This is a genomic window from Microbacterium lacus (assembly GCF_039531105.1).
Taxonomy (GTDB): domain Bacteria; phylum Actinomycetota; class Actinomycetes; order Actinomycetales; family Microbacteriaceae; genus Microbacterium; species Microbacterium lacus.
In genome coordinates this window covers 2,445,396-2,557,675 of record NZ_BAAAPK010000001.1, presented here as the reverse complement: position 1 = coordinate 2,557,675, position 112,280 = coordinate 2,445,396, and the positions used below count along the sequence as shown (strand labels likewise).

General features: G+C 69.1%; 109 protein-coding genes, 1 tRNA gene and 1 pseudogene (2 of these 111 cut by a window edge). 53 read left to right on the top strand and 58 right to left on the bottom strand.

The window, feature by feature from the left end:
* Positions 1–390, top strand: the 3' portion of a protein-coding gene (locus ABD197_RS12235) for a DUF1643 domain-containing protein (protein WP_344054908.1). The gene continues 84 nt to the left of window position 1, outside the view; 390 of the gene's 474 nt are visible here — the last part of the coding sequence; its start codon lies beyond the left edge, outside the window; its stop codon occupies positions 388–390.
* A gap of 314 nt (positions 391–704) precedes the next feature.
* Here ABD197_RS12235 and ABD197_RS12230 read toward each other — a convergent pair whose 3' ends face one another.
* The 6 genes from ABD197_RS12230 to ABD197_RS12205 all read right to left on the bottom strand — a co-directional run bounded on the left by ABD197_RS12230 (position 705) and on the right by ABD197_RS12205 (position 9,066).
* Positions 705–1,277: a hypothetical protein gene (locus ABD197_RS12230; RefSeq protein ID WP_344054906.1), complete on the bottom strand. Its 573-nt coding sequence runs from the start codon at positions 1,275–1,277 to the stop codon at positions 705–707.
* 285 nt (positions 1,278–1,562) lie between these two features.
* Complete coding sequence (locus ABD197_RS12225; RefSeq protein ID WP_344054904.1) at positions 1,563–1,886, bottom strand: excalibur calcium-binding domain-containing protein; 324 nt, start codon at positions 1,884–1,886, stop codon at positions 1,563–1,565.
* A 695-nt stretch (positions 1,887–2,581) separates the two neighbouring features.
* Positions 2,582–3,748, bottom strand: coding sequence for an IS30 family transposase (locus tag ABD197_RS12220; protein ID WP_344054902.1), 1,167 nt, complete (start codon positions 3,746–3,748; stop codon positions 2,582–2,584).
* A gap of 841 nt (positions 3,749–4,589) precedes the next feature.
* Complete coding sequence (locus ABD197_RS12215) at positions 4,590–5,120, bottom strand: hypothetical protein (protein WP_344054900.1); 531 nt, start codon at positions 5,118–5,120, stop codon at positions 4,590–4,592.
* A gap of 593 nt (positions 5,121–5,713) precedes the next feature.
* Positions 5,714–7,486: an AAA family ATPase gene (locus tag ABD197_RS12210; RefSeq protein WP_344054898.1), complete on the bottom strand. Its 1,773-nt coding sequence runs from the start codon at positions 7,484–7,486 to the stop codon at positions 5,714–5,716.
* A 140-nt stretch (positions 7,487–7,626) separates the two neighbouring features.
* A complete protein-coding gene (locus ABD197_RS12205; RefSeq protein ID WP_344054896.1) occupies positions 7,627–9,066 on the bottom strand; it encodes a GTP pyrophosphokinase in 1,440 nt (479 codons plus the stop codon).
* A 552-nt stretch (positions 9,067–9,618) separates the two neighbouring features.
* Between ABD197_RS12205 and ABD197_RS12200 the strand changes: the two genes are divergently transcribed.
* Positions 9,619–10,590, top strand: a complete 972-nt coding sequence (locus ABD197_RS12200) for an IS481 family transposase (RefSeq protein WP_344054894.1) — start codon at positions 9,619–9,621, stop codon at positions 10,588–10,590.
* Positions 10,591–10,618: 28 nt separating this feature from the next.
* On the opposite strand, the gene ABD197_RS12195 is transcribed toward ABD197_RS12200, so the two are convergent.
* Complete coding sequence (locus ABD197_RS12195) at positions 10,619–10,798, bottom strand: excisionase family DNA-binding protein (RefSeq protein WP_344054892.1); 180 nt, start codon at positions 10,796–10,798, stop codon at positions 10,619–10,621.
* Positions 10,799–10,912: 114 nt separating this feature from the next.
* Here ABD197_RS12195 and ABD197_RS12190 point away from each other — a divergent pair, with 114 nt between their 5' ends.
* A complete protein-coding gene (locus ABD197_RS12190) occupies positions 10,913–11,527 on the top strand; it encodes a helix-turn-helix domain-containing protein (RefSeq protein ID WP_344054890.1) in 615 nt (204 codons plus the stop codon).
* Between the two features lie 638 nt (positions 11,528–12,165).
* Here ABD197_RS12190 and ABD197_RS12185 read toward each other — a convergent pair.
* The 10 genes from ABD197_RS12185 to ABD197_RS12140 all read right to left on the bottom strand — a co-directional run bounded on the left by ABD197_RS12185 (position 12,166) and on the right by ABD197_RS12140 (position 23,960).
* Complete coding sequence (locus tag ABD197_RS12185; protein ID WP_344054888.1) at positions 12,166–13,128, bottom strand: Gfo/Idh/MocA family protein; 963 nt, start codon at positions 13,126–13,128, stop codon at positions 12,166–12,168.
* 10 nt (positions 13,129–13,138) lie between these two features.
* Positions 13,139–14,239: a nitrilase-related carbon-nitrogen hydrolase gene (locus ABD197_RS12180; protein ID WP_344055856.1), complete on the bottom strand. Its 1,101-nt coding sequence runs from the start codon at positions 14,237–14,239 to the stop codon at positions 13,139–13,141.
* A gap of 286 nt (positions 14,240–14,525) precedes the next feature.
* On the bottom strand, positions 14,526–15,512 hold the full coding sequence (locus tag ABD197_RS12175; protein ID WP_344055855.1) for a LacI family DNA-binding transcriptional regulator: 987 nt from the start codon (positions 15,510–15,512) through the stop codon (positions 14,526–14,528).
* A gap of 137 nt (positions 15,513–15,649) precedes the next feature.
* Positions 15,650–16,342 (bottom strand): gluconate 2-dehydrogenase subunit 3 family protein, encoded by a 693-nt coding sequence (locus ABD197_RS12170; RefSeq protein ID WP_344054886.1) that lies wholly within the window; start codon positions 16,340–16,342, stop codon positions 15,650–15,652.
* Positions 16,343–16,398: 56 nt separating this feature from the next.
* Positions 16,399–18,051, bottom strand: a complete 1,653-nt coding sequence (locus ABD197_RS12165; RefSeq protein ID WP_344054884.1) for a GMC family oxidoreductase — start codon at positions 18,049–18,051, stop codon at positions 16,399–16,401.
* 22 nt (positions 18,052–18,073) lie between these two features.
* Complete coding sequence (locus ABD197_RS12160; protein ID WP_344054882.1) at positions 18,074–19,021, bottom strand: aldo/keto reductase; 948 nt, start codon at positions 19,019–19,021, stop codon at positions 18,074–18,076.
* Complete coding sequence (locus ABD197_RS12155; protein ID WP_344054880.1) at positions 19,018–20,061, bottom strand: LacI family DNA-binding transcriptional regulator; 1,044 nt, start codon at positions 20,059–20,061, stop codon at positions 19,018–19,020. The genes ABD197_RS12160 and ABD197_RS12155 overlap by 4 nt, the downstream gene beginning before the upstream one ends.
* Positions 20,062–20,170: 109 nt before the next feature.
* Positions 20,171–21,241: an ABC transporter permease gene (locus ABD197_RS12150; protein ID WP_344054878.1), complete on the bottom strand. Its 1,071-nt coding sequence runs from the start codon at positions 21,239–21,241 to the stop codon at positions 20,171–20,173.
* A 37-nt stretch (positions 21,242–21,278) separates the two neighbouring features.
* The gene (locus ABD197_RS12145; protein WP_344054876.1) at positions 21,279–22,850 is read right to left on the bottom strand and encodes a sugar ABC transporter ATP-binding protein; all 1,572 of its coding nucleotides are present in this window, start codon (positions 22,848–22,850) and stop codon (positions 21,279–21,281) included.
* Between the two features lie 78 nt (positions 22,851–22,928).
* Positions 22,929–23,960, bottom strand: coding sequence for a sugar ABC transporter substrate-binding protein (locus ABD197_RS12140; RefSeq protein ID WP_344054873.1), 1,032 nt, complete (start codon positions 23,958–23,960; stop codon positions 22,929–22,931).
* Between the two features lie 471 nt (positions 23,961–24,431).
* Here ABD197_RS12140 and ABD197_RS12135 point away from each other — a divergent pair, with 471 nt between their 5' ends.
* Positions 24,432–25,136, top strand: coding sequence for a ZIP family metal transporter (locus tag ABD197_RS12135; RefSeq protein WP_344055854.1), 705 nt, complete (start codon positions 24,432–24,434; stop codon positions 25,134–25,136).
* Positions 25,137–25,161: 25 nt separating this feature from the next.
* Here ABD197_RS12135 and ABD197_RS12130 read toward each other — a convergent pair whose 3' ends face one another.
* Positions 25,162–25,743, bottom strand: a complete 582-nt coding sequence (locus ABD197_RS12130) for an NADPH-dependent FMN reductase (RefSeq protein ID WP_344054871.1) — start codon at positions 25,741–25,743, stop codon at positions 25,162–25,164.
* A 231-nt stretch (positions 25,744–25,974) separates the two neighbouring features.
* A complete protein-coding gene (locus ABD197_RS12125; protein WP_344054869.1) occupies positions 25,975–26,460 on the bottom strand; it encodes a DUF1990 domain-containing protein in 486 nt (161 codons plus the stop codon).
* Positions 26,461–26,519: 59 nt separating this feature from the next.
* Here ABD197_RS12125 and ABD197_RS12120 point away from each other — a divergent pair.
* A pseudogene (locus ABD197_RS12120) lies at positions 26,520–27,164 on the top strand (DUF429 domain-containing protein); the annotation flags it as partial.
* Positions 27,165–27,313: 149 nt separating this feature from the next.
* Here the strand turns inward: ABD197_RS12120 and ABD197_RS12115 are convergent.
* Together ABD197_RS12115 and ABD197_RS12110 are read right to left on the bottom strand one after the other, a co-directional pair.
* Entirely contained in the window at positions 27,314–27,736 is a 423-nt protein-coding gene (locus ABD197_RS12115; RefSeq protein ID WP_344054867.1) for an organic hydroperoxide resistance protein, read from the bottom strand.
* Positions 27,737–27,759: 23 nt separating this feature from the next.
* A complete protein-coding gene (locus ABD197_RS12110; protein WP_344054865.1) occupies positions 27,760–28,209 on the bottom strand; it encodes a MarR family winged helix-turn-helix transcriptional regulator in 450 nt (149 codons plus the stop codon).
* Between the two features lie 101 nt (positions 28,210–28,310).
* On the opposite strand from ABD197_RS12110, the gene ABD197_RS12105 reads away from it, so the two are divergent.
* Positions 28,311–29,093: a lysophospholipid acyltransferase family protein gene (locus tag ABD197_RS12105; RefSeq protein ID WP_344054862.1), complete on the top strand. Its 783-nt coding sequence runs from the start codon at positions 28,311–28,313 to the stop codon at positions 29,091–29,093.
* A 38-nt stretch (positions 29,094–29,131) separates the two neighbouring features.
* On the opposite strand, the gene ABD197_RS12100 is transcribed toward ABD197_RS12105, so the two are convergent.
* On the bottom strand, positions 29,132–30,172 hold the full coding sequence (locus ABD197_RS12100; RefSeq protein WP_344054860.1) for a serine hydrolase domain-containing protein: 1,041 nt from the start codon (positions 30,170–30,172) through the stop codon (positions 29,132–29,134).
* Positions 30,173–30,234: 62 nt separating this feature from the next.
* Here ABD197_RS12100 and ABD197_RS12095 point away from each other — a divergent pair, with 62 nt between their 5' ends.
* Together ABD197_RS12095 and ABD197_RS12090 are read left to right on the top strand one after the other, a co-directional pair.
* Entirely contained in the window at positions 30,235–30,714 is a 480-nt protein-coding gene (locus tag ABD197_RS12095) for a P-loop nucleotide/nucleoside kinase family protein (protein ID WP_344054858.1), read from the top strand.
* Between the two features lie 132 nt (positions 30,715–30,846).
* Entirely contained in the window at positions 30,847–31,020 is a 174-nt protein-coding gene (locus ABD197_RS12090) for a hypothetical protein (RefSeq protein ID WP_344054856.1), read from the top strand.
* 21 nt (positions 31,021–31,041) lie between these two features.
* On the opposite strand, the gene dinB is transcribed toward ABD197_RS12090, so the two are convergent.
* The 5 genes from dinB to ABD197_RS12065 all read right to left on the bottom strand — a co-directional run bounded on the left by dinB (position 31,042) and on the right by ABD197_RS12065 (position 35,875).
* Complete coding sequence (dinB, locus tag ABD197_RS12085; protein WP_344054854.1) at positions 31,042–32,238, bottom strand: DNA polymerase IV; 1,197 nt, start codon at positions 32,236–32,238, stop codon at positions 31,042–31,044.
* A gap of 73 nt (positions 32,239–32,311) precedes the next feature.
* Positions 32,312–33,079, bottom strand: coding sequence for an IclR family transcriptional regulator (locus ABD197_RS12080; RefSeq protein WP_344054852.1), 768 nt, complete (start codon positions 33,077–33,079; stop codon positions 32,312–32,314).
* Entirely contained in the window at positions 33,076–34,104 is a 1,029-nt protein-coding gene (locus ABD197_RS12075; protein ID WP_344054850.1) for a zinc-dependent alcohol dehydrogenase, read from the bottom strand. The genes ABD197_RS12080 and ABD197_RS12075 overlap by 4 nt, the downstream gene beginning before the upstream one ends.
* The gene (locus tag ABD197_RS12070) at positions 34,104–34,976 is read right to left on the bottom strand and encodes a fumarylacetoacetate hydrolase family protein (RefSeq protein WP_344054848.1); all 873 of its coding nucleotides are present in this window, start codon (positions 34,974–34,976) and stop codon (positions 34,104–34,106) included. Before ABD197_RS12070 ends, ABD197_RS12075 begins: the two co-directional genes overlap by 1 nt.
* The gene (locus tag ABD197_RS12065) at positions 34,973–35,875 is read right to left on the bottom strand and encodes an SMP-30/gluconolactonase/LRE family protein (protein ID WP_344054847.1); all 903 of its coding nucleotides are present in this window, start codon (positions 35,873–35,875) and stop codon (positions 34,973–34,975) included. The genes ABD197_RS12070 and ABD197_RS12065 overlap by 4 nt, the downstream gene beginning before the upstream one ends.
* Positions 35,876–35,974: 99 nt before the next feature.
* On the opposite strand from ABD197_RS12065, the gene ABD197_RS12060 reads away from it, so the two are divergent.
* Both ABD197_RS12060 and ABD197_RS12055 read left to right on the top strand, forming a co-directional pair.
* On the top strand, positions 35,975–37,693 hold the full coding sequence (locus tag ABD197_RS12060) for an IlvD/Edd family dehydratase (RefSeq protein WP_344054845.1): 1,719 nt from the start codon (positions 35,975–35,977) through the stop codon (positions 37,691–37,693).
* Between the two features lie 18 nt (positions 37,694–37,711).
* On the top strand, positions 37,712–38,449 hold the full coding sequence (locus tag ABD197_RS12055; RefSeq protein ID WP_344054843.1) for an SDR family NAD(P)-dependent oxidoreductase: 738 nt from the start codon (positions 37,712–37,714) through the stop codon (positions 38,447–38,449).
* Between the two features lie 126 nt (positions 38,450–38,575).
* On the opposite strand, the gene ABD197_RS12050 is transcribed toward ABD197_RS12055, so the two are convergent.
* Positions 38,576–39,328, bottom strand: coding sequence for a hypothetical protein (locus ABD197_RS12050; protein WP_344054841.1), 753 nt, complete (start codon positions 39,326–39,328; stop codon positions 38,576–38,578).
* A 160-nt stretch (positions 39,329–39,488) separates the two neighbouring features.
* On the opposite strand from ABD197_RS12050, the gene ABD197_RS12045 reads away from it, so the two are divergent.
* The 3 genes from ABD197_RS12045 to ABD197_RS12035 are packed head-to-tail and all read left to right on the top strand — an operon-like array spanning position 39,489 to position 40,428.
* Positions 39,489–39,824, top strand: coding sequence for a phage baseplate assembly protein V (locus tag ABD197_RS12045; RefSeq protein WP_344054839.1), 336 nt, complete (start codon positions 39,489–39,491; stop codon positions 39,822–39,824).
* Between the two features lie 40 nt (positions 39,825–39,864).
* A complete protein-coding gene (locus ABD197_RS12040; RefSeq protein ID WP_344054837.1) occupies positions 39,865–40,263 on the top strand; it encodes an MmcQ/YjbR family DNA-binding protein in 399 nt (132 codons plus the stop codon).
* 9 nt (positions 40,264–40,272) lie between these two features.
* Positions 40,273–40,428 carry a hypothetical protein gene (locus ABD197_RS12035; RefSeq protein ID WP_344054835.1) on the top strand — a complete coding sequence of 52 codons (156 nt, stop codon included), beginning with the start codon at positions 40,273–40,275 and terminating at the stop codon, positions 40,426–40,428.
* Between the two features lie 6 nt (positions 40,429–40,434).
* Here the strand turns inward: ABD197_RS12035 and pdxH are convergent, their stop codons facing one another.
* Entirely contained in the window at positions 40,435–41,079 is a 645-nt protein-coding gene (gene pdxH / locus ABD197_RS12030) for a pyridoxamine 5'-phosphate oxidase (protein WP_344054833.1), read from the bottom strand.
* A 34-nt stretch (positions 41,080–41,113) separates the two neighbouring features.
* Positions 41,114–41,689, bottom strand: a complete 576-nt coding sequence (locus ABD197_RS12025) for a flavin reductase family protein (RefSeq protein ID WP_344054831.1) — start codon at positions 41,687–41,689, stop codon at positions 41,114–41,116.
* A 145-nt stretch (positions 41,690–41,834) separates the two neighbouring features.
* On the opposite strand from ABD197_RS12025, the gene ABD197_RS12020 reads away from it, so the two are divergent.
* The 5 genes from ABD197_RS12020 to ABD197_RS12000 are packed head-to-tail and all read left to right on the top strand — an operon-like array spanning position 41,835 to position 45,159.
* Positions 41,835–42,164: a PadR family transcriptional regulator gene (locus ABD197_RS12020; protein ID WP_344054829.1), complete on the top strand. Its 330-nt coding sequence runs from the start codon at positions 41,835–41,837 to the stop codon at positions 42,162–42,164.
* Position 42,165: 1 nt separating this feature from the next.
* Positions 42,166–42,540 carry a DUF1048 domain-containing protein gene (locus ABD197_RS12015; RefSeq protein WP_344054826.1) on the top strand — a complete coding sequence of 125 codons (375 nt, stop codon included), beginning with the start codon at positions 42,166–42,168 and terminating at the stop codon, positions 42,538–42,540.
* Positions 42,540–43,397, top strand: a complete 858-nt coding sequence (locus ABD197_RS12010; RefSeq protein WP_344055853.1) for an ABC transporter ATP-binding protein — start codon at positions 42,540–42,542, stop codon at positions 43,395–43,397. The genes ABD197_RS12015 and ABD197_RS12010 overlap by 1 nt, the downstream gene beginning before the upstream one ends.
* Entirely contained in the window at positions 43,394–44,155 is a 762-nt protein-coding gene (locus tag ABD197_RS12005) for an ABC transporter permease (protein ID WP_344054824.1), read from the top strand. The genes ABD197_RS12010 and ABD197_RS12005 overlap by 4 nt, the downstream gene beginning before the upstream one ends.
* Positions 44,156–44,190: 35 nt before the next feature.
* Positions 44,191–45,159, top strand: a complete 969-nt coding sequence (locus ABD197_RS12000; protein WP_344054822.1) for a squalene cyclase — start codon at positions 44,191–44,193, stop codon at positions 45,157–45,159.
* A gap of 19 nt (positions 45,160–45,178) precedes the next feature.
* Here ABD197_RS12000 and ABD197_RS11995 read toward each other — a convergent pair whose 3' ends face one another.
* Positions 45,179–45,544 (bottom strand): hypothetical protein, encoded by a 366-nt coding sequence (locus ABD197_RS11995; protein WP_344054821.1) that lies wholly within the window; start codon positions 45,542–45,544, stop codon positions 45,179–45,181.
* Positions 45,545–45,627: 83 nt separating this feature from the next.
* Between ABD197_RS11995 and ABD197_RS11990 the strand changes: the two genes are divergently transcribed.
* Together ABD197_RS11990 and ABD197_RS11985 are read left to right on the top strand one after the other, a co-directional pair.
* Positions 45,628–46,140: a 2'-5' RNA ligase family protein gene (locus tag ABD197_RS11990; RefSeq protein ID WP_344054819.1), complete on the top strand. Its 513-nt coding sequence runs from the start codon at positions 45,628–45,630 to the stop codon at positions 46,138–46,140.
* A gap of 63 nt (positions 46,141–46,203) precedes the next feature.
* On the top strand, positions 46,204–46,692 hold the full coding sequence (locus ABD197_RS11985) for a MarR family winged helix-turn-helix transcriptional regulator (protein ID WP_344054817.1): 489 nt from the start codon (positions 46,204–46,206) through the stop codon (positions 46,690–46,692).
* Here the strand turns inward: ABD197_RS11985 and ABD197_RS11980 are convergent.
* The gene (locus ABD197_RS11980) at positions 46,689–47,000 is read right to left on the bottom strand and encodes a hypothetical protein (RefSeq protein ID WP_344054815.1); all 312 of its coding nucleotides are present in this window, start codon (positions 46,998–47,000) and stop codon (positions 46,689–46,691) included. The genes ABD197_RS11985 and ABD197_RS11980 overlap by 4 nt on opposite strands.
* A gap of 82 nt (positions 47,001–47,082) precedes the next feature.
* Between ABD197_RS11980 and ABD197_RS11975 the strand changes: the two genes are divergently transcribed.
* Both ABD197_RS11975 and ABD197_RS11970 read left to right on the top strand, forming a co-directional pair.
* Positions 47,083–47,589: a flavodoxin family protein gene (locus ABD197_RS11975; protein WP_344054813.1), complete on the top strand. Its 507-nt coding sequence runs from the start codon at positions 47,083–47,085 to the stop codon at positions 47,587–47,589.
* A 118-nt stretch (positions 47,590–47,707) separates the two neighbouring features.
* A complete protein-coding gene (locus ABD197_RS11970) occupies positions 47,708–48,556 on the top strand; it encodes a hypothetical protein (RefSeq protein ID WP_344054811.1) in 849 nt (282 codons plus the stop codon).
* Here ABD197_RS11970 and ABD197_RS11965 read toward each other — a convergent pair.
* From ABD197_RS11965 to ABD197_RS11950, 4 genes are read right to left on the bottom strand one after another with little or no spacing between them, the layout of a single operon-like run.
* Positions 48,544–49,377, bottom strand: coding sequence for a carbohydrate kinase family protein (locus tag ABD197_RS11965; protein ID WP_344054809.1), 834 nt, complete (start codon positions 49,375–49,377; stop codon positions 48,544–48,546). The genes ABD197_RS11970 and ABD197_RS11965 overlap by 13 nt on opposite strands.
* Positions 49,370–50,278 carry a pseudouridine-5'-phosphate glycosidase gene (locus ABD197_RS11960; RefSeq protein WP_344054807.1) on the bottom strand — a complete coding sequence of 303 codons (909 nt, stop codon included), beginning with the start codon at positions 50,276–50,278 and terminating at the stop codon, positions 49,370–49,372. Before ABD197_RS11960 ends, ABD197_RS11965 begins: the two co-directional genes overlap by 8 nt.
* Positions 50,279–50,328: 50 nt before the next feature.
* A complete protein-coding gene (locus ABD197_RS11955; RefSeq protein ID WP_344054805.1) occupies positions 50,329–50,676 on the bottom strand; it encodes a histone-like nucleoid-structuring protein Lsr2 in 348 nt (115 codons plus the stop codon).
* Positions 50,677–50,704: 28 nt separating this feature from the next.
* A complete protein-coding gene (locus tag ABD197_RS11950; protein ID WP_344054803.1) occupies positions 50,705–51,559 on the bottom strand; it encodes a helix-turn-helix transcriptional regulator in 855 nt (284 codons plus the stop codon).
* Positions 51,560–51,675: 116 nt separating this feature from the next.
* On the opposite strand from ABD197_RS11950, the gene ABD197_RS11945 reads away from it, so the two are divergent.
* The 3 genes from ABD197_RS11945 to ABD197_RS11935 all read left to right on the top strand — a co-directional run bounded on the left by ABD197_RS11945 (position 51,676) and on the right by ABD197_RS11935 (position 55,653).
* Positions 51,676–53,604 carry an AMP-binding protein gene (locus tag ABD197_RS11945; RefSeq protein WP_344054802.1) on the top strand — a complete coding sequence of 643 codons (1,929 nt, stop codon included), beginning with the start codon at positions 51,676–51,678 and terminating at the stop codon, positions 53,602–53,604.
* Between the two features lie 76 nt (positions 53,605–53,680).
* Positions 53,681–54,031 (top strand): DUF485 domain-containing protein, encoded by a 351-nt coding sequence (locus ABD197_RS11940; protein ID WP_344054800.1) that lies wholly within the window; start codon positions 53,681–53,683, stop codon positions 54,029–54,031.
* On the top strand, positions 54,028–55,653 hold the full coding sequence (locus ABD197_RS11935; RefSeq protein ID WP_344054798.1) for a solute symporter family protein: 1,626 nt from the start codon (positions 54,028–54,030) through the stop codon (positions 55,651–55,653). Before ABD197_RS11940 ends, ABD197_RS11935 begins: the two co-directional genes overlap by 4 nt.
* Before the next feature lie 61 nt (positions 55,654–55,714).
* Here the strand turns inward: ABD197_RS11935 and ABD197_RS11930 are convergent, their stop codons facing one another.
* A complete protein-coding gene (locus ABD197_RS11930) occupies positions 55,715–56,263 on the bottom strand; it encodes a methylated-DNA--[protein]-cysteine S-methyltransferase (protein ID WP_344054796.1) in 549 nt (182 codons plus the stop codon).
* A 299-nt stretch (positions 56,264–56,562) separates the two neighbouring features.
* On the opposite strand from ABD197_RS11930, the gene ABD197_RS11925 reads away from it, so the two are divergent.
* Complete coding sequence (locus tag ABD197_RS11925; RefSeq protein ID WP_344054794.1) at positions 56,563–60,255, top strand: AAA family ATPase; 3,693 nt, start codon at positions 56,563–56,565, stop codon at positions 60,253–60,255.
* Entirely contained in the window at positions 60,242–60,451 is a 210-nt protein-coding gene (locus ABD197_RS11920; protein ID WP_344054792.1) for a hypothetical protein, read from the top strand. Before ABD197_RS11925 ends, ABD197_RS11920 begins: the two co-directional genes overlap by 14 nt.
* 22 nt (positions 60,452–60,473) lie before the next feature.
* Here ABD197_RS11920 and mscL read toward each other — a convergent pair whose 3' ends face one another.
* The 3 genes from mscL to ABD197_RS11905 are packed head-to-tail and all read right to left on the bottom strand — an operon-like array spanning position 60,474 to position 61,845.
* Entirely contained in the window at positions 60,474–60,896 is a 423-nt protein-coding gene (gene mscL / locus ABD197_RS11915) for a large conductance mechanosensitive channel protein MscL (RefSeq protein ID WP_344054790.1), read from the bottom strand.
* Positions 60,897–60,929: 33 nt separating this feature from the next.
* Positions 60,930–61,229, bottom strand: coding sequence for an FmdB family zinc ribbon protein (locus ABD197_RS11910; protein WP_344054788.1), 300 nt, complete (start codon positions 61,227–61,229; stop codon positions 60,930–60,932).
* 19 nt (positions 61,230–61,248) lie between these two features.
* A complete protein-coding gene (locus ABD197_RS11905) occupies positions 61,249–61,845 on the bottom strand; it encodes a 5-formyltetrahydrofolate cyclo-ligase (RefSeq protein ID WP_344054786.1) in 597 nt (198 codons plus the stop codon).
* A 96-nt stretch (positions 61,846–61,941) separates the two neighbouring features.
* Between ABD197_RS11905 and galU the strand changes: the two genes are divergently transcribed.
* From galU to ABD197_RS11890, 3 genes are all read left to right on the top strand, one after another.
* Positions 61,942–62,829 carry a UTP--glucose-1-phosphate uridylyltransferase GalU gene (galU, locus tag ABD197_RS11900; protein WP_344054784.1) on the top strand — a complete coding sequence of 296 codons (888 nt, stop codon included), beginning with the start codon at positions 61,942–61,944 and terminating at the stop codon, positions 62,827–62,829.
* Positions 62,830–62,852: 23 nt separating this feature from the next.
* Complete coding sequence (locus ABD197_RS11895; RefSeq protein ID WP_344054782.1) at positions 62,853–63,482, top strand: GNAT family N-acetyltransferase; 630 nt, start codon at positions 62,853–62,855, stop codon at positions 63,480–63,482.
* A gap of 71 nt (positions 63,483–63,553) precedes the next feature.
* Positions 63,554–64,429, top strand: coding sequence for a large exoprotein (locus ABD197_RS11890; RefSeq protein ID WP_344054780.1), 876 nt, complete (start codon positions 63,554–63,556; stop codon positions 64,427–64,429).
* 7 nt (positions 64,430–64,436) lie between these two features.
* Here ABD197_RS11890 and ABD197_RS11885 read toward each other — a convergent pair whose 3' ends face one another.
* Complete coding sequence (locus tag ABD197_RS11885) at positions 64,437–65,621, bottom strand: amidohydrolase (RefSeq protein ID WP_344054778.1); 1,185 nt, start codon at positions 65,619–65,621, stop codon at positions 64,437–64,439.
* An 82-nt stretch (positions 65,622–65,703) separates the two neighbouring features.
* Here ABD197_RS11885 and ABD197_RS11880 point away from each other — a divergent pair.
* Positions 65,704–65,776, top strand: a tRNA-Ala gene (locus ABD197_RS11880).
* A 133-nt stretch (positions 65,777–65,909) separates the two neighbouring features.
* Here ABD197_RS11880 and ABD197_RS11875 read toward each other — a convergent pair.
* Both ABD197_RS11875 and ABD197_RS11870 read right to left on the bottom strand, forming a co-directional pair.
* A complete protein-coding gene (locus tag ABD197_RS11875) occupies positions 65,910–67,499 on the bottom strand; it encodes an AMP-binding protein (RefSeq protein WP_344054776.1) in 1,590 nt (529 codons plus the stop codon).
* Between the two features lie 83 nt (positions 67,500–67,582).
* Positions 67,583–68,653 (bottom strand): Glu/Leu/Phe/Val dehydrogenase family protein, encoded by a 1,071-nt coding sequence (locus tag ABD197_RS11870; RefSeq protein ID WP_344054774.1) that lies wholly within the window; start codon positions 68,651–68,653, stop codon positions 67,583–67,585.
* A 433-nt stretch (positions 68,654–69,086) separates the two neighbouring features.
* Between ABD197_RS11870 and ABD197_RS11865 the strand changes: the two genes are divergently transcribed.
* Complete coding sequence (locus ABD197_RS11865) at positions 69,087–69,944, top strand: type IV toxin-antitoxin system AbiEi family antitoxin domain-containing protein (protein ID WP_344054772.1); 858 nt, start codon at positions 69,087–69,089, stop codon at positions 69,942–69,944.
* A gap of 189 nt (positions 69,945–70,133) precedes the next feature.
* Here the strand turns inward: ABD197_RS11865 and ABD197_RS11860 are convergent, their stop codons facing one another.
* Positions 70,134–72,014, bottom strand: coding sequence for a heavy metal translocating P-type ATPase (locus tag ABD197_RS11860; RefSeq protein WP_344054770.1), 1,881 nt, complete (start codon positions 72,012–72,014; stop codon positions 70,134–70,136).
* Between the two features lie 146 nt (positions 72,015–72,160).
* Here ABD197_RS11860 and ABD197_RS11855 point away from each other — a divergent pair, with 146 nt between their 5' ends.
* Positions 72,161–72,637, top strand: coding sequence for a YbaK/EbsC family protein (locus ABD197_RS11855; protein ID WP_344054768.1), 477 nt, complete (start codon positions 72,161–72,163; stop codon positions 72,635–72,637).
* On the opposite strand, the gene ABD197_RS11850 is transcribed toward ABD197_RS11855, so the two are convergent.
* Genes ABD197_RS11850 through ABD197_RS11835 form a run of 4 tightly spaced genes read right to left on the bottom strand, consistent with a single transcriptional unit; the run spans position 72,616 to position 77,769 of the window.
* A complete protein-coding gene (locus tag ABD197_RS11850; RefSeq protein WP_344054766.1) occupies positions 72,616–74,526 on the bottom strand; it encodes a glycogen debranching N-terminal domain-containing protein in 1,911 nt (636 codons plus the stop codon). The genes ABD197_RS11855 and ABD197_RS11850 overlap by 22 nt on opposite strands.
* Entirely contained in the window at positions 74,523–75,428 is a 906-nt protein-coding gene (locus ABD197_RS11845) for a carbohydrate ABC transporter permease (RefSeq protein ID WP_344054764.1), read from the bottom strand. Before ABD197_RS11845 ends, ABD197_RS11850 begins: the two co-directional genes overlap by 4 nt.
* Positions 75,425–76,519: a carbohydrate ABC transporter permease gene (locus ABD197_RS11840; protein ID WP_344054762.1), complete on the bottom strand. Its 1,095-nt coding sequence runs from the start codon at positions 76,517–76,519 to the stop codon at positions 75,425–75,427. Before ABD197_RS11840 ends, ABD197_RS11845 begins: the two co-directional genes overlap by 4 nt.
* A 2-nt stretch (positions 76,520–76,521) precedes the next feature.
* Positions 76,522–77,769 (bottom strand): sugar ABC transporter substrate-binding protein, encoded by a 1,248-nt coding sequence (locus ABD197_RS11835; protein ID WP_344054760.1) that lies wholly within the window; start codon positions 77,767–77,769, stop codon positions 76,522–76,524.
* A gap of 207 nt (positions 77,770–77,976) precedes the next feature.
* On the opposite strand from ABD197_RS11835, the gene ABD197_RS11830 reads away from it, so the two are divergent.
* A complete protein-coding gene (locus tag ABD197_RS11830) occupies positions 77,977–78,990 on the top strand; it encodes a LacI family DNA-binding transcriptional regulator (protein WP_344054758.1) in 1,014 nt (337 codons plus the stop codon).
* Between the two features lie 91 nt (positions 78,991–79,081).
* On the opposite strand, the gene ABD197_RS11825 is transcribed toward ABD197_RS11830, so the two are convergent.
* A complete protein-coding gene (locus tag ABD197_RS11825; RefSeq protein ID WP_344054756.1) occupies positions 79,082–79,858 on the bottom strand; it encodes an IclR family transcriptional regulator in 777 nt (258 codons plus the stop codon).
* Between the two features lie 162 nt (positions 79,859–80,020).
* Between ABD197_RS11825 and ABD197_RS11820 the strand changes: the two genes are divergently transcribed.
* The 12 genes from ABD197_RS11820 to hutI all read left to right on the top strand — a co-directional run bounded on the left by ABD197_RS11820 (position 80,021) and on the right by hutI (position 96,666).
* A complete protein-coding gene (locus ABD197_RS11820) occupies positions 80,021–80,368 on the top strand; it encodes an STAS domain-containing protein (RefSeq protein WP_344054754.1) in 348 nt (115 codons plus the stop codon).
* Positions 80,365–81,123: a PP2C family protein-serine/threonine phosphatase gene (locus ABD197_RS11815; protein ID WP_344054752.1), complete on the top strand. Its 759-nt coding sequence runs from the start codon at positions 80,365–80,367 to the stop codon at positions 81,121–81,123. The genes ABD197_RS11820 and ABD197_RS11815 overlap by 4 nt, the downstream gene beginning before the upstream one ends.
* Positions 81,123–81,536, top strand: coding sequence for an ATP-binding protein (locus ABD197_RS11810; RefSeq protein ID WP_179433644.1), 414 nt, complete (start codon positions 81,123–81,125; stop codon positions 81,534–81,536). The genes ABD197_RS11815 and ABD197_RS11810 overlap by 1 nt, the downstream gene beginning before the upstream one ends.
* Positions 81,533–85,921, top strand: coding sequence for a polysaccharide pyruvyl transferase family protein (locus tag ABD197_RS11805; protein ID WP_344054748.1), 4,389 nt, complete (start codon positions 81,533–81,535; stop codon positions 85,919–85,921). Before ABD197_RS11810 ends, ABD197_RS11805 begins: the two co-directional genes overlap by 4 nt.
* The gene (locus ABD197_RS11800; RefSeq protein WP_344054746.1) at positions 85,918–87,306 is read left to right on the top strand and encodes an oligosaccharide flippase family protein; all 1,389 of its coding nucleotides are present in this window, start codon (positions 85,918–85,920) and stop codon (positions 87,304–87,306) included. The genes ABD197_RS11805 and ABD197_RS11800 overlap by 4 nt, the downstream gene beginning before the upstream one ends.
* A complete protein-coding gene (locus ABD197_RS11795; RefSeq protein WP_344054744.1) occupies positions 87,303–88,085 on the top strand; it encodes a dolichyl-phosphate beta-glucosyltransferase in 783 nt (260 codons plus the stop codon). The genes ABD197_RS11800 and ABD197_RS11795 overlap by 4 nt, the downstream gene beginning before the upstream one ends.
* The gene (locus ABD197_RS11790; protein WP_344054743.1) at positions 88,078–89,283 is read left to right on the top strand and encodes a glycosyltransferase; all 1,206 of its coding nucleotides are present in this window, start codon (positions 88,078–88,080) and stop codon (positions 89,281–89,283) included. The genes ABD197_RS11795 and ABD197_RS11790 overlap by 8 nt, the downstream gene beginning before the upstream one ends.
* A 9-nt stretch (positions 89,284–89,292) precedes the next feature.
* On the top strand, positions 89,293–89,859 hold the full coding sequence (locus ABD197_RS11785) for a response regulator (protein ID WP_344054741.1): 567 nt from the start codon (positions 89,293–89,295) through the stop codon (positions 89,857–89,859).
* A complete protein-coding gene (locus ABD197_RS11780; RefSeq protein WP_344054739.1) occupies positions 89,856–91,883 on the top strand; it encodes a PAS domain-containing sensor histidine kinase in 2,028 nt (675 codons plus the stop codon). Before ABD197_RS11785 ends, ABD197_RS11780 begins: the two co-directional genes overlap by 4 nt.
* A gap of 91 nt (positions 91,884–91,974) precedes the next feature.
* Positions 91,975–93,585, top strand: coding sequence for a histidine ammonia-lyase (hutH, locus tag ABD197_RS11775; protein WP_425561015.1), 1,611 nt, complete (start codon positions 91,975–91,977; stop codon positions 93,583–93,585).
* A gap of 65 nt (positions 93,586–93,650) precedes the next feature.
* A complete protein-coding gene (hutU, locus tag ABD197_RS11770; protein WP_344054737.1) occupies positions 93,651–95,312 on the top strand; it encodes a urocanate hydratase in 1,662 nt (553 codons plus the stop codon).
* 85 nt (positions 95,313–95,397) lie between these two features.
* Positions 95,398–96,666: an imidazolonepropionase gene (hutI, locus tag ABD197_RS11765; RefSeq protein ID WP_344054735.1), complete on the top strand. Its 1,269-nt coding sequence runs from the start codon at positions 95,398–95,400 to the stop codon at positions 96,664–96,666.
* A gap of 111 nt (positions 96,667–96,777) precedes the next feature.
* On the opposite strand, the gene ABD197_RS11760 is transcribed toward hutI, so the two are convergent.
* The 5 genes from ABD197_RS11760 to ABD197_RS11740 form a co-directional block, all read right to left on the bottom strand.
* Entirely contained in the window at positions 96,778–97,248 is a 471-nt protein-coding gene (locus ABD197_RS11760) for a SixA phosphatase family protein (RefSeq protein ID WP_344054733.1), read from the bottom strand.
* Positions 97,245–98,120, bottom strand: a complete 876-nt coding sequence (locus ABD197_RS11755; protein WP_344055851.1) for an arginase family protein — start codon at positions 98,118–98,120, stop codon at positions 97,245–97,247. The genes ABD197_RS11760 and ABD197_RS11755 overlap by 4 nt, the downstream gene beginning before the upstream one ends.
* A 38-nt stretch (positions 98,121–98,158) precedes the next feature.
* Entirely contained in the window at positions 98,159–98,503 is a 345-nt protein-coding gene (locus ABD197_RS11750; protein WP_344054731.1) for a gamma-glutamylcyclotransferase family protein, read from the bottom strand.
* A gap of 89 nt (positions 98,504–98,592) precedes the next feature.
* A complete protein-coding gene (locus ABD197_RS11745) occupies positions 98,593–99,864 on the bottom strand; it encodes a DUF445 domain-containing protein (protein WP_344054729.1) in 1,272 nt (423 codons plus the stop codon).
* A gap of 64 nt (positions 99,865–99,928) precedes the next feature.
* Positions 99,929–101,101: an acyl-CoA dehydrogenase family protein gene (locus tag ABD197_RS11740; RefSeq protein ID WP_344054728.1), complete on the bottom strand. Its 1,173-nt coding sequence runs from the start codon at positions 101,099–101,101 to the stop codon at positions 99,929–99,931.
* A 78-nt stretch (positions 101,102–101,179) separates the two neighbouring features.
* On the opposite strand from ABD197_RS11740, the gene ABD197_RS11735 reads away from it, so the two are divergent.
* Entirely contained in the window at positions 101,180–102,178 is a 999-nt protein-coding gene (locus ABD197_RS11735; protein ID WP_344054725.1) for a TIGR00341 family protein, read from the top strand.
* Positions 102,179–102,210: 32 nt separating this feature from the next.
* Here ABD197_RS11735 and ABD197_RS11730 read toward each other — a convergent pair whose 3' ends face one another.
* Positions 102,211–102,969: an alpha/beta fold hydrolase gene (locus ABD197_RS11730; protein WP_344054724.1), complete on the bottom strand. Its 759-nt coding sequence runs from the start codon at positions 102,967–102,969 to the stop codon at positions 102,211–102,213.
* A 55-nt stretch (positions 102,970–103,024) separates the two neighbouring features.
* Here ABD197_RS11730 and ABD197_RS11725 point away from each other — a divergent pair, with 55 nt between their 5' ends.
* Positions 103,025–103,429 (top strand): pilus assembly protein CpaE, encoded by a 405-nt coding sequence (locus ABD197_RS11725; RefSeq protein ID WP_344054722.1) that lies wholly within the window; start codon positions 103,025–103,027, stop codon positions 103,427–103,429.
* A 10-nt stretch (positions 103,430–103,439) separates the two neighbouring features.
* Here ABD197_RS11725 and ABD197_RS11720 read toward each other — a convergent pair whose 3' ends face one another.
* A complete protein-coding gene (locus ABD197_RS11720; protein ID WP_344054720.1) occupies positions 103,440–104,645 on the bottom strand; it encodes an MFS transporter in 1,206 nt (401 codons plus the stop codon).
* A gap of 360 nt (positions 104,646–105,005) precedes the next feature.
* Between ABD197_RS11720 and nrdH the strand changes: the two genes are divergently transcribed.
* The 5 genes from nrdH to ABD197_RS11695 all read left to right on the top strand — a co-directional run bounded on the left by nrdH (position 105,006) and on the right by ABD197_RS11695 (position 109,688).
* Complete coding sequence (nrdH, locus tag ABD197_RS11715) at positions 105,006–105,239, top strand: glutaredoxin-like protein NrdH (protein WP_344054718.1); 234 nt, start codon at positions 105,006–105,008, stop codon at positions 105,237–105,239.
* A 4-nt stretch (positions 105,240–105,243) separates the two neighbouring features.
* The gene (gene nrdI / locus ABD197_RS11710; protein ID WP_344054716.1) at positions 105,244–105,678 is read left to right on the top strand and encodes a class Ib ribonucleoside-diphosphate reductase assembly flavoprotein NrdI; all 435 of its coding nucleotides are present in this window, start codon (positions 105,244–105,246) and stop codon (positions 105,676–105,678) included.
* Positions 105,660–107,816 carry a class 1b ribonucleoside-diphosphate reductase subunit alpha gene (nrdE, locus tag ABD197_RS11705; RefSeq protein WP_344054714.1) on the top strand — a complete coding sequence of 719 codons (2,157 nt, stop codon included), beginning with the start codon at positions 105,660–105,662 and terminating at the stop codon, positions 107,814–107,816. The genes nrdI and nrdE overlap by 19 nt, the downstream gene beginning before the upstream one ends.
* A 35-nt stretch (positions 107,817–107,851) precedes the next feature.
* Entirely contained in the window at positions 107,852–108,826 is a 975-nt protein-coding gene (nrdF, locus tag ABD197_RS11700; RefSeq protein ID WP_344054711.1) for a class 1b ribonucleoside-diphosphate reductase subunit beta, read from the top strand.
* Positions 108,827–108,974: 148 nt separating this feature from the next.
* Entirely contained in the window at positions 108,975–109,688 is a 714-nt protein-coding gene (locus ABD197_RS11695; RefSeq protein WP_344054709.1) for a hypothetical protein, read from the top strand.
* Positions 109,689–109,697: 9 nt separating this feature from the next.
* On the opposite strand, the gene ABD197_RS11690 is transcribed toward ABD197_RS11695, so the two are convergent.
* Both ABD197_RS11690 and ABD197_RS11685 read right to left on the bottom strand, forming a co-directional pair.
* Entirely contained in the window at positions 109,698–110,054 is a 357-nt protein-coding gene (locus ABD197_RS11690) for a UBP-type zinc finger domain-containing protein (RefSeq protein WP_344055850.1), read from the bottom strand.
* Between the two features lie 59 nt (positions 110,055–110,113).
* Positions 110,114–112,280 carry the 3' portion of an aminotransferase gene (locus tag ABD197_RS11685; protein WP_344054707.1) on the bottom strand. It continues 665 nt past the right edge of the window, so only the last 2,167 of its 2,832 coding nucleotides appear in the window; its start codon lies beyond the right edge, outside the window — the gene reads right to left on this strand; its stop codon occupies positions 110,114–110,116.

Here is a 112,280-nt window from a genome sequence, read left to right as displayed (position 1 = left end):
ACAATTACGTTCGTGCTCCTGAACCCCAGCACCGCCGACGCGGTTGATCTGGATCCGACGCTGCGGCGATGCGTGAACTTCGCCAAGCGCGATGGGTTCGGAAGCATGATGATCCTCAACCTGTACGCGTACCGCACGCCAAGCCCCGCGGTGATGCTCGCGGCGTCCGATCCGGTTGGTCCCGAGAATGACCGTGTGCTGGCCAACGCAACTGGGACGGTGGTTGCCGGATGGGGAACGAACGCGAACCCCACGCGAGTTGCTCACGCGCTCGAACTGCTGCCGCCACTCAAGGCGCTCAAGATCACAAAGAACGGCCACCCGCAGCACCCGCTGTACGTCAAGGGCGACTCGCCTCTCGTCGACTGGCCATCACCAAGCGCGCCTTGACGCTCCACGCCGGCCTGAACGGGTACCCCCTCAACCGGGGAACGCCCGCACAGGGATCGAGCACGCTCGGCGGATTTGACCGCATCGAGCCTGCGACGACATGCTTCTCGGTGTGGCGCGACTTCTGCTGATTCTCGGTCTCGTGCTAGCGGTGGTTGTCGCGATGGTGGTCGTCGCTGCGATCGTCGCCGGCATCATCCTGCTCGTCCGATTCTTCTTGCGCCGCGCAAACGTAGCTGGCGGAGGCCAGTAGCGACAGCGGCGATGAGGACCGGATGTCCGGAGGTTTGATTCTCGGGCCCACGACGAAGCATCTACGCGCATCGCTCGTTTGGGGATCCGATCCTCGCGCTATGGGCGCGCGAACTGTCCGTCGGCTGGACGCGATGCGCGAGGACGGCAGCGCTCCGGTAGCGCGCCCACCCGTCCCCGTCGGGGGCATCCCATTGGAGACTTGCGCCCGCGCGATTGAGACGTTCGTGTTCGTCGTGCGTTACCCAACACTTCTGGATCATCCGATCGAAGATTTCGAGCAAGTGCTCCGGAGATGTGGCGGGGCCCCCAGCGATTGGCTCGACGCCCGAGTTCGAGCGCGGGTCAGCTTGCCTAGGGTCGACAAGTTCGATGATTATCCGCTTGAACGGGATCACATGCTCCACTACGCGCTGACGCTTCGGCAGCCGGATCGCAGCGTCAGTAGTGAACATCACCTCGTGCTCAGCGTCCAAGCCGCTCAGAATCGTACGGAGCCGGCTCGGATGGCCCCCGGATCCCTTCGACCACAATCGTCCGCCGGACACCAAGTGCGGACGCACTTCGGATTCGATGAAGTCGTAGGCCTGATTCGCGATCCGAAGGCGGCGCTCATCGTCCTTCATGCCGCGCATTTCACCATGCTCACATGATGAAGCGTCGCGCGCACTGCTTTCCGGGCAGCGAAGGCAATAGGGATGTCGAACGAGCGCGCTAGGTCCCGCAAGCGACGTCCCTCCACCGAGCACTGCCCGATTAGGGATCCGTTGGGGAGGACAACTCGGCATCAGCCTTGACTCGCTCGAGGCGATTGGTTGCGGTCCCGGGACGGCGCGGCGCGCCGTCGACGCAGATGAGGCCATGTACTTCCGAACCGCTCGCATAGCTCTTGGGGGGTGCTGGCGCGCGGGAACGGATGGCTACCTTTCGCAGACCCAGCCGTCGTTGTCGCGATCCTGATACCAGTTGTATTCAGGGTCCACCCCGGCCTGGTAGTCGCCGTAGCCGTTGTCGTTGGCCTCGCCGCAGGTGCGGAACTGCGGGTCAGTGGCTGGTGCAGCCGGTTCGACGAACGGCATGGGTTCGGCGGGCGCGGGCTCGGCCGGCGCCGGTTCCGGCTCTGCTGCGGGCTGAGCGGGCATCTCGTGCTCACCATCCAGGCCGATGTACTCCGACTGGAGAGGGTGGGTACCGTAGCCGTCGCGGCCGTTGTATCGAGCGATCGCCCAACCTGTGCTGAGCATGTGCGAACCGGCGTCCTGACCGCCGACTCTGACGTACCGAAGCAGCCGGCCGTACTGGTCGGTGTCGTCGCGGCCATCGACGGAGACGAGCGTGATGGGCCTGGCTCGCCTCCGTCTCCGGGGACCGTGTGAGCAGGGCGTTTGCGAGACTACCTGTCATCAAGAATCCGACGGCGGCGGTCGCGGTCACCCAGGTCGCGACCTTGCGGCTTCGGAACCGCAGCCACGTCGGCTTGTTGCGCACAAGGCCGACGATCCCCGTGATGAGCACGACGAGGAACAGGACAGCGAAGATCGGCGATAGGAGCACAGCGAAGCCGAAGACACCTGCTGCAATGACGATCCACGCCCACGGGGGTAGACGTCGCTTCGCCGGTCGAGGTCCGCCTGCGGGCGGAGGCGTGAGTCCGTCAAGTGGCGCGGTCGACTTCGGCATGCTCATCCCCCAAGATGCAGGGGACGGAGCTCCCCAATTCAGTCGACCCTACCTGTATCGGACTGCGCCGCCGAGTCCTCCTCAAGCGAGCCAATCAACGCGCCACAACAGCCACATTGGGCTACGTCGACCGCAACCGAACATCGTCACCACCAAACACAACGCGCCCGCAAGAGAATTCCAGACGCACGCGCTCACGAGCGCCCGCGAACCACCTCATTCCCGCAGCGCACGGATAGGGATCGGCGGATTCAAGCGGTCATCGCAACAGGACTGATCTGATGATCTCATTCGGGGTCTGAAACTCGAGGCGTTTGCGGGGGCGGTCGTTGAGTTCTCGGGCGACGGCATCGAGCTCTCTCTCGGTGAACCCGCCAAGGTTCGTGCCTTTTGGAAAGTACTGCCGCAGCAGCCCATTCGTGTTCTCGTTGATGCCGCGCTGCCATGGCGAGTGCGGGTCGCAGAAGAACACGTCGATGCCGGTGTCGATGCGCACTTTCTCCCAGTCGCGCATCTCCGGCCCTTGATCCCAGGTCAGCGCCCCGCGCAGCTGCACCGGAAGCTGCTGGATCTTCCTCGTCAGCGCTGGCGCGACCTGGTCGGGCTTGTAACCGTCGGGCAGGTGCACGAGCATCGTGAAGTTCGAATGCCGTTCCACTAGCGTGCCGATCGCCGACAAGTTCCCCGCGCCGATGATGAGGTCACCTTCCCAACTCCCCGGAACCGCACGGTCGCCCGCCTCCGGCGGACGCTCCGCGATGTTCACCATGTTCGGGATCCGGTTCTTGCGCTGCCCCACCTTCCGGCTGGGATGGCGCAGCCCCCGCCCGGTGCGCAAATACCGGGTCAGCTCCTGCTTCAACGCACCCCGGGACTGCACGTAGAGCGACTGGTAGATCGTCTCCGTGCTCACGTGCATCTCCGGGTCGTCGGGGAACTCTCGACGCAGTCGACCGGCGATCTGCTCCGGCGATCGACGCTTAGCCAAGTCAGCTTCCACCCTTGCACGCAGCCGCACGTTGGTCGCCAGCTTCGTCGGCTTCGGTCTGACCGCGCGGCCCATCGCGGCCATCTGCGCGGTCGACGCGCGATACCGGCCACGCACCGCGTTACGGGTCAACTCCCGCGAAACCGTTGACGGCGCACGCCCGATCCGTCGGGCGATCGAGCGCACCGATTCACCTGCGGCGATGCCGACCGAGATCTCCTCCCGCTCGGCGAACGAGAGATACCGGCCCTGCAGGTTCCGGCCACGCCGAGGCCTGACACCGCCGGCAGCGACGAGCATCCGTTTGGCCGTCGTCCGGTTCACCCCGATCCGCTCGCCCACCTCGCTCGCGAACTGCCCGACCTGGAATCCTTCCCACGCCAGCTGGACTACATCCAACCGAAACCTCAACGGCAACTCCGCCACAACACTCTCCATTCAGCAAGTGTTGCGACCACCGCAAGAACCCAAGGATCGCCAATCGGGCGATGCGTTGATTCAGTTACCGCGGTGACTATGGTGCGTGCCAACCTTGGGAGTAGCCCGCCAGCGATCCAGAACGGAGTGCGGCCGATGGTCTTCCGGAGCCCAATGCTTTCGAACGATGAGGTCGAGGAGATTTTCACGAGCGCTTACACCATCGCGATTGAGCAGGGGTACCCACCCCCCGAGGCCGCACGCATCGGAACGCGGGCTGTGGGCCGCGCTTCCGCGATTGCTGCGCTCCGCTACCTCGAGGCGGATGTCGACGCGTCTCCTGCGGTCACATGGACCGGTCCCGGTGGCATCAGGGACCGTCTCCACGGCGCACTCGGCACAATCCAGGATTGGTCGTGAGTGTCGCCATAAAGGAGCCGTCTACGAGACGGTTGTGCACAATCGCGTCACCAGTATCCGAGGAGGACCGTCCTAGGGGCCTTCGCGGTTGGTGCTCCCAGCCTTGAAGAACCATTTCATTGCCACGGCGAAGGTAGCCGCGTGACCGCACCGGCTATCGCCCCCCCATCGTTGCTCAGAACGTGTCCCAGAACCTCACTTGCCAAATGGTTGGGCGGCCGTCCGCTGCGTTCGGCGTGCAGCTGATCCACTTCGACAAGTTGATCGACTTAGTCCGGGAGAACCTCCTCCATTGCCCTGTATCCCAGTGCCCGACAGCCGGCCCCTCACCGAGCGCTGTGCGTGCGGGGATCGGAAACTCTCGCGCCATCTGAGCCTGCGAGGTGAGGAAAGAATTGACTTTCGGCGGTGATGCCGACGACGAAGTGGCGAGATCTTGAGCTCACTTGCACTGAGGAGTCTCGCTTTCGCCGGGTCGGCGTCGCTCCAGACCGTCCAGCGCCGCTTCAACGTCAGTCACTCGCGGCATCGCGCGGGCTAAGGCGAGCATCGTGCGTTGGAGGACGGGCGCGATAGCCACCTGCGCCATCCCGAGCAATACGGCGGTTGCCGCGACCGCCGTCCACAAATTCCCAAGATCACTGCCCCGTGCCAACGCCAGCAGTCCCACGAACTCAGCAGTAGCCATGAGCGCAACGCACGCGATCATTACCACCGGGCCAGTTAGGTGCCGTCGGACGAATAGCAGGTTCGACCACAACGCTGCTATCGCAGACCGCCAGATGCCACGGAGCTTCTTCGTCTGCACCAACTTGACCATGCGGGCGGCTTCGTTTGCCCAGAACTTCGCGGCGTCTTCGCGACTGAAGGCGAGGATGCGTGCCTCGACGACCAATGCCAGCAATAGAACCGGGATGATTTGGACGACTGCACTCCAGAACGCGCGTTGGTCTTCCGTCACGCTTTGCACCATAGCCCGATCCTTGGCCTGCGCCGACTAGGCCCGATGCTATTCGATCAAATCGAGCCCAGCGAGGTCGGGACGGGCGTCCTCGCGATAGCGGCGACGACATCGGCCGCCAGGCTGCCCTCGAACGACAGCAGCCTGGCGCCAGACGGGGCCGAGCACCTATGACCGCGTTCGGAACCTCCTAGTCTCGTGGCGCGCCCGAACGGCGACGAACGAGGAGGTCGTTGATGCATCGACGAGCACTCATCAACCCGGGCTGGCTTCAGAGGTGGAACTCGGGCGCGCTTGACGCTGATGCCAGCTTGCCGGTCTTTCAGCTCTTTGCTGTCCGTTCAGCGAGACTATTGTTCCCAACCTCGTCGCCGGGGCTCGGGTAGGAATGCCAAACGCACGCGCTCAGGCCGCCCGCGAGCCGCGTTTTCTGGGCACTGCACGGATATGGACCGGCTCGCGGGCGCGGGCAATTGCCGCTGACGGCGAAGGCTTGCTAAACCGTCCTCTGTCGGCCCATCAGCGTTAGGCCCGTAGTCGTAGTCCGAAGACCGCGAGCGAGAGATTCGAATCAGTGCGGGACTTGGTTCAGCTTGGCCGGCGTTCTAGGTGGTTCGGTCCTGCGGAGGCAAGCTGTTCGCCGCCCGAATTGCCCCAGCAAGGGACTGGATTTGGTCGCGAAGGCCCTCAGGCCACTCTTCCCAAGCGATCCTGTCTTCGGTCACATACCTGGCCACCGACATTTTGCTCGGCCGCGTCTTCTTGCCCTGGAAGGGTTTTCCTAATGGGGATCGGTAGTCGCCCGAGGGCATCGAGTACGTGTGATCGGGGTAGAGCTCTTCCACCGCCGCCTTGAGCGCGGTCCGAGGCACGTAGTTTTCTATGGTGTAGCCGGCCGTGACGAGCGCGGGCGCTGAAATCGCCTCGAGTTCAGCCAAGACACGGTTCTTTGTGGCATTCAGGTCGTCGGCCGCGGATGCTCTGTCCGAGTCGATTACCACCGCGAGATTTCGATTGATGCGGAGGAGGTGGATGAAGTCGCTTACCTCCTCGTCATCCGCCGTGAGATGGCTCAGCAGCGCCCCGCCATAGAACATGATCGAGTAGTGCGCTCCCTCTGTGAGACCGGGATCGCATTGTTCGAGCCAGTGCCTGACATAGAGGCGGTCGGAGGGCCCCTCAACCCACACAACGAAATTGGACTGGACGAGATCCGATGCCCGGTTGCCAAGGTCGGAAGCAACCCGCGCCAAATCGGCTGGCTTAATGACGGGCTGAGCAATCGACCATGTCTCGGGCATTTCGATGTGGGTGATCGTCGAGATCTCTGCGTTCAAGAGTTGAGCCGAGTGCGTTGACATTAAGTAGCGATTGCCTGTGTGCTCATGAAGGTAGGTGATTAGCTTCTTCTGAAGCGTCGGATGAAGGTGTACTTCCGGCTCCTCGATGCAAATCAGCTTCTCGCTGGTGGTCGTTGAGACGGCTGCGAGGAAGATCACCTCGCCAATGCCCGTCCCAACCTTGTCCAATTCCATCACCCCGCGGCGAGTCCGTATAAGCACCGTGTCCTTCGCGTCAGGGATCTGGATACCGGCCTCCGGGTCTTCTAAGACGTCCCGGACGAACGCTTGCAGCGCCTCAAAACGAGCGGTGTCTTCAGCGTGAGTCGCGAATCCTGGTCGTTCTAGGCGCGCCAACTGAGCCACAAGGCCGGCCCCGTTCCGGAAGTATTCCTCGCTCTCGCCCGAGGTGATCTCACGGATGGCGTCAACCCAGCCGACTTCGGGAATCCATTGCCACGGCCGCCACGCACGAAGGATGTTCTCGAGGTTCTGATTGGGATCACTAGACGCGCCGGTCGTAAGGTTGAGCGAAATCTGGTGCAGATGTCCGGTCACGAATGGCGTCTGCTCACGTCCTGCAGCTTCCGCTTGGTCACGACTCAGACGGGCTGCAAAGGCGCCGCCTGATATGTCCGGCAAGATCTCAAGATCGAGCCAAACTGTGTCCGCGAAACCTCGCGTGTATGCATCCGTCTGCAACCAGTTGCGGACGATCTCGTCATTGAACCGCATGGCAGTGCGCACAGATTCCGTCAGATGGAGTCCGATTGAGATCAACCGGGTTCGGTCGGTCTGCCAGCCAGCTGGCAGGTCGAGTCCGCCGGGGTAGAGCCCAACAAGCGTGCCTCGCCCGTCTCCTGCCCGCAGCGCCGTCAAGACATCTGCCATGAAGTGCAGCGCGTTCGATTTGCCCGTGTTGTTCTGTCCAACGACCAGATGAATCTTCGTCATCGGACCGAATACGGCAACGTGATCGTCAGCGCCGAACGATCGGTAGCCCGCGACGCCGAATCCCGCGAAGTCTGAAAGACCCATGCGGGAGATTCTGGCAGGGTCGTCGACTCGGCGAGCGGACCGACACCGAACCACGCGGCGGAGGACAGCCGCACGCGACACCTCAACCAAGGCCGTTCGGGCGTTACGTTATTGCAGAATGCGTTACCGAGCCATCGCGCTCAGCCTGGCATGAGCCATTCGCTCAGTTGTTCGGTCAGTTCTGTCTCAGGTAGCCCGCTTTCGATTCCGCGAGCAGACAAGTGCTCATCAAGGACAGCTGCGACGCTTATCGCTGAAACGTCGGGAGTCAGGGCATCCGCCTTCCGCAGCACCGTCAACATGTACACGACGTGCGGTCGCACAACGAGACGTCCAGCTCTTCCTGCGCTGTCGACGGCTTCGCGCGCGATAAGTTCGATGTCGTCGCGTGTGAGGGTTTGCAGGTCTTCCCTGCGACGCAACGCCTCGACGAGGGCTTCGATGGTGTGTTGCACCCTCGATCGAGACACGCGCGGGAGTCCCCGTTCGTATCGTGCAAGCTCCTGGACAACCGGTGGGAGATCTCCGCGTTCCGCTGCGCCAACCCAATCTGACTCCCAATCTTCCGGAACATTCTTCCCCAGCGGGTGCACGTATCCCGGAGGTGGTCCCGTCACCATGGCCGCGGGTGCCGCCGACTCGACGAACGTCTTGAAGGATCCGGTCCCACCCCATTCCGGAGCGATCTCACTTCCGAACTGTGAGACCAACAATTGCGAGATGCTGGCGAGTGGACGCGGTCGATCCAGATCCTTCAGGATCGAATTCAGAGCGGCACTAAGTGGAGCAAACATTTCGTTAGGCGCGCTAGCTGCAACAGTCGAGAGGTTCGTGGAGGGCGCAGACTTCGCCCCACCAGGCCTGCTTGATTCGCCCGCGACCGTCCGTGCGGCTTCGATGTCGAGCTGCTCGCGAACGTCCTGGGCAATGCTGTCCACCGCGGCGAGAAGCTCAGCCATACGCAGAGACATGCGTGTGATCCACTCTGGAACCACAGAACCCGGCTTGTAGGTGTCTTCGTGAGTGAGTTCTCCCCACCCGTCCTGGAGCAGGGTCCGCACCTGCACTTCGACGCGAACTGGAACATGAGCGCTCAGGCGAGGCACGAGAACCACAAGGTTGACATGGTAGGCCCGATACCCAGTCTCCTTTGGGGTCGCGAAATAGTCGCGAACTGACTTTGGTTCGACCGCCATCGGGACCGCGATTTCTTCCGCGTACAAAGGAAGTGCGCTGACAATCTCGGAGAAAACTTCGATGTCGGACAAGTTGTTACACACGAGCCGGATGCCAACGAGGTCGTCAATGACGTCAGGCACATCGGACCACAACGAGATCTTGCTCCGGTACTTCTCCAGACGAGTCTTCTTGTAAAGCCGTTGGGCAGACTTCACCCTCGAACCTGTGACCCGAAAGCGGCCTCGGTCGAGAGGCGGCACATTCTCGTCGAGAAGCTCTTCAAGCATCCGCAGGGCCGATTCCCGCGCGTAGTGCAACGTCGATGTCGTCAACTTGGAGTACCAGGTTTCGAACTCCGAGTAGGAATCCGAGTTCGTTGCTTGTGCCAGCTCGTCAGTCAACGCATCCCCAATGCTCAGATTCCGTGCTCGACTGAACTTATCGGTATGGGTCTGGTCGAGAAAGTAGGCACGGGTGTGTCATCCTCGGCGATGGAACGCGTGCGCACATCCGCTGAGTCGCAGACGACGATCTGAACTCGGTTCGGTGGACACTAGATCAACTCCGGCATTGTGGCGAGCACCACGAGGCTCAGCAAGCTGTGGCCCGCGAATCGACTGAAGATCGCGACGGCACAAGAGATTCGGCCGAGGTTTCGACATCGATGATGCCGTCCTCCTCGCTCAACAGGGGGGTCGACGTGGAAGGCGTTCCTGTCGAAGATCATGATGCGATTACTTCGACAGGGTCGTCACCTTTGGGGGACTCACTGGAGTCTGGCTGAAGCGTGACCGTCGGGAACGGGAATCTCGACCCGCCTTAGGCCGCCGTGAGTAGTCCGCGCTCTAGTCGTACTCGGCTGAGACGTTGGTGACGTTTCGGGGGTTGCGCTGAGGAGAACCTCCGGGGCTTAGTGGAAGTGCTTACGTTCCCTAATCTCCCCGGAGGTTCCCATGGCCCACGGTAGTGCTCGGTTGAATGTGTACGGACGGACCCTGTTGATAACTCGGGTCGTGCGCGATGGGCGCCTGGTCGCGCACGTTGCTCGAGAGCTGGGGATCTCACGTCAGTGCGCGCATCGTTGGGTGTCCAGGTTCCGTCTGGAGGGAGCGGCCGGGTTGGTGGATCGGTCGTCCCGACCACGGTCGATGCCGCGACGCACGCCGTTCGAGGTCGAGCAACGGGTCCTTCAGCTACGGGTCCAGCTGCGACAGGGTCAGGACCGGATCGGCCCCGCCGTCGGAGTGCCCGCTCGGACGGTCGGGGCGATCCTGCGTCGACACGGTGTTCCCCGGTTATCGGAATGCGATCCGTTGACCGGCCGGGCCATCCGCGCCTCGAAACAGACCGCCGTCCGATACGAACGCGCCCGCCCGGGTGAGCTGGTCCATATAGACGTGAAGAAACTGGGGCGTATCCCTGACGGCGGCGGGTGGCGCGCCCACGGCAGAGCCGCCAGCGACACGGCGGCCCATAAGCGGGCTCGGATCGGTTTCGACTACGTCCACTCGATGATCGATGACCACTCCCGGCTGGCGTACTCCGAGATCCACCCCGACGAGAAGGGCGCGACCTGCGCCGGGTTCCTCACCCGGGCTGCGGCGTACTTCGCGACGCACGGCATCACCCGCATCGAACGGGTCATGACCGACAACCACTTCAGCTACCGGCTCTCGAACGACTTCCAGAGCGTCCTCCGCTGGCTCGGTGCGAAACACGTCCTCATCCGCCCGCACTGCCCCTGGCAAAACGGCAAAGTCGAACGCCTGAACCGCACCCTGCAAACCGAATGGGCCTACCGGCAGATCTTCACCTCAAACACCGCCCGCGCCGACGCCCTGGCACCCTTCATCGAGCACTACAACGCTCACCGCCACCACACCGCCATCAACGGCACACCCCTCAGCCGCGTGTCACCAACGTGACTGCCGGATACATCTAGTCGGTGGGCTGTCAGGTGTCGGCGCCGAATACTCGCAGCAAGGCGGCGCGAGGGATCATTCTTCGCTCTCCGAGCTGCACGGTGGGGATGGTGCCGTTCTCGATGCCGAGCCTGATTGTGCGGTAGTCGACTCCGACGAGCTTGGCGGCATCCTTCATGGTTAGTGCAAGCGAGTTCGTGGATGTGTTCATCAGCTTCTCCTTTGATGAGCAATGCGTGACATCACTTGCGCACACCGTACTCCTTTGATGAGCAATGCGCGACATGAATTGCTCACGTCGTCCAAGTCGTGGGAAACTCCCGGTGTGAGTGAGCTGACCGTCGACGACGTCGACCCTGAGCGGATAGATGTCGGCGATGGTGTGCGCATGCCAACCGGATGGCGTGCTACCGGGAAGGGTGAACCGGGCACCCGTGGTTCGATTCATGTGCGAGCAGTCTACGATCAGCAGCTGCGACGCTCCGTTGCTGCATCGGTTCGGGCGGACCGGTCGGGCGAGGGTGACGAGGTCACGGCTGCCTCACTGCGGGATGTCAGCGTGCTGCAGATCGTGCAGCGGTCTGCGCTCCGCGTGGTCACGGTGCAACGAGGGGCGACGGAGCCGACGTCCTTAAGCGAGTACCTTGCCGACATCCGAGCTCACGCGCCTGATCGCGACTTGGGTGAAACGGTCCTCGAGGCGGTGAGGCTCTACCGGATAGCGACGACAGTCAACATCGCACCGCTGAAGCTCGTCTCAGATCAGCTGGGCGTAAGCGTCAGCACCGCAACCAGGATGATGGCCCGGGCTCGCGAGGCGGGGCTCGCGGAGGACCTAATAACCCGCGAGACGTACAACCGGATGCGGGCAGACGAAGTGCGGCGTACTCGTCCGTATCGACCTCCTGGATCTCCGTCGGGTCCCTCCATCGGACTGTGACGCCGTCCGACCGAACTTGGCGGGCCCAGAGCTGGTCCTCACCCCCGATAGTCCGGGGCTCGGAGTACTTGCGCAGGAGGTCGGCACAGCTACGAGGTCCGGCCCACGTTTTCCCTCGAGTCAAGGCCACGCCCGTCCTTCGCACTTTGCTCAACTGCAAAGGAAAATAGGCTCAATGTATGAGCATTTTGCTCAAATCGGAGATGTTAGAATTTGCCGGTAGATGCCGTCGCATGAGGGTGCCTGCTGCAGCCCCGGAATACCGGGTCAAACCGTCTTGTTTCTGGCCGTATTTTGGCCGCATTGTGAATGCTGTTAGCTGTTTTCGGACGTAGCTTTTTGTCGCTGTGACCGCAGAAATCCGTGAAATTTCGCGGATCCTGTCGCTCGATGTCGCAGAGCACAATGCTCAAAACGTGTTCGAGTCCCTCCAGGGGTAGGGCCCGCAGCAACTGCAGTTGCGTGCAGATCAAGGCGGCCCAACCAGCCACCGGTTCCAGTTACGGCGATGTTCGACGCCGTGTGCGCGACGAACGGACGGTAAAGCGAAGCATCACGGTCCACGTCGCGATGAAGGCAGGTGAGAGGGATGACCCCTCCCACCTGCCCCGGCGGGGACGCTTCCGCCAAGGTCGCGACTACTTCTGTTCGCCGCGACCGGTTCCGGCTGAGCCGTCTGTGCGACGCAGCGCATGGTCTTGCAGGTCGAAAACCAGCGAAAGGCTCCGGGCATTGTCAGCAACCGACACTCCCGCGTCTGGATCTCCGTCGAGCGCGGCGGCGAATTCGACCCAGACCGCTGCGAGGTCTGCATCCTCAGGGTCTTCCGTAACATCGCGAGACGTGAGATCCCCGGCGGAGGTCTCCACGAAGACCCGACGATCGTGCACGTGGACCGTGCCGCCATCGCAGCGGATCTCCCAGTCGCCATCCCATGGTGTGGTGGCGCCGCGCGCTGCCCAGGTGCCGGCGTACGAGACCAAGGCTCCGTTCGAGAGGCGAAGGACCGCGTCGAGGTCTGTCTCGCCTGAGTACTGCGTGGGTTCTGGTCTCGCCGACCATGCACCCAAGACCCTCGCCTCGGAGTCGGTGAGGTGTCGAAGCAGATCCATGTGATGAATCGCCATGTCGTCGAGCAACGGATGGGGGAGCGCACCTCGCCCACCGTCCAGGAATTCGGGCTGTGCGAACGCGATGCTCACGTGTCTGACCGCGCCAAGGTCGGCGACGGCGGTGCGAGTCGCCCTGACCCAGCCGCGCGAACGGTAGTTCTGGCTGACCCGAACGACGACCGCCGTCTCGTCCACAAGCGCGACAAGTTCGCCGAGTTCTGCACGCGTGGCAACGAGCGGCTTCTCGCAGAGAACGGGGATGCCGCGTTCCACGGCATGCCGGATAGCGTCCACGTGCAGGCCCACCGGCAGGGTGATGATCACGGCGTCAACACCTGTTGCTGCGATGACGTCCGCGTAATCGGGACGCCGGCCCCCGGTGTCGAGGTGATCGTCGCCGACCACCTCGACACCGGGAATCTCACCCAGGACGCGCTTCCACGTGCGACCCCATCGGCCCATGCCGAGGATCGCCACACGTTTCGTCATTCGGGAACTCCTACAGCGCCGGGCTCTGGTAACCGGTCGGCGGAACGAGGACACCGCGCTCAATGAGCGTCTCGATGTTCTTGGCGCGCGTCTGGTGCTCGCGCGCCAGCCATCCTTCGGTCGGCGCGGCGTCTGCGTACTGGTTCTTGGGGTAGATCGGCTTGTCGTAGATCGCGCGGTACTGCTCGGTCCGAAGATCCTTGAACTGGTTGTAGAGACCGTTGGCGACGCGGGCACGGCGCAGTGCCTCGATGTCGAGCGTCGTCACCACGAAGGAGTCGCCGCTCGTCCAACCGCGCTGCTGCGTGAGGATCTGCCCGCGGGGACCGACGATCATCGACTGGCCGCCGAAGAGGTCTTGCATGCCGCCATCGTCCCGGTACTCGGGGCCGAGGTTCGGCGCGACGACGTAGGCCGAGTTGAACATCGCGTGGGCGCGGTTCTGCAGCTCCCACATTCCGTTCTGGACAGCTGGTTCGATAAGTGTCGGACGGATGATGATCTCGGCCCCGTTCATTGCCAGACCGCGCGCAACCTCGGGGTAGACCCCCTCGTGGCAGATGGCGATGCCGATGTTGCCGATCTCGGTGCGTGCGACGGGGAAGATCGCGTTCATGACATCGCCGTCGGCCTTCTTCTCGACGAACTCGTCGAAGATGTCGTGCGGGTTCATGTTGCCCAGCATCCCGCCCTCGTACGCGTCGCTGGTCGCCTTGTAGCGCTTGTAGATGACCTCGCCCTGCGGGTCGATGATGAAGGCCACGTTGAAGTAGCGGTCGGGGAAGTCATCGTCCTTGACCATGTAAAGTTCGGCCGCGATGAAGGCGTTCAACTGCCTTGCCTTCTTGCCGAGCTCGTCGGTCTCGGGGCCGGGGATCGTGACGGCGAAGTGCGCCTCCCGCGCGCGGTTGCCCGGCGTGTTCGCGATCATCCCCTGAATCGCCATTTCGGGAATGACGATGAGGCGGACGGGGGACCCCTCCCATGCGCCGACCATGGCGGCCGTGTCGATGAACTCATTGATTCGCTTGACGTTGGCCAGGGCATCGCCGGGGTTTTTCACGGCGAACGTCCGAGGCGATACCGCCGCGACGACGTACGGATCGATCATCTCGTTCTCTCTCTTCTTTGAATCAGGCTGTCCGAAACACCAGAAGGGCCTCGTTGCCAGGAGACGCTGAGTTAGCGCTAACTCAGTCGACCACAGGTTGGGCATAGGCGCAAGGCCTACATCCAAAGTGCTCCGTAAAAACGGCGCCGAGGCGACGCGGTTGTCGGGGTCCACACTGAGAGAGCGCACTATCGGGGCGCGGCGCGCATCGCTACGGGCGGGCGCTCCAGATCCCTCGGCCGACCCGTGACGACTGCCTGCCTGCCTGCCTGCCTGCGGGACCTCGTCAGCGGCGAGGCGGTGCGGTGGTGTCGCGAATCACCAGTGCGGGTTCGATGAGCGGGATGTCACCCTCGGCCTCACCCTTGATCATCGCCAGGATGCGCGTCACGGCGATGTGCCCGATCGCCTCGAAGTCGAGCGTCACGGTCGTCAGCGCCGGCCGGAAGAACGGCGACTCCTTGACGTTGTCGAACCCGACGACGCTGATGTCTTCAGGAACCCGAAGGCCCGCGTCGTCGAACGCCTTCGTGAGGCCGAGCGCGAAGGGATCGTTGGCGGCGAAGACAGCCGTGACGCTCCGGTCGCGCGAGAGCTGCTGCCCTACGCGGTAGCCCTCGGCGGCCGACCAGTCCGATGTCGCGATCGGGGGAGGAGCCGCGCGACCTGCGGCCGAGAGTTCGTCCGCCCATCCGCGGGCACGGGCGGTCGACGCCATCCACCCGGGCGGACCTTGCACGTGCCATACCGTCTCATGGCCGAGGTCCAGAAGATGACGAACGGCCATTCGTGCGCCGCGCACCTCGTCGATGGAGATGCTCGTCGGGCTCGGGGGAGTGCCCTGTTCGAACGTGACGATCGGGGTGTCGGTGTCAAGTCCCTGAAGCACCGCGAGAGCCTCGTAGAGCGGCGCGAGCACGACGATGCCGTCGACGGCATCCGGGCCGATCGAATCCAGTGCAGCACGGATCGTCTCCCGGTCGAGGGAGCCGAGCGTGACCAGTCGCGTCGAGTAGCCGTGCTTTCGCGCTTCTTCAGAGATGCCGTAGAGGGCGACAGACGGACCGAGCACCGACAGTTCGAAGCTGACGACGCCGATCGTCATGGTCCGGCTGCTGGCCAGTGCCGAAGCTGCGGGATTGCGCCGATACCGAAGCTGGGCGATCGCCTTCTCCACACGCTCCCGGATGTCTGGCGCGACATTGGTCGCGCCGGCCACGACTCGGGAGACGGTCTGCTGCGACACCCCGGCGAGCCTGGCGACATCGATCATGCGCGGGCCCTTGCTTCGGGATGCCGCACGCTCGCGGACCGCGCTCTGCGGGGTCGGTGGCAACGAGCTCGCAGACATTCCCTCATTATGCCGCCCGAGCGGCGCGACCCCGGCGAGGCCGGGCCGCTCGGGCGCGATCAGCTCCGTCGGTACCGGAGCACTGCCGGGTGCTGGTCGTACGGCCATTCGGCCCCCTCGACCATGTACTTTCGCGTCGTATAGCTGCCGTCCATCGTCGAGGCCAGCGACGGCGGGCCATCGAACCCGATCACGCCCCAGCCGACGCGATTCTCGTTGCCCCCGTAGACAGGGTCGCCGTAGAAACCCTGTCGGGTGTTCAGGACGAGCAGAGGGAAGAACTCCAGAAAATCCTCGTTGACCGGTTGGTTGCCCGCCGGCGCACCGCCCAGCCCCGCCTCATCCTTCTCTGCCACGAGGAAGGGGCGCGGACGCTCGACGCCCGAAAGCTGCTCGAGCACGGCATCCTGCGCCTCGTCGTCGAGCTCGACGAAGTCCACTCCCGCGCGTTCTCGAGCCAACGCGTCCATCTGGACGACTCCGTTGCGGTAGAAGGCGCGCCGCTGCTGGATCCGCTCCGCCCACGCCTCCTCCTCGCGGCCCTCCATCCGCAAGAACCCGTTGCCGTCCGCCGCGGGGAAGATGAACTGCGTCCCCGCCAGCATGCGATCGATGAACCGCACCACGCGCGCCTCGCGAGCACCGGGGTGGTGATCGGTCGGGATGATGCGGGCGCTCGCCGCCTCGATCGTGTCCCATTCATGAGGCGTGAAGAACATCGGCCCTTCGACGTCGCGCGTGGAAATCGGCACTGTGACCCATTCCGCTTGACCCATTTTCGTCTCTCCTTCGTGTCGCTGACGCGTGCTCAGTCTTCGGTCCAGCCGTGGCGGTCCACCTGGATGATCCGGTCCGAGCAGCGCCAGGCGTTCGCCATGATGGTCAGCGCGGGGTTGATGCCCGTCGCCGTCGGGAAGAAGCTCGCGTCGAAGACGTAGAGGTTCGGCACGTCGTGCGAGCGGCACCAGCGGTCGACGACTGAGGTGGCCGGATCATCGCCCATGCGCACGGTGCCGAGCTCGTGCGAAGTGTTGCCGGTGATCCTCTCCATGTTGACGGGAATGACCCTCTTCGCCCCGGCGGCCTCCAGAATCTCGCCGTTCTTGGCGACCTGCCATTTCTCGTGCGCATAGTCGTTCGCGTGCGGGGTGTGGGTGATCCGCGCGACCGGAAGACCCCAGGCGTCCTTCACGTTCGGATCGAGATCCACCCTGTTCGACTCGACCGGAAGGTCGTGAAGCAGGATGCCGATCTTCATGCTGTGGTTGAAGAACTCCCGATCGGCATCCTTCGCCGACTGCCCCCACGTCGGGCGACCCGGAAAGCTCCAGTTGACGGGATGCCCGATCATCGACGGGAAGATCAGCGAGCCGAGAATATGGCCCCGGTTCGTGTCGGTCTCGTAGAAATCGAACGAGCACAGGCTCATGTAGTGCCCGGCCCAGCCGTACAGCGGGTCGGTCACCTCGCGGTCGAAGAGCCCCACCGAGAACGAGTACTGATGGAACGTCGCGTTCTTGCCGACCATGCCGCTGCTGTTGGCGATCCCGTCGGGGAAGAGAGCCGACGTGGACATCAGCATCAGACGCGGCGTCTCAATGCCGCCACCGCACACGATGACGGCCTTCGCGTTCTGGACGAACTCGTCGCCGTCCTCGTCCTGGTAGCGGACACCTGTCGCCTTGCCGTCCTTGCTGACAAGGATCTCGCTGACGTAGCAGTCCGACCGGAGATCGTACAGGCCCGTGGCGACGGCATCCGGGATGAACGAGATGAGTGTGGAGGACTTGCCCGTCCCGGGGTCCGGATACTGCTGCCAGAAGCCGTTCTCGCTGAACGGCTCGCGGCCGCGGTAGGGCTCGGTCACCATGCCTTGAGGCATCGGGAACGTGCTGTGACCCATCTTGGCCATCGCGGTGGCGAAGGTCCGGCCGATCTGGCTCAGCGGGGATGGCTTGGTCGGATACCCGCGGCTGCGCCAGGCCTCCCATTTGTTCGCCCCTGCCAGTCCGGAGGTGCCGAACTCCCACTCGACGCGGGTGTAGTACGGCTCGAGCTCAGCGTAGGAGATGGGCCAGTCCACGATGCTGGCACCCGGCACGTCGCCGTGCAGGCTGCGGAGCTTGAAGTCGCTCTCGGCCATTCGGGGAACCATGCCGCCCCAGTGCGTCGTTCCGCCGCCGACGACCTGCGGTGTGGCGGAGAAGTTCGTGATCACCGCTTCTTCGGAGTCGTTCGCGCGGAAGGTGCGGGGCTTGATCTTCGGGTCCTGCCAGATGAAATTGCGATTGAGGAACTTCAGTTCGTCGCCGGACGCATGCTCGGGTTTGAGCCAGGGTCCCCGCTCCAGGCCGACGACCCGCAGTCCTGCCTCGGTCAACACCTTTGCGGCGGTTGCACCCCCGGCCCCGGCGCCCACGATGACGACATCGACATCTTCAGGGTTGCGCTTGATTACCATTTCGATTCCTTCCGTGAAGCGTTCAGGCAGCTGTCTCGTGGCCGTGTCGGCCGATGGCGGCGAGGGGGAGCAGCTCGGCCCACAGCTCCTCGGGAATGCGATGGTCGAGAAGCCCCACCGTCTGATCGACTCGGTCCGGCCGCGACATGCCGACGATCGTCGACGCGACGCGTGGATCGCGAGTGGAGAACTGCAACGCGGCCGCGGCGAGCGGCACGCCATGGCGCTCGCACAGCGCTTCCATCGCGAGGGCCCGCTTCACCGTGGCCTCCGACACGGGGGCGTAGCAGTACGTCGGAACGGCGCGAGCTCCGCGCACGAGCATCCCGCCGCCGAATGGGGCGGCATTGACGAATGCGACGCCGCGGCGCTGCGCGTCGTCCAAGAGCGGCTCGGCCGTCTGGTCGATGAGGGTGTAGCGGTTGTGGCTGATCACCGCGTCGAACGCGTCGGTCGCGAGATACTGCAGCTCGAGGTCGATGGGCCCGCCGGCAACCCCCAGGTGCTCGATGACGCCCTGGTCGCGAAGATCGATCAGAGCCTCCAGCGGACCGCCAGCAGCCACGCCCTCTTCGAAAGTGATCTTCTCGGGGTCGTGAAGGTAGACCAGCTGGAGGGTGTCGACGCCGAGGCGGACAAGGCTCTCCTCCACCGAGCGGCGAACGCGGGCGCCCGAGAAGTCGGTCGACCCGGGCAGCGGATCGACCTTCGTCGCGACGACGAACCCCTCGGGAATCCCACCGTGCTCTGCGATGGCGCGTCCGATGCGCTCCTCGCTCGCGCCGCCGCCGTACTCGTTCGACGTGTCGATGAACGTGAACGGCCCTTCGAAGACCCGCCGGATGGTGGCGACGGCAGTGTCCTCGTCCACTTCGTAGCCGTACTGCGCGGGGAAGCTGCCGAGCGCGGAGGTCCCGACGCACACATCGGACACCGAGAGTCCGGTTCGGCCCAGTTTGCGGATGGTCATGATCGTGTCCTTCTGTTCGTGTGCGAGCGGATCGTTTGCGGGGAGTCGACAGTGGTGGTCGGGGCGGCGCCGCTGCTGCCTCCCACGATGAGCTGCGGAAGGACGCGCGGAGGCGACTCCGGAGCGATGCCGTGCATGAGGTCGAGGATGTGGTCGACTGCACGTCGGCCGACATCGGCGAAGTCGAAGCGCACCGTGGTCAGGCTGGGGCGGAAGAACTCCGACTCCGGAACCCCGTCGAACCCGACGACGCTGACCTCACCCGGTACCGACCGCCCGGCATCCGCCATGGCTTTGATGACCCCGAGCGCCATCTGGTCGTTCGCGGCGAACACCGCTGTGACCCGTGCGTCGCGGGCGAGCCGCAGTCCGGCTTCGTAGCCCGACCGGGTGGTCCAGTCGCCGTCGACAGGAGGGTGCGCGACCAGCCCGTGCTCGGACAGTGCACGGGACCAGCCCCGCAGTCGAGCGGTTGTGCCCAGCCAGCCCTCCGGCCCGCTCACATGATGGACTGTGGGGTGTCCGAGGCTCAAGAGATGCTCTGTCGCGATCCGCGCGCCGGAGATCTCATCGGTGACAACGCGGTGCTCTCCTTCGTCGGCCCCGGGCTGCCAGATCACCAGCGGCGCACCCCCGGCATCCAAACCGTCGATCGCGGTCAACGCCGCGTCGATCGGGGCGAGGATGATGATCCCGTCCACCGAGTCCGCGACGAGGTGGTCGAGGGCCTCTCGCATGTTCGCGCGATCGACATCGACCAGACTCACCAGGCTGGTCGCGTAACCGGCAGCACGCGCCTCGTCGGCGATGCCCTTGAGGGCGAGTGATGGACCGTACTGCGCCAGCCCGTAGCTGACGACTCCGATGTTCATGCTGCGGCTCGTCGCGAGCGCACGGGCCGCAGGGTTGCGCCGATAGCGGAGGCGTTCGATCGCCACTTCGACGCGAGCGCGCATATCGGGGGCGACGTTGCCCGTGCCGTTGATGACGCGCGACACGGTCTGGTGGGATACCCCCGCGAGGTTGGCGACATCCACCATTCGTGGCCCGCGGCCGCTTGAATTGCTGTTTCGAGGCAAGACGAACACCCCCTTCCGGTGTCGATGATCGATGGTCGATGTCGCCGACGGATGCCGGCCGAGGTGGGCGTCAGGCGGTGACGGGTCGCGCCCTGCCGAATCTCTTCGAGAAGAATCCGGAGATCCGCTGGACGCCTCCCGCGCTGGAGAGGAACACTGCGATCACGATCACAGCGCCCTTGATGACCAGCTGCGGTTCGGAGGATATGCCGACCAGGTTCATGATGTTGATGATCGTGGCCAGGACGAACACGCCGATGACCGCGCTGATCGGGTCGCCCTTGCCACCCATGAGCGAGGCGCCGCCGACCACGACCGCGGCGATCGCGTCGAGTTCGTAGCCCACTCCGATGAGGGAGCTGCCCTGGCGCAGCTGCGCGGCTGCGATGAGGCCTGCCAGCCCCGCCAGGAAGCCGGACATCGTGTACGTGATGATGAGGTTCCTTGCCACGGGCAGGCCGGACAGGCGCGCGGCCTCGGGGTTGCCTCCGATCGCGTAGAGCGATCGACCGAACGTGGTGAACTTCGCCACGAGCGCCGCGATGATCGTGACCACCAGGAAGATGGCGACGGGGTTTCGGATGCCGAGGATCGTCCCGGTGGCGAAGGCCTCGATGAACGACTGATCGAGAATCTGGATCAGGCTCGTCGACTGGATGATGTAACTGAACCCCTTGACAGCGCTCATCATCGCCAAAGTCGCGATGAACGGCGGGATCCGCAGCCAGACGACCAGAAGACCGTTGATGAGTCCCGCCATCGCGCAGCAGAACAGGGTGAAGGCGACGGACAGCCCCGCGGACATCCCCGTTTGCAGAGTCAGGGCGACGATCACCGTCGACATCGCCAGGATGGATCCGACCGAGAGGTCGATGCCCCCGGTGAGGATCACGAAGAACTGGCCGATGGCGAGCACCGCGACGATGGATGCGGCGGCAATGACGTTCTCGGCGTTCCGGATCGTGAGGAAATCGGCTGAGGCGTAGTAGCCAACGATGATGATGACGATGAGCACCAGGATCAGATAGCTCTTCGGCAGGATCCGCTTCCACAGTGCTTTCGCACTCCTGAGACGGGAGTGCGGTGTCGGATCAGCCGGTGAGCTGTTCGTCGGCGGTGTCTGCACGATGTTGTGTGACATTTCGTTCCTTTGGGCAGTAGGTCGGTCTACGTGTCGATCACGAGAACTTCTGGAGGATGGCTTGTCCGTGCGGGTCGATCTCGTCGTGGTCGAGTTCGGCGATGACGCGCCCGCGGGCCATGACGAGGACGCGGTCGCACATCATCGCCTCGGTGATCTCGGAGCTCGCGATCACAACCGTCCCGCCTTCGCGGGCGAACTCGCGCAGCAGCTCATACATGTCTTCCTTGGCGCCGACATCGACACCGCGGGTCGGTTCGTCGCACACGAGTACACGGGAGTTGCGCACCAGCCACCGCGCGAGGATCGCTTTCTGCTGAGTGCCGCCGCTGAGTGTCTTCATGGGCTGATTCACGCTGGAGACCTTCATGCCCAGGCGCGTCACCAGGTCGCCGGCAGCTTTGCGTTCGCGGCGCGAATCGATCACGCTCAGGCGGCTGAACATCGGGAGGCTCGCGAGGGTGATGTTTCCGGCGACACCCATGTCGGGGATGAAGCCGGCGCTCTTTCGGTCCTGGGGGAGGAGTCCGATCCCTCGTCGGATCGCATCCCGAGGGGCGGTGAAGTCCACGGGTTTCCCCTCCACGCTCATAGCGCCGGAGGTTCTCCTTCTCGCGCCGGCGATGAGCCCGGCGAGCTCGGACTGTCCGCTGCCGATCAGGCCGGCGATGCCGAGCACTTCGCCTTCCCGCAGATCGAACGACACGTCTCTCACGCGGTCGTCCTCTGATAGATCTCGCACGGAGATCACCACTCTCTCCTTCGCGCCGCTTCCCAGGCGGGGCGATCGCTCACCTCGCAACGCGGCATCGGCGATCGAACCCTCGAGCGAGCGTCCGACCATGGCCGTGACGACATCGGCAGGCTTGCTCTCGGCGGTGATGAGATCTGCGGAGGTGACCCCGTCGCGCAGCACGGTGACCGCGTCGCAGAGCGAGTAAAGCTCGTCCATGCGGTGGGAGATGTACAGCAGCGTGACCCCCTGTTGTGACAGGGAGCGTAGGACCGTGAAGAGCCTGTCGACATCGGGCAGGGGAAGGGTCGAGGTGGGCTCGTCGAGGAGAAGAAGTCGCGCATCCTTATGGATGGCCTTGGCCAGCTCGACGGCCTGCTGTTCGGCTGTCGAGAAGCTGCCGACGGGCCGACGGACGTCGAGGTCGAAACCGACACGGTCCAGTGCGGCTCGCGCCTCCGACGCCATCCGGTTCCAGTCCACCGCGACTCCGCCCGCTCTGGGCAGGCGTCCCAGGAAGATGTTCTCGGCGACCGAGAGACTCGGAACCAGCGAGAGCTCCTGATAGATCGTGTGAATCCCCGCCTGCTGCGCATCGAGTGGGTGGCGGAAGCGCTGGAGCGTGCCGCCGAGGCGAATGGTGCCGGCGTCGGGGGTCTCGGCACCGGAGAGGATCTTGGCCAGCGTCGACTTGCCGGCGCCGTTCTGCCCGGCAAGCGCGTGAATGCTGCCCCGTCGAACCGCGAAGCTCACGCCCTTGAGGGCCTGCACTCCGAGATATCCCTTGGTGATGCGGTCGAGTTCGAGTTCGAGCTGCGCGTCGGGGGACGATTGGCCGCCGGCAGCGGACGGCTCCGTCACTGAGCCTGCAGACATGAATGTCTTCCTTCTCGGGTCCTGGGGTGTGGGGCCGTGCCCGGTCGCCGCTCGTGGTGCGGCGACCGGGTTCGGCGATCAGTCCTGCGCGCGGACGTAGGTGTCTTCGGCCACGTAGTAGTCGGCCGCGTTCTCGGGCGTGACCACCGTCGTGTCGATGAAGAGGGTCTTGTCGGGGCAGGCCGACTGGTCGCCGTTGTAGGCGGCGAGGGCCATCTTCACGGCCGTCACGCCCTGGTCCCATGGCTGGTTGGACGCGGTCGCCTGCAGAGGGCCGGTGGGGTCGTCCATCATTTCTTTCACGGAGACCATGCCGCCGTCGTAGCTGGCGAGGATGATTCCATCTCCCCAGAGCCCGGCCTGCTGCAGTCCCTGGACGACGCCGCCGTTCATGACATCGCTCATGCTGTACACGATCTTCAGGTCGGGGTTCGCCGTGGCGACGTCCCGGATGGGCCCGAGGGCCTTATCGGGCTTCCATTCGCCGAACTTCATGTCCAGTGCGTTCGTGGTGATTCCGGTGTACCCCGACATCACCTTCTCGTAGCCCTCCATGAACCCGTTGAAGCGCAGGTCGCTGAGGACATCACCGGGGAACCCGCCGATGCCGACGAGCTTGATCTCGCCGGTGTCGCCGAACCTCTCGATGGCCTTGTTCGCCGCGACCTCACCGGCAAGCGCGCCGGTCGCCTCCTGATCCTCCGCGACGTAGCAGAACGTGTCGGGGACGAGCGAGGCATCCAGGTTCGAGTTCACCGTCACCAGAGGGATGCCGGCGTCCTTCAGGGCCTGCACCGAAGGCCCGACACCGATCGGATCGTTGGTGTTCATGATCACGACGTCCACGCCCTTCGTGATGAGGGTCTGGACGTCTGCGTTCTGCCGCACAGTGTCACCATTGGCATCCAACAGCTCGATCGTGGCTCCGATCTCGTCGGCTTCTGCCTGACCGCCTTCGACGAGGGTCTTCCACCAGTCGCTGCCGCTGATTCCCCGCTGGCTCCAGCCGATGACCAGGCCATCGCCTGACGCCTTGTCGGCATCGGATGCAGAATCGTCGGCCGCGCGACAGCCTGAGAGCATGATCGCCGCCGTTGCGACAGCGGTCACCCCGAGCAGGATCCGGCGCTTTCTTGAGCGCGTGATTGCTGTACTCACTTCGACACTCCTTTGTGCAGTAGTAGCGATCGGCACCTCTTCGGGCGGGCGTCCCCATCGCGGTCAACAATGTTCGTTGATGTAGTGATGTTAGCGCACTATCAGGATCACGCAAGAGTGAATATGGATGTCCTCATCGAGAATGAAGCGCTCCTGAATGGCGCTTCTGGCGGACGCAAAATCGCTATTGATCAGGGCTTTAAAGCATGCACGGGGGGAGATTCTCCTTACGTTCCGACCTGGGTCGCGACTTGTACGGGTTGCGCCTGATCGACCCGAGGGGAGCGCACGAGTTACCGTTCACTCCTCGAGAACCTTGAGAAACCGGCCACAGGTCCTCTCACGCTGCGTCTGCGATCATGAACGCGGCCTCAAAGCAAGCGGTGAGCCGACCCGCCCGTCATCGCTAACGTCGCTAACGTGATGTGGGCTCTGATCTGGGGTGCCGTCGCCGCGTCATCGCTGGTGATCGGCGCGGTGCTCGGCGTCGTGAGGAAGTGGAACGATCGCGTCATCGGTGCTGTCCTGGGATTCGGCGCAGGAGCGCTGATGTCCAGCGTCTCCTTCGAACTCGTGGCGGACGGTCTCTCTGTGGCGGGCGGCCTGCCCGTTGCCCTGGGGCTGGCGGCCGGAGCACTCGCGTTCTATCTCGGCGACAAAGGAGTCGAACGTCTGGGTGGTCGGTCGGGCAAGACCGCGGCGGGCATGCCGCTGCTGCTGGGTGCGTTGCTGGACGGCATCCCCGAGCAGGCTGTGCTGGGGATCGGCCTAGCCGCCGGCAAAGGCGTGAGCGTCGCTCTGCTGGTTGCGATCTTCGTCTCGAACCTCCCCGAGGCGATCGGGTCCTCGGCCGACATGCGGTCGGCCGGCACGAAGGCGCGCACCATCATCCTGGGCTGGAGCATCGTGGCCGTGGTGTGCACGCTGGCGGCCGTCGCCGGCTACGGCGTCTCCGCCCTCGTGGGCGACCCGTTTGCGGGCGCCGTTGACGGTTTTGCGGCCGGTGCGCTCCTGGTGATGCTCGTCAGTTCGATGATCCCCGAGGCGACCCAGAAGGCGGGCAAGGCCGCCGCGCTGGTCGCCGTCCTCGGATTCGCCGTCGCCGCGGGACTCTCAGCAGCCGGCTGAGAGACCGCCACCGCTGGCAGGCCGGTCAGCCCTCATCGGCATCCGGCCGCGGCAGCACGGTGAGTACGCGCTCAATGTGGTCGCGGAACTCGGTCATGAATCCGCGCAAGAATTCCTCGGTGCTGGCGTTGGTGATCGAGCCGTCGTCGGCGTAGTCCTCTTCGACCCACGTGATGTAGGCCTCCGGTGAGGTCATCTGGCGGGCGTTGCAGTAGCTGAGCACGCCGCGCAGGCTCTGCTGGGCGACGGCGGTGCCGATCGAACTGACCGAGGCGCCGATGACGGCAGCGGGGATGTGGTCGAACGCGTTCTCGCCGTAGGGCCGTGAGGCCCAGTCGATCGCGTTCTTCAGCGCGCCCGGGATCGAGCGGTTGTACTCGGGCGTGACGAAGAGGACGGCATCCGTCTCGGCGATCGCGTTCTTGAAATCCTGCGCGACGAGCGGGAAATCCTCGTCGAAGTCGGGGCTGTACAGCGGCAGGTCCTTGATGGGGATCTCGACGAACTCGAGATCCTTCGGCGCGACACCCTGCAGCGCCGCGGCGAGCCTGCGGTTGATCGAGGTGGAGGACAGACTCCCCACGAAGTAGCCGACGGTGTATGACATGCGAGTCTCCCTGCTGATCGGCTGGACGCCCCGATCCGGGCGGGCGGATCGGGGCCTTTCACCTGGTTGCCATCGATGCACCGGAGGACCATGCGTGCCCCACGTATGACGCCCGGCCCCGGCCTGGTGAGGCGGGGCACCCTCTCGAAGGTGAATGACTCGATCGTCGCGGGTCGCGCTCGTGCAGGCCAAGGGGTTGACACGGATGCCGCGCCGCGGCACCGGCCGAGGTCAGGTGCCGGTACCCAGGGTGCGGAGATAGCGGGCGGTCGTCCGCCGCTGCACCCACCGGCCGATCGGACCGCCGAGCCGCGTGTACCAGCGCCCGGGGCGCGAGAACGCCATGATGCGGAAGGTCACTTCGCCGGAAGGCAGAAGCCGCAGCTCGAAACGCTCCTCGCCGCGCTCGGGATGCCCCGGGAGTGTCCCGTACGCGAAGCCGCAGAGGGTGTCCGTGCGCTCGGCCCACACGACGAGGCAGGGGATCTTGAAGAGCAGCAGCCGCATGTCCACGCGGGTGCCTTCTCGGAGCGGCACGTCCGACAGGTCGACGCGCGCCCCGGCGCGACGCTGCACCTCGCCGGCCAGCAGATCGTCGGCGGCCCGCTCGAACACCTCGCGACCGCGGCCGATCACGCGCTGCATCCGGACGTGGTGGTACCCGGGCGGGAGTTCGCCTGCGGTGGCGCCCACCTCGGAGTAGGTGAGGGGCGGCATCCCTTCAGGGTAGGCGCGTCGCGACGGGTCGGTACCGTCGAGGAGTGATCCCTTCACGCATGCGTACCGTCGGTGTCGACCTCGCCGCCGACGAGCGGCGCACCGCGCTCGCGGTCATCGCGTGGGAGCCCGGGTCCGCTCGGCTCGACGAGCTCCGCCTGGGGGTGGCCGATGACGAGATCGCGGATGCCGCCACCGCGGTCACCCGCATCGGCATCGACTGCGCGCTCGGCTGGCCCGACGCCTTCGTCGACTTCGTGTCCGCGCATGCCGACGCCGACCGCCCGCCGGTGGTCGATGGGGGAGCGGACTGGCGGCGCTCTCTGTCCTACCGAGCCACGGATGTCTGGATCCGCGAGCAGACCGGCCGCTGGCCGCTCAGCGTCTCCACCGACCGCCTCGGCGTCACCGCTCTGCGCTGCGCGGGACTCACCGGACGCCTCGCCGCGCGCGGGCTGCGTGTCGACCGGTCCGGCGTAACGGGAGCGGTCGCCGAGGTCTACCCGGGCGCGACGCTGCGCGCCTGGGGGATGGACACCCGGGGCTACCGGGTCGACGCCGATGCGCGGCGCCTGCTGCTATCGCGGCTCCTGGCCTCGGCATCCGGTCTCGACGTCGGTGAGCACGGCGAGCTCATGATCTCGTCGGGTGACGCGTTCGATGCGGTGATCGCCGCCCTCGGTGCGCGGGCGGCTGCGATCGGGCGCTTCACGCCGCCGGCGCTCGAGATCGCTTCACAGGCGCGGCGGGAGGGGTGGATCGTGCTGCCGTCGTGCACGCTCGCCGAACTCATCGCGCGACAGCAGAACGCCTCCCCGGCCGGGCCCGGCCGGGGAGGCGTTCCGCAGTCGGGTCAGTCGTCGACGACGCTGATCGTGACGTCGATGTTGCCGCGCGTGGCGTTGGAGTACGGGCACACCTGGTGGGCGGCATCCGCCAGCTGCTGGGCGAGGTCGAGCGGCATCTCGGGGATGTTCACCTCGAGGGTCACGGCGAGCTGGAAGCCGCCGGCGCCGTTGGGCAGCAGCGAGACGCTCGAACCGACGCTCGAGCCCTCGATCTGAGTCTTCTGGGCGCGCGCCACGCTCTGCAGCGCGCTGTGGAAGCAGGCCGCGTAGCCGGCGGCGAAGAGGAGCTCGGGGTTCGGTGCGCCGCCGGCGCCGCCCAGCTCCTTCGGGACGCGCACCTCGGTGTCGAGGATGCCGTCGGCGGTGCGGACGTGGCCGTTGCGGCCTCCGCCGGTGGCGAGGGCTTCTGCGGTGTAGAGGGCGTTCACGGGTTCCTTTCGGATCGGGGGGATCAGGCGGAGGCGCGCAGCTCGGTGGCGAGCGCCCGCATGTTGGCGGTGATCGCGGACAGCTGTGCGAGGAGGTCGGACACACTGCGACCGCTGTCGACGAAGCCGGGGACGAGGCAGCCGGCGGCGGCGATGACCTCGGCGTGGACGGCGCGGCCCTCGTCGGTCAGGGCGACGCGAACCACGCGCTCGTCGTCGCCGTCGCGGCGGCGGTGCACGAGTCCGCGCGCCTCGAGTCGGCGCAGGAGCGGGGAGAGGGTGCCGGAGTCGAGGTTCAGTTCTTCGCCGAGCGAGCCGACGGTGCGCTCGCCGGTCGCGAGCACGACCATGGCGAGGTACTGCGGATACGTCAGCGACCAAGGCTTGAGCACTTCGCGGTAGGCCTGCGTGGTCGCGTGGGAGGCGGAGTACATCGCGAAGCACACGAACTCGTCGAGCGTCGGGCTGGTCATCCCGAAAGCATTGCACGCAATTCAATTGTGCACAACTTACTGGGTTCGGTGATCCGGACGATACGCGCCCCGCGTGCCTCCGGGCGGGAAATAATCGAGGGATGACCTCAGCGCCCCAGCCCAGACGTCGATTCGAGCCGATCTATTCGATGGCCGTCGGCGCCGGCCGGGTGCTCTTCGGCGGTGTGCTGCGGCTGCGACCGACGGTGACCGGTGCTGAAGCGATCCCGCCCTCCGGGGCGGCCGTCCTCGCGATCACCCACTTCGGATACATGGACTTCGCACTGGTGGAGTGGGTGGCCTGGCTGCGAACCCGACGCCGGATCCGCTTCCTGGTGACCAAGCGCGCCGCCGACAAGCCCGTCGTCGGGTGGCTCCTGAACAAGATGCGGCACATCCCCGTCGACTTGGAGGCCGGCCGGGACGCCTACACGAACGCCGTCACGGCGCTGCAGGACGGGGAGCTTCTCGGGGTGTTTCCCGAGGCGGGCGTCAGCGCGTCGTTCACCGTCCGTGAATTGAAGACGGGAGCGGTGCGGATGGCGGCGGCGGCCGGAGTCCCGGTCATCCCGGTGGTCGTCTGGGGTGGGCAGTTCCTCCGGACCAAGAATCATCGCGCCAGCTTCCGCGAGGCGTTCCGGGCGCCGATCCGCATCGCGTTCGGGCGGCCCATCGACGTGAGCACCGCCGACGACCCCGTCGCAGCGACGGCCGCGCTGCGGTCCGACCTGATCGCCCTGCTCGATGACGCGCAGGCGACCTATCCGCTCTCCGGCGCCGGGCAGTGGTGGCAGCCGGCGCACCTGGGCGGATCCGCGCCCACGCCCGACGTCGCCGCCGCGCGGGACGAAGAGCGCCGGCGGCAGCGGGCTGCCGGGCGCTGACGACGCGCGGATGCCGCGCGTGCGGCATCCGCTCCGCCTCAGTCCTCGTCGGGGAACTTCCCCTTCGTCGTGCCGTCCATCGCGTCGGCGAGGGCGAAGATCACCGGCCAGGCGCCCTCGGACGAATTGCCAAGCACGGTGACCGTCGTGCGCGTTTCGGGATCATGCGTCGACCGGAAGGATGCCCCGGCGTCGTAGCCCTCCAGGATGAGCGAGGACGAGCGGCGACCGAGCCAGAACCCCATGCCGTATCGCTTGTGCTCTGTGGGTACGTCGAACCGGGGTCGGGTCATCTCGACGAGGGTCTCGGGCGACACGATCCGCCCGTCCAGCAGCGCGTTCCAGAACCGGTGCAGGTCGTCGGCGGTGAGGTACATCCCACCGTCGCCGTTGCCGCGGACGGGCAGGTGCAGCACGTTCGTGCGGTCGCCGGTCTCCTCGAGGTAGCCGAGCGCGGCATCCGCGGGGAGGTCGTCCGAACGCAGGAAGGCCGAGCCGATGAGGCCCGCGCGGTCGCAGACCTCGGTCTGGACGAGCTCGTGGAAGCCGCGACCGCTCACGCGCTCGGCGATGAGCGCGAGGATCACGTATCCGCCGTTGCAGTAGGCGAAGCGCTCGCCGGGCGGGAACTTCTGCGGGAAGCCCTCCAGCGCGGGCAGGAATCCTTCGGTCTCGGCGAGGGTGTGCAGCGGCACGGAGAAGACGTAGTCGTCGATGTCGGCGTCGGCGTCCTCGTCGAGGTAGTCGCCGATGCCCGAGGTGTGGGTGAGGAGGTGCTCGATCGTGACCGCGCCGTCGACGAGGGGCAGGTCGTCACCGAGGATCGGGCGGACGGGATCGTCGACGCCGAGCACGCCTTCTTCGACCAATCGCATGATCGCCAGCGCGGTGAAGCCCTTGCTGCCGCTGGCGGCGGAGATCCGAGTGGCGGGTGTGTGGGGAACGCCGAGGGCCCGGTGGGCGAACCCTTCGCACCGTTCGAGCGTGCGTTCGGCGCCGACGTCGATCGTGAGCACGCCCGAGAACGACTCGGCCGCGATGGCCGCGTCCAGCTGCTCGGAGGTCAGAGGCAGGGGCATGATCGGTTCTCCCGTCGTCAGGTGTTCAGTCTTGCCGATCTCGGGCGGAGCAGACTGAGATCATGCGCCCAACCCTGACGCTGTTCTGCGGACCGCCGGGTGCCGGCAAGACGACGGTCGCCCGCCGGCTCGAAGACGAGGGACGCGGCACCCGCATCGCCACCGATGACTGGCAGGCGAGACTCGGCGCGCCGCATACGGACGGCGAGTTCCACGAACGGCTGCAGGGCGCGCTGTACGAGCATGCGCTCGAGCTGGTGCGCGCGGGCGTCGACGTGATCCTCGAGGACGGGCTGTGGCTGCCGGGAGAGCGTGCGGAGAAGTTCGCCGATGCGCGGGCGGCCGGTGCGCTGATCTCCTGGCACGTGTTCGACATCCCCGAGTCGGAACTCCGGCGTCGGCTCGAGAAGCGCAATTCGGACGGAGCGGCGGAGGCGTATCCGGTCTCCCGCGCCGAACTCGTGCCGGCTCTGGAGCTTTTCACGCCCCCGTCCGAGGCTGAGCTGGCCGCCGTCGATGAGGTGATCGTTCACCGAGGATGAAACGCACACGATGCAATCGTGCAGAAAAGCGGAGATGTGCACGATGACGGAGACCGCAGCCCCTCGTCATCCGTGATCCTGCACATCGACGCAGTTCTGCGCGCCCGCGACCACGGCGCCTAGGCTCGCTGCATGAGCCACAAGCCCACGCTGTTCGCCCGGATCCGGCAGTTCTTCTGGCCCGCGCGCGAGACCTATGAGTCGCGGCAGGCTCGGGGTGGTGAGTCCGCCGGCCTGACCCCGCAGCAGTACGAGGCCACCGACCGGCGCCGGCACGGTGGAGCAGGCGAGATCGGGGCGGGCTGACCTCCGCGCGGCCCGCGGCGGTCACTCGTGCTCGGGCAGCACCGGGGTCGACCAGCCGGGATCCCTTCCGAGCTGAGCGGCGCGGGCGACGGATGCCGAGCCGAACTTGTCGCGGACGGCGTCGAGCGCCGTGTCCAGCCGCGAGCCGTCCTCCCAGTCGATCGGGAGCTCCGGCGGACCCTCCGCCGCGTGACCAAGGCCCGAAAGGGAGATGCCGATCAGCGTAATGCCCCGCTCGGCGATCACCGGCTGCGCGGCCGCAAGTAGCCCCCGCGCCACCATGAGCAGCACGGAGGTGCGATCGGTCGGCATCCGCAGCGACTTCGACCGCGTCGCCTTCGCGAAGTCGCCGTAGCGCAGCCGCAGCACGACCGTCCGGCACACGCGCTCCTTCTCGCGCAGGCGCCGGCCGAGCCGGTCGACGATCTGCGTCAGGAACACATCGAGCTCTTCCGGCGTCCGGGGCCGGGATCCGAGCGCGCGCTGCGAGCCGATCGATCCCCGGCGCCGCGTCGTGTCGACCGGACGCGGGTCGCGCAACCGGGCGAGCGCGTGCAGGTGCGCGCCGGCGGCCCGGCCCAGCATCCGTTCGGCCGTCGCCGTCTCGAGCTCCGCGAGTTCGCCGACGGTGTGGATGCCGAATCTGTGCAGCTTCTCGGCGGTCACGGCGCCGACTCCCCAGAGCCGTTCGACCGGCAGCGGCAGGAGGAACTCCGCCTCGCGATCGGGCTCCACCACGAGGAGCCCGTCGGGTTTGCTGACCGCACTGGCGACCTTTGCGAGGAACTTCGTGCGTGCCACGCCGACCGAGATCGGCAGCCCGACCTCGGTCCGCACGCGTGCGCGCAGCCTCGCGGCGATCTCCTCGGGGCTGCCCACGAGCCGGCGCAGACCCCCGACCTCGAGGAAGGCCTCGTCGATCGAGAGGCCTTCTACCAGTGGAGTCGTGTCGCGGAAGATCTCGAAGACGTCCTTGCTCGCCTGCGAGTACGCGTCCATCCGCGGGGGAACGACGATCGCGTCGGGACACAGCTCGCGGGCCTGGCGGCCGCCCATCGCGGTGCGCACGCCGCGCGCCTTGGCCTCGTAGCTCGCGGCGAGGACCACCCCGCCGCCCACGATCACGGGCCGCCCGCGGAGCTCGGGTGCGTCGCGCTGCTCGACCGAGGCGTAGAACGCGTCGAGGTCGGCGTGCAGCACGGTCGCCTCGCCCCGCATGACGCCCCCCGTGCTCGTCCGCCCTGTGGACGCATCGTCGCACCGGGTGGCGACATCGAACCCGGCCCGCGGCCTACCTGAGCGCGGCCGGCCCGAGCCGGTCGGTGATCGCCTGCCGGATCTCGGGCACGGCATCCACGAGTCGTTCGAGGGGGCAGCGGAACCGCACCGCGCTCACGCTGACCGCGCCGGTCGGCACCGCGGAGCCGTCGAGGACCACGGGCACCGCGACGCAGGCGATGCCGACCTCGTTCTCCTCGTCGTCGATGCCGAAGCCGCGTGCGCGGGTCGCCTCCAGCTCGCCGAGCAGTGCGTCTGCGGTGGTGAGCGTGTGCGGGGTCTTCTGCTCGAGGGGGAACGCACCGAACACGGCCGTCAGATCGTCCACGTGGCGCACCCGCGAGCTCACCAGGACCTTCCCGACTGCGGTGCGATACGCCGGGTTGCGCCCGCCGATCACCGAGGTCAGCCGCACCGCGCCCTGCGGCGGGTCCATCTTCGCGCGATACACGATGTCGCTGCCGGACAGCACCGCGTAGTGCGCCGTCTCGCCGAACCGGGACGCGAGATCCTCGAGGAGCGGCTGCATGCGCGCGATCTCGGGCCGTCCGTCGAGGTTGCGGAACGCCAGCCGCAGGTATTCGTCGCCGAGGATGTACACCCCCCGCCCGATCGTGTCGGCGAGTCCGGCGCGGCGCAGCGTCGCCAGCGCCCGGTGCACGGTCGGCTTGGGGCTCTGCAGCGTGCCCGCGAGCTCGTCGAGCGTGACACCGGCGGGGTGCTCGGCGAGCTCGGTCAGCACCGCGATCACGCGGTCGGCCCCGACGAGGCGATCGGTCACGGGAGGAGCCGAGGGTCGACGTGCACCTTCGGACCCGGCCCGGCATCCGCTCCGCGTCGGCCCTCGAGGCGCGACGGAACGTCCTCGAGCGCGACCACTTCGCTCACGATCGCATCCGGCACCACCGACCCGTCCGCGAAGTGCGCGATCGCCCCGGCGAGGCCCGGAGAGGCGGAGAGGATGCCGACCGCCGTGATGTCCTTCAGTGCGATGTCGCGGGTGTCGACGAGACTCGGTGTCGATGAGAGACCGATGTAGACGACGCGTCCGGCAGGCCGCGCGAGGCGCACCGTCAGCGCGGGCATCGCCGGGTTGCTCGTCGCCTCGATGACCGCGTCGAACCGATCGGATGCCGATCCTTCGAGCTCGTCGAGCTGCCACGTGTGCGGCACGCCGAGGGAGCGCGCCAGCGCGAGCGAGCCCTCGCGCACTCCGCCGACGTGCACCTCCGCACCGGCGGCGAGGGCGAACTGCGCGGCGAGCAGTCCGATCGTCCCCGAGCCGAGCACGAGGACCGCGTCGCCGGGCGAGATGCTCGCCGCCCGGGCGGCGCGGAGCGAGTTGCCGCCCGGTTCCACGAGCGCGGCCGCGGTCACGCTCACGTTCTCCGGGATCCGGTACGCGAAGCGAGTCGGGATCAGGAGCTTCTCGGCCAGCGCCCCCGGCCAGCCGTCGCGGATGCCGACTTCGAACCGGTCGGGACACACGTGGTGCACGCCCGCGCGGCAGAAGCGGCACTGCCCGCAGCCGAGCATCGTGTCGCCCGTGACGCGCCGGCCGATCCAGGCCTCGTCGGCGGGGTCGCCGACGCCGGTCACCCGGCCGGTCCACTCGTGGCCGAGCCGCAGCGGGAAGTGCGTGTGACCTTGCTCGATGTAGGCCATCTCGCCCGTGTACAGCTCGACGTCGGTGCCGCAGATGCCCACGCGCTCGACGTCGACGAGGAGCTCGCCGGCAGCCGGGACCGGGTCGGGCACCTCGCGCACCGCCGCCTCGCGTGGCGCTGTGACGACGAGCGCGCGCATCAGCCGGCCGCGGTCGGGTCGGCGATCACGCGCTGCGTCTGGGTGCCGAGCCGCTGGATCGACAGGGTCATCGTCTCGCCGCCGTGCAGGTAGAGCGGGGGCTTCAGGCCCAGCCCGACCCCCGGCGGGGTGCCCGTGTTGATCAGGTCGCCCGGCTCGAGCGCGAGGAACTGACTCAGGTAGTGCACGATGTACGCCGGGCTGAAGATCATCGTCGCGGTCGACCCGTTCTGCCGGACGACCCCGTCGATCTCGAGGCGCATGGCGAGGTCGAGGACGTCGCCGACCTCGTCGGGGGTCACCAGGTACGGGCCCGCCGGGTTGAACGTGGGGGCCGATTTGCCCTTGGACCACTGCCCGCCGCGTTCGATCTGCCACTCGCGCTCGCTGATGTCGTTCACGAGCACATACCCGGCGATGGCTTCGGCCGCCTCGGCCTCGTCGGCGAGGTACGACGCGTGCCGGCCGATCACGATCCCGAGCTCGACCTCCCAGTCGGTCTTGCGCGACCCCCGCGGAATCTGCACGTCATCGTCCGGTCCGATCAGCGTGTTCGGCGACTTCGTGAAGAGGATCGGCTCCTCGGGCACGGCCTGCCCGGTCTCGGCGGCGTGGTCGCGGTAGTTCAGTCCGATGCAGAGGATCTGATGGGGGCGCGCGAACGGCGCTCCGAACCGGCGACCGGCCACGGGCTGGGCGGCTCCCGCGGCGACCTTCGCGGCGACGACATCCCCGAGCGTCGCGAGCGCCCCCGAGCCGAAGAAGGCCTCGTCGAAGTCTGCGGTGACGTCGGAGACGTCGACGAACGTGTCGTCGTCGATGAGCACGGCGGGGATCTCCGACCCCGCGGGGCCGAGGCGGACGAGTCTCATTGCTCTGCTTTCTGCCAGTACGGCGTGGTGGTGCTGCCGCGCCAGCGCGGCACGGGGAGCCCCGCGACGCCGACGTCGGCGACGAAGAGGGCGCCGGCCTGGTCGGCCCAGGTCTCGAGCCCCTCCTGCGCGGTCGTGATCCCGAGCGTGCTGAGCTCGGGACCGAGGAACGCCGGGCACGAGACCTGGGCGGCATCGACCTCGACGATCTCGAGCAGCTCGCCCGTGGGCGCGTGGCGGCGGACGCTCGCCCCGCCCCAGAGCGCCACCCACAGCATCCCCTCGGCGTCCACCGTGAGGCCGTCGGGGTAGTGGGGGAGGTCCCGGAGGATCGGCATCCACTGTTCGTCGTGATCGAACGCGCCGTCGCCGTACGAATGAGCCGACACCGTGTTCGCGAGCGTGTCGACGTGGTAGACCGTGCCGCCGTCGGGCGAGAAGCCGACGCCGTTGGAGAGGCGGATGCCGCTCCGCAGCGTCTCGACCGTGCCGTCGGGTGAGATGCGCAAGAGCACTTCGTCGCCGGTCTCCGCGCCGAGGGCGAGGGTCCCCACGACGAACCGGCCCTGCAGGTCGACCGCGCCGTCGTTCAGGCGGACGTCGCGGCGGCCACCGAGCAGATCGGGACCGAACGACACGGCGCCGTCAGAGGAGATCACCGCGAGTCCGCGGGCCGCCGCGACCAGCAGACCGCCGTCCTCGGTGAGGGCGACGGCGCCGGCGCTCTGCCCGAGGTCGGTCGCGGCGATGTCGACGATGCGCTCGCCGCGGAGCGACCCGCGCAGCACGCGCCCCGCGTTGATGTCGACCCAGCGGACGAGCTCGGCGCGGTCGTCCCAGATGACGCCCTCGGCCAACGCGTATGCCGCGTCGGTCGCGGGGACCGCGCGCAGGGTCATCGAAGACCTTGGGAGGAAGCGGTCGCGCATGGCATGATTCAGAATGTTAGTGCAGCGTTCGAATTGATGGAAAACAAAGATGCCACGTCAGGGTCGCCGATGAGCCGCCTCCGCAGTGCCGAGTGGTACGAGGGAGACGACCGCAACGCCTACATCCACCGCGCGTGGATGCGGCGCGGGAACCCCGAAGACGCGCTCGACGGCACGAAGCCGCAGATCGCGATCGCGAACACCGCGTCCGATCTCACGCCGTGCAACATGCACCTGAACGAGGTCGCTGAGAGCGTGAAGCACGGGGTGTGGGCCGCCGGCGGCGTGCCGTATAACCTGCCCGTCGTCTCGCTCGGCGAGACGCAGGTCAAGCCCACCGCGATGCTCTGGCGCAACATGGCGGCGATGGCGATGGAGGAGATGTTCCGCGCCAATCCGGTCGACGGGCTCGTGCTGCTCGGCGGCTGCGACAAGACGATTCCCGCACTGCTGATGGCGGCGGCATCCGTCGACATCCCCGCCGTCGTCGTCCCGGGCGGACCGATGATGACCGGGTACTTCCGCGGGCAGGCGCTCGGCTGCGGCACGGACGTGTGGCGACTGAGCGAAGAAGCCCGGGCGGGCGAGATCACCGGCGCGCAGTTCCTCGCGTCCGAGCAGTCCATGATCCGCGGCAAGGGACACTGCAACACGATGGGAACGGCATCCACCATGGCCGTCGTCGCCGAAGCGCTCGGCATGACGATCCCCGGGTTCGCCGGCACCCCCGCCGCCGACGCGCGGCTGCTCGCCCTCTCGCACGAGACCGGGAAGCTCATCGTCGACATGGTCGCCGCCGAGCGCACCCCGAGCCGGATCATGACGCGGGAGGCGTTCCTCAACGCGATCGTCGCGGTCGCCGCGGTCGGCGGGTCGACGAACTCGGTCGTGCACCTCCTCGCGATCGCGGGACGGCTCGGGGTCGACCTCACCCTCGACGACTTCGACGCGACGGGCGCGGGAGTGCCGGTCATGGCGAACCTGCAGCCGAGCGGCGCGTACCTGATGGACGACCTCTATCGCGCCGGGGGAGTGCTCGGCGTGCTCGCGCAGGTGCGCGACCTGCTGCGAGCCGATCCGATCACGGTCACCGGCCGCCCGCTCGTGGACTACCTCGACGACCGGCCGGTGTACGACGCGGACGTCATCCGTCCGCGGGAGGAGCCCCTCATGGCGGATGCCGGCATCGCGGTGCTGCGCGGCAACCTCGCTCCGCGTGGCGCCCTCGTCAAGCCCGCCGCTGCGACGCCTGAGCTGCTGCAGCACACCGGACCGGCCGTCGTCTTCGACTCGATCGAGGACATGCGTGCGCGCATCGACGACCCCGCCCTCGACGTCACCGCCGACTCCGTGCTCGTCCTCCGCGGCTGCGGGCCGAAGGGCTACCCGGGCATGCCGGAGGTCGGCAACATGCCCCTGCCGCAGAAGCTCCTCGCGCAGGGCGTGCGCGACATGGTGCGCATCAGCGACGCGCGAATGAGCGGCACGGCGTACGGAACGGTGATCCTGCACGTCGCCCCGGAGGCCGCGGCGGGTGGGCCGCTCGCGGTCATCCGCACCGGAGACCTCGTCACGGTCGACGTCGAGAATCGGATGCTGAATGTCGCCGTGAGCGATGAGGAGCTCGCCGAGCGTCGGGCGAGCGCGTCGACCGAAGCCGCCTACGCCGCCCCGGTGCGCGGCTGGGCCCGGCTGTACGTCGATCACGTCATGCAGGCCGACACCGGCGCGGATCTCGACTTCCTCGTCGGATCCAGCGGCCCGGACGTCGCACGCGAGTCGCACTGAGGTTCGGGAGGACTGGCCATGAGTGAATTCGACGGGGCGATCGTGGTCGTCACGGGCGGTGCGAGCGGCATCGGGGAGGCCGTCGCGGCGCTGCTCGCCGAGCGCGGCGCGCGCGTCGCGGTGCTGGACCGCGACGTCGCCGGCGTGCGCCACTTCGCGGTCGAGGCGGACGTGACCGACGCGCGGCAGGTCGGTATCGCGGTGGACGCGGTCGCCGCGCACTTCGGGGGCCTGGACATCGTGATCAACAATGCGGGCATCGGCGCGGCCGGCGACGTGTCGGCGAACGACGACGACGAGTGGCACCGGGTGCTCGATGTCAACGTCGTCGGGATCGCGCGTGTGACCCGCGCGGCGCTGCCGCATCTGCGACGCTCCGCTCGCGCGGCGGTCGTCAACACCTCGTCGGTTGTCGCGACCGTCGGCGTGCCCAACCGGGCGCTGTACTCCGCGAGCAAGGGTGCGGTGTCGGCGCTGACGCTGGCGATGGCCGCTGATCACGTCCGCGAGGGCATCCGGGTGAACGCGGTCACTCCGGGCACGGCGGACACTCCCTGGGTGGGGCGGCTGCTGGACGCCGCGGATGATCGCGAGGCGGCGGCATCCGCTCTGCGTGCGCGTCAGCCCATGGGGCGGTTGGTGAGCGCGGCGGAGGTCGCGCACGCGATCGTGTACCTCGCTTCGCCGCTGTCGTCCTCGACGACCGGCACACTGCTCGCAGTGGACGGCGGGATGGCCGGCCTGCGGTTGCCCTAGGCGCGGGTCGCTGTTCACAACTCCCGCAATCCGTCGCGGAATGGGCCGAATCGGCCCGTCCGGCCGTGTCTCAGCTGCCGAATGCAGGAGTTGTGCGCACCGAGGTGCTCCGCTGATCGCCGGTCGTCAATCGGACGTGGTCGCGGCCGGCCGCTCGAGCCCGACGAACGGCTGCATCGCTTCGGCGAACCCGACCTTCGCGCCCGCGCGCACGACCGTGGCGCCGTAGCTGATCGACACCGTGCGCGGCGGCCAGCCGAACTGCTCGACGTCCATCTGCGCCTGGCCGCTCGGATCCCGCTCCGCGTCACTGATCGACAGGGCCAGCCACTGCACGCCATCCGTGGCGGTCGCGCTCCACAGCCAGCACCCTTCTCGACCGTTGCAGTCCCCGTCGATCTCGTCGAACCGGAGCGGCCCGAGCCCGAACTCGGCTGCGGCGCGGGACGCGGCATCCACGACGGCCTGCCATTCGCCCTGCGGCGGCACCCGGTCGGCCTGAAGCTCGCAGCAGTTGATCGTCGTCAGCATCGACTCGCCCCCGTAGCCGTTGCCCTGCTGCGGGTAGGAGTTGTCTTCGTCGAACCACGTCGACTCGGAACGCAGCGGCTCAAGACGGATGCCGGTGGCTTCGGCGATCGCGTCGTTCACCGCGGCGACCAGACCGCGCGCGGTCGGCTCGAGCTCCTTCTCGTCGGGGGCCTCGAGCAGCAGCTCGCCGTCGATCCAGGATGCGGCGGGGTAGTCCGCCCAGTCCACGGTCACGCTCTCGCCGGTGGCGTCGGTGTAGGTCGTCACAGGCGACGGCGCGGCGCCGAGGAGGCTGCACCCGGTCAGGAACAGCGCGCAGGCGAGGAGGGCGGCGATGCGGGGGAGCATCGGCTCAGTCTTGCACGGCGCTCTTCCGGCTGCGGCGTGCACAACTCCTCAGTTCCGTTTGCGTCGGCGGATCGAAAGGCACCTCACGGGCCGATTTCGCCGCGAATCTGAGGAGTTGTGCACGCGCGGTCCTCGAGACCGGCCGCGCTAGCGTGTCCGCATGGCGATCCAGCGCGCAATTGTGGTGTCGACGACGGACCCGGAGGGCGGCGACCGGGTTCAGGTGCGGCTCGGCACGGGTGTCGACGTGTGGGCGGCGCGGGTGTTCCCTCTCGCGGCGTTCGGCGCGCACGACCCTGCGGAGGGGGCGGAGGTGTGGGTCGACTTCGAGGGCGATGAGCCCGCGCGCCCGGTGATCCTCGGTCTCACCGGTCGTCCGGCCCGCCGCGACGCGCTCGCGCGCGACCTCGAGGCGCTCGGCGACGCGTGGGATCGAGGGCATTTCGCCGGGACCGCGGATGCCGACGGCGGCGAGACCGCGAACCCGTATCGGTGACCGCCGCCGCGGTGTCGGCGGCCGGTCGTACCGTGGGGTCATGGCGACGATCGAGCACATCCGTCGTGCCGTCGCGGGACTGCCCGGTGTCGAGGAGCGCGAGCGCACGAGCGGCGCATCGTGGTTCGTGCGCAACCGGCCGTTCGCCTGGGAGGTTCACCCGTGGCCCAGCATCCCCGCGGACATGCGGGCGATCATCGCCTCCGAGCCGGTCGTCGCCGTGAAGGTCGCGGACCGCGTCGACGCGCTCGCATTGGTGGAGATGGCGCCAGAGGTCTTCCTGCGCACGACCACGGCGTGGTGCGAGCCCAAGGTGGCGTTCCGCCTCGGGGCGATCGATGATGAGCACCTGCGCGAGCTCGTGATAGACGCGTGGCGCGCGGAGGCACCGCGGTATCTGCGGCGGGCGTTCGACGAGGCCGAGCCCGGCCCGTCATAGGGTGGACGGATGTTCTCCGGACTCGCGGGCTGGCACCTGATCATCCTCGTCATCTACGGGCTCCTGATCGCCGGGGCCGTGGTCGGCGCGTACTTCCTCATCCGCGGCGCGGTGCTCAGCGCACTGAAGGCGCACTCACGGTGGGTGGATGACGGCCGACCCTGAAGCCGCTCAGGGCTGGAGCCGCTCCACGTCCCAGCCGTCCTGACGCCGGGTGAAGACGATCCGGTCGTGCAGGCGCGAGCTGCGGCCTTGCCAGAACTCCACGCGCGACGGGCGCACCCGGTAGCCGCCCCACCGCTCGGGGCGGGGGACGTCAGCACCCTCCGGATACTGCTCCTCCAGCGCGGCTACGCGCGCCTCGAGCTCCGTGCGCGAGGAGATCGGCTGCGACTGCGCGCTCGCCGTCCCCGCGAGGCGCGACCCGTGCGGGCGCGTCGCCCAGTAGGCGTCGGATTCGGCATCGTCCACGCGCGAGACCTCGCCCGTGACGATCACCTGGCGGTGCAGCGTGTACCAGGGGAAGAGCAGGGTCGCGACCGGGTGCGCCGCGAGGGCACGGCCCTTGCGCGAGGACCGGTCGGTGTAGAAGACGAAGCCCTCGGCATCCACCGCCCGCAGCAGCACGGTGCGGCTGGAGGGAGTGCCGTCTTCGCCGATCGTGCCGACGACCATCGCGTTCGGCTCGTAGACGCCGCGGTCCGCGGCCTCGAGGAGCCACGACTCGAACTGCTCGATCGGGTCGGATCCGACGTCGCTCTCATCGAGGCTCTCGGCGCCGTAGTCGGTGTGGCGGTGCAGGGCGGGATCGGTCACACGAAGACGATAGCCCCGCGTCGGGGGCGGAGGATCAGTCCAGGCGGGAGTGCTCGCCCAGGCGGTGCCACTGGCGGTTGTGGTACACCAGGGCGTTGCCGTGATGCCCGGGCTCGACGTCGCGCTCGATGTTGATCTGCAGGGCCTGAGCGGCGATGACGGTGGAGCTCCCGGCATCCATCCGGCTCACGATCGCGCAGCGCGCCCACGCCCGCACGCCGTGGAAGACCGGCTCGCCGGTGGCCAGCCGCGTCCAGGCGGTCGCATCGGCGAAGCGGTCGACCCCGCTCTGCGCGCCGAGCCGCGCGACGTCGATGTCGTCCGCGTCGAGCAGGTGAACGACGATCGACTCCGCCGCGGCGATCGCGGGCGTCGCCGACGAGATCGCCGACACCGAGAAGATGAGCAGAGGCGGGTCCGCGCTCACCGACGACACGGAGGACGCGGTGAGCGCCACCGGCCCGTGCTCGCCGAACGCGGTGATCACGGCGATGCCGCCCGGGTGACCGCGGAAGAGGGCCTTGAACTCGTCGGCCGTGGCCGACGCGCCCAGGCTCCGTGCGGGAGCGTGGTCGGGATCGTGGGGGCGGCTGGCCGCGGAACCGGTCATGTCTTCGACGCTAATTCACTCCCGAGGCCTGCGGCGTGCGGGCGTGAAACACACTGACACACGCGCCGGTACTCAGTGTTGCGTAGTACCGGTACTCAGTGTTACTTTGTACCGGTAGTCAGCGACACAGGGTAGGTGGGACGGCATGGCCAGTCAGATGACCGAGATGCTCAAGGGCACGCTCGAAGGCATCGTGCTCGCGGTGCTCGCCGATCGGCCCGCATACGGCTACGAGATCACGGCGCGACTCCGCGACGAGGGCTTCACCGACCTCGTCGAGGGGACGGTCTACGCCCTGCTGATCCGCATCGAGCAGCGCGGGTTCGTCGACGTCGAGAAAGTCCCCTCCGAGAAGGGACCGCCCCGAAAGGTCTACTCGCTGAACGCGAACGGACGCGCTCAGCTCACCGAGTTCTGGAAGACATGGAGCTTCCTCCAGACCCGTATCGACCGGCTCCGCGACAGAGAGGTGTGACATGGCTGCCAAGTGGTTCGAGGTGATCACCGGATCGCTCGATGACAAGAAGGAATGGCGGCGGTACCGAGCGCGTGTGAAGGCGCTTCCCGAGCCGTACCAGACGGCGGCCGCGTCGTTCGAGCGCTACTTCATGTACAACGGCGGCATCGTGGACGGCGACCCGGCCGTCATGATGACGATGCTGCACGACTTCGCCGATCTGTGGGAGCGGGCGGCCGCCGATCAGACGCCGGTCACCGCGATCGTCGGCGAGGATCCGGTGGAGTTCGCCGACGCCTTCGCGGCCGCGTACACCGGCAAGCGGTGGATCGACAAGGAGCGGGCGCGCCTGACCGAGACCATCCGGCGGATCGAAGCGGAGGAAGAGCCGTGATCGCGGATGCCGCCATCCGGGTCCACGGACTGCAGAAGTCCTTTGCAGATGTGGCGGTCCTGCGGAGTGTGGACTTCGAGGTCGCGCGGGGCAGCGTGTTCGCCCTGCTCGGATCGAACGGCGCCGGCAAGACGACCATCATCCGCATCCTCGCGACGCTGCTGGGGGCGGATGCCGGAGTGATCGAGGTGGACGGCATCGACGTGGCGGAGCAGCCCGCCCGCGTTCGCGAGGCGATCAGCCTGACCGGCCAGTTCGCCGCTGTCGACGAGATGCTCACCGGACGCGAGAACCTCGTCCTCGTGGGACGTCTCCGGCACGTCGGCTCGCCGGGCGCGGTCGCCGACGATCTGGTGGAGCGCTTCGCGCTGACGGATGCCGCGCACCGGCGCGCCGGCACGTACTCCGGCGGCATGCGCCGCCGCCTCGACATCGCGATGAGCTTGATCGGCGATCCTCCGGTGATCTTCCTGGACGAGCCGACGACGGGCCTGGATCCGCAGGCGCGGATCGAGGTGTGGCAGACCGTTCGCCGGCTGGCGGACGCGGGGACCACGGTGCTGCTGACGACGCAGTATCTCGACGAGGCCGAGCACCTGGCCGACCGCATCGCGATCCTCCACGAGGGGCGCATCATCGTCGACGGCACGCTCGCCGAACTGACCGCCCTCCTGCCGCCACCGCAGGTCGAGTATGTCCGGAAGCAGCCGACGCTCGAGGAGATCTTCCTCGCGATCGTCGGTGACCAGGCAGGGGTGTCAGAGCCCGGGGAGATTCCGGCCTCCAGCGACGCCAACCAGGCCCGAGGTGCTGATTCATCCCCGCGCTTTCACCACGAGTCGGAGGAAGGGCGATGAGCGCCCACTTCGCCGCCGACACGGCGACCCTCACCGGGCGGTCGCTCCGCCACATCCTGCGCAGCCCTGACACGATCATCACGACCGCGGTCACGCCCGTCGCGATCATGCTCTTGTTCGTCTTCGTCTTCGGAGGGGCGATCGACACCGGCGCCGCGTCCTATATCGACTACATGCTGCCCGGCATCCTGCTCATCACGATCGCGTCCGGCATCGCCTACACCGCCTACCGCCTTTTCATGGATCTGCAGGGCGGCATCTTCGAGCGCTTCCAGTCGATGCCCATCGCGCGCTCGAGCGCGCTGTGGGCGCACGTGCTCACCTCGCTCGTCGCGAACCTCGTCTCGCTCGCGGTCGTCATCGGCGTGGGCTTCGCGGTCGGCTTCCGCACCGGGGCCGGTCCTCTCGCGTGGCTCGCCGCGATCGGCATCCTGATCCTGTTCACGCTGGCCATCACCTGGCTCGCGGTGATCGCGGGGCTCTCCGCGAAGACGGTCGACGGGGCGAGCGCGTTCTCGTACCCGCTGATCTTCCTGCCGTTCCTGAGCTCGGCGTTCGTGCCCACCGCGTCGATGCCCGGACCGGTGGCGTGGTTCGCCGAGAACCAGCCGGTCACCCCGATCGTCAACACGCTGCGCGCGCTGTTCGCCGGGCAGCCGGTCGGGAGCGAGATCTGGGTGGCACTGGCCTGGTGCGTCGGCATCCTGATCGCCGCGTACCTCATCGCGATGGCGGTGTACCGCCGGCGGCTGCGCTGAGACCGGGTGTCGGCGATGAGGGCTATCGTGCGGCCATGGTGACTGACGCGCGCACACTCGACTGGCTCCTCGACTCCGACCCCGCCCTCCGCTGGCAGGTCGAGCGCGATCTCGCCGGGGCCGACCCCGCGGTCTGGGAGGCGACGCGAGCGCGCGTCGCGTCGGAGGGGTTCGGCGCCCGACTGCTGGCCGAACAGGGCGCCGACGGGCAGTGGGCGGGCGGCGCGTTCTTCCCCGCGGGCTTCTTCGACAGTCCGGAGGCTCAAGAACCCGGGCAGCCGTGGGTCGCGACGACCTGGGTCCTCAAGGACCTGCGCGAGTGGGGGGTGGACGCGTCGGAGCTCGCCGGCTCCGCCGAGAAGCTCGCCGCGAACTCGCGGTGGGAGTACGACGACCTGCCGTACTGGGGTGGCGAGGTGGACGTGTGCATCAACTCGTACACGCTGGCGGCCGGCGCGTGGCTCGGGGCCGACGTGTCGCAGCTCGCCGCGTGGTTCCCCGCGCACCGACTCGAAGACGGGGGCTGGAACTGCGAGGCCGAAGAGGGCGACTCGGTGCGCTCGTCGTTCCACTCGACCCTCAACGCGGTGCGCGGAATGCTCGCCTACGAGAAGCTCACCGGCGACACGGGTCTGCGCGAATCCCGCCACGGCGGTGAGGAGTACCTGCTCTCGCGGCGGCTGATGTTCCGGGCGAGCACCGGGGAGTCCGTGGGCGAGTTCGTGCATCGCTTCGTGTCCCCGAACCGGCACCGGTACAGCGCGCTCGCGGCGCTCGATCACTTCCGCGAGGTGTCTCTCCACGAGGGCACACCACCCGACGCGCGGCTCGCGGAGGCGATCGAGGTCGTCCGCGCCGCCCGCACGCCCGACGGGCGATGGCTGCAGACGACCCCGCTCGCCGGACGCACCTGGTTCGACGTGGATGTGCCCGAGGGGGAGCCGTCGCGATGGCTCACGCTGCAGGCGACGCGGGTCCTCGAATGGTGGGATGCCGCGACCTGAGGCTCAGTGCGGATGACGGTCACCGGGATCCGCGGTGGCGGCGCGCCGCGAACTCGTCGACCTCGGCACCCCGCGGGCGCAGATCGGGGTACCCCGCGAAGGGGACCGGACCGTGCGCGCGCACGTATGCACCGTGCACCCTCTCGCACGCGTGACGCAGCGTCGTCGCCCAGCCGAGGAGCTCGTCGCCCCACACCGCGCGGTAGCGCGCCACGTCCTCCGGCTGCGGGATGACCGCATCGGACGCCGGGGGAGCGGCATCCGCTCGCCGCGTCCGCACGCGGCGCAACTCGACCCGCCCGTACTCCCGACCCTGCGGGTCGACGAGCCGCCACGTTCCGGTGGGGCCCTCCACCGCGGCGAGGATCGGGTGCCAGTCGGCCATCTCGGTCGGGATTCCCTTTCTCCGGCCGAGGGTGCCAGGCTACTCCCGCGCCTCCGACATCGGGAGGGCTCGGGAGGAGCGGCATGGCCGACGTGGTGAGCATCGAGCTCGTGCTCGATGACGCGACCGACGCGCGCGTCCAGGCCGATTGGCGGGCGCTCGCGGATGCCGGCATGTCGAGCCTCGGAGCGCACACGTCCCCGAGCAATCGCCCGCACCTCACGCTGCTCGCCCGGCCGACCCTCGACGTCCCCCGCGCCGCCTTCGCGCTCGCGGCGGCGACGCTCCCGGTCTCGGTCACGCTCGCCGAACCCGTCGTCTTCGCCCACGGCGACCGCGGCGTGCTGGCCTGGCGCGTCGAGCCGAGCGACGAACTCCGCGCCCTGCACACGGCGGTGCACACCGCCGCGGGATCCGGAGAGGACCTGCCGCACACCGCGGCGGCGGACTGGACACCGCACGTGAGTCTGGCGCGCCGGCTCCGACTGGACGCCCTCCCGGACGCCCTCGCGCTGATCGGGCCGCCGATCGCCGGGACCGGCACCACGCTGCGGCGGTGGGATGCGGCATCCGCCACGATCACCGTGCTGCGCTGAGCGATTCGCGACGGACCGCGTCGCCGCGACCCCGGTTCGCGCAGGTGTCGATAGCGTCGTGGTGTGGAGGAACAGGGCCCGGACGAGGTGGATGTGCTCATCGATGCGTGGGCGCGGCGGCTCCCCGACGTCGATGTGACCCCCCTCGAGGTGATGTCGCGACTGCGGCGCGTCTCGATCCGGCTCGGGCGCATCCGCGCGGGCGCGTTCGCGACCGCGGGCCTGGCGTCGTGGGAGTTCGACGTGCTGGCGGCGCTCCGCCGGGCCGACGAGCCGCACGAGTTGAGCCCCGCGCAGCTGATCCAGCGCACGATGATCGGCAGTGCGGCGATGACGAACCGCCTGACGCACCTGGTCGACCGCGGTTACGTCGAGCGACAGGCGAACCCGCGTGACGGCCGCGGCGTGCTCGTGCGGATCACGGAGGAGGGCATCGTCCGGGTGGATGCCGCGATGACCGAGCTGATCCGCCGTGAAGCCCGCGCGCTCGCCGTGCTGAAGGACGACGAGATCGACGCCCTCGCCCGGATGCTCCGCCCGCTGATGGGCTAGCGCTTCTCGCGCGCGAGAGCGTCCCAGTTCACGTCGATCATGCGCGGCTGCCGCTGCGAGATCCGCGCGCGCAGCACCATGCCGGCGTCCGGCCAGTACCGCCGATCCAGCACGACCTCGGTCCGCAGCGGCTCGGCGTCGATCCCCGGTGCCTGCAGGATCAGGTCCATCTCGCACGTCTGGTAGCGCATGCGCCCGGTCGGCTGCGAGAGCGAGACGATGCGGATCGTGCCGGGCACCGCGTCCGCCATCGGCGAATGCGTCAGGCGTTCGAGGGCTTCCGCCGCGTCCTCTTCCCAGTCCTCCATGGCTCGAGGTTAGCGGTGCAGGACCTTCGGCTCTGGCCGCCGGGCGGCGGCGGGTGTGGCATGGGTTCCGGAGGAGAAGACGATGAGAGTGCTGGTGGTGTACGAATCGCAGTGGGGCAACACGGAGCGGATCGCGAAGACGGTGGCCGATGAGCTCGGCCGGACGATGTCGGTGCAAGTGGTGGAGGCGGAGTCCGCACCCTCCGATGTGGCGGATGCCGACCTCGTGGTCGTCGGAGGTCCCACGCACGGCTTCTCGATGACGAGGCCCTCCACGCGGGAGGCCGCGGTCGCGCAGCACGGGGCTCCGCGGGCGCCGGAGCGTGGCATCCGCGAGTGGATCGCCGCGCTGCCGCACCTGGATCGGCCAGTGGTGGCCGCGACGTTCGACACGCGGGTGGACGCGCCGCGCCTGCCGGGGTCGGCCGCGAAAGCCGCGCGGCACGAACTGCGCACGCTCGGCTTCGACGTGGGCATCAAGGCCAAGACGTTCCGGGTGCACGGATACGAGGGGCCGCTCATCGACGGCGAGCTCGGCCGCGCCGTCGAGTGGGCGCGTTCGCTCGTCGCTGCTCTCCCGAGCCGCTGAGACGACAACTGCGCGGCGAGACCATGGGGTTCACCCACCCTCTCGACGCGCAGATGTCGTTTCACGGCAACAGCGGGAGACGGCCCGCGCGGGGGCGTGACCGGGCTAGCGTGAGGGTGTGGACGAGGACGCCGCGGAGCTGCAGGCCCTGCGTCGTCGTGCGTACGCTCCGGATGCCGACATCCACGCCGACCCCGACGCGCTCGCCCGGCTCGAGCAGCTCGAAGAGCAGGTGCGCCGCGCGCGCGAAGCCGCCCTGGCAGCGGCGCCCGCCGCGCCCCCCGCGCCCGACACCGCCGCCCGCGCCCCGGACGCCGCCGATCCAGCGGACGCCGCCGATCCGGCGGACGCCGCCGATCCGGGGGAGCAGGACCTCCTGTCCCGCCCAGATGCTCCGGATCGGTGGACGGAAGGACCCGAACGGCCACCGCGCCGCCGGCACATCGTGGTGGGGACCGTGCTCGTCGTCGGCGCCCTCATCGTCGCCGGACTCGTGCTCGACCGCACGGCGCCCCCGGACCCGGAGGCGGCCGCGCCGACGCCGAGCCCGCAGCTCGTCCTCCGTGCACAGGACGCGTCCGAGCGCACTCTGCTGGAGATCCCGCTCGACCGTTCGCTCTCGCGCTATGTGCCGCAGCCCGCTCCGCCGACCTTCCCGATCGAGGGGGCGCTGCGGTGGTCGCAGTCTCTCGGCTCGTACTACGGCATGACCGTCTGGCTCGGCCGCGCGGCGCACACCGATCAGCGCTGCCTCCTGCTGGAAGGCATCGAGAAGACCTTCTCGCGCTGCGAGCGCGAGGACCGGTTCCTCTCCGGCCTCCTGGACGTCACCGTGCCCTACATCGACATCGCCCCCGAGGACCGCCCGCTCGCGATGTCCCCCGGGCAGGGGATGGTCATCCGGTGGGCGCCCGATGAGGGTGTGCAGATCGCCCTGGACGAGCTCAAGGTCAACTACTTCGGCTGAGCGGGCCGCGCTCCGATCATCCCGACCGCCCGGGCAGCGACCGCGGCGCCCTCGCGCGCGGCGGCCACCGCATCCCGGTCCACGCTCCACCGCGCGAGGAACCCCGCGCAGAACGCGTCGCCCGCGCCGGTCGGGTCCACCGCGGCCGGGGCGGTGACCGCGGGGACATGCGCGCCGTCGACGATCACTCCGTCCGCCCCCTGCGTCAGCACGAGGGTCGCCGACGGCGGCGCGAACGCCAGAGCTTCGGCTTCGGCGGCGCTCGCGATGAGCACGTCGGCTCCGGCGATCACCGCGGCGAATCGGTCCGGGCCGAGCGCGTCGATGTAGGCGACCGATCCGGGGCTCACCGACACCGTCGCGCCGGCATCCTTCGCGCGGCCGATGAAGCGCGCGAACGCGCTGCCGTCCGATGCCGCCATGGCGTGTCCCGTCAGGTGCACGTGATCGCCGATCAGGCCGTCGGGGATCGCGTCGAAGTCGAGATCGGCATTGGCCCCGCGGTCGGTGAGCATCGCGCGTTCGGATCCCTGGACGAGCACGATGATCGCCCCGGTCGGCGTGTCGGAGGGCTGCAACCGGGCGTCGACCCCGGGCAGGGCCGCCCGGTGACGGTCCACATCGGCCCGGTGGACGGCGCCGACGAACGACACGTCCGCACCGAGCGCCGCCAGCCAGGCCGCCGTGTTCGCGGCCGATCCGCCCGGCACCTGCCGGATCGTGCTGACGGTGTCGGTGTCGGCGCGGATGGGACCCGAGGGGATCACGATCGTGTCGTCGATCACATCCCCGACGACGAGCAGACGCGGTCGGTCACCCACGTGCGGCCCACGCCGTGGCGATGTCGCCGGCGACGCGCACGTTGTTCCGGGCGAGATCGAGGTTGACCTCGAGGCTCCGGCCCCCGGAGAGCTCGACGATGCGCAGCAGCAGGAACGGGGTGACCGCCTTGCCCGTGATGTGTGCGGCATCCGCTTCGGCGAGCGCCTGCGCGAGCACCCGGTCGTGCTCGTCCGGATCCCACGCCTGATCGGCCGGGACGGGGTTCGCCACGACGATGCCCTGCCGGTTGCCGAGGGCGTCCTGCGCCCGCATGATCGCGGCGACCTCGGCGGCGTCATCCACGCGCCAGTCCAGCGTGTAGGCGCTTTCACGCAGCCAGAAACTCGGGAAGACGTCGGTGCCGTACCCGATCACCGGGACGCTCAGACTCTCGAGGCGTTCGAGCGTCGCCGCGATGTCCAGGACGGACTTCACCCCCGCGCTCACGACCGTGATCGGGGTCTGCGCGAGCGTGCCCAGGTCCGCGGACTCGTCGAACGTGTCGGTCGCCCCGCGATGGACGCCGCCGAGGCCGCCGGTCGCGAACACGCGGATGCCGGCGAGCGCGGCCAGATGCGACGTCGCGGCGACCGTCGTCGCCGCGCTGCCGCCGCGCGCCTGGATGATCGGCAGGTCGCGCACGCTCGCCTTCGCGAGATCCTCCTCGGCGATGCGCCGCAGGCCCCTCGCGTGCAGCCCGACGTGCGCGACGCCGTCGAGCACGGCGATCGTCGCGGGTGTGACGCCCCGCTCCCGCAGGATCGTCTCGAACTCCTCGGCGGCGGCGAGGTTGCGCGGGCGCGGCAGACCGTGCGAGATGATCGTGGATTCGAGCGCGACGACGGGGGCACCGCGCTCGAGCGCGGCGGAGACCTCTTCGGAGACGACGAGAGCGGACATGCGTTCATCCTCGCACCGGGCGTCGGCCCGACGCGCCGCGTCGCGTGCTCTCAGTGCGCGGCTTCGTACGCCTCGATGACGGATGCCGGAACCCGGCCCCGCTCCGAGACCTGGTATCCGTTGTCCTTCGCCCACACCCGGATCGCGCTGTAATCCTGTTGCCCGGAGCGGCGACGCGGGCGGGAGGATGCCGCGCTCGCACCGCGGGCGGAGGAGATCGAGCGTCCGGCGGCGACGTACGGGGCGAGAGCGGCGCGCAGCGCCGCGGCGTTCTCGTCGGTCAGGTCGATCTCGTATGCGGTGCCGTCGAGCGAGAACAGCACTGTCTCGCCTTCACCGATCTCGAGGAGGGAGCCGTCGAGGTCGTCGACGAGCTGGTGCACAATTCTTCGGGCCATGAGGGGCAGGATACGCGCTGAACCGGCCTCAGGGGAGGATCCCCGCCCGCCGGGCCTTCATGACCGCGGCATGCCGCGTCGAGGCCTCGAGCTTTCCCATCGCCGACTGCAGGTAGGACTTCACGGTCCCTTCCTTCAGCGCGAGCGCGGAGGCGATCTCGGCGTTCGTGGCGCCGAGCGCGACGCGCGCGAGGACGTCGGTCTCGCGCGGAGACAGCGCGACGCTCGGCGCGGGACCGGTGATCCCGTCGCTCGAGAGCGCCGCGAGCCGCTGCTCGAGCGCGGCGAGGCGCTGACGGACGTCCGGATCGGCGACCGCCGCGGCGATGCTGCGCAGCTCGGCGTAGCTTTCGCGCAGCTCTTCGCGGGCGGCGGCATCCAGGCCCGGAGCAGGCGCCGGCGCCGGCGCGAACGCGAGGCGGCGCTCCACCTCGTCGCGCACCCGCAGTTCGTTCGCCAGCGCCTCGGCGATGCCGAATGCGGGGCGGGCCATCACGTCGTTCACCGCGGACTGCGCCCACGTCCCGCAGTACAGGACACCCCGCGCGTCGCCGGTCACGACGACGGGGATCGCGAAGAGCGTCGCGACCCCCTCGCCCAGCACCGCGCGGTCGTAGTCGTGCGTGATGTTGCGCGACGTGCGGTAGTCCAGCGCCAGCCGGGGCCGTTTCTCCACGAGCGCACGCCCGCCGAGGCCGCGTTCGGCACGCACCACGAGGCCCTGCAGGTGACGGGTCCGCGTGCCGACCGTCGCGGTCACCTCGACCGCGCCGTCGCGCTCCAGACCGCCGAACGCGAACGGGAACTGCGTCTGGCGGGCGAGGTCCGCGACCGCACGCGCGACGAGCTGGGCGTCGCTGTCGGGGCCGGTCCGCGCTGCCACGCACTACCTACTTCCGGGGGTGACGGCGTCCTCGCCGCTTTCGTAGCGTCGACCCTACCACCGGGGCGAAGTCGGCCCGATGGCCGAAGGAGCGTCGTTTCGAAGGAGAAACCCTCATGCTCGGATACGCCTCGCAGTGGCGTCGCAGCCTGGATGACCCCGCCGGATTCTGGCGGGAGGCGGCATCCGCCGTGCAGTGGAGTGTCGAGCCCGCCCGTGTGATCGAGCAGGGCGAGGAGTCCTGGACCTGGTTCCCCGACGCCGCTCTCAACATGAGTGCGAACTGCCTCGATCGCCACGTGGATGCCGGACGCGGCGAGTCCGTCGCGCTGCGGTACCACTCCGCGATGACCGGGACGCGCAAGGCCTACACGTACTCCGAGCTGCGGGATCGCGTCGCCGTCTTCGCCGGCGCCCTCCGCGACCTCGGCGTCACACGCGGCGACCGCGTGCTGCTGTATCTGCCGATGACGCCCGAAGCGGTCATCGCGATGCTCGCGTGTGCCCGTCTGGGCGCGATCCACGCCGTCGTATTCGGCGGATTCGCCGCGACCGAGCTCGCGATGCGGATCGCCGACGCCCGCCCGTCCGTCCTGATCACGGCCTCAGGCGGCCTCGAACCGGGCCGGATCGTGGAGTATCTGCCGATCGTGCGGAAGGCCCTGGAGGCCGCCCCCGGCATCGTCTCGACGGTCGTCGTCCGCGACCGCGCCGCGGTGCCCGGATCGGCGGCGGACCTGGCGGACGCGGTGGCGGACGTGCGGTTCGTCGACTGGGACGACGTGACCGAGGGGGCGGAGCCGGCGGAGCCCGTGCCCGTCGTGTCGTCCGATCCGCTGTACATCCTGCACACCTCCGGCACGACCGGCGCCCCGAAGGGCATCGTGCGCGACACCGGCGGCTATGCGGTCGCGCTCGCCTGGACGATGCGCCACATCTACGACATCGGCCCCGGCGACACGATGTTCACGGCATCCGATGTGGGATGGGTGGTCGGGCACTCGTTCATCGTCTACGGACCGCTGCTCGCCGGGGCGACGACGGTGCTCTTCGAAGGCAAGCCGGTCGGCACGCCGGATGCCGGGGAGTTCTGGCGCGTCGTGGCCGAGTACGGCGTGAAGACGATGTTCACCGCCCCGACGGCCCTCCGTGCGATCCGCCGCGTCGACCCCGATCTCGAGGAGCTCCCCGCCGGGGCGCTGGACACGCTGCAGACCCTGTTCCTCGCCGGCGAGCGCCTGGACCCCGAGACCTGGCACTGGGCGAACGACGGGCTCGGTGTTCCGGTCGTGGACCACTGGTGGCAGACCGAGACCGGCTGGCCGATCTGCGCGAACCCCGTCGGTGTCGAGAGATTGCCCGGCAAAGCGGGGTCGACCGCGGTCCCGATGCCCGGCTACGACGTCCGCATCCTCGACGGAAAGGGTCGGGACCGCACCGGCACGGAACCGGACGGGTCGAGCCCGGAGGGCAACATCGCCCTCCGGCTGCCGCTGCCGCCGGGCACGCTCCGTGGCGTCTGGGGGAGTCCCGGCCGCTTCCGCGAGGCGTACCTCTCGGCGTTCCCCGGGTTCTACGCGACAGGGGATGCCGGGCACATCGATGCGGACGGCTACGTGTTCGTGATGGGCCGCACCGATGACGTCATCAACGTCGCGGGGCACAGGCTGTCGACCGGATCGCTCGAGGAGGTCCTCACGATGCACCCCGCCGTCGCCGAATGCGCCGTGATCGGCGTGCGCGACGAGCTCAAGGGTCAGCGCGCCGCCGGTTTCGTGACGCTGAAGGCCCATCACCCGATCGCGCACGACGTCCTCGAGCGCGAACTCGTCGCCCTCGTGCGCGAGCACGTCGGTCCGGTCGCCGCCTTCCGCGACGTCACGGTCCTCGACCGGCTGCCCAAGACCCGCTCGGGCAAGATCCTCCGCAAGACCATGCGGCAGATCGTCGACGACGAGCCGTACAAGATCCCCGCCACGATCGAGGACCCGACGGTCCTAGACGACCTGCAGCAGGCGCTCCGGGGCGCTGTCGTGCACCCCTGACCCCCGCCGAGACCGCAAGACGAGACCCCCCGCAGAAACACGAAGACGGCACCACGAAGGCAAGGAGGCCCTCACCATGTCCGAATCATCCACCGACACCGTCCCCCCGGGCGGCGTCGACTACCTCGCCGAGGAATCGGCACCGCGATTCCGGGAACTCAAGCGCAAGCACCGGGGATTCGTCTTCCCGATGTCGATCGCGTTCCTGGTCTGGTACTTCGCGTACGTACTGCTCTCCTCGTTCGCGCCCGAGTTCATGGCGCAGCGCGTGAGCGGCGACATCACCGTCGGCCTCGTCCTCGGGCTCGGCCAGTTCGTCACGACCTTCGGGATCACGATGTGGTACGTCTGGTACGCCAATCACCGGCTCGACCCGATCTCCGCCGAGATCCGTGAGGACCTCGAGCGTCAGGAGGCGAGCGCATGAACGACGTCTTCGCCGCCGTGAAGACCGCCGTGGACACGGTGGAGAACAACCCGATCCTGAACATCTCGATCTTCGCGGCGTTCGTCGCGGTGACGCTGTTCATCGTGATCCGCGCCAGCCGCAACAACAAGACCGCGGCGGACTACTACGCGGCGGGCCGCTCGTTCTCGGGCCCGCAGAACGGGTTCGCGATCTCGGGCGACTACCTCTCGGCCGCGTCGTTCCTCGGCATCACGGGCGCGATCGCGATCAACGGCTACGACGGGTTCCTCTACTCGATCGGGTTCCTGGTCGCGTGGCTGGTCGCGCTGCTGCTGGTCGCCGAGCTCATGCGCAACACCGGCAAATTCACGATGGCCGACGTGCTGTCGTTCCGGCTCAAGCAGGGCCCGGTGCGCATGGCTGCCGCTCTCACGACGCTCGCCGTGTGCCTGTTCTACCTGCTCGCGCAGATGGCCGGGGCCGGCGGACTCGTCTCGCTCCTGCTGGGCATCAACGACCGGCTCGGACAGTCGATCGTCGTGGCGGTCGTGGGTCTGCTGATGATCGTCTACGTGCTCGTCGGAGGGATGAAGGGCACGACCTGGGTGCAGATCGTCAAGGCGTTCCTCCTGATCGGCGGGGCGCTCGTGATGACCGTGTGGGTCCTCGCGATCAACGGATTCAGCCTGAACACCCTGCTGGAGAGCGCGGTGGCGGCATCCGTCACCGATCCGAAGGACGCGATCCTCGGCCCGGGCCTGCAGTACGGCAAGAACCCGTGGGACTTCATCTCCCTCGCGATCGCGCTCGTGCTCGGCACCGCGGGACTCCCGCACGTGCTGATGCGCTTCTACACGGTTCCCACCGCCAAGGAGGCTCGACGGTCGGTGGTGTGGGCGATCTGGCTCATCGGCATCTTCTACCTGCTGACGCTCGTCCTCGGCTACGGCGCGGCGTCGCTCGTCGGACCCGAGACGATCCTCGCCTCGCCCGGCGGCGTCAACTCGGCCGCGCCGCTGCTCGCGCTCGCGCTCGGCGGGCCGTTCCTGCTCGGGTTCATCTCGGCGGTCGCGTTCGCGACGATCCTCGCGGTCGTCGCCGGCCTCACGATCACCGCGGCGGCCTCGTTCGCGCACGACATCTACGCGAATGTCATCAAGAAGGGGAACGTCCCGGCCGACGGCGAGGTCAAGGTCGCCCGGCGAACCGTGATCATCATCGGCATCCTGGCGATCGTCGGCGGCATCGGCGTGCAGGGGCAGAACATCGCGTTCCTCGTCGCGCTCGCGTTCGCCGTGGCGGCCTCGGCGAACCTGCCGACGATCCTGTACTCGCTGTTCTGGCGTCGCTTCACCACGCGCGGTGCGGTGTGGAGCATGTACGGGGGACTCGCCGCGGCGATCATCCTGATCCTGCTGTCGCCCGTCTTCTGGGGCACCGAGACGAGCGTGTTCAAGAACACGGGCGTCGCGATCTGGCCGCTGAACAACCCGGGCATCGTGTCGATCCCGCTCGGGTTCTTCCTCGGCTGGCTGGGCTCTGTCCTCTCGCACCCCGGATCGGAGAACAAGCGTCGCGCGGCCGAGATGGATGTGCGCTCGCTCACCGGCTACGGCGCCGAGAAGGCGACGAACCACTAGGCGGTCCGATCAGCGGCCCCGCGGATCTGCGATCCGCGGGGCCGCGTGGCGCGCGGGCGGCCTACTCGCCCGCGGCCCGTCCGGTCTCGCGCGCGAGCGTCGCGCGCTCGAACTCGACGAGGTACTCCTTCACCTCCGGGTGCCCGCCGTACTCGCCGAGCGACCCGTCGGCGCGGACGACCCGGTGCACCGGCACCACGATCGAGAACGGCGTCGTCGCGCACGCGGTGCCGACCGCGCGCGCGGCCCGGGGGCTGCCGGCGAGCACGGCGACGTCGCCGTAGCCGGCGGTCTCGCCGTACGGAATGCCGCGCACGGCCTCGAGCGCGGCGCGCGTGAACCCGCGGACCAGGCGCCAGTCCAGCTCGAGGTCGAAGTCGTGCCGCTCGCCGCCGAAGTACTCGTCGAGCTGGCGCGCGGCGGTGGTGAGTCGAGGGTCATCGTCGACATGCTCGAGGACGGTGTGCAGAGCGCGGGAGAGGCGCTCCTGCTCCTGGCCGAGCGGGTCGCGCAGTGGATGCAGCGTCACGAGGCCGGCGTCGGTGCCGGCGATCAGCACGTCGCCGACGGGGGAGGGGTGCAGGAGGAAGCGGATGGGCGCGTCGGTCATGCGCCCATCCTGTCCGCTCCCACCCTCACCTCCCGTGCCCGTGGTGCCCTTCCGTGGACAACCTGCGGCGCTCCGCCCCTGGGGAGGAGCCCCCTGCTCTTTCGCGAGAGGGCAGATCTGTAGGGCGACACGCCGTGGGAACCAATCACTTCTGCCCTCTCGCGGTGAGCAGGGGGAGCGGAAGCGGGCCTGATCAGCGGGCGTGTCGTCCAATCCGACGACACCCGCGCGGGCTCACCGGCGTGCGGGCGCCCGCCGCTTAGTGTGGCGGTGTGTGGCGAGGAGAAGGCAGCGCCGTCATGGGCGCACACGACGACGCGCCGTCGGTGACCCCCGGTGACCTCGGACTCTCGGAGCCGGGGGTGAACGTCATGCACATCGCCGAGCCCGAGCGGGACCGCATCCGCGCCCTGGCCGGCGAACTCGGCGGGCCCTCCACGCTCCTGCACTTCGACGATGCGAGCGACGGCGGAATCGAGATCACGAAGGCCCACCCGGGGAGTCTGCCGCAGTTCATCACCGGGCGCTCGACGCTGCTGTCCAACCTCTTCCGCGACGAAGTGGCCCTGCGCAACGCGCGCCTCGCGGCGAAGCGCATCACCGCGAAGAACGTCGAGCTGCGCACCGCGCGCGGCATCGAGCCGGTGAGCCTCGCCGTCGGCCTCGCCTCGTGGCACATCGGCGGGCTGCAGTGCCACGCCCCCGTGCTGCTGCGTCCGCTCGGCATCCGTCGGCACCACTCCGATTTCGAGCTCAAGCTGCACGGCACGTTCACCGTGAACCCCGAGCTCGTGCGCGCGCTGCGCACCCACTTCGGCATCGAGGTCGACGGACGCGCGCTCGCCGCGCTCGCTTACGACGGCGGTGTGTTCAAGCCGCAGCCGGTCATCGACCACCTCCGGGCGCTCGCCGCCGGGATCGACTCGTTCACGGTGCACCCGCGCCTGGTGGTCTCGACGTTCGCCGACGTCGGCGCCGCGATGGCGCGCGACTGCGTGGACCTGGACCACCCGGTCCTCAACGCCCTCGCGGGCCATCACGACGACCGCGAGACCCTCACCCTCCGTCGCGACGAGCCGACGTTCACCAATCCCGACGATCGTCCGCCGGCCTCGGACACCCTTCTTCTCGATGCGGATGCCGAGCAGGAGCGCGTCCTCGCCCGCATCGCCGCCGGCCACTCGCTGGCGGTGCACACGCTTCCGGGAACCGGCGGCACGCAGACCGTCATCAACGCGGTCGGCGCGCTCGTGCGCGACGGCAAGCGCGTGCTGGTCGTGAGCGCCCGCCGCTCCACGCTGGACGGCGTCCGCCACCGCCTCACCGGCATCGGCCTCCCGGGTCTCGCGGTCTCTCCGCGCGATCTGCAGCGCGACCTGATCCGGGCGATCGGGCGCAACGAGAAGGCCACACCACCCAAGGTCGGCGACATCGACGACGCGCTCGTGCGCCTGCGCGGGGTGCTGCGCGACTATCGGGGCGCCGTGACCGCGCGCCACCCCGACCTGGGCGTCTCGGTGCTGGACATCCTGCGCCGGCTCGCCGAGCTGTCCGCCCAGACCCCGACGCCGTCCGCCGCCGCACGATTCGACATCGACGTGCTCGCCCGCCTCGCCCCGGCCCGCACGAAGGCCGCGTCGGCGCTGGCGGCCGCCGCGCGGCTCGGGGAGTTCCGATTCGGCCCCGACGACTCGCCCTGGTACGGGGTGTCGTTCGCGACGACCGGTGCCGCCCGTGCCGCTCACGCCCTGGCCGGAAAGCTGCATCACCAGGACGTCCCGAACATCCTCGAGCGCGGCTACGAGCTCATCGCCCAGACGCGCATGCGACCGTTCCGCACCGTGAGCGAGCTCGGTGCGTACCTCCGGCTCCTGCAGGGCATCCGCGATTCGCTCGACAAGTTCAGCCCGACGGTGTTCGAGCGGCCGCTCGGCGAGCTCATCCAGGCGCACGGTCCGCGCCGCGATGCCCCCTCGCTCACCGGACCGCAGCGCCGGCGCCTGCGCCACCTCTCCCGCGAGTACGTCCGCCCGGGCGTGCACATCATCGACATGCACGAAGCTCTTGTGCGCGTGCAGCAGCAGCGCACCGAATGGCAGCGTGTCGTCGACGCGGGCGTGATCCCCGCCGTCCCACTCGGACTCGCCGACGTGTACGTCGCGTGGCAGAAGGTGGACGCCGATCTCGCGGAACTGGACGGCGTCGTCGGCCGCGACGGCGCCGACCGCCTCGCGGCGCTCCCCGTCGCCCAGCTGGTCCGCACGCTCGCGGGGCTCGCCGCCGAGTCCGACGTGTTCGACAACCTCGTCGAGCGCGCGACGCTCCGCGGAGAACTGCGGTCACTCGGGCTGGAGCCGCTCCTGGCGGAGCTGTCCGTCCGGCACGTGCCCGAAGAGCTCGTGGGCGCCGAGCTCGAGTTCGCCTGGTGGCAGTCGGCCCTGGAATACCTGCTGCGCAGCGACCGCGCGCTCCTCGGCGCGAACACATCCGTCGTGGATCGTCTGGAGCGGGACTTCCGGCTCGTCGATGAGGCCCATGCCGCGGCATCCGGTCCGCTCCTGGCCGCCCAGCTTGCCACGCAGTGGCGCATCGGGATCGTCGACGAAGCCGGCGAAGCCGCGGCCCTGAAGACCGCGCTGAAGAACGGCACGTCGACCCCGGCCGACCTCGTCGCCGCCGCCCCCACACTCCTGCGCACACTCGCACCGGTGTGGCTCGCCTCGCCGTACGACGTGCCCGGCATCCCCCTCGAGCTCGCGTTCGACGTCGTCATCATCGCGGATGCCGCAGCGGTGTGCCTGGCAGAAGCCGCACCCGCGCTGCGCCGCGCCCGTCAGGTCGTCGTCTTCGGCGATCCGGTGACGCAGAAGCCGACGCCGTTCCGGGTGTCCTCCGGGATCCCGGCCGAGGACGACGTACCGGCAGAGCCGTTCGACGACACGAGCGTCTTCGAGCGTCTGGCCGAGCTGTTGCCCGTCGCGACGCTCACCCGCAGCTACCGCGCCGGCGGCGAGGATCTCGCCGAGCTCGTGAACGACGCGTTCTACGGGGGAGAGCTCATCTCGTTCCCGTGGGCGGGGTCCTACCTCGGACGCGGAAGCCTGAGCGTCGACTACGTCGAGGGCGGAACGGGAGCGCCCGACCCGATCAGCGGCGCGGTGGAGAGCCCCGACGCCGAAGTGCAGCGGGTCGTGACGCTCGTGATCGAGCACGCGGTCAATCGCGGGTCCGAGTCGCTCATGGTCGTCACCGCGAGCGCGAAGCACGCCGAACGCGTCCGCGCCGCGGTCGAGGCGGCCTTCGCCGGGCGCTCCGATGTCGCGGACTTCGTCTCGCGCGACACGGCCGAGCCGCTCTCGGTGCTCACGCTGGAGGAATCCGTCGCCGAGAGCCGCGACCGGGTGATCTTCTCCCTCGGATTCGGGCTCACCAAGCACGGCCGGGTCCTGAGTGACTTCGGCGACCTGTCCACCCCCGACGGCGAGCGGCTGCTCACCGTCGGCATGACCCGCGCGCGACGCTCGATGGTGATCGTCTCGTCGATCCGCCCGTCCGCCTTCGACGACGGGCGCCTCGAGCACGGAGCCGCGACCCTCATGTCGATCCTGGGCGGGATCGCTGCGCGGGCGCGCGAGAAGCGCCTCGAGGACCTCGCTGATCCGCTCACCCGGAACCTCGCCCGTGAGCTCCGCCGGCTCGGGGTCTCGGTCGACGTGCACTACCGCGGGCTGCTGCCGCTCGTGGCCCAGCACGGCGGCCGCGCGGTCGTGGCCGAGAGCGACCCCGAGACGATCGGGGAGTCGCTGCGGGAGTCGCTGCGTCTGCGCCCGCAGATCCTCCGCCGGCTCGGCTGGCACTACGTGCGCGTGCACTCGTTCGACCTGTACAGCGATCCGGCCGGCGTCGCGGCGCGGATCGCCGCGATGCTGGGCGTCGCCCCGGAGTCGCCCACGGCCGACACCGAGACGCAGCCGATCGATGTCATCGAGTGAGAAGCCTCCCCGCCAGCGCGTCGAGCGGGTCGCCGGATCCCGGCGCGCCAAGCTGACACCGGCACCGGGGACGACGAACGAGCCCACCGAAGCGGATGCCGAGGGCTCGGCATCCGCTTCGCCCGAGGCCTCAGGTCCCGGCGCCGTGGGCCCGAACGACGAGCGCCTGCGCCGCGACGTGCCCCCGCACTACTGACGCGAGGGCCGAGACCGCGCGACTACTTGGGTGCGGGGCCGTTCGGCGCGGCGAGCAGATCGCGGATCTGCAGCAGCAGCTCCTGCTCGGTCGGCAGCTCGGACGCTTCTTCTTCGGCGATGCCGGCCTTCGCGGCCGCGCGTTCCTTCACCCGGTTCATCGGGTAGACGAAGACGAAGTACACGACGACAGCGACCGCGAGGAAGTTGATGATCGCGCCGATGATCACGCCGATGCCGAAATCGGTCATGCCGCCGCGGACGTTCGGGACGCCGATCACCAGGTCGTTCAGGCTGTCGGCCTGGAAGATCAGGGCGATCAGGGGGTTGATGAGCCCGGCGACGATCGCGTTGACGATGCCGGTGAACGCCGCGCCGATGACGACCGCGACGGCCAGGTCGATGACGTTTCCGCGGAGGATGAACTCCTTGAAGCCTTTGATCACGTGATTCTCCTCAGTGTCGCCGGCTTCCGCCGGTCAGGATCCGGTCGATGCCGGCGAGGACTTCGACTCCGACTTCGATGATGCCGAAGGAGCGGGCGCGGTGCCACCCGATGAGCCGGTCGAGGATGAACCCGCGTCGGAGGACTTCGCGGATCCCGCGCGCGAATCGGTGCGGTAGAAGCCGGATCCGTTGAAGGTCACGCCGATCGAGCCGTACTCCTTGCGCAGCTCTCCGCCGCACTCGGGGCACTCGGTGAGGGTGGGGTCGGCGAAGGACTGCACGGCGTCGAAGCGGTGTCCGCACTGCTTGCAGGCATAGGCGTAGGTCGGCATGGGCTGCTCTTTCGGGCGGTCAGCGCCGCGCGGGCGCGAGGCGAAGGGTCTGAGTGGGGGTGACGACACCCGTCACGGGCTGGTCGTGCACGTCGCGGGGGACCTCGTCGAGGAGTTCGGAGTCGTAGACGACCGCGTAGACCGGCGGGCAGCCCTCCATCGAGCCGATCGTCTTGTCGAAGTAGCCGCGACCCCAGCCGAGCCGCATCCCACTGCGGTCCACGGCTGCCGCGGGGATCACGAGCAGGTCGACGTCGTTCACGGCGATGGGTCCGAGCAGCTCCCCGACCGGCTCGGGCAGTCCGTGCAGCCCCTCGGCGATGTCGAGGTCGGGTGTGGCGACCGACCAGTCCAGCAGGCCGTCGGCACGCGTCACGGGAAGGAGGACCCGGATGCCGCGCCGCACCGCGGCGTCGACGAAGTCGCGGGTCCCCGGCTCCGTCGTGGTGGACAGGAAGCACGACATCGACCGGACGCCGAGCTCGTCGACCAGAGCGTCGAGGCGCTGCGCGATCGCCGCGGCCGCGGCATCCCGCGCATGCTGCGAGAGCAGCTGACGACGCTCGCGCAGCTCGGCGCGTAGGGCGCGCTTGGCGTCGGCGATCTCGTCGGGCATACGTCGATTGTAGGCGCGGATAGCACGGGGTCCGCGTGGGGGCAAGGCGACACGACGCCCATGGGCCTCACATCCGCCTCTCGGTAGAGTCGGACGATGCCCCACAAGCCCTTCAAGGCCGTCATCCCCGCCGCGGGACTCGGCACCCGCTTCCTGCCTGCGACCAAGGCCATGCCCAAAGAGATGCTGCCGGTCGTCGACAAGCCCGCGATCCAGTACGTCGTCGAAGAGGCTGCCGCCGCCGGCATCACGGACATCCTGGTCATCATCGGGCGCAACAAGAACGCCATCTCGAACCACTTCGACTCCGTCCCCGAACTCGAGGTCAAGCTCACCGAGAAGGGCGACGCCGATCGCCTCCAGCGGGTCATGGCATCCAGCGACATGGCCGACATCCACTTCGTGCGTCAGGGCGACCCGAAGGGCCTCGGTCACGCGGTCCTCCGCGCCCGCGCCCACGTCGGGGATTCGCCGTTCGCCGTGATGCTCGGCGACGACCTGATCGACGAGCGCGACGCGCTGCTGACGACGATGCTCGCCGAGCACGAGCGCACCGGCGCCGCGATCGTCGCGCTCATGGAGGTCGACCCCGCCCACATCGGCATGTACGGTGTCGCCGCCGCGGAGCAGACCGATGACCCCGACGTCGTGCGGGTCACCGGGCTCGTCGAGAAGCCGAAGCCCGAGGACGCCCCGTCGAACCTCGCCGTGATCGGCCGCTATGTGCTGAGCCCGGCGATCTTCGACATCCTCGAGCGCACCGAGCCCGGAAAGGGCGGCGAGATCCAGCTGACCGACGCGCTGCAGGAGCTCGCCGCAGACCCGGATGGACCCGGCGTGTACGGCGTCGTGTTCCGTGGCCGTCGGTACGACACCGGCGATAGGGTGGATTACATCAAGGCCATCGTGCAGCTGGCCGCCGACCGTGAGGATCTCGGCCCCGAGCTGCGTCCCTGGTTCAAGGATTTCGCGGCGAAGCTCTGACGCCGCAGGCACGAGGGGGTTGCGTGGACCTGACGACGCCCCGCCGGCACGGAGAAGTCGGCATACGTCTGGTGCGTGCGCGCGATGCCCGCGTGCTGCAGAACGAACTCCTCTCCAACCGTGCCTGGCTGCGGCCATGGGAGGCGACGAGCCCGGACGGGCCGGTGTCCTTCGACATGCGCGCGGGTATCCGCAGACTCCTCCAGCAGTACCGCGACGGCTCCGGCGTGCCCCTCGTGATGGAGTACGCCGGTGAAGTGACCGGGCAGCTCAACGTGTGGGGGATCGCCCGCGGATCCCTCGCGTCGGCGACGATCGGGTATTGGGTGAGCGAGCGGTTCGCGGGACGTGGCATCACCACGACCTCGGTGGCCCTCGCGACGGACGTGTGCTTCGACGAGATGCGCCTGCACCGCATGGAGATCTGCATCCGCCCCGAGAACCAGGCGAGCCTGCGGGTCGTCGAGAAGCTCGGCTTCCGCTACGAAGGCCTGCGCCGGCGGTTCATCCACATCAACGGCGACTGGCGGGACCACTACGCATTCGCCCTCACGCGCGAGGACGTCCCCGAGGGGGTCCTCGCCCGCTGGGTGCAGGGGCGCGCGCCGCAGGATGCGGCGACCGTGCCGCCGAGCGACCGCCTGCGGGCCTGAACCCTAACCGGCATCTCCGACACGCGGCAGGATGCCGGTCCGTCGGCATCCGTTCGCATACCGTTGTCGGCATGGGTGGGCAGGTACTGGGCGGCGGAGTGATCGTGCTCGTCGCGGTGCTCCTGTGGATGGTCTATCTGCTGCCGACGTGGCACAGCAGGCGGCAGTTCGACGCCGCGGAGCGCAACGCGGTGCGTCTGAATCAGGCTCTGCGCGTGCTGGCCGAGACGAGTGAGACCCCCGAAGAGGTCCGTCTCGAACTGAACGCCCGCACCGCGCTGGCGCAGCAGCGCCTCGCTCGCCGCGCCGTCAACGAGCGCACGCAGACCGCGCTCGAACAGGCCCGCATGGACCTCGAGCGGGCGCGCGACGAGCGCGCCGCAGCCAAGGCCGCCCCCGAGGCCCGCCGCGCGCGGGCCCGGCGTCGCACGCGTCTGACCCTCACCGTCTTCGCGGTCGCCGCGATCGGCCTCGCCGGCTGGGGCGGTTGGCTCGTGGTCTCGACCGGATCGCAGATCGCCCTCTGGAGCGGCGTCGCCGTCGCCGCCGTGTGCGCGCTGCTGCTGCAGAAGATGAACCGCGTCGGAGCGCGGGCAGTGATCCGCGAGAGCGTCGCACCGGTCGCCGTGCGCACCGAGGCTGCCGTGCAGGACGTCGCGCTGCCGACCGATCGTCGCGGCTGGGCGCCGCGCGAACTGCCCCGGCCGCTCACGGTGTCTGCGGGCTCCCGCGCGTCCGCCGTGCTGGATGCCGCCGCCGCGCGCGAATCGCTGCGGCAGGCGGCCGTCGAGGAAGCCGCACGGCAGCGCGCCGAGGCCCAGCGCCCGCCGTCGATCGCCGTCGCGCGCGCCCGCACCGAGTCCGCCGAGCTCGGTCGCCGCGGTCCCGTGGACGACGCGGAGATCGAAGCGCACGTGCGCCGACTGCTCGCCAGCCGCGCGGGCTGAGCGCGGCTCACGCCGCGTGGAGCACCCGCCCGCCGCCGATCACGAGTGCGCGCGGCGGAGTGCGCACGAGGGCGTCCATCGGGTTCTCGGCGTCGAGCAGCACGATGTCGGCGCGAGAGCCGGCGACCAGATCGTGGGTGCTGCGGCCGACGAAGCGCGCTGCCGAGCGGGTGGCGAGCTCGAGCACCCGGATGAGGTCCTCGTCGCGGACGATGCTCGACGCGCGCGCATACTGCCAGGCGATGCCGAGAAGATCGCCGGTGCCGTAGGGACTCCACAGGTCGCGGATGCCGTCCGTGCCGAAGCCGAACGCGACACCGGCCGCGTCGAGCTCACGCAGCGGCAACTGCGGCACACGCAGCGGCGCGACCGTGGTGAGCGTGATGTCGAGTTCTCCCATCGCGGCGAGAAGATCGCGGCGCCGGAGGTCATCGACCTGCGCGAGAGCGAAGCCGTGGGCGATGTTCACCCGACCCTCGCGCCCCAGGGCGCGCGTCCGGTCGATGATCAGATCGAACTGGAACGCGCCCAGCTCGGCGGGGTCGTGCAGGTGGATGTCGATCCCGACGTCGTGCTCCGCAGCCAGGCGGAAGATCGCGTCGAGCTGGCCGACGGGGTCGCGGTCGATCGAGGCGGGATCGAGCCCGCCGACGTGATCGGCTCCTGCGCGGGCAGCATCCGCCAGCATGTCGAGAACGCCGGGCCGACGCAGGACGCCGTCCTGCGGGAACGCGACGATCTGCACGTCGATCGCGCCGTCGTAGGCGGCCGCGGCTTCGCGGACGGCGTCGATGCCCTCCCGGCCGATGTCGGTGTCGATGTCGACGTGCGTGCGGACGGCGGTGGTGCCGTGGCGGGCGAATTCGCGCAGGACGGCGGCGGTGGTCTCCACGCTCGGGAAGCCCAGCTCGCGGCGCCGGGAGCGCTCGTGGTCGATCCGTCCCTGGATTCCGCCTGCGCCGCCGTACGACTGCCACGGCAGGCCCCACCACGATTTGTCGACGTGAGCGTGCGTGTTGATCAGTCCGGGCAGAGCGAGCAGTCCGCCGCCGTCGACAGCGCCTTCCACGGGCGGACCGGCGGGTGTGATCGCGGTGATCAGACCGCCCGCGATCGCGATGTCGGAGGGGGTGCCGCCCCATGGCCGGACGTTCTGCAGAAGGGTCACCGGGTCGAGCGTGGGATGCGGCATACTCCCATCCTGGACCGTCCGCGTGCGGCGCCGCAGCGCGCGGGAAGGCCCCGGAGTGCGTGATAACCTATCGGAGGTTCATGGGCCTGTGGCGCAGCTGGTAGCGCACCTCGTTCGCATCGAGGGGGTCAGGGGTTCGAGTCCCCTCAGGTCCACGTTCTGAAATGCCCCGCCTCGGCGGGGCATTTCGCTTGCCGGGACCGGCCCCTGCGTCGAGTGTCCACGACGCGCCGTGTACGCCGCGGACGCGACGACGTGTCCTGGACACTCAGTGGGCGATGCGAAGGATCAGGCAGCGCTCTCCCGGGCGCGGAGATCCTTGCGCAGGATCTTGCCCGACGCGGACTTCGGGATCGCGTCGATGAACTCCACCCGGCGCACCTTCTTGTGGGGCGCGACGTTGTCCGCCACGAACGCCATGACCTCGGCATCCGTCACCCCCGCGTCGGGGGCGGCCACGATGAACGCCTTCGGGATCTCCTGCCGGTCCTCGTCCAGGACGCCGATCACGGCGGCATCCATGATCTTCGGGTGCGACAGCAGCAGCGCCTCGAGCTCGGCCGGGGCGATCTGATAGCCCTTGTACTTGATGAGCTCCTTGACCCGGTCCACGATCGAGAAGTAGCCGCCCTCGTGGTAGACCCCGACGTCGCCGGTGTGCAGGAATCCCTCGGCGTCCAGGGTCTCGGAGGTCGCGTCGGGCTTGTTGAGGTACCCGAGCATGACGTTGGGGCCCCTGACCCAGATCTCGCCCGGCGCGGTCACGCCGTCCGGGCCGAGCTCGGTGATCTCCTCGCCGGTCTCGGTGTCGACCAGCTTGCACTCCTGGTTCGGCAGGAGCGTCCCGACCGAACTCACCGGCACGTCGTCCCGCTGGTAGGGCATCGCGTGCGAGACGGGGCTCAGCTCGCTCATGCCGTAGCCCTGCATCATGCGCGCGTGGATGCGGCGGGCCGCGGCCTCCGCGGTCTCGCCGTCCAGGGGCGCCGCGCCGGAGAAGACCGTGTGGACCGTGGAGATGTCGAACTGGTCGACGATCGGATGCTTGGCCAGGGCGACCGCGATCGGCGGGGCGATGTACAGATACGTGCAGCGGTGCGTCTGGATGTTCGTGAGGAACTCCACCAGATCGAACTTCGGCATCGTGACCAGGCTCGCCCGCTGTCGGAGCGCGAGGTTCAGCAGCACCGTCATGCCGTAGATGTGGAAGAAGGGCAGGACGGCGAGCACCCGGTCGGTGTTCTTCAGATCGATGTTCGAGCGGCACTGCTGCACGTTCGCGACGAGGTTGCGGTGCGTGAGCATGACGCCCTTCGGGACGCCGGTCGTTCCGGAGGAGTAGGGCAGAACCGCGACGTGGGTGGCCGGGTCGAAACTCACCTCGGGCGGCGTGTGCTGCTCCGAGAGCAGCTCACGCAGGTTCGGGTGTCCCTCGGCGCCGTCCAGCACGATCAGATGGTCGGCCGAGATGCCGACCTCGGCCGCAGCGGCTTCCGCCTGCGGCAGCAGCGGCGACACCGTGATGAGCCAGGTCGCCCCGGCGTCGCTCAGCTGCTTCTGGATCTCTCCCGCGGTGTAGAGCGAGTTGATCGTGGTGACGGTCGCCCCGAGCCGGAGAATGCCGTGGAACACGGTGGCGAAGGCCGGCACGTTCGGGCAGAGCAGCCCGACCACGGTGCCGGTCTCCACGCCGCGGGCTGCCAGCGCCCCGGCGAACGCATCCACCTGCGCGCGGAGCGCCCCGTACGTCGTCTCGGCACCGGTCGCCGGGTCGATCAGAGCCGTGGCGGCGGCATCCGCTTCGCTGAGCGACCCGAAGAGGAAGTCGTAGACGCCCACCTCGGGAATCTCGACATCGGGCATGGGGCTTCGGAACATGCGGTCTCCCTCGACGACGCGGTGCTCCCATCCTCGCACCGTGGAGACCGGGTGTCATCGGGTGCGGGACTGCGTCCCGCGATTCAGCCCGCGAAGACGTGCGCGCCGGCCGCCAGGCGCTCCGCGGCAAGGCCCTCGGCCGCCTCGAGTGGTGTGACCCCGCGCGTCTCGGCCTCGTCGAAGATGCGACGGACGGTGTCGCCGATCGCGGCGACGCGGTCCATGATCTCTTCACGGGTGCCGAGCTGCTTGGCCTCCAGGTCGAGGTAGATCACACCGCCGGCGTTCACGACGAAGTCGGGTGCATACAGGATGCCGCGCCCGGCGAGCCGGTCGGCGCCGGAGTGATCGGCCAGGGGGTTGTTTGCGGGGCCGCAGACGGCCTTCGCGTCGAGAGCGTCGATGACCTCGTCGGTGAGGAGACCGCCGATGCCGGCCGGGACGAACACGTCGGCCGAGACGAGGTGCTCCTCGCCGGGTGCGATCCACGCGGCATCCAGCTGCGCGGCGAGGTCGCGCTTGGCGGGGTTCACATCGGTGACCGTGAGCTTCGCGCCCTCAGCACTCAGGCGCACCGCGAGGCGGCTGCCGACCTGGCCGAGGCCGGAGATCGTGATGCGACGCCCGGCGACGTCGGCCGACCCCGTCACGCGTTCCAGGGTCGCGCGGAGCGACTCGTACACGCCGAGGCTCGTCGGCCCCGCGGGCTCGCCCGATCCGCCGCCGGCCTCGGGCAGACCCACGACATGGCTCGTCCTCTCGCTGACGGTGAGCATGTCCTCGGTCGTCGAGCCCACATCCTCCGCCGTGCGGTACAGGCCACCGAGCGACTCGACGGTGTCACCGAGGTCGAGGAATGCCGCGCGACGGCGCTCGGCGTCCAACTGCGTGCCGGGCGGGAGTGCGATCACGGACTTGCCGCCTCCGGCATCCAGCCCCGCCGCCGCGTTCTTGAGCGTCATCGCCGCCGAAAGGCGCAGCGCGTCGCCGAGGGCGTCGCTCCAGTGCGGGTAGCTCCACAGGCGGGCGCCGCCGAGGGCGGAGCCGAGCACGGAGGAGTGCAGTGCCACCGCGATGAACAGGCCGCTGCGGCGACCGGTCACGGTCTCGACGCGTTCGTGGCGGAAGTCGGGCAGGGGCAGGGTCGCAGACATGGTCGGTCCTCGTCGATCGGCCGCCGTGGTGCCTCGCCGGGCTCGGTCCTGAGACGCGGGCGCCGGGGAGCACCGTCCTTGTGGGACTCGGCGGGTGCGGGGGATGGGCGGCTTCGCGCATCCGGGTCCATTCGACCACCGGCATCCCGAATGTTCAACGTGCGTCGATGAAATCGAGCGATCTGCGCAGTGTCCCTCCTCGAAGGCCCTCGCCACCGTGCGTCTCGCACGGTGCGGCGCACGCCGCCCCGTCCCCGGCGACGGCTGGGTGGGGCGGACGGGGCGATTCCGGCCGTCGGATGCCGACTTCAGTCACTGTCAGCAGTCGTTCGGGCCGCGGAACCGTTCCTCCCCAGGCCGCGCCTTCGTCACGGCGTGCACAGAAGCGACCGCGCGCGGTCCACAGCGGCGGCGGTGCGGCCAACCTGACGGGATGTCGACAGACGAGGCCGGTCCGGACAGGCTCTATCGTGCGGTGGATCTCCGCCGGCAGGGATGGAGCAAGCGGGACATCGCGCGCGCGGTGCGGGAGGGCGTCCTCATCAGTGTGCGCCGCGGCGTGTACATGCACGCCGGGGCCGATCGGGACTGCATCCTCGCCGCGCGGAACTCCGGTCGACTCGGCTGCGTGTCGTCGCTGCGACGCGTGGGCGTGTTCGTGCTCCGGAGCGACGAACTGCATGTGCACTTCGAGCGCGGCACGCGCAAGGCAGCCGTCGCGCGCGGCGCGAGCATCTGGCACTGGAGACCGCTCCTGCGGTGTCCGCACCCGCGGACGACCGTCGTGGACGTCATCGATGCCGTCGCGCAGGCCATCGAGTGCCAGCCGCCGCGGGCAGCGATCGCCACGATCGACTCGGCCCTGCAGCTGCGGTTGATCGATGAGGACGACCTCGACGAGATCTTCGCCGGGGTGTCACCTCGACGGCGGGTGCTGCGCCGTTTCGTCGACGGTCGGGCCGAGTCGGGCCCGGAGACGCTCGTGCGGCTGATCGCGCTCATGCTCGGGTTCGAGGTCGAGCTTCAGAAGTGGTTCGCCGGGGTGGGGAGGGTGGATCTGGTGCTCGACGGGTGGCTGGTCGTCGAGTGCGACAGTGCGCAGTTCCATTCCGGGTGGGAGGCGCAGAAGCGCGATCGGCGGCGAGACGTCGCTCTCGCCGCGATGGGGTTGGCATCGCTGCATGTCATCGCCGAGGACATCCTCTATCACCCCGAGCGGGTCGTCGCGTCGTTGCGCGGCATTCGTGAGGCGCGACTCCGGGGGTTCCCCGGCGCTGCCGGGCGCGGCTGAGGCCCGCGGCGTGCCGAAGTACTGCTGGCTGTGACGGCTGTCGGCGTGTCGCCGCGCCGGGGGCGACATAGGAACCAGGCAGCAGTCTTTCGGCACGCCGGGGGCGGGAACCGGGGTGAACGGTCACCCGGACTCAGGCCGCTGCAGTCGGCGCCCCGGACTCAGGCCGCTGCAGCCGGCGCCCCGGACTCAGGCCGCTGCAGCCGGCGCCCTGGACTCGGACACCCGCAGACCGGACGCGGGGCCGGTCAGGGCGCGCAGCGCGTACAGGATCGTCGTCAGGTCGACGAGCTCCTGGATCAGCGCGCCGGCGACGGCCGGGATGAGCCCCGTCGTCGCGACGAGCATGAGCGCGATGCTGATCGCGATGCCGATCCAGATCGCGGTGTACGCGACCCGCAGCGTGTGCCGTCCGATCGAGACCGCGTCGACGACCTTCGCGAGGGAGTCCTTCAGGATCACGGCATCCGCGGCATCGCCCGCCGCGGTCGCGCCCTTCGCGCCCATCGCGATGCCGATGTCCGCGGCGGCGAGCACCGGGGCGTCGTTCACACCGTCGCCCACCATCATGACCGGGCGCGGGCGCAACTGCGCGGCGAGATGCACCTTCTCGGTGGGAAGCAGCTCCGCGTGCACGTCGGTGATGCCGACTTCGTGCGCGATGCTCTCACCGGTCGCGCGGGCATCGCCGGTCAGCATCACGATCCGCTCGACGCCGTGCGCGGCGAGCCATTCGACGACGTCGCGCGACTCCGGACGCACGTCGTCGGCGAGGACGAGCGCGCCCGCGAACCGCCCGTCCACGGCGACGTAGGCGGCGGCCTGCCCGGGCTCGAGCGATGTGCGTTCGGTGTCGGGAGCGAGGGCGGCGATGTACGCGGGCTTGCCGACCACGACCGTGCGGCCACCGATCACCGCGGTCACGCCGTTCGTCGCGACCTCGCGCGCCTCCGTGGCCGCTGCGACGCCGAGTCCGCGCTCCTGCGCGGCCCGACGGATGCCGTCGGCGAGGACATGGCTGGAGTACTGCTCAGCGGATGCCGCCAGTGCGAGCACGTCGTCGGCGTCGAAGCCCGGGGCGGGGCGCACCGCCACCAGGTCCGGTCTTCCCTGCGTGAGCGTGCCGGTCTTGTCGAACGCCGCCGAGCGGACGCGCGCGAGCTGCTCGATCACCGCCCCGCCCTTGATGATGATCCCGGCCTTCGCCGCACGCGAGAGTCCGCCGAGGAAGGCGACCGGCGCCGCGATCAGCAACGGGCACGGAGTCGCGAGCACGAGCACCTCGGCGAATCGCGCCGGGTCGCCGGACAGGCCCCATGCGGCACCGGCGATCACGAGCGAGACGGCGGTGAACGGGATCGCGAAGCGGTCGGCGAGTCGCACGACCGGAGCCCGCGACTCCTGCGCGTCGCGGACGAGCGCCACGATCTGCTGGTACTGGCTGTCCGCGCTGCGGCGCACGGCCCGGATGCGCACCGCGCGCGACCCGTTCACCGCCCCGGAGAGCACCTCCTCGCCCGCCGCGCGCGAAACCGGCATGCTCTCGCCCGTGAGCGAGGACTCGTCGAACGTGCCGGACTCCGTGAGCAGAACCCCGTCGACCGGGACGATCTCCGACGGCCGCACCAGCAGGACATCGCCCACGCGAACCTCGTCGGCGGCGGCATCCCGCACCTCGTCAGAGGTCTCCTCCCGGGGGCGCACGATCACGTGGGCGATGCGGGGCGAGCGGTCGAGCAGGGCCGTGAGTTCGCGCTTCGCGCGGCGCCCGGCGTAGTCCTCCAGCGCCTCGCCGCCCGCGAGCATGAGCACGATGATGAGCGCGGCGACGTACTCGCCGACGGCGAGGGTGGCGACCATCGCGACGACGGCGAGGATGTCGAGACCGACGTGTCCGCGGAGGACGTCGCGGACCATGCCGATCAGGGTCCAGACGATGAAGCCGGAGACGTAGAGGATGGCCAGCCATCGGCCGGCCGCGGACTGGCCGGCGAGCGAGAGGCCGAGCACCACGAGCCCCACGGCGACGGTGGCCGTGATGGCGGGGTAGCGCGTCAGGACGCGGAGCACGCTCTCAGCCTGGCGCGCGTCGTCCCTGCGCGCCAGCCCGCCCTGCCGCTGACGAAAGGGGCCCGAATGCACCGCACGGCGTGTCGCCGGACACGTGTGCCCTTTCGCGGGACCGCAGGACAAGCGCAGGGACCTATCCTGAACGGATGACCGACGCGCTCCCCGCCCGCAGCCGCCTCGTCCACGACGCCCTGCGCGCCGCGGGGATCACGGGCGAGATCGTCGTGCTTCCGGATGCCGCGTCCACGGCGGCCCTCGCCGCCGCGGCGCTCGGCATCGAGGTGGGCGCGATCGCGAACAGCCTGGTGTTCTGGTCCGACGACGCGCCCCTCCTGGTCATGACCAGCGGCGCGCACCGCGTGGACACCGCCGCGCTCGCCGCCCGCACCGGACGGGGGAGCATCCGACGGGCGAGCGCCGAGCAGGTGCGCGAGGCGACCGGTCAGGCGATCGGCGGCGTCGCCCCGACCGGCCACCCGGCGCCGCTGCCCACCCTGATCGACGAGGACCTCGCCGGCTACCCGCAGATCTGGGCGGCGGGCGGCACGCCGCACACCGTCTTCCCGATGACCTTCGACGAACTCGTCGCCCTCACCGGTGGTCAGGTCGTCAAGGTCGACTGACCGCCCGCGATCTGCGCGGCGGTGATCGCCGCCGCGGCGGACCACGCCTGCGGCCGGCACGCGGCCGGGTAGGGCGTCGGCACCGACGTCTCGGCGGCGGAGTCGCCCGCGTGCAGCTCGGGCATGCGGAACCCGAAGCCCTCCGCGGCCGCGAGCAGCCCGTCCACGACGGTCGCGGCCGCATCGTGCAGCCCCGCGAGCGCCATCCCGCGCGCGATGATCGCCGAGTCGTGCGTCCACACGCTCCCTCCGTGGTAGCTGAGCGGCCAGTATCCGCGCGCGCCCGTGGACATCGTGCGTACGCCGTAGCCGGACAGCATCGACGGGCCGGTCAGCAGGGCCGCGACCCCGGCTTCCTCGTCGGGTTCGAGGATCCCGGTGCCGAGCAGGTGGCCGATGTTGCTCGTGAGGGTGTCCACCGGCTGCTTGTGCCGGTCCAGCGCGATCGCGGGGTAGCGCCCTTCCTCCGTCGTGACCCAGTACGCCTCCGCGAAGCGGGCCTTCAGCGTGGCTGCCCACGAGCGGAGCTCCGCCGATCCCGGCTCTCCGAGATGATCGAGCAGGTCCGCCCCGGCGCGCGCCGCTTCGTACGCGTACCCCTGCACTTCGCACAGCGCGATCGGCCCCTCGGCCAGCTCGCCGGAGCGCCATTGGATCGAGTCCCCGGAGTCCTTCCAGCCCTGGTTGGCCAGGCCGTGCCCGGTCTCGTCGATGTAGTCGATGAAGCCGTCGCCGTCGCTGTCGCCGTGATGCAGCAGCCAGTCCAGCGCTCCGCGCAGTGCCGGCAGGAGCGCCCGCACCTCGCCCTCGGGCATCCCGGCCCGCCACGCGTCCGCGAGCAGGCAGACCCACAGCGCCGTCGCGTCGACCGTCCCGTAGTACACCGGCGGCAGGATCACGTCTTCGCCGGGGATCACGAGCGGCTCGCCGCGTAGCTCGTGCAGGATCTTGCCGGGCTGCTCGGCGGTGCCGACATCCGTCCGCGTCCCCTGGAAGCGCGCCAGCACCCGCAGCGTCGACGCCGCCATGCGGTGATCCACCGGCAGGGCGAGGCGCGCGGCCCACAGTGAGTCCCGGCCGAACAGCGTCAGGAACCACGGCGCCCCGGCGGCGTAGAACTCCTCGCCGGGCAGGTCGGGCAGCGTCAGTCGGAGCGCGTCCAGATCGCCGAGCGCGGCATCCATCCAGCGCTGCACGCGCGGGTCGCCGCCGACGTGCGGCACCGTCCACGACACCGGTCGGGTCGTCCCGCGCACGACCAGACCCGGGTCGTCCAGTCGCAGGGTCCAGGATGCCGCCACCGCGGCGCGGGGGAGTGCGGTCACCCGCCACCGCAGGGTGATGCCGTCCGCGTCGACCTCCACGCCCGCGTCCGGCGCATCGATCACGAAGGACCGCTCGGCGGCGCGGACGGTGACCGAGCCGGGGGCCTCGGTCACCGCGGTCCACACCTCGGGCCCGGCGATGCCGGCCTTGATCTGCTGCAGCGGCGCGAAGTCGGGTTCGATGCGCACACGGAGCCCGACCTCGACCTGCTCGTCGAGGTGGCTGATCACCGTCAGGGTCTCCTCGACGACGCCGTCCCCGACCACCCGCTCGCGTCGCAGGCGCACCTTCGGGTCGGGGGTCGGATCATCGAGCGCACGCAGCAGGCCGCCGAAGACGACGGCAGACGCGCCGCGCGGTGCGACCGAGATCCACTCTGGACGCGCCGCGTCGACAGTGAGCGCGACCGCCCGGACGTGCCGCACGTCGCCGTGGTACACCCCGTCGATCGCGCTCGCACCGAGGTCGCCGCTGCGCCCCGACCACACCTGGGTGGGGGCGCGCAGCGCGATCACGGCATCGCTCAGCAGGGGCTGGACGGGCGGGCTGGTCGAGTCGGTCATCCCTTGAGGGCTCCTTCTGTGGTGTTCATGATGCGCTTCTGGAAGATGAAGAACATCACGGCGACGGGGATCGTCATGATGGCGGCGGCGGCGAGCTTCAGCGGGAACTGGTTGCCCTGGCTGAGCTGCCCGGACGCGAGCGACGCGACGCCTTTCGTGAGCGTCGTGAGCTCGGGCGACTGCGTGGACACGATGAAGTGACTGAGCTCGTTCCACGACCCCTGGAACGACAGGATGATGATCGTGATGAGCGCCGGGCGCGCCATCGGCAGGACGACGGACCAGAACACGCGGAACGTCCCGGCGCCGTCGATGCGGGCCTGCTCCTCGATCGAGACGGGGATCGACTCGAAGAAGTTCTTCATGATGAACACCCCGGCCGCATCCACCAGGAGCGGCAGGATCATGCCCATGTACGAGTCGTAGATGCCGATCTGATTCAGTACGAGGAATTTCGGGATCAGCAGCACGACGCCGGGCACCGCCATCACCGCGACGACGAGCGCGAAGATCACGCCCCGGCCCCGGAAGGTCAGACGTGCCAGTGCATACCCGGCGAGCGACACGAAGAACACGCGCCCGAGCGTGACGAAGACCGTCACGATCGCGGAGTTCATGAACCAGAGCGGGAAGTCGCTCCGGGTGAACAGCAGCTCGTACGCGGCGAACGAGAAGACCGACGGGATGAGCGCGATCGGGTTGGCCGTCGCCTCGGCATCGGTCTTGAACGACGTCGCCACCTGCACCAGGAACGGGTAGATGTAGATGAGCGCCAGGACGATCAGGGTGAGGTACAGCAGCACCTGCGCGGTGCGAACCCCCGGCGTCCAGCGCCTGCGGCGCGTCGGCGCGGCGGGGGAGACCTCCTGTACGACGGTCTCGCCGATCGCGGTCGTGGTCATGGCTGCTGTCCCTTCACCTGGTACTGCCGCGCTCGCCGCTTGGAGACCGGCCGCTCGCGCAGCACCCAGCGCTGGAAGATCGTGAACACGATGATGATGACGAACAGGATGAACGCGATCGCCGACCCCTGACCCCACTCCTGCCCGTTGAAGGCGGACTGGTAAGAGAGGAACGCGGGAGTGAGCGTCGTCTTGCCCGGTCCGCCCTGCGTGCCGGTGTAGATCTGGTCGAACACCTGCCAGCAGCCGATCAGGCCCAGCGTCAGAACGGTGAACAGGGTCGGGCGCAACTGGGGCAGGGTGATCCGCCAGAACCGCTGCCAGCCGTTCGCGCCGTCCATCATCGCCGCTTCGCCGAGCTCGGCGCCGACGTTCTGCAACGCCGCGATGAACAGGAGCATCATCGTGCCGCTCGTGGTGAAGATCGCCATCAGGATGAACGCGCTCATCGCGAAGGAGGGACCCGCGAGCCACTCCCACCAGGAGATCCCGAGGAAGCCGCTCGAGGTGAGCGCCTCCGGTCCGGACGTGATGCCGACCGAGGCGAGGGCGGCGTGGATGATGCCCTCGGGTTCGTTGAACCAGTTCGGTCCGGCGATGCCGACCCAGGACAGCACCTCGTTGATCACACCCGTCGTCGAGAAGAGGAACAGCCACAGCACCGTGATCGCCACCGAACTCGTCACCGACGGGAAGTAGAAGGCGGTGCGGAAGAACCCGCGCCCGCGGAGGATCGCGCGGCTCACCAGTACCGCGAGGAAGAGGGCGAGCGCGGTCTGCAGGGGCACGACCAGCAGCACGTACCAGGCGTTGTTGCGCAGCGCGATGCCGAAGTTGCGCTCGGCGAGGCCCCCGCCGGTCGTGACGGCCGCGTAGTTGTCGAGGCCGACGAAGCCGACCGAGGGGGAGAGGGGGCTCCCACGTCCGGACCAGTCGGAGAAGCTCACCCACAGCGCCATGAGCACCGGGATGAAGAGGAACACGCCGAGGATGAGGATCACGGGGGCCGTGAAGATCCATCCGGCGACCCCCTCGCCGCGGCGGATCCCGGAGGATGCGCCGCGACGAGGGGTGCGGACCTGGAGGGTCATGGTCAGCCGACCACGGCCTCGAGGTTGGCCTGGACCGAATCGAGGATCTGCTGCGGGTCACCCGTCTTCAGCGACTCCAGCTGGGCGTTGAAGTCGGAGACGACGTCGGAGGCACCCTCCTGGTTCGGCGGGAACTGCGCGTAGTCGGCGCCGGTGAGGAACGCGGCCAGATCGGGGTTGGCCTGCGTCCACGCGTCGGCGGCGGAGGTGATCGACGGCATCGGTCCGAACGCCTCGGAGAAGGCGAGCTGCTGTTCGGTCGAGGTCAGGTACTCGACGAGATCGAGCGCGGCCTGCTGGTTGGGGCTGTCCGCGGCCATTCCCCAGCAGTTGGTGAACTGCAGCGTGCCCTGGCCCGCGGGACCGGCCGGGAGCTCTGCCACGAGGTAGTTGACATCCGGGTAGTCCGCGCTCATCGCGCCGCCGATCCAGTTGCCCTCGATCACCATGGCGGCCAGCTGCTTGCCGAACGCCTCGCCGCCCCAGCCGGCGCCCACGTCCGCGGCGTAAGCGAACGTGCCGTCCTCGAGGTGGGACTTGACGTACTCCAGAGCCTCGACGTTCTCGGGGCTGTTCGCCGCCGCCTGGCCGTCGACGACCATGCCGCCACCGGCCTGCGCCATGAACGTTCCGACACGCTGGTACTCGGCGCCGAACGCGAGACCCACGCGACCGTCGGTGGTGAGGGTCTTGCTGACCGCGGCCAGCTCGTCCCACGTGGTAGGGACGTCCGCCTCGGTGAGACCTGCCGCCTCCCACAGGTCGGTGTTGATGATGAGCGCGAGGGTGGAGAAGTCCTTCGGTGCGCAGTAGAAGTCGCCGTCGACGGTGAAGTTCTCCACGAGCGACGGGTAGAAGTCGTCCTTGTTGGCGAGCTCGTCGCCGTAGGCCACGAGGGAGCCGTTGCCGGCGTACCCGGCGATCGCGTCCGTGGACAGGTAGAAGAGGTCCGGCGGCGAGCCGGCGGCGAAGCCCTGCGACAGCTGCTGGGCGAGGTCGTTCGCGACCGATACCTTCGCCTCGACGCCGGAATCCGCCGACCACGCCGCGACGGCGTCCTCCACGGCCTTCGTCTCGGCCTCGCCGCTCGATCCGATCAGGATGTCGAGCGCGTCGTCCGAAGAGGTCAGGCCTCCCTGCGTGTCGCCGCTCGAGTCGTCGAAGCCTGAGCCGCCGCATCCGCTGAGGATGAGCGCACCGGCGACGGTGAGCGCACCGGCGCCCGCGATCGCGCGAGTCTTCCTTGTCATGTCTGTCTCCTTCGATAAACACCGCTGTGTGAAGCGCCGCGGGGGGTGACGCGGCCGCCGCGCAGGGTTTGATCGTTCAAACTTTGAACGATCAAATTCCGCCGCTACGAGAAAGTTACGAGCCGGGAACCGTTACTGTCAACCCTTCGGCCGCTACTGTGACCATGATGATGTGAACGTTCAATCCGAAACGGAGAGGGGATGCGGATGGCCAAGCCCGCGACGGTCGAAGACGTCGCACGTGTCGCCGGCGTCTCTCGACAGACGGTCTCGAACGTCCTGAACGCTCCGGACATCGTGCGCGAAGAGACCCGGGAGCGCGTGCAGCGCGCGATCTCCGAACTGGCCTACCGCCCGCACGCGGCGGCGCGGCGTCTGCGCACCCGGCGCAGCTCGACGATCGGCATCCATCTCGACCCCTACCTCGGCGGCATCTCCGGGGTGATCCTCGACCGTTTCGTGCACGCCCTCACCGAGCGCGCGAGCGAACGCGGCATGCGGGTGCTCATCTACAGCGCACGCACGGCCGAGGAGGAGATCGAGCGCCTCGCCGACCTGATCGACGGCGCCGAGATCGACGCGGTCGTCGTCACCGGCACGTTCTTCGGCGATCCGCGCACCGGCTGGCTCCTCGAGCGCAACGTGCCGTTCGTCTCGTTCGGACGCCCGTGGGGTGGGGAGGACGTCTTCGATTCGGCGCACACCTGGGTGGACGTCGACGGTGCGGCAGGGACGCGGGCGGCGACGCGGTACGCCCTGTCCACGAACGGTCCGCGCGTCGGCTTCTTCGGCTGGCCGCACGGCAGCGGAACCGGCGACGACCGCGAACGCGGGTGGCGCGAGGCGATGACGGATGCCGGGGCCGCCGGCCCCCGGTTCGAATCGGTCGACGGCCTCGCGGCGGCGCGCGAAGTCATGGCCGCGGCGTTCGCGGATCCCTCGGTGCTGCCGGGTCTGGACGCCCTGATCTGCGTGAGCGACGCGCACGCCGTGGGCGCCCACCTCGCCGCCGCCGACGCCGGCCGCCGCGACCTGCCGGTGATCGGCTTCGACAACACCCCCGTCGCGGAGGCGCTCGGCATCTCGAGCATCGAGCAGTCGCCCGAACTCGTCGCCTCCGCCGTGCTCGATCTGCTCATGGGACCGTCGGGGCACTCGGTGACAGCGCCGGCGGCGGCTCCCGAGCACGTGCTCGTCGAGCCGCGGCTGATCGTGCGCTGACGCCGTCCCGGACTCCGACCTCCAGACGACGAATGGTGTCGCGCGTCGCCGTGAGACGAGCGGCCGTTTCGCCGTGCGTCGGAGGGCGTCGTCACCGGCCTCCGATGCGGCGGCCGAGCTCCGCGGCGGACGGCGTGATCGCGGCCGCGACGGTCGCGGCATCCACCGTCGACTCCTCGGGATAGGTGACGGCGATCGCGGCGATCGGCCAGCCGGTGTGATCACACACCGCAACGCCGACTGAGCGCAGCCCGAGCGTGACCTCGCCGTCCTCGGTCGCGTAGCCGTCGGCGCGCACGCGGCGCAGGAGATCGCGCAGCTCGCCCGGTCGGGCCGGGCCGCGGCCGGTGCGATCGGCGAAGGACGCGGCATCCGGGTACAGCGCGCGCACCTGCTCGCGAGGGAGTGCGGCGAGCATCGCGCGTCCGGTGGCGGTGAGGTGAGCCGGCAGTCGCACACCCACATCGCTCACGAGCGCGGGCCGTCGCGGTGCGCGCTCCTCGACGATGTAGAGCACATCGCGACCGGTCATGACGGCGAGGTGCGCGCTCTCGCCCGTGCGGTCGGCGACCGTCGCGACAAGGCTCCGCCCGAGTCGCGCGAGGGGTTGCTGGCGGGCGAAGCCGCCGGCGAGTTCGAATGCGGCGGTGCCGAGTCCCCAGCGGCGCTCAGCGGGCAGGTGCACCACGAACCCGTGCTCCTCGAGCGTGGCGAGGAGGTGGTAGACGCTCGAGCGCGGGATGCCCAACTGCGTTGCGATCGTGCGGGCGGCAACGGGACCGCGCTGGCGCGCGAGGAACGACAGCATCCGCAGCGTTTGATCGGCAGCGGGCACCTGCGGGCGGGAATCGTCGTGCGCGGTGGCCATGGCGCCCCAGCATGCCAGATCGATCGGACTGCGCACGGTTCGACCGACGGCCGGACGGCCACCCTCGTTCTCGCTTGACAAAACCTTATAAAGGCGTATAACGTTTGATCCGTCGCCACCGACCTCGCGTTCCCGACAGCGCGATCACCACGAGGAGTCACCGTGCACTTGACCATCACCGCTGAGGCAGACATCACGACCGTCGCGGTCTCCGGGCGCTTCGATGCGCACGGCGTCGACGCCTACGACCGCGAGGTCATCGATCAGATCGACCGGCAGCATCCGCACGTCGCGGTCGACCTGTCGGACGTGGAGTTCATGGACTCCAGTGCGCTGGCGGCGCTGGTGCGCACGCTGAAGGCGACCGTCGCATGCTCGGGTACCATGACGGTCGTCGGCGTGTCCGACGCGGTGCGCATCATCCTCGAGCTGACCCGGCTCGATGCCGTCTTCGCCGTGAACGCCGCAGCCAGGCCGCAGGCCCGCACGGCAACGGCGGCCGGACGATGACGCTCCTCCTTGAGCGTCCGTCGGTCGCGAGCCCGCGCCGCTCGCACAGCGACGCCGAACGTGTGCAGCGCGCGCTGTCGACCGCGCACGAGCTGACCGTGGGCTCGACGCGAGCCGCGTGCGATGTCCGTGAAGCCCTGGGTGTCGGAGGGGACATCGTCGATCTGCTCGAGGTCGACGGACAACTGCTCGCGGTGCTCGGCGACGTGTCCGGCAAGGGCAGCGCCGCCTCGCTGGTGGCCGCCATGCTGCTCGCGAGCGTGCAGCATCATGCTGCGCAGATCGGACCCCGCCCCGGCGCGCTCCTGGTCGCCGTGGAAGCGTCGATGCGGGGCGTCCTGGAGCGTACCGGAACGATCGTGACGCTCGTCGTGGCCGCCGTCGACCCCGCCGACTCCACGCTGCGCATCGCCTCGGTCGGTCACCACCCCGTGGTGATCTGGTCGGCCGGCGGCGGCGCTCCCGTCCTGCCCACGTGCCCTCCGCTGGGGACCGTTCCCCCGTGCGGCGCCGAGCACGCTTTCGCGTTCCCGCACGGCACGGTGCTGGCGTTGGTCAGTGACGGCATCACCGATCAGCCCGGTGCCGACGGAGCGGAGTTCGGCCTGCACGGTCTCGACCGCACGCTGGCAACAGCGCACCTCGACCCCCGCGCCGCCGTCGCCGCAGTGATGGATGCCGTCGATCGCCACGCCGGCTCCACGCCGGTCTTCGATGACCGCGCGGCCGTCATCGTCCGATCCGGGGGCGTGTGATGAGGACGCATGACTTCCTCGTGGACGGAGGCGTGGACTTCTCGCACATGGATGCCCGCATGATCGGCCTCCTCGCGCGATCGGCCGGCTGGCTTGCGGGCGATGACGCACATCGCGCCCGGCTCGGGCTCCACGAGCTGCTGGTGAACATCCGTCGGCACGCCTACCGGGGCGAGGACGGGCCGATCAGCGTGGCGATGACCGCCTCGTCGGCGGGACTGACCGTCCTCGTCACGGACTGGGGCGCCACCCTCCCGGCCGACCTCGACCGTCCCGCTCCGCGCCTGTCGGAGTGGGGCGGCTACGGGCTGGGGATCATCGACCAGGCCTTCAGCGACGTCGAATACCGGCGTGCATGCGGACGGAACGAATGGGTTCTGTCCGTGCATGCCGCAGACGTGACTGGGCGGTGATCGCCCGAGCGCTCGCGCCCGATCCCGCGCGCGAGGCAGAGCTGCGCACGTCGCGCCGGATCGTCCACGTCGTCTCGATCGTCTATGTCGTCGTCGCCTTCGTCATCTTCCGTGACGTGCTGCTGGGCATCCCCGCGGTCCTGCGAGGCGAGAGCGTCATCGTCGGCGACGAACTCGTCCCGTTCTTCAACGTCGACAGCCAGCTGCTCGAGCAGGCTGCGGGTCAGTTCAACGAGCTGACCAACGGCTACGAGTTCCGCGTGCGCTACGCCTTCCTCACCACGTGGGTCCGCTACTTCCCGGTGCTGCCCTTCGCGATCCTGCTCGTGATCCCCGGCATCGTGATCGTCGCCTACCGCGCCTTCGTCTGGTTCATCACCGATGTCTTCCGCACGCTTTCGCCGGTGACCGTGGCGCTGGCCACCGCACTGCCGGTGGGACTGATCTACGCGATCATGATCTACGCCAAAGTGACGCACTTCTACACGCTGGTGCTGGGGCTGGCGATGGTCACCGTCTCGATCCTGCTGATGCTGCACGCCCTGCTCTTCGCGCAGCGGCGCTGGGTGCTGCGTGCGACGATCGCCTCCGCGGTCGTGCTGCTCAACCCGGCGGTGCACTATCTCGTGCTGTTCGTCGTGTTCGTGGCGATCGCCGGCGTCACTCTGCTCCTGGGCGAGCTCGCGCGCTGGATCCGCTCGGCAGGGCCCCGTCGGCTGCGCACCCTGCCCGGGCGGGTGCGCGCCGCGCTGCGATCGCGGCCGCTCATGCCCGTTCTGGGGAGCGCCCTGCGCCGCTGGAGCGGCACGACCATCGGTCGCGGGGTCGTGGTCGTGGTCATCTTCGTCGTGGTCACGCTGATCCCGTACATGCTCTTCGTGAAGTTTGTCGCCCTGCGCGGAGTGCCCAACCTCTCGGAGACCGTGCCGGGGGACTACTACTTCATCCGCGACGCGTCGGTGTCATGGCTCCACGTGCTGAGCTGGGATCTCGCGGGCATCATGGACAAGATCCTCTACGGCGACTACCTCGCCAAGATCCCGCGGGTCAGCAACCTCGTCTACTCGGTCGTCTTCCTGGTCCCCTTCGTCGTCCCGCAGGTGCGGCGTTCCCTTCTGACCTCGCGGGCGCACCGGCAGCTGTTCGGCGTCCTCGCCGTCGTCTCCGCGTTCGCATTCTGGGCGACCATCGGCTACGCCGAGCCGCAGTGGTTCCCCAGCTTCCACCGCACGCTCGCGGCCGTGACCCGCACGGTCGCCTCGAACGACGGCCCCATCGGCTCGATCGGGTTGATGATCTCTTCGACGATCGTGCAGGTGCTGCGCTTTCCGCACCGCTTCCAGCTTCTGCTCTTCGTCATCGCCCCGCTGATCATGTCGCTCGCCCTCGCGTGGGGCGTGGACGCGCTGTACCGACGGTGGATGCGTCGTCGAGACGCGGCCGGACGCGACGACGCCGGTCGCCGACGGGACGCCGCGCTGCTGCGGGGCGCCGCGCTCGTGGCGATCGGAGCGGTCTTCTTCGCCCCACTCCTGTCGAACACGAACTATCGCACCGTCTTCGGATCGGGGAACTTCGGGACGTTCCTCTCGCCCTATCCTCTCCATGACCTCAAGGAGCTGAAGCAGAAGCTGCTCACGCTGGATGAGGGCAAGACCGTGGTGCTGCCGCCGACCGAGACGGCGAAGCTCGTGACCGACGAGAACGGCATCGATCACAAGTTCATCGACAAGTTCTTCATCTACTACCTCGATCTGCCCAGCTACTACTACGGCCTCACCGGCGACAGCTACAACAAGTTCCAGTTCTTCCTCCTGCTGCGGGGCTTGTACTACCAGCAGGACTGGTGGATCAACGTCGCGCGCGACATCGATCTGCGCTACATGATCGTCAACAAGAAACTGCGCGACAACCGCGGCGTCGGTGCCGAATACCTGCCGGATGTCGAGGAGTACATCGGTCCGGCCATGCAGCGGCAAGAGGCGATGGGCTTCGTCGAGAACCGTTTCGAGAACGACAGCTTCATCCTGTACGAGCTCGTCGATCCGCCGGAGGCCGATCGACCGGTCCTGCTCGTCGACTCGAGCTGGAGCGACTACCTCGGTCTGCTGTGGAACCGACTCGACCTCACGCGCTGCTACGACCTGGAGTATCTGCCGTACGTCGATTCCGCTCTGCTGGGAGAGGACTCCGACGTGAGGGTCTACGCGGGCTCATCGAGCGAATCGGTCGCGGTGGATCTGTGGACGATGCAGAACCGCTCGGCGTTCTCGGCGCCGTCGCCGAAGATGTTCCCCTTCAATTCCGACATCGTCGCCTCCAGCTACTACCTCTCGCCGATGTTCCGGGCCTTCCTGATGTTCTCGACCACCAAGTGGAACCGCACGGACATGATCACCCCCGGCGTCTACGGCACGCTGAAGGGATCCTTCGTCGCCGTACCCCGCCCCACCCAGTTCACGATCGGCGTCACGGCCGAGACGTCGGGCCGCTACCGCCTTCTGCTGCGAGGCGCGGCAGGGGGCAACGCGCTCACGATCGATTCACCCTCCGTCGACGTGCACCGCGCTCTCGAGCTGCGTCCCACTCCGGGCGCCGTCGACTTCTACACCGAGGACACCGTCTATTCACGCGACCGCGTGCCGGTCGAGGTCGGCGAGCTGTCGGTCGGCGAGTTGGAGGCACGCGTCGACGACGGGCTGGTCGCGGTCAACTCCCGCAACGAGTACCGCGATCTGGGAACCGTCGAGATGACGGCCGGGACCCACACGCTGCGCTTCGACAAACTCGACGGCAACCCGCTGCTCGTCGAGGGACTGGTGCTCATCCCCGAGAGCACGTACCAGAGGCTCGTCCTCCCGCGCTCGGCGTCCGTGGTGACCTCGCCGGCCGAGCTGGACTGCTCGCAGACGTACGACGTCTTCGGCCCCGACAGCGAGGGCTACGTCGACGCGGCCGCGAACGACGCGCACAGCGATCTGACGGAGGAGGAGCTGCTCAACCTCGCGGCGGCAGGAGTGCCCTCGCTCGAGCCCGACGACTCCGGCGGCCTCGGTGCCGACTGGCTCGTGCTGGTGCTGGCCTCCGTGCTGGTCCTCGGCGCCGTACTGACCGTCCGGTCCCGCACTCGACCTCGGCCGGACGACGTCGACCCGGTCAGCATCGCCGATCATCCCGCAGAGCTCCCGAACGAAGAGAGAAGACCCATGAATGACATCCGTCCTCGAGTCCTCCTGCTGGGTACCCACGGACAGCACAACATCGGTGACGAACTGCTGCTCGAGACGTTCCTGAGCCAGCTCGGAGACCGTCCGCACTATGTGATCAACACGTACGACAAGCGCGACACCATGGCGCGACTGGGCGGACGATACGACTACGAGCTCATCGACACCGCGGGTGATCGACGCGCGCTGCTGCGTCACGTACGCAGCGCCGATGTCCTTGTCTTCGCGGGCGGCAGCATCCTCAAGGAGCTCTCCGCCGCAACCGGGCGCAACCGCTACGCCACGCTGGCGATGATCTGCGCGCTCACCTGGGCGGCGCGGTGGTGGGGGTCCGCGAAGATCGCGATGCTCAACATCGGGGTCGGCCCCATCCGCACGCGGCGCGGTCGGTTCCTCGCGCGCCGCATCCTGAATGCCGTCGACTTCGTCACCGTGCGCGACGCGGCGTCCCAACAGCTGTGCGCCAGGATCCGCACGACGACGCCGGTCATCGCGTCCACCGATGCGGTCTTCAGCGTGACACCGTCGTGGCTTCGAGGGGAGCGCACGGAGAAACCGCGCGCCGCCCAGGCGGATGCGGGCAGCGCCGCGCCGCTGCGCATCGCGCTCAGCCTCAATCACGACATCGAGGTGCCGGAGAACTGGCCCCACGTGCTCGAGGCACTGGGGGCGGCCTTCACCCGGCTCTCGCGGGAGCGGCCGATCGAGATCCACGGACTGCCGATGCAGTCCCGTGGCAAGGAGCACCACGACGCCGCCGTGCTCCGTGAGTTCGCGCAGGCGAATCCCGGACTGCCCTTCGTGGAGCATCTTCCCACCACGCATCAGGACGTCGCGCGCATCATCGACTCGTGCGACGTGCTGGTCGCGGAGCGGCTGCATGCGCTCATCACCGCGGCCAAGCTCGGCGTCCCCGTCGTCCCCCTCGTCTACGACGTCAAGGTGCGCGAACTGGCCGGCTCGCTCGGCCTCGGTGGACTCGCCGTCGACCTGACGCGCAGATTCACCGCTGATGAGGTGGTCCGATCGGTCACGGCGATCGCCACCGACCGGACGTCCGCCGTCGATGCTCTCGCCGCACGCGTCGCGGCGTCGACCGATCGCGCGCGCGTGGATTTCGACTCCGCTCGCGAGTGGGTCCGGGAGAGCGCGCGATGAGCGGCGACTTCGGCCGCACGGGCCGGGTCTCCACCTTCCTCACCGGGGCGGCCATCCTCTCCGCCACGACGATCCTCGTCAGCGCCGTCAATTACGGCCTCACCTTCGCGCTCGCGCGCCTCCTGCCGCCGGCTCAATTCGGAGACGCGACGCTCGCGATCACCCTCGTGCTCGCCGCGGCCGTCATCGCCGCCACGCTGCAGCTCGTCGCGGCGCGGACGGTCGCGGCCCACCCGGAGAGCGCGGCGTCCGTGCGCCGGGTGCTCGTGCGCGCGGCGGCGATCGCCGGTCTGGCGGCGGCTGTGCTGCTCGGGGCCGGAGCATGGTTCCTCGCCGAAGCGCTCCGGACCTCCACGCCCTGGATGTTCGTCATCATCGGCGCGGGTCTTCCGATCTACTTCGTCCAGGCCGTGCACCGCGGACTGCTCCAGGGCGGGCTGCGCTTCGGTCGTCTGGCGCTCAGTTACGGCGCCGAAGCGGCCGCCCGCGCGGCCGTCGTGCTCGGCCTCGTCGTCGCCGGGTTCGGCGTGATCGGTGCGGCGATCGGCATCTTCGTGTCGTTCGTGGCCTCCGCCGCCGTGGCCCGCACCCGCCGCCCGCGGCACGATCGAGGGGTCGCGATGAGCGGGGATGCCCTGCGGGTCACCGCGATCGCCGCCGTGACGATGCTCCTCGCGCAGACCCTTCTCAACAATGCCGACCTCGTGCTCGCCAAGGCGGCGTTCGATCCCCGCACCGCCGGCGTCTACGCCGCCGCCGCGGTGCTGTGCCGTTCGCTGTACTTCGTCTCGTGGTCGATCGTCCAGGCGGTCGTGCCGGTGCTCGCATCGGCATCCAGCACGTCGGGTGAGCGCAGGCGCGCGCTCGCCGGCGCCATCGGCGTGATCGCCGGCCTCGGCGGGGCGGCGGCGCTCGCCGTCTCGCTGCTGGGGGAGTCGCTCATGCGCGTGCTCTTCGGCGCCGCGTACGCATCGGGGTCAGCGCTCCTCCTTCCGTACACCCTCGCGACGTCACTGCTGTCGCTGGCCACGTTGCTCGCGGCCGTGGACGTCGCCCGTGGCCGCTCCGGGGGGCCCGCTCTCCTGCTCGGCGGCGCCGTCATGCAGCTCGGCGTGCTCGCGGTCGCCGGCGACACTCCGGCGTCCATGGCCTGGCTCCAGGTGGCCACCACCGGGGTGACCCTGTGCGCGCTGGCCGCCGCCCGGCTCGTGCGAGGACACAGAGAGACGGCCCGGACGTCGCGACCGGCTCTGCGCCGGTCGCCCCTTCCCACCATCACGACGTCTCCGACGTCGAAGACGGCGCGCGCGCGGATTCACGAACCGCGCGCGGCCTCGGCCGCAACACCGACCCGCACCACCACCGAGGAGCAGAGGAGCTCATGAACACCACCCGCAGCGCCTACGACGCCTACACGGCCTGGCGCGACACGCCCAATTCCCGCCCGGTCGATCTGAGCATCGTCGTGCCCGCCTACAACGAACAGGCGCGGATCGTTCCGACGATCGGCGCGTTCGCCGCCCATCTGGCGTGCAGCGAGCTGACCTGGGAGCTGATCGTGTCCGACGACGGCTCCGACGACGCGACCCGCGTTCTCATCGACCTGATCGACCACGCCAACGTCCGCGTCGTGCGAGCCCCGCGCAACGCGGGCAAGGGCGCGGCGGTGCGTCGCGGATTCGCCCACGCCACCGGTCGCATGGTCCTCTTCTCGGATGCCGACAACGCCACTCCTGCGCAGGAGGTCGATCGTCTCATCGCGGAGCTGGAGAGCGGGGCGGACGTCGCGATCGGGTCGCGTGCCGCGACGGGTGCGGCCGTGGCCAACCGATCGCTGCTGCGCCGCACCATGACGGCAGGGCTGCGCACCGTGGTCCGTGCGGGGCTCGGGATCGGCGTCTCCGACACCCAGTGCGGCTTCAAGATCTTCACCGCCGACGCAGCCCGCCGCATCGCCGCGGCGCAGACGGTCGACGGCTTCTCGTTCGACCTGGAGATGCTGCATCTGGCCGAGCGGTTCGGCTACCGCATCGCCGAGGTGCCGGTGCGCTGGTTCGATGCGCCGGGCTCGACCGTGCGTCCCGGCCGTGAGGCGCTGCGATTCTTCGCCTCCATCCTCCGCATCCGACTGAACTCCTGGAAAGGGATCTACCGCAATGCCTGACACCACGATCGCGGTCGTCACCGCGCTGAGCCCCAGCCCGACGACACTCGCCGAGTACGGTCTGCATCTCCTGACCGCGCTGGGGCGCAAACGCGGTGTCCGCATCGTCGCGCTCGTCGAGGACCTCCCTCTCGCCTACCCCGACATCCCGGGCGTCGAGGTGCGTCGGTCCTGGCGATTCGGCAGCGCCGCCAATCCGTGGCGCATCGCCCGCGCCGCGCGCGCCGTCGGCGCAGACGCGGTGATCCTGAACGCCCACTTCACCAGCTTCGGCTCGTCCAAGGTCTCGGCGGCTCTCGGGCTGCTGACACCGGTCCTGCTGCGCATGCACGCGCTGCCGGTGATCACCCTCATGCACAACATCGTCGAGACCGTCGACCTCGCTTCCGCGGGGTTCCGCTCCGGTCCTGTCCTGGAGCGGATCCTCCGGACGATCGGGACCATGTTGACGTGGGTCGTGCTGCGCTCGAGCCTGGTGACCACCACGATGCCGCGCTACGTCGAGATCCTCCGCTCGAAGTACCGGGCGACCAACGTCGCCCTCACCCCGCACGGATCGTTCGGCGCCCCGCCGCCCCCGCCGGACGCGCCGTCGTCGTCGACGACGGTCATGACGTTCGGCAAGTTCGGCACGTACAAGAAGGTCGAGACCCTCATCGACGCCGTCCGTTCGCTCGGGCGCCCCGATGTGCGGCTGGTGATCGCCGGCGCGGACAGCCCCAACACCCCGGGCTACCTGGCGGCGGTGGAGCGGGCGTATGCCGGGCCGGATGTGCTCTTCCGCGGCTATGTCGCCGAAGAGGACGTGGAAGGACTCTTCCGTTCGGCATCCGTCACCGTCTTCCCCTACACGGCGACGACGGGCAGCTCGGGGGTTCTGCACCAGGCGGGCGCGTTCGGCTGTCCTCCCGTCCTCCCGCGCGTCGGTGACCTCGAGGATCTCGTTCAGGGGGAGGGCTTCACGGGGTCCTTCTTCGAGCCGGACGACGTCGACGATCTGGCACGGGCCATCGGCAGCCTTCTGGACGACCCGGAGGAGCGCGCTCGGATCGCGCGGGAGAACCACGCCGCCGCCGTCGGGCTGTCCCTCGACGAGGTTGCGGACTGGTATCTCATCCACGTGGGGACGCTCGTCCACCGCGACCCGCTGTCGCTGCTCGGACAGCAGGGAGTGCGAGAACTTCATGAAGTTTCGTAGAGTTTACGCATGATCCCCTCGGCAGACCTCGTCGCCCGCATCCGATCAGCCAGCGGCGACACGCAGGAGGGGCTCGCGCGGCGTCTCGCGGTGTCCTATCCCACGATCAACGCCTGGGAGCGTGGACGCAGCGAGCCGACGGCACGCCACCGTGCGACGCTCGAGGCTCTCGCAGCCGAGCTGGGCATCGTGCACGAGTTCGCGGTGATGGTGATCGATGACGACCCCGTGACGGCGGAACTCGTCGAGGCGGCGGCGGCCGAGTTCGACGGCGCCGTCACGGTGCACTCCGCATTGAACGGGTGGGAGGGTCTCGTGACGTGCGGGGCGGTCAGGCCGGGTCTGCTCTTCCTGGACATCATGATGCCGGGCATCGACGGTCTCGAGGTCGCCCGGCGCCTGCCCACCATCCCGGGCCTGGACGACATGCGCGTCGTCTTCGTGACCGCCTCGCAGAGTCCGGAGATCCTCAGCCGCGCGGCCGCGCTGGGCAACGCCGTCCTCGGCAAGCCCGTCGATCTCGACGATCTCGCACGCGTCATCCGCGACACGATGGACGAGTCGTCCCGCCGGTGAACGATCAGACGCCCGACGTCCTCGGCGAGGTGGTCTTCGGCCTCCCGATCCCGATGTACCGCACCACGGTCGACGGGCGGTTCGTGGCCGGCAACCCCGCCCTGGTCAGTCTGCTGGGCGCCGAGTCGTTCGAGCAGCTCAGGTCGATGCACGCCCGCGAGATCTACGCCGATCCCGATCGGCGGGACTGGCTGATCCGCCGCGCGCAGGCAGGGCTCCCCGTCCCTGTCGAGGATCTGCAGATCCGCCGGATCGACGGCGGCCTGCGCTGGGTGCGCATCAGCTCGCACTTCGTGCACGACGACGCCGGCGAGATCGCCTATTTCGAGGGCGTCATGGAGGACGTCACGACCCTGCACGCCGTGGACGCCCAGCTGCAGCGGTCCAATGAGCTCCTCGACACGCTCACGCGCATGCAGGACCAGTACATCGCCGGCGCCGACGTGGGGGAGCTCTTCGACGGCCTGCTGCAGGATCTGCTCACCTCGACCGGCAGCGCCTACGGCTTCATCGCGCAGCTGCTGCACGATGCCGACGGCCCCTTCCTCCGCACCTGGGCGATGACGGACATCTCCTGGAACGAGACCACCCGCGAGATGTACCGCCGGTTCGGTCCGCGGGGGATGGAATTCCACAACCTCGACACGCTGTTCGGGCGGGTGATCACCGACAACGCCGCCGTGATCTCCAACGAGCCGCTCACCGACCGGCGGGCCGCCGGCCGCCCCGAGGGGCACCCGCCCCTGGATTCGTTCTTGGGCGTGCCCATCCGCCGCGGCGACAGGGTCACGGGCATGGTGGCGCTCGCGAACCGGGACGGCGGATTCGACGAGGCTCTGGTGCACTTCCTCGCCCCGCTGACCGCAACCGTCGGAAGCCTGATCGAAGCGGCGACCGTGGATCGTGAGCGCATCGAGGCGGAGCGCCGCCAGGCCCGTCACAAGCAGCTGCACCGGCTCATCGTCGAGGAGGCGGCCGACGCGATCGTCACCTTCCGCGACGGCGGCAGGATCGTGCTCGCCAATCGCGCGGCGAGGGAGCTGGTCGGAGACGATCTGTCGGAGCTCATCGACCAGCGAATCTGGCGTTTCCTGCCGCCCGGTCGCGCGCGCGCGTACGCGCGGGATGCGGCGGACGCGCTGCGCGCGGCGTCCGGAATGGAGCTGGAGGTGCGGCGGCTCGACGGCGACACCCGTCCGGTGGAATGCACGTTCGTGCGCGGCTACTACGACGACGAAGACGTCACGACCGTGATCGCGCGCGACATCACGGCGCACAAGGCGACCGAAGAGGCGCTGCGCAACGCCCGAGACGCCGCGGAGAGCACCGCGCGGGCGAAAGACGAGATCCTCGCGGGGGTCAGTCACGAGCTGCGGTCGCCGTTGAACGCCGTCATCGGGCTCAGCTCGGTGCTGCAGAGAGAGCTGCACGGCCCGCTGACCGACCGGCAGCGCACGTTCGTCGCACAGATCGAAAGCAGCGGCCGTCACCTCCTCGAGGTGATCACGACGATCCTCGATCTGGCGAAATCAGAGGCCGGAAAACTTCCCGTCGACCTCGTCGAGTGCGAACTCGGCGCGCCCATCGCGGAGGCCTTGGGCGTCGTGAAGGATCTGGCCGTGAGGCAGGAGCTCACCGTGTCGACCGATCTGGCCGCCGATCTGCCCCCCGCGCGGGTCGACGTGGTGCACTTCCGCGCTGCCCTGATCAACCTGATGGCCAATGCCGTCAAATTCACGCCGGCGGGCGGCAAGGTGGGGATCCGCGCACAGCGAGTGGGTGACTCGGTGCAGGTCACGGTCTGGGACACCGGCATCGGCATCGCGCCGCACGATCTGGAGCGCATCTTCGAACCCTTCGAGCAGAGCGACTCGTCGCTCTCGCGCCGCTACGACGGCACCGGCCTCGGCCTCACGCTCAGTCGTCGACTCGTCGAGGCGATGGGCGGAACGCTCACCGTGACGAGCCGACTGGGGGAGGGGTCGCAGTTCATGATGACCTTTCCCGCCACGCCGCACCACTGAGGGCTGGCCTTGCCAATGCTGTCTGATATCTCAGACACAAACCTCATCGATCTCATGGTGAGGGCGGCCCCGAAGGTGTGGGATCGGTCACGTGACCACGATCATCGACCTCCGCACCGTCGTCGTGGGCGCGGCCCCCGTGCGGCCCGCCGACGTCGTCGCCGTCGCCCGCGATTCCGCGCGCGTCGAGCTCGACCCTGCGGCCCTGCACCGCGTCGCGGCATCCCGCACGCTCGTCGACGGCCTGGCCGATGACCCCGAACCGCACTACGGCATCTCGACCGGCTTCGGCGCTCTTGCGACGACCTTCATCGCCGCCGACCGGCGCGCCCAGCTGCAGGCGAGCCTGATCCGCTCCCACGCGGCCGGCACCGGCGCCGAAGTGGAGCGCGAGGTCGTACGGGCGCTGCAGCTGCTGCGGCTGCAGACGCTCATGACCGCGCACACGGGCGTGCGACCGGTCGTCGTCGAAACCTACGCGGCGATGCTGAACGCCGGGATCACACCGATCGTCCGCGAGTACGGCTCGCTGGGCTGCTCGGGCGACCTCGCGCCGCTCTCGCACGTCGCCCTCGCAGCGATGGGCGAGGGCGACGTGCGGGATGCCTCCGGGACGCTCGTCCCGGCCGCCGCCGCGCTGGAAGCGTCCGGAATCACGCCGCTTGCCCTGCGCGAGAAGGAGGGCCTCGCGCTCATCAACGGCACCGACGGCATGCTCGGGATGCTGCTCCTCGCGCTCCACGACCTCGGTGTGCTCGTGCGCACCGCCGATGTCGCCGCGGCGATGTCGATCGAGAGCCAGCTCGGCACGGACGCCGTGTTCGCGGCCGATCTGATGGCCCTCCGTCCGCAGACCGGGCAGGCGGCGTCGGCCGCGCGGCTCAGGCAGCTCCTCGCCGGGTCGCCGATCGTCGCCTCGCACCGTGACCCAGCCGTGTGCACCCGTGTGCAGGACGCCTACTCGTTGCGCTGCACACCGCAGGTGCACGGAGCGGTGCGCGACACGATCGATCACGCCGCGATGATCGCCGGCCGCGAGCTCGCCTCCGCCGTGGACAACCCGGTGATCACCGACGACGGCCGCGTCGAGTCCAACGGCAACTTCCACGGCGCACCGGTCGCCTACGTGCTCGACTTCCTCGCGATCGCGGTCGCCGACCTCGCCTCGATCTCCGAGCGGCGCACCGACCGTGCCCTGGACCCCGCCCGCAGCCACGGCTTGCCGCCGTTCCTCGCGCACGAGGTGGGCGTGGATTCGGGCCTCATGATCGCGCAGTACGCCGCGGCCGGGATCGTGTCCGAGCTCAAGCGGCTCGCGGTTCCGGCATCCGTCGACTCGATCCCGTCCTCGGCGATGCAGGAGGACCACGTCTCGATGGGCTGGGCCGCCGCCCGCAAGCTGCGCCGAGGCGTCGACGGGCTCGCCCGGGTGCTCGCGATCGAGGTGCTTACGGGTGCCCGCGCGATCGATCTGCGCGCGCCCCTGCAGCCCGGGGCGGCGACCGGCGCCGCCCGTGATCTCGTCCGCACCGTCGTGCGCGGACCGGGTCACGACCACTTCCTCTCACCCGACATCGAAGCGGTGACCGACCTCGTGCTCTCGGGCCGGGTCGCGGACGCCGCAGAAGCCGCGGTGGCGGCATCCGGCTCTTCCCTCTCACCAGATCAGGAGCTTCGGCCGGTACAGGCCGAACAGGCCTGAATCCCTCCTGTCTCAGCCGAAGCTCCTGATCTGGAGCAGCCTCGACCTCCGAAAGGACGCGCATCATGACCACCGCATCCCCTGAAACCCGTGTGATCCGCGCCGCGCGCGGTGCCGAACGGACCGCGAAGAGCTGGGGCGCCGAGGCCGCCAAACGAATGCTCATGAACAACCTCGACCCCGAGGTCGCCGAGCATCCCGAAGACCTCGTCGTCTACGGCGGCACCGGCAAGGCCGCGCGGTCGTGGGAGGCATACGACGCGATCGTCCGCACCCTGGACGAGCTCGAGCCCGACGAGACGCTGCTCGTGCAGTCCGGCAAGCCGGTGGGCGTGTTCCGCACGCACGAGTGGGCGCCGCGCGTGCTGATCGCGAACTCCAACCTCGTCGGCGACTGGGCGACGTGGCCCGAGTTCCGCCGGCTCGAGCACCTCGGGCTCACGATGTACGGGCAGATGACGGCCGGATCGTGGATCTACATCGGTACGCAGGGCATTCTGCAGGGCACGTACGAGACCTTCGCCGCGGTGGCGCGGTCGCTCGGGCGTGAGGATCTGTCGGGAACGCTCACGCTCACCGGCGGATGCGGCGGCATGGGCGGCGCGCAGCCGCTCGCGGTGACGCTCAACGGGGGAGCGGTGCTCATCGTCGACGTCGACGAATCGCGGCTCGCGCGCCGCGTCGAGCACGGCTACCTCGACGAGTACACGACCGACCTCGACGCTGCGGTCGCGCGCGTCGTGGCCGCCCGCGCCGCCGGGCGGGCGCTGTCGGTGGGCGTGGTGGGGAACGCGGCGCTCGTGTTCCCCGAGCTGCTGCAGCGCGGCATCCCGATCGACATCGTCACCGACCAGACGAGCGCGCACGACCCGCTCGCCTATCTGCCGGTCGGCGTGTCGGTCGAGGGCTGGCGGGCCGAGGCGGAGCGCGACCCGTCAGGGTTCACCGACCGGGCCCGCGGCTCGATGGCGAAGCAGGTCGCGGCGATGGTCGGGTTCCAGGATGCCGGGGCCGCCGTGTTCGACTACGGCAACTCCATTCGCGCAGAGGCGCAGCTGGGCGGCTTCACCCGTGCGTTCGAGTTCCCCGGATTCGTGCCGGCCTACATCCGCCCGCAGTTCGCGGAGGGGCGCGGTCCGTTCCGGTGGGTGGCGCTGTCCGGCGACCCGGAGGACATCCGCAAGACGGACGAAGCGGTGAAGGCGCTCTTCCCCGAGAACGCCGCGCTCGTGCGCTGGCTCGAGAAGGCCGGCGACACCGTGCACTTCGAGGGACTGCCCGCGCGCATCTGCTGGCTCGGCTACCAGGAGCGCCACCTGGCCGGCCTGAAGTTCAACGAGATGGTCGCCTCGGGCGAGCTCGCCGGCCCCATCGTGATCGGCCGCGACCACCTCGACGCCGGCTCGGTCGCCTCGCCGTACCGCGAGACCGAGGCGATGGCCGACGGCTCGGACGCGATCGCCGACTGGCCGCTGCTGAACGCGCTGCTGAACACCGCGTCGGGCGCCTCCTGGGTCTCGATCCACCACGGCGGCGGCGTCGGCATCGGCCGTTCGATCCACGCCGGTCAGGTCACGGTCGCGGACGGCACGGCGCTGGCCGCCGAGAAGCTCGCGCGCGTGCTCGTGAACGACCCCGGCACCGGTGTCATGCGCCACGTGGATGCCGGCTACGACCGTGCCCGCGAGGTGGCGGTGGAGCGCGGCCTGAAGGTGCCGATGCTGTGAACGCCCGGGTCGAGTGTCCACGACGCGCCGTCGCGGCGGCGTGCCGTGCGGCGTGTCCTGGACAGTGGATACCGGGGGGAGAGCGATGCGCGCGACGCTGATCACGAACATCGGGGAGCTCACGACGAACGTCGCGGCACCCGGGGACGCATGCGGCACGCTGCACGACGCCGCCGTGCTGATCGAAGGCGGGCGCATCGCGTGGGTCGGCCCCGCGTCCGACGCCGCCGGCCTCGCGCTCTCAGACCGCGAAACCGCATCGGAGCGCCGAAACGGAGGGGATTTCCCCACATCTCGGCGTGGGGATGCACTCTCGCGGGCCTATGACGTCAAGATCGTGGATGCCGGGGGTCGGGCCGTGCTGCCCGGTTTCGTCGACGCGCACACCCACCTCGTATTCGGCGGCGACCGTGCCGACGAGTTCGAAGCCCGCATGGCCGGGGTGCCGTATGCCGCGGGTGGCATACGGCGGACGGTCGAGGCCACCCGCGCGGCGGGCGATGACACGCTGCGCCGGCGACTGGCGGGTTTCGTGGACGAACTCCACGCCCAGGGCACGACGACGTTCGAGGTGAAGACGGGCTACGGGCTCACCGTGGCGGACGAGGAGCGGCTGGCTCGTCTGGCGGCGGAGGTCACTTCGGAGGTCACGTTCCTCGGAGCGCACGTCGTGCCCGCCGAGTTCGCCGAGCGGCGCGACGAGTACGTCGATCTCGTGTGCGGCCGGATGCTGGACGCCTGCGCCCGGCACAGCCGATGGGTCGACGTCTTCTGCGAACGTGGCGCCTTCACCCCCGAGGAGTCCCGTCGGGTGCTGGCCGCCGGGATCGCGCGGGGTCTCCTGCCCAGGGTGCACGGCAACCAGCTGGGTCACGGGGAGGGTGTTCAGCTCGCGGTCGCGCTCGGCGCGGCATCCGTGGATCACTGCACGTACCTCAGCGACGACGACGTCACCGCGCTCGCCGGCTCCGACACGGTCGCCACCCTGCTGCCCGGCGTCGAGTTCTCGACGCGCCAGCCGTACCCGGACGCGCGCCGCCTGCTCGATGCGCGGGTGACCGTCGCTCTTGCGAGCGACTGCAATCCGGGGTCGAGCTTCACGAGCTCGATGCCGCTCATGATCGCGCTCGCCGTCCGCGAGATGGGCATGACGACCGCGGAAGCGGTGTGGGCCGCGACCGCGGGCGGCGCCCGCGCCCTGCGCCGCGACGATGTCGGGGCGATCGCGCCCGGCCTGCGCGCGGATCTGGTGGTCCTCGACGCGCCGACCCGCACGCATCTGGCCTACCGGCCCGGGGTTCCGCTCGTGCGGACGGTCTGGAAGGACGGGGTCGCGGTCACCGCGCGTTCATGACTCCCGCAGAACGCGACGTGGCCGGTCGCCCCGTCGCGTCATTCCGCGGGACGCTGTCCAAGCCGGGCCCGGAATGCGGGAGTTGTGCGCACGCGGTGCGCGGACACTCCCTCAGCGCGGGCTGTCGAACGTCCATTCCGCGGGGTCGATCGCGGCCGCGACGTCCCAGTCGTCTTCCGCCCAGGTGAACGTCGCGACCGCGCACGTCGGCATGTGCGCGATGCCGCCGCCCGACAGGCGCTCGGCGAGCACGGTCATGCCGGGGTCGTGCGCGACGATCATGGCCCGCTCCGCCCGCGTCGCGGCGGCGACGGCGAGGAGCGTCCCCGCCGGGGCGCCGTAGAGCTCCGGCACCAGGTCCACGCCGACGTCGAACTGCGCCGCGAAGGCCTCCGCGGTCGTCCGCGCGCGCAGCGCGGTGCTCGAGCGGATCACATCCGGCCGGAATCCGGTCTCGGCCAGCGCACGCGCCATCCGCGGCGCATCCCGCAGCCCTCGGTCGTTCAGCGGCCGGTCGTGATCGTCCAGGCTCGGGTCGCCCCAGTCCGATTTCGCGTGCCGCACCAGCACCAGCCGGATCACGAGCGTCCTCCCACTCCGGCCAGCAGCTCGAGGACGCACAGCGCCGCGAGCCGCACGGTACGCATGTCCGCGGCATCCGCTGTCGCATCGACCTCGACGATGTCCGCCGAGATCACCCGCGCATCGAGTGCCGCGGCGCGCACGAGCGCGCGCAGCTCCCACGCGGAAAGGCCCCCGGGCATGCTCGCGGGGCATCCCGGAGCGAAGGAGCGATCGCACACGTCGACATCGACGTCGAGATGGATGCCGCCGCCCCCGGCGCCCGCGACCTCGAGCGCTTCGGACATCACATCGGCCACACCGCGTCGACGCACCTGGTCGAGGGTGATCACGGTGATGCCGTGGTCCGCGGCACGGCGGGCGTATGCGGCGGAGTTGGCGAAGTCCGCGATGCCGATCTGCGCGATGCGGTGCGGGTCGAGGCCGTCCTCGATGAGCCGGCGCACGGGAGAGCCGTTGGAGACACCGTCGCGGAGGTCGAAGTGCGCGTCGAGCGTGATGAGCCCCCCGGCGCCGGTGCCCTGTGCGACGGCGTAGGTCGCACTGTTGTCCCCGCCGAGGGCGACGACGAGCCGAGCCCGCGCCGCAGCGGTGGCCGCGAGCGCGCGGACCGCGTCCTCTCCCTCCGGCCCGTCGGGTTCGGGCACATCGCCCGCGTCCGCGACGCGCAGTGCGCCGAGATCGATCGGACCGTCCATGAGGGCGGGACTGTAGCGGCGCAGCGCCTCGCGGACGGCGGCGGGTGTCGCGCCGGCTCCCGTCGGCGACAGCGACGTGCGCCACGCGGGCACCCCGATCAGGGCGAGGTCGACGTCGCGGTCATCGAGAGCGGGCCACGAGCCCGCGCGGGGCCAGAGGGGATCGTCATGCAGAGCCACGCTCCGACGCTACCCCCGCGGGAGCGATCCGCTCAGTTCGAGACGTACACCCACGCCGCGCGCCCGCTCCGCAGCCGCACCTGCACCCGGCGGTACAGCGCCACCTCGTACTCGTCCGCGGCGTCCAGTTCGTCCTCCGTCACCCGCAGGACCTTGCCGGTCACCTTGTCCAGCGCGTTCCCGGTCGGTCGCACGACCGGATGGACCGACAGTCCGGACAGGTCGACCACCCGCGGGTCCTCGATCTCCGTGTAGTCGACGGTGTACCCGGGCAGCGCGTCGTCCTCGACGTCGAGAAGTCGGCCGAACGTGTCGAGCTGCACGTCGGGATTCTGCAGGGTGCCATAGCTGAACAGGAGCTGATCGGGAGCTGCCACGGCATCAGGGTACTCCGCGCGACCGTCGTCGCCGAGGGGGTGTGACATTCGGTGACGCAGGGTTCACCGGCCCGAAACCGGCGGTGCCCTCAGCCGAGCAGCGCGTGCGCGATCGAGAAGATCACCAGGCCCGCGAGAGCGCCCACCACGGTGCCGTTCAGGCGGATGTACTGCAGGTCGCGACCGACCATGAGCTCGATCTTCTCGGTCGTCTCGGCGGCGTCCCACCGCTCGACCGTGTCGGTGATGATCGAGGCGATGTCGTGCCGGTAGCGGTCCACGAGGAAGACCGCGGCATCGGTGACCCAGCCGTCGACGCGGCGCTGGAGGGCGGCATCCGTCGTGAGTCTCGTGCCGATCTCGGCGAGGGCCTGGTCGATGCGCCGCCGCAGCCCGCTCCCGGGGTCGGCGAGGGAGTCCAGCAGCCCGGCCTTCGCGGTGTTCCACGCCTCGGCGGCGAGTTCGCGCACGCGCGGGCTGTCGAACAGCGTCGCTTTGGTCTCCTCCAGACGTGCCATCGTCACGGGGTCGTGCTGCAGGTTGTCCGACAGACGCGCGAGGTAGCCGTCGATCGCGATGCGGGCCGGATGCCGGGGGTCGGCCTTCACGGCCGCGACGAACTTGACGGCCTCGTTGTAGACCGTGTCATCGACCAGGCGCGAGGCGACCGAGGGGACCCACGCCGGCAGGCGGCGTGAGACGAGTCCGGAGAACGACGCCTGATTGGAGGTCAGCCAGGTGGCGATGCTGTCGATCGCGAGATCGACCGCGCCGTGGTGGGCGCCGGACTCGACGATCCGCCCGAGCCAGCCGCCGAGCGGCGGTCCCCACTCGGGATTGATCAGGTGCTTGCGGGCGAGGTCCTCGATGATGTCGCTGACGTCGTCGTCGCTCAGGGCGCGCAGGATCCCCGCCGCCATGAGCGATCCCTCCGCTCCGACCCGCTCGGCATGCACGGGGACGCTCAGCCATTCGCCGAGCTTCGCCGCGATCGCCGTCTCCTCGAGCTTCGTGCGCACGACGTCGCCACGCAGGAACTCGGTCTCGACGAACTCACCCAGGTTGCGGCCGATCTCGTCCTTGCGATTCGGGATGATCGCGGTGTGCGGGATCGGGATGCCGAGCGGATGCCGGAACAGCGCGGTCACCGCGAACCAGTCGGCGAGCGCTCCCACCATGCCGCCCTCCGCGAACGCGCGGACGTAGGCGAGCGGCGGGTACTGCTCCTGGAAGGCGAACGCGATCACGAACAGAACCGCCATGAACAGCAGTGCGCCGAGGGCGACGCCCTTCATGAGCCGCAGCCCGCGGCGACGCTCCTGATCTGCCGGACTCAGCAGCGCGGTGGGAGTGCGGGTCATCCCGCCAGCATCGCACGCCGTTCGTGGCGTACGGTCGTGCCGCTCTCAGGAAGACCGCAGCGCGTCAGGGCTGCAGCGGGCCGAGCCACGCGGCCGCGACGGTGGCGTGCGCGGATTCCGGGTCGGACGGGTGGAACTGCCCAGCCAGGACGTCTCGGTACAGCCTGCTGAGTTCGGCGGAGGAGAAGTAGGACGCGCCGCCGGCGACGAGCATCGCCTCGTCCACGACGCGCTTGGCCATCGTCACGGCACGATGCTTGACACCGGAGAGCAGCGCGAACCACTGCGCACCGTGATCGGCGCTCTCGTCGACGTCGCGGCTGATCGACGCGAGCTCGGGCGGCAGGGCGTCGTACACGAGCGCCATCTCGGCGATGCGCCAGCGGATGTCGGGATCCTGGCTGTAGGGGAGCCCGGTCTTCTTCGACGTGCGAGCGGTCGCCGTCTGCACGGCCAGCTCGAGAGCCCGACGAGCGATCCCGGTGTACACCGAGGCCAGCAGGATCTCGAAGACGCTGAAGATGCCGAACACGAGCGGATCGGGGTTCGGGCCGGGCGCGAGGCGCCGCACGATGCGGTCGGCCGGTGCGAGGGCGCCGTCCAGTCGGGTCGTCCGTGACTGCGTGCCCCGCATGCCCAAGGTGTCCCAGTCGTCCTTGACGCTCAGACGGCCGGCGGCCTCCTCGGCGCGCGGGACGAACGCGTAGACCATGCGCGGTCCGTCCGGTGACGTGGTGTCCAGTCCGTGCAGGCCGAGCTGCGTCCACACCGGGGAGAGCGAGGTGAAGATCTTCGTCCCGGTGAAGCCGTATCCGCCGTCCGGCTGGGGCACGGCATCCGTGTCGCTGCCGAAGAGCACGAGATCGTTGCCGGCTTCGCTGATGCCGAAGGCGAAGACCTCACCCGCGACCGCGCCGGTCTGGACGAACCGCAGGTCGTCGATGCCGCGGTCGGCGAGCACCTTCGCGACGCCCGTCCACACCAGGTGCATGTTGATCGCGAGCGCGGTCGCGGGGGCCGCTCCGGCGAGGCGCTGCTGCAGGAGCGATACTTCGGCCAGGCTCAGGCCCGCCCCGCCGAGCGCGCTCGGCACGAGGACAGACAGATATCCCGCCGCGCGGAGGTCGGTGAGGTCGTCGTGCGGGAACGTGTTCTCGCGATCGTGCGCGGCCGCCCGTTCCCGGATGCGGTCCAGCAGGTCGTCGGGAAGGATGCCGGCCGGGTCGAAGTCGCTCACCACACCATTCTCCCGCCGCGACCGGGTCGCGGGCCTCGGCGGCGGTACTCTCGCCGCAGGACGCCGAAGGAGCACGCCATGCCTCGCCTCACCCAGACGCTCATCCCGCCCTCGCAGCGCCAGCCGATCGAGGCGTTGAACGAGGCTCTCGATCTGAGCTACGGCGACAGAATGGGAAAGCGGACGGGCTTCCTGATCATGCTCGTGCTGGCCGCCACGATCGCGATCGCGGGCGTCCTCGCCGACTCGACAGCGACGGTGATCGGAGCCATGATCATCGCGCCGCTCGGCACCCCGATCCTCGGCATCGCGCTCGGGATCGTCACGGGGCATCTGAGTCTCGTGCTGCGCTCGATCCTGTGGGTTCTGCTCGGACTCGCGATCGTCGTCGTGCTGGGACTCGCGTTCAGCCTGTTCGTCGCGACACCGCAGAGCCTGGAGACCAACGCCCAGGTCCTCGGGCGCACGTCGCCCAGTCTGATGGACCTCGTGGCAGCGCTCGCGACCGGATTCGCCGGAGGTTTCGCGATGTGCCGCCGAGACCTCAGCGCCATCCTCCCCGGCGTCGCGATCTCGATCTCGCTCGTTCCGCCGCTGGGCGTGGTCGGCGTCACGGCGGGGCAGGGGCAGTGGGGCGACGCGCTGGGCGCCCTGGTGCTGTTCCTCTCCAATGTCATCGCGCTCGTGATCGCGGGGAGCATCGTCTTCACGATGGGCGGGTACGCGAAGGACCCGAGCTCTTCACCGGTGGCCAACCGGCGCCGGGCCTACATCGTCGTGACGATCCTCGCGCTGATCGTCGCGCTGCCGCTCGCGGCGAACTCGATCGTGACGGTCGCGCTGGCGCGATGGTCGGTCGCGATTCAGCAGACCGCGGTCGCCTGGCTCGAGCACGAAGACGGATCACGCGTGGGCGAGGTGGAGTGGACCGGCACGACCGCGACGATCGACGTGCTGACCGCGGACGGCCGGACGCCGTCGACCGATGACTTCCGGGACCTGCTCGACGCCGCGGTGCCGAGCTTCGTCGGCGTGATCGTCGACGTCGGTCAGGGCGAGGAGATCGTCGTGCGGTGACGCACGCCGATGCCTACGGGACGCGACGCGCGTCAGGCCTCGACGGCCTGCCGCAGCGCGGCGATCGTGGCCTCGGGCTTGTCGCGGTGCGGCGAGTGGCCGGCGCCGGCGACCACCGACATCGTCACGTGCGGATTGCGCAGCACCTCCTCGGCGAGCGGCCCGGTGAAGATCGAGTACACCTTCGGGTCGGACCCGATGACATGCGTCGGCACGGACAGGCGTGATGCGGCATCCCGCACGTCCCACGCCGCGTTCTGCTCGCTGGTCTGCTCGACCGCCCAGCGGCTCGCCTGCTGCGCCGACAGCGCTTTCAGCTCGACATCGTGCGGGTGCCAATGCGGGTGCTCGGCGCGCACGGCCGTTTCGGTCGGGTCTGCGAAGGACCGCTCCTGACTCGCCCGCACGATGTCGCGGTCGCGGGCCGCGAGGTGGATCGCGGGATCCACGAGCACGAGCCGCTCGGTCCACCCCTGATCGGATGCCGCCACCACGGTGGCCGCGGCGCCGCCGAGCGAGTGGGCGATCACCAGATCCCAGCCGAGACCGTGGGTGGGACGCGTGATGCGGAGGTCGGCCGCGTACGCGTCGATCGAGTAGTCCAGCGCCCGCGGCGCGGTGCCGTGCCCGCGCAGGTCGACGGCCTCGGCGAACCACCCGTCATCGGCCAGCGCGACACCGAAGCGCCACATGAGCGGCCCGTTGGATCCGAGGCCGTGCACAAGCAGCGCGCGCCGGTCGGCGGCGGGATCGCCCCAGCGGATGCGGGGCAGGGTGAGGGGAGCGGGCATGCCACCAGCCTACGATCGGGCCTCATCGGTCTCGGCACCGGCGAAGATGGAGGACATGATCTCCACGGAATCCGCGCTCGCCCTGCGTCAGGCGGGGCTCGTGTGGCACCCCCGCTCCGGCGACCGGTTCCAGCTCAACGAGCCGGAGTTCGACGCGGACGTCTTCACCGTGAGTGAGATGACAATCGAGCCGCGGGAGTATCCGACCGGGCAGATCCTGGCGTTCAACGGCACCACGGAGTGGGCGCTGGACTCCGTCGCCCTGGAGGACGCGCTGTGGCTCCCGCACGAGAGCCAGCTGCGCGAGCTGCTGCGCGGCTCCTTCCGCGCGCTCCGGCGCCTCAGTGACACGCACGAGGTGGAGATCGTGGTCGCTGGCGAGGTCTTCGTGTTCGAGCACCCCGAACCGGCGGATGCCTATGCGCTCGCCGTGCTGGAGCTTCTGCGCCGCATCGCCTGAGCGCGGTCCGTCACGTGATCGTGCCGACCGGCTCGGTGTCGGGGATCGGACTGGGGTCGCGGTGGCGCAGATCGGGGAAGGCCCGCACGCACGCGACCGAGACGATCGTGCCGACGACCGCGAACCCCGCGGCCGCCGCGTACGCGCCCTGCGGACCGACGCCGTCGATCAGGAAGCCCGCGATCGCCGAGCCGGCGGCGGCGCCGATCAGCTGGCCGGTGCCGATCCAGCCGTAGGCCTCGGCGGTCTCGCTGAACTTGACGCTCGCGCTCGTCATCGCGAACAGGACCGCGAGCGCCGGGGCGATGCCGATGCCCGCCAGGAACAGGGTGCCGCCGATCCAGAAGATGTTGAGCGAGAGCATCGTCAGGCACAGGCCCACCGCGACGATCCCGAGGCGCCGGGCCATCGCCCACCGGCCGATCGGGATGTGGCCGAACGAAAGCCCGCCCGCCAGGCTCCCGACGGAGAAGACCGCCAGCACGAGACCCGCCTCGAGACCGCCGTGGTCGAAGGTCGCGACGACGCCGGCCTCGACCGCGGAGCAGGCGCCGATCAGCAGGAAGCCGACGATCGTGGCCAGCAGCACCTGGGGCTTGGCGAGGACTTTGCCGAGGCTCCGACGGCTGCGGGGGATGCGCACGCGTCCGACTTCGGGGGAGAGGATGAACCACGCGCCGCCGCTGGCGAGGATCACGACGATGAGCAGGAGCGCCTGCACCGTGCCGACCTGGGTGGCGACGACGGTGATCACGACGGGGGCGACGATCCAGATGACCTCCTGGAGCGAGGCGTCGAACGAGAACAGTGGGGTCAGCTGGCGCGAGTTGACCATCTTCGGGTAGATCGTGCGGACCGCCGACTGCACGGGCGGCGTGGACAGGCCCGCGATGAGGCCGAGCACCATGTACACGGGGACGATGGTCTCGAGGAGCGCGATCGCGGTGATCGCGATCGCGCAGATCACGAGGGTCGTCGTCAGGACACGGCGCATTCCCCACACGCCCATCCAGCGGCTCGTGACCGGACCGGCGATCGCCTGGCCGACCGAGGTGGCGCCCAGGACGAGACCGGCCGCGCCGTACGAGCCGGTGACGTGCTCGATGTGCAGCAGCACCGCCAGGCTCGTCATGCCGTTGGGGAAGCGCGCCGTCAGCTGCGCCGCCATGATGCGCGCCACCCCCGGTGTGCGCAGAAGATCCCGGTAGCCCGCCACCGCTCCACGCTACTCGCGGTGAGGGATGCCGTGCGACACGCCGCGACACGCCCAAGCGCGCATTCCACAGGCGGATCCGATGTCGGGGGCCCGGCGTACCGTGCGGACTGTGGACAGAGGCTCCGCAGGGTCGCGAAAGCGGCGTGATTCAGGCTTTTTCCAGGTTCGCGCGAACGTCGTCGCCTGTGGATGAAACGGTGGAGAACCTGTGTTGTACATGTGGAGAGCGGTGCAAAACTACACGGATGTAACTACTACCCCTTGTGGTGCTATCCAATGTCCGTACCCATATGTAGTATTGGACTCCCGGTGGCGGCCTGCCGGATCAGACACTGAATTTTGAGGGAGAACGGATCACACATGTCGATCACCGTCTACACCAAGCCCTCCTGCGTGCAGTGCACGGCGACCTACCGTGCGCTCGACTCGAAGGGCATCGAATACGACGTCCTCGACCTCTCGCAGGACCCCGCGGCGCTCGAGCAGGTCAAGGCCCTCGGCTACCTGCAGGCGCCGGTCGTCATCACCGATGAGGACCACTGGTCGGGCTTCCGGCCCGACAAGATCGACGAGCTCGCCTCGCGCCTGGCCTGATCCGATGAGCGCGGTCGCGACGAGCGCGCCGCTGCTCGTCTTCTTCTCCAGCACCTCCGGCAACACCGCCCGCTTTATCCAGAAGCTCGGCCTGCCGGCATCCCGGATCCCGCTGCACCCGAACGAACCGCCGCTCGTGATCGACGAGCCGTTCGTTCTGGTCACCCCCACGTACGGGGGTGGCCAGGGTCGCGGCGAGGAGAAAGGGGCGGTGCCCAAGCAGGTCGTCCGTTTCCTCAACGACGAGCGCAACAGGCGACACCTCCGCGGAGTCATCTCCGCGGGGAACACGAATTTCGGCGAGTCCTTCTGTCTCGCCGGCGACATCATCAGCCGCAAGTGCGATGTGCCCCACTTGTACCGGCTCGAATTGTTCGGCACACCCGAAGACGTGGATCGCGTGAGCGACGGATTGGATCGATGGTGGCATCTGCAGTGACCGAGGGAACCTTCAAGACGGAGGCTCGCTTCGACGGCATGGATTATCACGCGCTCAACGCGATGCTGAATCTGTACGACGAGAACGGGAACATCCAGTTCGACGCCGACAAGCGCGCCGCACGCGAGTACTTCCTCCAGCACGTGAACCAGAACACGGTGTTCTTCCACTCGCTCAAGGAGCGGCTGGACTACCTGGTCGAGAAGGAGTACTACGAGCCGACCGTGCTCGCGAAGTACCCGTTCGAGTTCATCCAGCAGCTGAACGACTTCGCCTACGGCAAGAAGTTCCGCTTCGAAACGTTCCTCGGTGCGTTCAAGTACTACACGAGCTACACGCTGAAGACCTTCGACGGCAAGCGCTACCTCGAGCGCTTCGAGGACCGTGTCGTGATGACCGCCCTCGCGCTCGCCGACGGCGATGAGAAGCTCGCGACGAACCTCGTCGACGAGATCCTCTCCGGGCGCTTCCAGCCGGCCACACCGACATTCCTCAACGCGGGCAAGGCGCAGCGCGGCGAACTCGTCTCGTGCTTCCTGCTGCGCATCGAAGACAACATGGAGTCGATCTCGCGGGGCATCAACTCCTCGCTGCAGCTGTCCAAGCGCGGCGGCGGCGTCGCGCTGCTCCTGTCGAACATCCGCGAGTCGGGTGCGCCGATCAAGCAGATCGAGAACCAGTCCTCCGGCATCATCCCCGTGATGAAGCTCCTCGAAGACAGCTTCAGCTACGCCAATCAGCTGGGTGCCCGCCAGGGCGCCGGCGCGGTGTACCTCAGCGCCCACCACCCCGACATCCTGCGGTTCCTGGACACCAAGCGCGAGAACGCCGACGAGAAGATCCGCATCAAGACCCTGTCGCTGGGCGTCGTCGTGCCCGACATCACGTTCGAGCTCGCCAAGAACGGCGAGGACATGTACCTCTTCTCGCCGTACGACGTCGAGCGCGTCTACGGCGTGCCGTTCGGCGACATCTCGGTCACCGAGAAGTACCGCGAGATGGTCGACGACGCGCGCATCAAGAAGACCAAGATCAACGCACGCGAGTTCTTCCAGACCCTCGCCGAGATCCAGTTCGAGTCGGGCTACCCGTACATCATGTTCGAGGACACGGTGAACAAGGCCAACCCGATCAAGGGCCGGATCAACATGTCCAACCTGTGCTCGGAGATCCTGCAGGTCAACACTCCGACCACGTACAACGAGGACCTCTCGTACCAGGAGGTCGGCAAGGACATCTCTTGCAACCTGGGTTCGCTCAACATCGCCCTGGCGATGGACGGCGGTGATCTCGCCCGGACGGTGGACACCAGCATCCGTGCCCTCACCGCCGTGAGCGACCAGAGCCACATCGCCTCGGTGCGCTCGATCGAGAGCGGCAACGACCGATCGCACGCGATCGGTCTCGGCCAGATGAACCTGCACGGCTATCTCGCGCGCGAGCACGTCTACTACGGCTCGGAAGAGGGTGTCGATTTCACGAACATCTACTTCTACTCGGTGCTCTTCCACGCGCTCACGGCGTCGAACAAGATCGCGATCGAGCGCGGCGAGGCCTTCGACGGGTTCGCCGACTCGACGTACGCGTCGGGGGAGTTCTTCGACAAGTACATCGAGCAGGAGTGGGTGCCCGCGACCGACAAGGTCAAGGACATGTTCGCCGGTCACCACATCCCCACGCAGGACGACTGGCGAGCGCTGAAGGCGTCGATCCAGGCGCACGGCATCTACAACCAGAACCTGCAGGCCGTCCCGCCGACCGGCTCGATCTCGTACATCAACAACTCCACGAGTTCGATCCACCCGATCGCGGCGAAGATCGAGATCCGCAAGGAAGGCAAGCTCGGTCGCGTCTACTACCCGGCGGCGTTCATGACGAACGACAACCTGGAGTACTACCAGGATGCGTACGAGATCGGCTACGAGAAGGTCATCGACACGTACGCCGCGGCGACGCAGCACGTCGACCAGGGACTGTCGCTCACGCTGTTCTTCAAGGACACCGCCACCACGCGCGACATCAACAAGGCCCAGATCTACGCGTGGCGCAAGGGCATCAAGACGATCTACTACATCCGCCTCCGTCAGATGGCGCTGGAGGGCACCGACATGAGCGAGTGCGTCTCCTGCACGCTGTGACCCGCTGACCCGAATACTGCGAGAAAGACGAAGAGATGAGCGAGAAGCTCCAGCTCCTGAACCAGGTGCAGGCCATCAACTGGAACCGCATCGAGGACGAGAAGGACCTCGAGGTGTGGAACCGCCTCGTGAACAACTTCTGGCTGCCCGAGAAGGTGCCGCTGTCCAATGACATCCAGTCGTGGAACACGCTGACCCCCGACGAGCAGCTGCTCACGATGCGCGTGTTCACCGGCCTCACCCTGCTCGACACGATCCAGGGCACAGTGGGCGCGGTCTCGCTCATCCCGGACGCGATCACCCCGCACGAGGAGTCGGTCTACACGAACATCGCGTTCATGGAGTCCGTGCACGCGAAGAGCTATTCGTCGATCTTCTCGACGCTGTGCTCGACGAAGGAGATCGACGAGGCATTCCGCTGGTCGGTGGAGAACCCGAATCTGCAGAAGAAGGCGCAGATCGTCATGGACTACTACCGCGGCGACAGCCCGCTCAAGCGCAAGGTGGCCTCCACCCTGCTGGAGAGCTTCCTGTTCTACTCGGGCTTCTACCTGCCGATGCACTGGTCGTCGCGGGCGAAGCTCACCAACACCGCCGATCTCATCCGCCTGATCATCCGCGACGAGGCCGTGCACGGCTACTACATCGGATACAAGTTCCAGAAGGGTCTCGAGCGGGTCGGTCAGGCCGAGCGCGACGACCTCAAGGACTACACGTTCTCGCTCCTGTACGAGCTCTACGACAACGAGATCCAGTACACGCAGGACCTCTACGACGGCGTCGGCCTGACCGAGGACGTCAAGAAGTTCCTGCACTACAACGCGAACAAGGCCCTGATGAACCTCGGCTACGAAGCGATGTTCCCGGCGACCGTGACGAATGTGAACCCGGCGATCCTCTCGGCGCTCTCGCCGAACGCCGACGAGAACCATGACTTCTTCAGCGGCTCCGGTTCGTCGTACGTCATCGGCAAGGCCGAGGCCACCGAAGATGAGGACTGGGACTTCTAAAAGCCTGTACGACGGCGCCCTCGCACGGATCACCCGATCCGTGTGAGGGCGCCGTCGTGTCGCCGTCCATAGAATGGCCGCGTCGTCGCCGGATGCCGTACTCTCGCGGGCACCGACGTGCGATCACCACGGAAGGACGACGACGGCGATGACCGACGACAAGAACGGCCCCGGCACCCCGCCGATCACGAAGCCGCCGTACGTGGCGCCCGCGTCGCCGTCGCGAACCCCGACGGCGCCGACCGCGACAGCACCCGCCGGCGTGACCCGCACATCGCTCATCGTGATCGGGGTCGCGATCGTCGTGCTCTCCTTCGTCGCGTCGTTCCTGGGCGCCACGCTGGCGCGCTCGGGTGGGGATGCCGAATCCGCGCCCGTCGCGACCGCCGAGCCGACTGCGTCACCGACGCCGCCCGACACCGGGGCCTACGAGGAGGCACTGAAGGAGATCCTGCCCGCCGGGTCGGCGGTCCGCGCGGGTGCCGGGGTGCCGGCATCCGGGAAGGGGTACGAGGGGGAGGTGTACATCGACCTCTCCACCGCGGATGTGTATCTCTTCCGCGACGGCGACTGGGTGAAGGTCGGCAACATCCGCACGTCCGCCGCGGAGAATCTCACCGGCGAGACCGGCGCGACGGGCGAGACCGGCGCGACCGGCGAGACGGGTGCGCCGGGGGCTCCGGGCACGCAGGTGCTGCTGGGCGTCGGCGCTCCGACGGACGAGACGTGTCAGAGCGACGGCGACGTCTACATCGACACCGCGACCGTCACGTTCTACGAGTGCGCCGCCGGCGCGTGGACGCCGTCCGGCCCGGCCGCTCAGGTGCCTCAGCCGACGCCCACGACCGATTCGAACGGCTGAGCCGCCGGATCATTCGCCGCGGTGGGCCGCCAGGATCTGCTGCCAGTCCGCCGGCACCCGCTCCGCCGGACCGGGAACCGTCTGGCTCACCGGGTGGCTCTCCGGCGGGGCCAGCCGCGGACCCGAGGCCCAGTCGTCCGTCTCGTAGTCCCAGAACCAGTCCTCGCCCGGCTCGAAACTGCGCATGATCCGGTGGCCGGTCGCGCGGTAGTGCTTCGTGGCGTGGGTGCCGAGCGAATCGTCGCAGCATCCGATGTGCCCGCACCGCGCGCATCGCCGCAGGTGCACCCACCAGCTGCCGGTCTGCTCGCACTCGAGGCAGCCGGTGCCGCTCGGTGGGACGGAGGTGTCGATGAAGGACGACAGATCGGTCACGGGATCTCCCTGGTGGTCGTGTGGGCGATGCTATCGGCGGCCGGCTGCCGTCACCAACCGGTCGTCAGCACCCGATCCAGCGCGGCCACGAGCTCGTCGGCGCTGTCGCGGGTGAACACCATCGGCGGCTTGATCTTCAGGATGTTCTGATGATCACCCGTCGGCTGGGCGATCACGCCGAGCTCGCGCAGCCGTGCGCAGATCGCGGCGGTCTCCGCGGTCGCGGGCTCGCCGGATGCCCGCCGGAACTCCGGGCCGAGATAGAAGCCGGAACCGTGCACGGCCGCCAGAATCGGATGCCGCCGCCCGAGCTCCTGCAGGCGCTCCTTCAGGTAGCCGCCGACCTCGCGCGCGTTCCGCTGCAGCTCCTCGTCCCGGATGATGTCGAGCACCGTGAGTCCGACGATGCTCGAGACCGGACTGCCGCCGGCGGAAGAGAAGAAGTAGCCGCCCGTGCGGTAGCGCTCGGCGATCTCGCGCGTGGTGATCACCGCGCCGAGAGGATGCCCGCTGCCCATCGCCTTCGCGACAGCGATCACGTCGGGGACGACACCCTGCTGCTCGAAGCCCCAGAACCATTCGCCGAGCCGCCCGTATCCGACCTGCACCTCGTCGGCGATCGCGAGCCCACCGTGCGCGCGCACCGCGCGGTAGACGGCGTCCAGGTAGCCGTCGGGCAGCATCACGCCGCCGGCGTTGCCGAACACCGTCTCAGCGACGAAGGCGCCGACAGGGGTGCCTTCGGCAGCGAGCTCCTCCACACGCGCCACGGCATCGGCGGTGTACGCGCCGTCGCCGGTCGGAGCGGGAACCGTGTGCACCCAGTCGGGGCGCGTCTGCAGGGCAGCCGGGTTGTCCGCGATCGAGGTCGAGACGGCATCCGTCAGATAGGTCCAGCCGTGGTACGCCTCGCGCACGGCCAGCACGTCACGGCGCCCCGACCACGCCTGCCCGAGTCGCAACGCGAGATCGACCGCCTCCGATCCGCTGTTGACGAGGAAGACGGTGTCCAGCGGATCGGGCGCGAGGGCGGCGAGGCGCTCGGAGAACTCCACGACCGCCGGGTAGTGGAACCGGGAGTTCGTGTTGAGCAGGCGCCACTGCGCCGCGACCGCCTCCACGAGTCGCGGATGGGCGTGCCCGACCGAGGTGACGTTGTTGAGCGTGTCGAGGTAGACCCGGCCGTCGGTGTCGATGAGGTGCTCGCGCCATCCGCGCACCATGACCGGCGGATCGGCGAAGTAGTGTTCCTGCACGTCGGCGAATGATGCCTCGCGTCGGGCGAGGAGATCGTCGGCGCTCACGGGGGCCGGAGTCAGACCGGGAATGAGCGCGGACGGGTCCGCGACGACCGTGCGCCAGGCGGGGACGAGGGATGCCGGGGCGAAGCGCGGCGCGGAGACCCCGGCGCGGGTCACCTGGATCCAGATCCGGCCCGCGGTCTCGCCGATCGCCTGACCTGCCGCGACCTCGGTGTCCGCGGGAGTGATCGCGCGGCATCCGTCGATCGTCACTGCGTGGGTGTCGGTGCGCAGCTCGAGGCCGTGATCGGTCGGATGGACGGTTCCCGGCCACGGGGCGGTGAGCTGCGTCGCGTCCGGGAGCTGCAGCTCGACACCGAGCGCAACGGTCGCGGGCTCGGACGGAGCGCCCGGACGCGAGCGGGTCAGGCGCGCCTCGCCGAACCGTGCGGCGCTCGGGCCGGCGGCGAAGAGCTCGTCCTCGGCCGAATCGCTCAGCCAGCGGCCCTCGTCGAGCAGGGGACTGGTCGGTGACAGGTCGACGATCGAGACGGACGGGGAGCCCGAGAGCAGCGGGGACGACGCGGGAAGGTCGAGAGTCACCGTCTCATGTCCGGTCGCGGCACGCACGAGTGCTGTCGCCACCTCGGGCGGCACGGAGGTCGCCTGGCGCAGGATCTCACGCTCGTGCAGCAGGTTCTCGGCCGCGTACTCGTTCGTCGGATCCGTCGCGATCACGTGGTGGGCGCTGGCCACCAGGACGGCGCCGCGGACGACGACGAGCGGCCAGAGGGCGTCCGCTTCAGCGGGGCTGAGCGGGCGGACGGCGTGATAGGCGGCGATCGCGCGAGTGGCCCGGGCGAGATCCATGCCGTCGTGGTGGAGGAGCGAGGACACAGTGATCGCGAGCTCGCCGACCGTCCACGTGCGGTTCAGGTCGCCGAGGTCGATCACGCCGTCGGGGACGCGCGTGACC

Coding starts and splice junctions, on each gene's coding strand:
- hutI (WP_344054735.1), top strand. CDS start 95,398: ATGCGCGCGACGCTGATCACGAACATCGGGGAGCTCACGACGAACGTC.
- nrdI (WP_344054716.1), top strand. CDS start 105,244: ATGAGCGCGGTCGCGACGAGCGCGCCGCTGCTCGTCTTCTTCTCCAGC.
- ABD197_RS11990 (WP_344054819.1), top strand. CDS start 45,628: ATGGCCGACGTGGTGAGCATCGAGCTCGTGCTCGATGACGCGACCGAC.
- ABD197_RS11930 (WP_344054796.1), bottom strand. CDS start 56,263: ATGACCGACGCGCCCATCCGCTTCCTCCTGCACCCCTCCCCCGTCGGC.
- ABD197_RS12135 (WP_344055854.1), top strand. CDS start 24,432: ATGTGGGCTCTGATCTGGGGTGCCGTCGCCGCGTCATCGCTGGTGATC.
- ABD197_RS12025 (WP_344054831.1), bottom strand. CDS start 41,689: ATGACCGGTTCCGCGGCCAGCCGCCCCCACGATCCCGACCACGCTCCC.
- ABD197_RS11905 (WP_344054786.1), bottom strand. CDS start 61,845: ATGCCCGACGAGATCGCCGACGCCAAGCGCGCCCTACGCGCCGAGCTG.
- ABD197_RS11945 (WP_344054802.1), top strand. CDS start 51,676: ATGCTCGGATACGCCTCGCAGTGGCGTCGCAGCCTGGATGACCCCGCC.
- dinB (WP_344054854.1), bottom strand. CDS start 32,238: ATGCGGGGCGAGGCGACCGTGCTGCACGCCGACCTCGACGCGTTCTAC.
- ABD197_RS11910 (WP_344054788.1), bottom strand. CDS start 61,229: ATGCCGACCTACGCCTATGCCTGCAAGCAGTGCGGACACCGCTTCGAC.
- ABD197_RS11810 (WP_179433644.1), top strand. CDS start 81,123: ATGAGGACGCATGACTTCCTCGTGGACGGAGGCGTGGACTTCTCGCAC.
- ABD197_RS11935 (WP_344054798.1), top strand. CDS start 54,028: ATGAACGACGTCTTCGCCGCCGTGAAGACCGCCGTGGACACGGTGGAG.
- galU (WP_344054784.1), top strand. CDS start 61,942: ATGCCCCACAAGCCCTTCAAGGCCGTCATCCCCGCCGCGGGACTCGGC.
- ABD197_RS11855 (WP_344054768.1), top strand. CDS start 72,161: ATGACCGACGCGCTCCCCGCCCGCAGCCGCCTCGTCCACGACGCCCTG.
- ABD197_RS11960 (WP_344054807.1), bottom strand. CDS start 50,278: ATGTCCGCTCTCGTCGTCTCCGAAGAGGTCTCCGCCGCGCTCGAGCGC.
- ABD197_RS11725 (WP_344054722.1), top strand. CDS start 103,025: ATGATCTCCACGGAATCCGCGCTCGCCCTGCGTCAGGCGGGGCTCGTG.
- ABD197_RS12075 (WP_344054850.1), bottom strand. CDS start 34,104: ATGCGCGCGCTCGTCGTCACAGCGCCACGCGAGGCGGCGGTGCGCGAG.
- ABD197_RS12095 (WP_344054858.1), top strand. CDS start 30,235: ATGCGCCCAACCCTGACGCTGTTCTGCGGACCGCCGGGTGCCGGCAAG.
- ABD197_RS12070 (WP_344054848.1), bottom strand. CDS start 34,976: ATGAGACTCGTCCGCCTCGGCCCCGCGGGGTCGGAGATCCCCGCCGTG.
- ABD197_RS11920 (WP_344054792.1), top strand. CDS start 60,242: ATGTCATCGAGTGAGAAGCCTCCCCGCCAGCGCGTCGAGCGGGTCGCC.
- ABD197_RS11865 (WP_344054772.1), top strand. CDS start 69,087: ATGTCGACAGACGAGGCCGGTCCGGACAGGCTCTATCGTGCGGTGGAT.
- ABD197_RS11800 (WP_344054746.1), top strand. CDS start 85,918: ATGAGCGGCGACTTCGGCCGCACGGGCCGGGTCTCCACCTTCCTCACC.
- ABD197_RS11870 (WP_344054774.1), bottom strand. CDS start 68,653: ATGTCTGCGACCCTGCCCCTGCCCGACTTCCGCCACGAACGCGTCGAG.
- ABD197_RS11745 (WP_344054729.1), bottom strand. CDS start 99,864: ATGACCCGCACTCCCACCGCGCTGCTGAGTCCGGCAGATCAGGAGCGT.
- ABD197_RS11845 (WP_344054764.1), bottom strand. CDS start 75,428: ATGACCACGACCGCGATCGGCGAGACCGTCGTACAGGAGGTCTCCCCC.
- ABD197_RS12000 (WP_344054822.1), top strand. CDS start 44,191: ATGGTGACTGACGCGCGCACACTCGACTGGCTCCTCGACTCCGACCCC.
- ABD197_RS12165 (WP_344054884.1), bottom strand. CDS start 18,051: ATGGTAATCAAGCGCAACCCTGAAGATGTCGATGTCGTCATCGTGGGC.
- ABD197_RS12105 (WP_344054862.1), top strand. CDS start 28,311: ATGACCTCAGCGCCCCAGCCCAGACGTCGATTCGAGCCGATCTATTCG.
- ABD197_RS12150 (WP_344054878.1), bottom strand. CDS start 21,241: ATGTCACACAACATCGTGCAGACACCGCCGACGAACAGCTCACCGGCT.
- ABD197_RS12055 (WP_344054843.1), top strand. CDS start 37,712: ATGAGTGAATTCGACGGGGCGATCGTGGTCGTCACGGGCGGTGCGAGC.
- nrdE (WP_344054714.1), top strand. CDS start 105,660: ATGGTGGCATCTGCAGTGACCGAGGGAACCTTCAAGACGGAGGCTCGC.
- ABD197_RS11890 (WP_344054780.1), top strand. CDS start 63,554: ATGGGTGGGCAGGTACTGGGCGGCGGAGTGATCGTGCTCGTCGCGGTG.
- ABD197_RS12040 (WP_344054837.1), top strand. CDS start 39,865: ATGGCGACGATCGAGCACATCCGTCGTGCCGTCGCGGGACTGCCCGGT.
- ABD197_RS12015 (WP_344054826.1), top strand. CDS start 42,166: ATGGCTGCCAAGTGGTTCGAGGTGATCACCGGATCGCTCGATGACAAG.
- ABD197_RS11955 (WP_344054805.1), bottom strand. CDS start 50,676: ATGGCCCGAAGAATTGTGCACCAGCTCGTCGACGACCTCGACGGCTCC.
- ABD197_RS11940 (WP_344054800.1), top strand. CDS start 53,681: ATGTCCGAATCATCCACCGACACCGTCCCCCCGGGCGGCGTCGACTAC.
- ABD197_RS12020 (WP_344054829.1), top strand. CDS start 41,835: ATGGCCAGTCAGATGACCGAGATGCTCAAGGGCACGCTCGAAGGCATC.
- ABD197_RS11825 (WP_344054756.1), bottom strand. CDS start 79,858: ATGGCCACCGCGCACGACGATTCCCGCCCGCAGGTGCCCGCTGCCGAT.
- ABD197_RS12100 (WP_344054860.1), bottom strand. CDS start 30,172: ATGCCCCTGCCTCTGACCTCCGAGCAGCTGGACGCGGCCATCGCGGCC.
- ABD197_RS12050 (WP_344054841.1), bottom strand. CDS start 39,328: ATGCTCCCCCGCATCGCCGCCCTCCTCGCCTGCGCGCTGTTCCTGACC.
- ABD197_RS11735 (WP_344054725.1), top strand. CDS start 101,180: ATGCCTCGCCTCACCCAGACGCTCATCCCGCCCTCGCAGCGCCAGCCG.
- ABD197_RS12005 (WP_344054824.1), top strand. CDS start 43,394: ATGAGCGCCCACTTCGCCGCCGACACGGCGACCCTCACCGGGCGGTCG.
- ABD197_RS11995 (WP_344054821.1), bottom strand. CDS start 45,544: ATGGCCGACTGGCACCCGATCCTCGCCGCGGTGGAGGGCCCCACCGGA.
- ABD197_RS12155 (WP_344054880.1), bottom strand. CDS start 20,061: ATGGTGGATGTCGCCAACCTCGCGGGGGTATCCCACCAGACCGTGTCG.
- ABD197_RS12175 (WP_344055855.1), bottom strand. CDS start 15,512: ATGATCGATGTCGCCAGGCTCGCCGGGGTGTCGCAGCAGACCGTCTCC.
- ABD197_RS12185 (WP_344054888.1), bottom strand. CDS start 13,128: ATGACGAAACGTGTGGCGATCCTCGGCATGGGCCGATGGGGTCGCACG.
- ABD197_RS11790 (WP_344054743.1), top strand. CDS start 88,078: ATGCCTGACACCACGATCGCGGTCGTCACCGCGCTGAGCCCCAGCCCG.
- ABD197_RS12130 (WP_344054871.1), bottom strand. CDS start 25,743: ATGTCATACACCGTCGGCTACTTCGTGGGGAGTCTGTCCTCCACCTCG.
- ABD197_RS11815 (WP_344054752.1), top strand. CDS start 80,365: ATGACGCTCCTCCTTGAGCGTCCGTCGGTCGCGAGCCCGCGCCGCTCG.
- ABD197_RS12145 (WP_344054876.1), bottom strand. CDS start 22,850: ATGTCTGCAGGCTCAGTGACGGAGCCGTCCGCTGCCGGCGGCCAATCG.
- nrdH (WP_344054718.1), top strand. CDS start 105,006: ATGTCGATCACCGTCTACACCAAGCCCTCCTGCGTGCAGTGCACGGCG.
- ABD197_RS11795 (WP_344054744.1), top strand. CDS start 87,303: ATGAACACCACCCGCAGCGCCTACGACGCCTACACGGCCTGGCGCGAC.
- ABD197_RS11975 (WP_344054813.1), top strand. CDS start 47,083: ATGAGAGTGCTGGTGGTGTACGAATCGCAGTGGGGCAACACGGAGCGG.
- ABD197_RS11980 (WP_344054815.1), bottom strand. CDS start 47,000: ATGGAGGACTGGGAAGAGGACGCGGCGGAAGCCCTCGAACGCCTGACG.
- ABD197_RS11840 (WP_344054762.1), bottom strand. CDS start 76,519: ATGACCCTCCAGGTCCGCACCCCTCGTCGCGGCGCATCCTCCGGGATC.
- ABD197_RS12065 (WP_344054847.1), bottom strand. CDS start 35,875: ATGACCCTGCGCGCGGTCCCCGCGACCGACGCGGCATACGCGTTGGCC.
- ABD197_RS11875 (WP_344054776.1), bottom strand. CDS start 67,499: ATGTTCCGAAGCCCCATGCCCGATGTCGAGATTCCCGAGGTGGGCGTC.
- ABD197_RS12230 (WP_344054906.1), bottom strand. CDS start 1,277: ATGCGCGGCATGAAGGACGATGAGCGCCGCCTTCGGATCGCGAATCAG.
- ABD197_RS12200 (WP_344054894.1), top strand. CDS start 9,619: ATGGCCCACGGTAGTGCTCGGTTGAATGTGTACGGACGGACCCTGTTG.
- ABD197_RS11785 (WP_344054741.1), top strand. CDS start 89,293: ATGATCCCCTCGGCAGACCTCGTCGCCCGCATCCGATCAGCCAGCGGC.
- ABD197_RS12225 (WP_344054904.1), bottom strand. CDS start 1,886: ATGCTCAGCACAGGTTGGGCGATCGCTCGATACAACGGCCGCGACGGC.
- ABD197_RS12090 (WP_344054856.1), top strand. CDS start 30,847: ATGAGCCACAAGCCCACGCTGTTCGCCCGGATCCGGCAGTTCTTCTGG.
- ABD197_RS11925 (WP_344054794.1), top strand. CDS start 56,563: ATGGGCGCACACGACGACGCGCCGTCGGTGACCCCCGGTGACCTCGGA.
- ABD197_RS11730 (WP_344054724.1), bottom strand. CDS start 102,969: ATGCCCGCTCCCCTCACCCTGCCCCGCATCCGCTGGGGCGATCCCGCC.
- ABD197_RS12160 (WP_344054882.1), bottom strand. CDS start 19,021: ATGACCATCCGCAAACTGGGCCGAACCGGACTCTCGGTGTCCGATGTG.
- ABD197_RS12195 (WP_344054892.1), bottom strand. CDS start 10,798: ATGAACACATCCACGAACTCGCTTGCACTAACCATGAAGGATGCCGCC.
- ABD197_RS12215 (WP_344054900.1), bottom strand. CDS start 5,120: ATGGTGCAAAGCGTGACGGAAGACCAACGCGCGTTCTGGAGTGCAGTC.
- ABD197_RS11835 (WP_344054760.1), bottom strand. CDS start 77,769: ATGACAAGGAAGACTCGCGCGATCGCGGGCGCCGGTGCGCTCACCGTC.
- ABD197_RS12210 (WP_344054898.1), bottom strand. CDS start 7,486: ATGGGTCTTTCAGACTTCGCGGGATTCGGCGTCGCGGGCTACCGATCG.
- ABD197_RS11695 (WP_344054709.1), top strand. CDS start 108,975: ATGACCGACGACAAGAACGGCCCCGGCACCCCGCCGATCACGAAGCCG.
- ABD197_RS12125 (WP_344054869.1), bottom strand. CDS start 26,460: ATGCCGCCCCTCACCTACTCCGAGGTGGGCGCCACCGCAGGCGAACTC.
- ABD197_RS12045 (WP_344054839.1), top strand. CDS start 39,489: ATGGCGATCCAGCGCGCAATTGTGGTGTCGACGACGGACCCGGAGGGC.
- nrdF (WP_344054711.1), top strand. CDS start 107,852: ATGAGCGAGAAGCTCCAGCTCCTGAACCAGGTGCAGGCCATCAACTGG.
- ABD197_RS12180 (WP_344055856.1), bottom strand. CDS start 14,239: ATGATCGATCCGTACGTCGTCGCGGCGGTATCGCCTCGGACGTTCGCC.
- ABD197_RS12035 (WP_344054835.1), top strand. CDS start 40,273: ATGTTCTCCGGACTCGCGGGCTGGCACCTGATCATCCTCGTCATCTAC.
- ABD197_RS11830 (WP_344054758.1), top strand. CDS start 77,977: ATGGCCAAGCCCGCGACGGTCGAAGACGTCGCACGTGTCGCCGGCGTC.
- ABD197_RS11885 (WP_344054778.1), bottom strand. CDS start 65,621: ATGCCGCATCCCACGCTCGACCCGGTGACCCTTCTGCAGAACGTCCGG.
- ABD197_RS12110 (WP_344054865.1), bottom strand. CDS start 28,209: ATGACCAGCCCGACGCTCGACGAGTTCGTGTGCTTCGCGATGTACTCC.
- hutU (WP_344054737.1), top strand. CDS start 93,651: ATGACCACCGCATCCCCTGAAACCCGTGTGATCCGCGCCGCGCGCGGT.
- ABD197_RS12220 (WP_344054902.1), bottom strand. CDS start 3,748: ATGGAGAGTGTTGTGGCGGAGTTGCCGTTGAGGTTTCGGTTGGATGTA.
- ABD197_RS12060 (WP_344054845.1), top strand. CDS start 35,975: ATGAGCCGCCTCCGCAGTGCCGAGTGGTACGAGGGAGACGACCGCAAC.
- ABD197_RS11850 (WP_344054766.1), bottom strand. CDS start 74,526: ATGACCGACTCGACCAGCCCGCCCGTCCAGCCCCTGCTGAGCGATGCC.